Source organism: Paraburkholderia silvatlantica (genome assembly GCF_003096715.1).
GTDB lineage: Bacteria > Pseudomonadota > Gammaproteobacteria > Burkholderiales > Burkholderiaceae > Paraburkholderia > Paraburkholderia silvatlantica.
In genome coordinates this window covers 57,672-173,014 of record NZ_QEOL01000009.1, presented here as the reverse complement: position 1 = coordinate 173,014, position 115,343 = coordinate 57,672, and the positions used below count along the sequence as shown (strand labels likewise).

At 65.0% G+C, this 115,343-nt stretch carries 94 protein-coding genes and 1 pseudogene (1 of these 95 only partly in view); 44 read left to right on the top strand and 51 right to left on the bottom strand.

Annotated elements, in window-relative coordinates:
- Positions 1 to 56: 56 nt before the first annotated feature.
- A complete protein-coding gene (locus C7411_RS14665) occupies positions 57 to 2,747 on the top strand; it encodes an ATP-dependent Clp protease ATP-binding subunit (RefSeq protein WP_110384999.1) in 2,691 nt (896 codons plus the stop codon).
- 42 nt (positions 2,748 to 2,789) lie between these two features.
- Here the strand turns inward: C7411_RS14665 and C7411_RS14660 are convergent, their stop codons facing one another.
- The 9 genes from C7411_RS14660 to C7411_RS14620 all read right to left on the bottom strand — a co-directional run bounded on the left by C7411_RS14660 (position 2,790) and on the right by C7411_RS14620 (position 12,452).
- Positions 2,790 to 4,025, bottom strand: a complete 1,236-nt coding sequence (locus tag C7411_RS14660; protein ID WP_110384998.1) for a type II toxin-antitoxin system HipA family toxin — start codon at positions 4,023 to 4,025, stop codon at positions 2,790 to 2,792.
- On the bottom strand, positions 4,022 to 4,309 hold the full coding sequence (locus C7411_RS14655; RefSeq protein WP_243413162.1) for a helix-turn-helix domain-containing protein: 288 nt from the start codon (positions 4,307 to 4,309) through the stop codon (positions 4,022 to 4,024). The genes C7411_RS14660 and C7411_RS14655 overlap by 4 nt, the downstream gene beginning before the upstream one ends.
- A 206-nt stretch (positions 4,310 to 4,515) precedes the next feature.
- The gene (locus C7411_RS14650; RefSeq protein ID WP_110384997.1) at positions 4,516 to 6,153 is read right to left on the bottom strand and encodes an AMP-binding protein; all 1,638 of its coding nucleotides are present in this window, start codon (positions 6,151 to 6,153) and stop codon (positions 4,516 to 4,518) included.
- A 60-nt stretch (positions 6,154 to 6,213) separates the two neighbouring features.
- Positions 6,214 to 6,630, bottom strand: a complete 417-nt coding sequence (locus C7411_RS14645) for a RidA family protein (RefSeq protein WP_110384996.1) — start codon at positions 6,628 to 6,630, stop codon at positions 6,214 to 6,216.
- A gap of 41 nt (positions 6,631 to 6,671) precedes the next feature.
- Complete coding sequence (locus tag C7411_RS14640; protein WP_243413161.1) at positions 6,672 to 7,859, bottom strand: acyl-CoA dehydrogenase family protein; 1,188 nt, start codon at positions 7,857 to 7,859, stop codon at positions 6,672 to 6,674.
- A 1-nt stretch (position 7,860) separates the two neighbouring features.
- On the bottom strand, positions 7,861 to 8,715 hold the full coding sequence (locus C7411_RS14635; protein ID WP_110384994.1) for an enoyl-CoA hydratase family protein: 855 nt from the start codon (positions 8,713 to 8,715) through the stop codon (positions 7,861 to 7,863).
- A gap of 34 nt (positions 8,716 to 8,749) precedes the next feature.
- Positions 8,750 to 9,313, bottom strand: coding sequence for a MarR family winged helix-turn-helix transcriptional regulator (locus C7411_RS14630; protein WP_110384993.1), 564 nt, complete (start codon positions 9,311 to 9,313; stop codon positions 8,750 to 8,752).
- Complete coding sequence (locus tag C7411_RS14625) at positions 9,310 to 10,095, bottom strand: SDR family NAD(P)-dependent oxidoreductase (protein WP_110384992.1); 786 nt, start codon at positions 10,093 to 10,095, stop codon at positions 9,310 to 9,312. The genes C7411_RS14630 and C7411_RS14625 overlap by 4 nt, the downstream gene beginning before the upstream one ends.
- Positions 10,092 to 12,452, bottom strand: a complete 2,361-nt coding sequence (locus tag C7411_RS14620; RefSeq protein ID WP_110384991.1) for a bifunctional salicylyl-CoA 5-hydroxylase/oxidoreductase — start codon at positions 12,450 to 12,452, stop codon at positions 10,092 to 10,094. The genes C7411_RS14625 and C7411_RS14620 overlap by 4 nt, the downstream gene beginning before the upstream one ends.
- A gap of 572 nt (positions 12,453 to 13,024) precedes the next feature.
- Here C7411_RS14620 and C7411_RS14615 point away from each other — a divergent pair.
- Positions 13,025 to 13,273, top strand: a pseudogene (locus tag C7411_RS14615) (LysR substrate-binding domain-containing protein); the annotation flags it as partial.
- A gap of 94 nt (positions 13,274 to 13,367) precedes the next feature.
- On the opposite strand, the gene C7411_RS14610 reads toward C7411_RS14615, so the two are convergent.
- Positions 13,368 to 14,585 carry an SAM-dependent methyltransferase gene (locus tag C7411_RS14610; RefSeq protein WP_110384989.1) on the bottom strand — a complete coding sequence of 406 codons (1,218 nt, stop codon included), beginning with the start codon at positions 14,583 to 14,585 and terminating at the stop codon, positions 13,368 to 13,370.
- Between the two features lie 600 nt (positions 14,586 to 15,185).
- Here C7411_RS14610 and C7411_RS14605 point away from each other — a divergent pair.
- Both C7411_RS14605 and C7411_RS14600 read left to right on the top strand, forming a co-directional pair.
- Positions 15,186 to 16,289 (top strand): porin, encoded by a 1,104-nt coding sequence (locus tag C7411_RS14605; protein WP_110384988.1) that lies wholly within the window; start codon positions 15,186 to 15,188, stop codon positions 16,287 to 16,289.
- Between the two features lie 163 nt (positions 16,290 to 16,452).
- Positions 16,453 to 18,903, top strand: a complete 2,451-nt coding sequence (locus C7411_RS14600) for a glucose/quinate/shikimate family membrane-bound PQQ-dependent dehydrogenase (protein ID WP_110384987.1) — start codon at positions 16,453 to 16,455, stop codon at positions 18,901 to 18,903.
- 136 nt (positions 18,904 to 19,039) lie between these two features.
- On the opposite strand, the gene C7411_RS14595 is transcribed toward C7411_RS14600, so the two are convergent.
- The 6 genes from C7411_RS14595 to pqqA all read right to left on the bottom strand — a co-directional run bounded on the left by C7411_RS14595 (position 19,040) and on the right by pqqA (position 24,181).
- Positions 19,040 to 20,890 (bottom strand): S9 family peptidase, encoded by a 1,851-nt coding sequence (locus tag C7411_RS14595; protein ID WP_110384986.1) that lies wholly within the window; start codon positions 20,888 to 20,890, stop codon positions 19,040 to 19,042.
- Entirely contained in the window at positions 20,856 to 22,058 is a 1,203-nt protein-coding gene (pqqE, locus tag C7411_RS14590; protein WP_110384985.1) for a pyrroloquinoline quinone biosynthesis protein PqqE, read from the bottom strand. Before pqqE ends, C7411_RS14595 begins: the two co-directional genes overlap by 35 nt.
- A complete protein-coding gene (gene pqqD, locus C7411_RS14585; RefSeq protein WP_110384984.1) occupies positions 22,030 to 22,305 on the bottom strand; it encodes a pyrroloquinoline quinone biosynthesis peptide chaperone PqqD in 276 nt (91 codons plus the stop codon). The genes pqqE and pqqD overlap by 29 nt, the downstream gene beginning before the upstream one ends.
- The gene (pqqC, locus tag C7411_RS14580; protein ID WP_110384983.1) at positions 22,302 to 23,054 is read right to left on the bottom strand and encodes a pyrroloquinoline-quinone synthase PqqC; all 753 of its coding nucleotides are present in this window, start codon (positions 23,052 to 23,054) and stop codon (positions 22,302 to 22,304) included. The genes pqqD and pqqC overlap by 4 nt, the downstream gene beginning before the upstream one ends.
- Before the next feature lie 54 nt (positions 23,055 to 23,108).
- The gene (gene pqqB, locus C7411_RS14575; RefSeq protein ID WP_110384982.1) at positions 23,109 to 24,020 is read right to left on the bottom strand and encodes a pyrroloquinoline quinone biosynthesis protein PqqB; all 912 of its coding nucleotides are present in this window, start codon (positions 24,018 to 24,020) and stop codon (positions 23,109 to 23,111) included.
- 89 nt (positions 24,021 to 24,109) lie between these two features.
- Positions 24,110 to 24,181: a pyrroloquinoline quinone precursor peptide PqqA gene (pqqA, locus tag C7411_RS14570; RefSeq protein ID WP_110385066.1), complete on the bottom strand. Its 72-nt coding sequence runs from the start codon at positions 24,179 to 24,181 to the stop codon at positions 24,110 to 24,112.
- A gap of 459 nt (positions 24,182 to 24,640) precedes the next feature.
- Here pqqA and C7411_RS14565 point away from each other — a divergent pair, with 459 nt between their 5' ends.
- Both C7411_RS14565 and C7411_RS14560 read left to right on the top strand, forming a co-directional pair.
- Positions 24,641 to 25,654 (top strand): LysR family transcriptional regulator, encoded by a 1,014-nt coding sequence (locus C7411_RS14565; protein ID WP_110384981.1) that lies wholly within the window; start codon positions 24,641 to 24,643, stop codon positions 25,652 to 25,654.
- 1,036 nt (positions 25,655 to 26,690) lie between these two features.
- A complete protein-coding gene (locus tag C7411_RS14560) occupies positions 26,691 to 27,779 on the top strand; it encodes an OpgC domain-containing protein (RefSeq protein WP_110384980.1) in 1,089 nt (362 codons plus the stop codon).
- A gap of 114 nt (positions 27,780 to 27,893) precedes the next feature.
- On the opposite strand, the gene C7411_RS14555 is transcribed toward C7411_RS14560, so the two are convergent.
- Positions 27,894 to 28,670, bottom strand: coding sequence for an SDR family oxidoreductase (locus C7411_RS14555; RefSeq protein ID WP_110384979.1), 777 nt, complete (start codon positions 28,668 to 28,670; stop codon positions 27,894 to 27,896).
- A gap of 210 nt (positions 28,671 to 28,880) precedes the next feature.
- Between C7411_RS14555 and C7411_RS14550 the strand changes: the two genes are divergently transcribed.
- Positions 28,881 to 29,828: a ProQ/FINO family protein gene (locus C7411_RS14550; protein WP_110384978.1), complete on the top strand. Its 948-nt coding sequence runs from the start codon at positions 28,881 to 28,883 to the stop codon at positions 29,826 to 29,828.
- Between the two features lie 212 nt (positions 29,829 to 30,040).
- On the opposite strand, the gene C7411_RS14545 is transcribed toward C7411_RS14550, so the two are convergent.
- From C7411_RS14545 to C7411_RS14535, 3 genes are all read right to left on the bottom strand, one after another.
- Positions 30,041 to 30,778: a transglycosylase SLT domain-containing protein gene (locus C7411_RS14545; RefSeq protein ID WP_110384977.1), complete on the bottom strand. Its 738-nt coding sequence runs from the start codon at positions 30,776 to 30,778 to the stop codon at positions 30,041 to 30,043.
- A gap of 138 nt (positions 30,779 to 30,916) precedes the next feature.
- Positions 30,917 to 31,813 (bottom strand): fructose bisphosphate aldolase, encoded by an 897-nt coding sequence (locus C7411_RS14540; RefSeq protein WP_110384976.1) that lies wholly within the window; start codon positions 31,811 to 31,813, stop codon positions 30,917 to 30,919.
- A gap of 195 nt (positions 31,814 to 32,008) precedes the next feature.
- Positions 32,009 to 33,403 (bottom strand): aminotransferase-like domain-containing protein, encoded by a 1,395-nt coding sequence (locus C7411_RS14535; RefSeq protein ID WP_110384975.1) that lies wholly within the window; start codon positions 33,401 to 33,403, stop codon positions 32,009 to 32,011.
- Between the two features lie 173 nt (positions 33,404 to 33,576).
- Between C7411_RS14535 and cyoA the strand changes: the two genes are divergently transcribed.
- From cyoA to C7411_RS14505, 6 genes are all read left to right on the top strand, one after another.
- On the top strand, positions 33,577 to 34,602 hold the full coding sequence (cyoA, locus tag C7411_RS14530; RefSeq protein ID WP_110384974.1) for a ubiquinol oxidase subunit II: 1,026 nt from the start codon (positions 33,577 to 33,579) through the stop codon (positions 34,600 to 34,602).
- A gap of 5 nt (positions 34,603 to 34,607) precedes the next feature.
- The gene (cyoB, locus tag C7411_RS14525) at positions 34,608 to 36,617 is read left to right on the top strand and encodes a cytochrome o ubiquinol oxidase subunit I (RefSeq protein ID WP_110384973.1); all 2,010 of its coding nucleotides are present in this window, start codon (positions 34,608 to 34,610) and stop codon (positions 36,615 to 36,617) included.
- 3 nt (positions 36,618 to 36,620) lie between these two features.
- Positions 36,621 to 37,220 carry a cytochrome o ubiquinol oxidase subunit III gene (cyoC, locus tag C7411_RS14520; protein ID WP_110384972.1) on the top strand — a complete coding sequence of 200 codons (600 nt, stop codon included), beginning with the start codon at positions 36,621 to 36,623 and terminating at the stop codon, positions 37,218 to 37,220.
- Complete coding sequence (cyoD, locus tag C7411_RS14515) at positions 37,217 to 37,591, top strand: cytochrome o ubiquinol oxidase subunit IV (RefSeq protein ID WP_110384971.1); 375 nt, start codon at positions 37,217 to 37,219, stop codon at positions 37,589 to 37,591. Before cyoC ends, cyoD begins: the two co-directional genes overlap by 4 nt.
- 105 nt (positions 37,592 to 37,696) lie before the next feature.
- Complete coding sequence (locus C7411_RS14510) at positions 37,697 to 37,894, top strand: CsbD family protein (protein WP_110384970.1); 198 nt, start codon at positions 37,697 to 37,699, stop codon at positions 37,892 to 37,894.
- A gap of 181 nt (positions 37,895 to 38,075) precedes the next feature.
- Positions 38,076 to 38,693, top strand: a complete 618-nt coding sequence (locus tag C7411_RS14505) for a histidine phosphatase family protein (protein ID WP_243413160.1) — start codon at positions 38,076 to 38,078, stop codon at positions 38,691 to 38,693.
- Between the two features lie 19 nt (positions 38,694 to 38,712).
- Here the strand turns inward: C7411_RS14505 and C7411_RS14500 are convergent, their stop codons facing one another.
- Positions 38,713 to 39,816: a serine hydrolase gene (locus C7411_RS14500; protein WP_243413159.1), complete on the bottom strand. Its 1,104-nt coding sequence runs from the start codon at positions 39,814 to 39,816 to the stop codon at positions 38,713 to 38,715.
- Between the two features lie 184 nt (positions 39,817 to 40,000).
- Between C7411_RS14500 and C7411_RS14495 the strand changes: the two genes are divergently transcribed.
- From C7411_RS14495 to C7411_RS14450, 11 genes are all read left to right on the top strand, one after another.
- The gene (locus C7411_RS14495; RefSeq protein ID WP_110384967.1) at positions 40,001 to 40,681 is read left to right on the top strand and encodes a MarC family protein; all 681 of its coding nucleotides are present in this window, start codon (positions 40,001 to 40,003) and stop codon (positions 40,679 to 40,681) included.
- Positions 40,682 to 40,826: 145 nt separating this feature from the next.
- Entirely contained in the window at positions 40,827 to 41,540 is a 714-nt protein-coding gene (locus C7411_RS14490) for a GntR family transcriptional regulator (protein WP_110385065.1), read from the top strand.
- Positions 41,541 to 41,576: 36 nt separating this feature from the next.
- Complete coding sequence (mtnK, locus tag C7411_RS14485) at positions 41,577 to 42,836, top strand: S-methyl-5-thioribose kinase (protein ID WP_110384966.1); 1,260 nt, start codon at positions 41,577 to 41,579, stop codon at positions 42,834 to 42,836.
- A gap of 19 nt (positions 42,837 to 42,855) precedes the next feature.
- Positions 42,856 to 42,981, top strand: coding sequence for a hypothetical protein (locus C7411_RS38625; protein ID WP_258365424.1), 126 nt, complete (start codon positions 42,856 to 42,858; stop codon positions 42,979 to 42,981).
- A 60-nt stretch (positions 42,982 to 43,041) separates the two neighbouring features.
- Positions 43,042 to 44,118, top strand: a complete 1,077-nt coding sequence (gene mtnA / locus C7411_RS14480) for an S-methyl-5-thioribose-1-phosphate isomerase (protein WP_110384965.1) — start codon at positions 43,042 to 43,044, stop codon at positions 44,116 to 44,118.
- 71 nt (positions 44,119 to 44,189) lie between these two features.
- Complete coding sequence (locus C7411_RS14475) at positions 44,190 to 44,825, top strand: class II aldolase/adducin family protein (protein WP_110385064.1); 636 nt, start codon at positions 44,190 to 44,192, stop codon at positions 44,823 to 44,825.
- A 126-nt stretch (positions 44,826 to 44,951) separates the two neighbouring features.
- A complete protein-coding gene (locus C7411_RS14470) occupies positions 44,952 to 46,067 on the top strand; it encodes a sugar ABC transporter substrate-binding protein (protein WP_110384964.1) in 1,116 nt (371 codons plus the stop codon).
- A gap of 82 nt (positions 46,068 to 46,149) precedes the next feature.
- Entirely contained in the window at positions 46,150 to 47,688 is a 1,539-nt protein-coding gene (locus tag C7411_RS14465; protein WP_110384963.1) for a sugar ABC transporter ATP-binding protein, read from the top strand.
- Entirely contained in the window at positions 47,685 to 48,689 is a 1,005-nt protein-coding gene (locus C7411_RS14460; RefSeq protein ID WP_110384962.1) for an ABC transporter permease, read from the top strand. The genes C7411_RS14465 and C7411_RS14460 overlap by 4 nt, the downstream gene beginning before the upstream one ends.
- A 58-nt stretch (positions 48,690 to 48,747) precedes the next feature.
- On the top strand, positions 48,748 to 49,776 hold the full coding sequence (locus C7411_RS14455; RefSeq protein WP_110384961.1) for a dihydroxyacetone kinase subunit DhaK: 1,029 nt from the start codon (positions 48,748 to 48,750) through the stop codon (positions 49,774 to 49,776).
- Positions 49,773 to 50,390 (top strand): DAK2 domain-containing protein, encoded by a 618-nt coding sequence (locus C7411_RS14450; RefSeq protein ID WP_110384960.1) that lies wholly within the window; start codon positions 49,773 to 49,775, stop codon positions 50,388 to 50,390. The genes C7411_RS14455 and C7411_RS14450 overlap by 4 nt, the downstream gene beginning before the upstream one ends.
- Before the next feature lie 54 nt (positions 50,391 to 50,444).
- On the opposite strand, the gene chrA is transcribed toward C7411_RS14450, so the two are convergent.
- A complete protein-coding gene (chrA, locus tag C7411_RS14445) occupies positions 50,445 to 51,668 on the bottom strand; it encodes a chromate efflux transporter (RefSeq protein WP_181431339.1) in 1,224 nt (407 codons plus the stop codon).
- 114 nt (positions 51,669 to 51,782) lie between these two features.
- Positions 51,783 to 53,495: a site-specific integrase gene (locus C7411_RS14440; RefSeq protein WP_110384958.1), complete on the bottom strand. Its 1,713-nt coding sequence runs from the start codon at positions 53,493 to 53,495 to the stop codon at positions 51,783 to 51,785.
- A 391-nt stretch (positions 53,496 to 53,886) separates the two neighbouring features.
- On the opposite strand from C7411_RS14440, the gene C7411_RS14435 reads away from it, so the two are divergent.
- The 3 genes from C7411_RS14435 (at position 53,887) to C7411_RS14425 (ending at position 57,852) form a co-directional block, all read left to right on the top strand.
- Entirely contained in the window at positions 53,887 to 55,452 is a 1,566-nt protein-coding gene (locus C7411_RS14435) for an alpha/beta hydrolase (protein WP_110384957.1), read from the top strand.
- 307 nt (positions 55,453 to 55,759) lie between these two features.
- Entirely contained in the window at positions 55,760 to 56,947 is a 1,188-nt protein-coding gene (gene bktB, locus C7411_RS14430; protein ID WP_110384956.1) for a beta-ketothiolase BktB, read from the top strand.
- Positions 56,948 to 56,982: 35 nt separating this feature from the next.
- Positions 56,983 to 57,852, top strand: a complete 870-nt coding sequence (locus tag C7411_RS14425) for a 3-hydroxybutyryl-CoA dehydrogenase (protein ID WP_110384955.1) — start codon at positions 56,983 to 56,985, stop codon at positions 57,850 to 57,852.
- Between the two features lie 41 nt (positions 57,853 to 57,893).
- Here the strand turns inward: C7411_RS14425 and C7411_RS14420 are convergent, their stop codons facing one another.
- The 11 genes from C7411_RS14420 to C7411_RS14365 all read right to left on the bottom strand — a co-directional run bounded on the left by C7411_RS14420 (position 57,894) and on the right by C7411_RS14365 (position 69,871).
- Complete coding sequence (locus C7411_RS14420) at positions 57,894 to 58,577, bottom strand: Fe2+-dependent dioxygenase (RefSeq protein ID WP_110384954.1); 684 nt, start codon at positions 58,575 to 58,577, stop codon at positions 57,894 to 57,896.
- On the bottom strand, positions 58,574 to 59,383 hold the full coding sequence (locus C7411_RS14415) for a tetratricopeptide repeat protein (protein ID WP_110384953.1): 810 nt from the start codon (positions 59,381 to 59,383) through the stop codon (positions 58,574 to 58,576). Before C7411_RS14415 ends, C7411_RS14420 begins: the two co-directional genes overlap by 4 nt.
- 10 nt (positions 59,384 to 59,393) lie before the next feature.
- Positions 59,394 to 61,646 carry a TonB-dependent receptor gene (locus C7411_RS14410; RefSeq protein ID WP_110384952.1) on the bottom strand — a complete coding sequence of 751 codons (2,253 nt, stop codon included), beginning with the start codon at positions 61,644 to 61,646 and terminating at the stop codon, positions 59,394 to 59,396.
- 653 nt (positions 61,647 to 62,299) lie between these two features.
- Positions 62,300 to 63,088 (bottom strand): SDR family NAD(P)-dependent oxidoreductase, encoded by a 789-nt coding sequence (locus C7411_RS14400; protein ID WP_110384951.1) that lies wholly within the window; start codon positions 63,086 to 63,088, stop codon positions 62,300 to 62,302.
- 2 nt (positions 63,089 to 63,090) lie between these two features.
- On the bottom strand, positions 63,091 to 64,197 hold the full coding sequence (locus C7411_RS14395; RefSeq protein ID WP_110384950.1) for a glycerol dehydrogenase: 1,107 nt from the start codon (positions 64,195 to 64,197) through the stop codon (positions 63,091 to 63,093).
- Complete coding sequence (locus C7411_RS14390; RefSeq protein WP_110384949.1) at positions 64,191 to 64,901, bottom strand: HAD family hydrolase; 711 nt, start codon at positions 64,899 to 64,901, stop codon at positions 64,191 to 64,193. Before C7411_RS14390 ends, C7411_RS14395 begins: the two co-directional genes overlap by 7 nt.
- The gene (locus C7411_RS14385) at positions 64,898 to 66,415 is read right to left on the bottom strand and encodes a xylulokinase (protein WP_110384948.1); all 1,518 of its coding nucleotides are present in this window, start codon (positions 66,413 to 66,415) and stop codon (positions 64,898 to 64,900) included. Before C7411_RS14385 ends, C7411_RS14390 begins: the two co-directional genes overlap by 4 nt.
- A 49-nt stretch (positions 66,416 to 66,464) precedes the next feature.
- Positions 66,465 to 67,379 (bottom strand): MBL fold metallo-hydrolase, encoded by a 915-nt coding sequence (locus C7411_RS14380; protein WP_133253657.1) that lies wholly within the window; start codon positions 67,377 to 67,379, stop codon positions 66,465 to 66,467.
- 2 nt (positions 67,380 to 67,381) lie between these two features.
- Complete coding sequence (locus tag C7411_RS14375) at positions 67,382 to 68,155, bottom strand: SDR family NAD(P)-dependent oxidoreductase (RefSeq protein WP_110384946.1); 774 nt, start codon at positions 68,153 to 68,155, stop codon at positions 67,382 to 67,384.
- Positions 68,156 to 68,261: 106 nt separating this feature from the next.
- The gene (locus C7411_RS14370) at positions 68,262 to 69,230 is read right to left on the bottom strand and encodes a shikimate dehydrogenase family protein (protein ID WP_110384945.1); all 969 of its coding nucleotides are present in this window, start codon (positions 69,228 to 69,230) and stop codon (positions 68,262 to 68,264) included.
- On the bottom strand, positions 69,227 to 69,871 hold the full coding sequence (locus tag C7411_RS14365; RefSeq protein ID WP_110385063.1) for a glucose-6-phosphate isomerase: 645 nt from the start codon (positions 69,869 to 69,871) through the stop codon (positions 69,227 to 69,229). The genes C7411_RS14370 and C7411_RS14365 overlap by 4 nt, the downstream gene beginning before the upstream one ends.
- Before the next feature lie 209 nt (positions 69,872 to 70,080).
- Between C7411_RS14365 and C7411_RS14360 the strand changes: the two genes are divergently transcribed.
- The 5 genes from C7411_RS14360 to C7411_RS14340 all read left to right on the top strand — a co-directional run bounded on the left by C7411_RS14360 (position 70,081) and on the right by C7411_RS14340 (position 76,187).
- Entirely contained in the window at positions 70,081 to 71,505 is a 1,425-nt protein-coding gene (locus C7411_RS14360) for an FAD-binding oxidoreductase (RefSeq protein ID WP_110384944.1), read from the top strand.
- Between the two features lie 69 nt (positions 71,506 to 71,574).
- A complete protein-coding gene (locus C7411_RS14355) occupies positions 71,575 to 72,552 on the top strand; it encodes a sugar ABC transporter substrate-binding protein (RefSeq protein WP_110384943.1) in 978 nt (325 codons plus the stop codon).
- A 95-nt stretch (positions 72,553 to 72,647) separates the two neighbouring features.
- A complete protein-coding gene (locus C7411_RS14350; protein ID WP_110384942.1) occupies positions 72,648 to 74,192 on the top strand; it encodes a sugar ABC transporter ATP-binding protein in 1,545 nt (514 codons plus the stop codon).
- Positions 74,193 to 74,234: 42 nt separating this feature from the next.
- A complete protein-coding gene (locus tag C7411_RS14345; RefSeq protein ID WP_110384941.1) occupies positions 74,235 to 75,245 on the top strand; it encodes an ABC transporter permease in 1,011 nt (336 codons plus the stop codon).
- Between the two features lie 84 nt (positions 75,246 to 75,329).
- Entirely contained in the window at positions 75,330 to 76,187 is an 858-nt protein-coding gene (locus tag C7411_RS14340; protein WP_110384940.1) for an SIS domain-containing protein, read from the top strand.
- A 513-nt stretch (positions 76,188 to 76,700) separates the two neighbouring features.
- Here C7411_RS14340 and C7411_RS14330 read toward each other — a convergent pair.
- From C7411_RS14330 to C7411_RS14300, 7 genes are all read right to left on the bottom strand, one after another.
- Positions 76,701 to 78,143 carry an MFS transporter gene (locus tag C7411_RS14330; RefSeq protein WP_258365423.1) on the bottom strand — a complete coding sequence of 481 codons (1,443 nt, stop codon included), beginning with the start codon at positions 78,141 to 78,143 and terminating at the stop codon, positions 76,701 to 76,703.
- A gap of 150 nt (positions 78,144 to 78,293) precedes the next feature.
- Entirely contained in the window at positions 78,294 to 79,127 is an 834-nt protein-coding gene (locus C7411_RS14325; RefSeq protein ID WP_110384939.1) for an ABC transporter permease, read from the bottom strand.
- The gene (locus tag C7411_RS14320) at positions 79,124 to 80,014 is read right to left on the bottom strand and encodes an ABC transporter permease (RefSeq protein ID WP_110384938.1); all 891 of its coding nucleotides are present in this window, start codon (positions 80,012 to 80,014) and stop codon (positions 79,124 to 79,126) included. The genes C7411_RS14325 and C7411_RS14320 overlap by 4 nt, the downstream gene beginning before the upstream one ends.
- Complete coding sequence (locus tag C7411_RS14315) at positions 80,011 to 81,192, bottom strand: ABC transporter ATP-binding protein (RefSeq protein ID WP_110384937.1); 1,182 nt, start codon at positions 81,190 to 81,192, stop codon at positions 80,011 to 80,013. The genes C7411_RS14320 and C7411_RS14315 overlap by 4 nt, the downstream gene beginning before the upstream one ends.
- A 74-nt stretch (positions 81,193 to 81,266) precedes the next feature.
- The gene (locus C7411_RS14310) at positions 81,267 to 83,276 is read right to left on the bottom strand and encodes a hydantoinase B/oxoprolinase family protein (RefSeq protein WP_110384936.1); all 2,010 of its coding nucleotides are present in this window, start codon (positions 83,274 to 83,276) and stop codon (positions 81,267 to 81,269) included.
- A 29-nt stretch (positions 83,277 to 83,305) separates the two neighbouring features.
- Complete coding sequence (locus tag C7411_RS14305; RefSeq protein ID WP_110384935.1) at positions 83,306 to 85,345, bottom strand: hydantoinase/oxoprolinase family protein; 2,040 nt, start codon at positions 85,343 to 85,345, stop codon at positions 83,306 to 83,308.
- A 61-nt stretch (positions 85,346 to 85,406) separates the two neighbouring features.
- Positions 85,407 to 86,465 carry an extracellular solute-binding protein gene (locus C7411_RS14300; RefSeq protein ID WP_110384934.1) on the bottom strand — a complete coding sequence of 353 codons (1,059 nt, stop codon included), beginning with the start codon at positions 86,463 to 86,465 and terminating at the stop codon, positions 85,407 to 85,409.
- Between the two features lie 159 nt (positions 86,466 to 86,624).
- Between C7411_RS14300 and C7411_RS14295 the strand changes: the two genes are divergently transcribed.
- Positions 86,625 to 87,368 carry an IclR family transcriptional regulator gene (locus C7411_RS14295; protein WP_110384933.1) on the top strand — a complete coding sequence of 248 codons (744 nt, stop codon included), beginning with the start codon at positions 86,625 to 86,627 and terminating at the stop codon, positions 87,366 to 87,368.
- 9 nt (positions 87,369 to 87,377) lie between these two features.
- Here C7411_RS14295 and C7411_RS14290 read toward each other — a convergent pair whose 3' ends face one another.
- Positions 87,378 to 88,766 carry an MmgE/PrpD family protein gene (locus C7411_RS14290; RefSeq protein ID WP_110384932.1) on the bottom strand — a complete coding sequence of 463 codons (1,389 nt, stop codon included), beginning with the start codon at positions 88,764 to 88,766 and terminating at the stop codon, positions 87,378 to 87,380.
- 176 nt (positions 88,767 to 88,942) lie between these two features.
- On the bottom strand, positions 88,943 to 89,827 hold the full coding sequence (locus C7411_RS14285) for a LysR substrate-binding domain-containing protein (protein WP_110384931.1): 885 nt from the start codon (positions 89,825 to 89,827) through the stop codon (positions 88,943 to 88,945).
- Positions 89,828 to 89,984: 157 nt separating this feature from the next.
- Here C7411_RS14285 and C7411_RS14280 point away from each other — a divergent pair, with 157 nt between their 5' ends.
- From C7411_RS14280 to C7411_RS14255, 6 genes are all read left to right on the top strand, one after another.
- Positions 89,985 to 91,454 (top strand): aldehyde dehydrogenase family protein, encoded by a 1,470-nt coding sequence (locus C7411_RS14280; RefSeq protein ID WP_110384930.1) that lies wholly within the window; start codon positions 89,985 to 89,987, stop codon positions 91,452 to 91,454.
- 36 nt (positions 91,455 to 91,490) lie between these two features.
- Positions 91,491 to 92,159 (top strand): haloacid dehalogenase type II, encoded by a 669-nt coding sequence (locus C7411_RS14275; protein ID WP_110384929.1) that lies wholly within the window; start codon positions 91,491 to 91,493, stop codon positions 92,157 to 92,159.
- On the top strand, positions 92,156 to 93,430 hold the full coding sequence (locus C7411_RS14270; protein WP_110384928.1) for an NAD(P)/FAD-dependent oxidoreductase: 1,275 nt from the start codon (positions 92,156 to 92,158) through the stop codon (positions 93,428 to 93,430). The genes C7411_RS14275 and C7411_RS14270 overlap by 4 nt, the downstream gene beginning before the upstream one ends.
- A gap of 81 nt (positions 93,431 to 93,511) precedes the next feature.
- Positions 93,512 to 94,462, top strand: coding sequence for an ABC transporter permease (locus C7411_RS14265; protein WP_110384927.1), 951 nt, complete (start codon positions 93,512 to 93,514; stop codon positions 94,460 to 94,462).
- 4 nt (positions 94,463 to 94,466) lie between these two features.
- Positions 94,467 to 95,321: an ABC transporter permease gene (locus C7411_RS14260; protein WP_110384926.1), complete on the top strand. Its 855-nt coding sequence runs from the start codon at positions 94,467 to 94,469 to the stop codon at positions 95,319 to 95,321.
- A 2-nt stretch (positions 95,322 to 95,323) separates the two neighbouring features.
- On the top strand, positions 95,324 to 96,973 hold the full coding sequence (locus C7411_RS14255) for an ABC transporter ATP-binding protein (RefSeq protein ID WP_110384925.1): 1,650 nt from the start codon (positions 95,324 to 95,326) through the stop codon (positions 96,971 to 96,973).
- 66 nt (positions 96,974 to 97,039) lie between these two features.
- On the opposite strand, the gene C7411_RS14250 is transcribed toward C7411_RS14255, so the two are convergent.
- Positions 97,040 to 98,566 (bottom strand): ABC transporter substrate-binding protein, encoded by a 1,527-nt coding sequence (locus C7411_RS14250; protein ID WP_243413157.1) that lies wholly within the window; start codon positions 98,564 to 98,566, stop codon positions 97,040 to 97,042.
- 388 nt (positions 98,567 to 98,954) lie between these two features.
- Here C7411_RS14250 and C7411_RS14245 point away from each other — a divergent pair, with 388 nt between their 5' ends.
- From C7411_RS14245 to C7411_RS37495, 5 genes are read left to right on the top strand one after another with little or no spacing between them, the layout of a single operon-like run.
- The gene (locus C7411_RS14245) at positions 98,955 to 100,253 is read left to right on the top strand and encodes an NAD(P)/FAD-dependent oxidoreductase (RefSeq protein ID WP_165822807.1); all 1,299 of its coding nucleotides are present in this window, start codon (positions 98,955 to 98,957) and stop codon (positions 100,251 to 100,253) included.
- A 57-nt stretch (positions 100,254 to 100,310) separates the two neighbouring features.
- Positions 100,311 to 101,708, top strand: a complete 1,398-nt coding sequence (locus C7411_RS14240) for an aspartate aminotransferase family protein (RefSeq protein WP_110384922.1) — start codon at positions 100,311 to 100,313, stop codon at positions 101,706 to 101,708.
- A gap of 31 nt (positions 101,709 to 101,739) precedes the next feature.
- A complete protein-coding gene (locus C7411_RS14235) occupies positions 101,740 to 103,212 on the top strand; it encodes an NAD-dependent succinate-semialdehyde dehydrogenase (RefSeq protein WP_110384921.1) in 1,473 nt (490 codons plus the stop codon).
- Between the two features lie 43 nt (positions 103,213 to 103,255).
- Positions 103,256 to 104,620, top strand: a complete 1,365-nt coding sequence (locus tag C7411_RS37500) for an aminotransferase (RefSeq protein WP_165822806.1) — start codon at positions 103,256 to 103,258, stop codon at positions 104,618 to 104,620.
- 20 nt (positions 104,621 to 104,640) lie between these two features.
- Complete coding sequence (locus C7411_RS37495; RefSeq protein ID WP_165822812.1) at positions 104,641 to 105,501, top strand: aldo/keto reductase; 861 nt, start codon at positions 104,641 to 104,643, stop codon at positions 105,499 to 105,501.
- Between the two features lie 286 nt (positions 105,502 to 105,787).
- Here C7411_RS37495 and C7411_RS14225 read toward each other — a convergent pair whose 3' ends face one another.
- The 7 genes from C7411_RS14225 to C7411_RS14190 all read right to left on the bottom strand — a co-directional run.
- A complete protein-coding gene (locus tag C7411_RS14225) occupies positions 105,788 to 107,281 on the bottom strand; it encodes an efflux transporter outer membrane subunit (protein ID WP_110384920.1) in 1,494 nt (497 codons plus the stop codon).
- Position 107,282: 1 nt separating this feature from the next.
- Complete coding sequence (locus tag C7411_RS14220) at positions 107,283 to 110,498, bottom strand: efflux RND transporter permease subunit (RefSeq protein ID WP_110384919.1); 3,216 nt, start codon at positions 110,496 to 110,498, stop codon at positions 107,283 to 107,285.
- 11 nt (positions 110,499 to 110,509) lie between these two features.
- A complete protein-coding gene (locus C7411_RS14215) occupies positions 110,510 to 111,796 on the bottom strand; it encodes an efflux RND transporter periplasmic adaptor subunit (RefSeq protein ID WP_110384918.1) in 1,287 nt (428 codons plus the stop codon).
- 637 nt (positions 111,797 to 112,433) lie between these two features.
- Positions 112,434 to 112,778: a septal ring lytic transglycosylase RlpA family protein gene (locus tag C7411_RS14210; protein WP_243413156.1), complete on the bottom strand. Its 345-nt coding sequence runs from the start codon at positions 112,776 to 112,778 to the stop codon at positions 112,434 to 112,436.
- 317 nt (positions 112,779 to 113,095) lie between these two features.
- Positions 113,096 to 113,401, bottom strand: a complete 306-nt coding sequence (locus C7411_RS14205) for a DUF4148 domain-containing protein (protein ID WP_110384917.1) — start codon at positions 113,399 to 113,401, stop codon at positions 113,096 to 113,098.
- 408 nt (positions 113,402 to 113,809) lie between these two features.
- The gene (locus C7411_RS14195; protein ID WP_110384915.1) at positions 113,810 to 114,010 is read right to left on the bottom strand and encodes a hypothetical protein; all 201 of its coding nucleotides are present in this window, start codon (positions 114,008 to 114,010) and stop codon (positions 113,810 to 113,812) included.
- Positions 114,011 to 114,229: 219 nt separating this feature from the next.
- Positions 114,230 to 115,343 carry the 3' portion of a tetratricopeptide repeat protein gene (locus tag C7411_RS14190; protein ID WP_110384914.1) on the bottom strand. It continues 77 nt past the right edge of the window, so the window shows 1,114 of its 1,191 coding nt (coding positions 78-1,191); its start codon lies beyond the right edge, outside the window — the gene reads right to left on this strand; the stop codon is at positions 114,230 to 114,232.

Genomic DNA, 115,343 nt, shown 5'->3' with positions numbered 1-115,343 from the left:
TCCCGGGCGCGGGCAGCGCATCCGCGCGCGCCGCGCATCGCTTCCAGGGAGACGAAATGGCTCAGTTCAACTGCGATATCTGCGGCGTGCGCCCCGCGACGGTGCGGGTCGCCGTGTTGCAGGACGGCAGGCGGCGTTTTCTCGATGTCTGCGACTATCACTACGCGCAGCTTACGCGGCATCAGCGCACCTTGAGCCCGCTGGAGGCGCTGTTTCGCGCCTCGCAGCAGGCAGACGGCGCAGGCGACGCCGGCGGCCCGGCGGGCGAACCTGCGCCGCAGGCGATGGAAGCCGGCGACGGCGCCATCGTCGAACGCTATTTCAGCGACGTGGCGCGTGAATTGCTCCAGCGCGCGGCGGAGCGGGCCGTGCAGTTCGGGCGGCGCGAGGTCGACACGGAGCATCTGCTTTACGAACTCGCGGGCAACGACGCCGGCGCGGCGATCCTGAGGCGTCTCGGCATTCAGCCCGACGACGTGCGCGCGTTCATCGACGCCAATGCGCAGAAGCGCGAAGGCGCGCCCGCGCCCGAGGACGGCCGCATCGGCGTCTCGCCGCGCCTGAAGGGCGCGCTCGACCGCGCGTTTCTCGTCTCGCGCGAACTGGGTCACAGCTACGTCGCGCCCGAGCATCTGCTCTTTGGGCTCACGCAGGTGCCGGAGAGTTTTGCGGGCCATCTGCTGGGCCGCTACGGTGTCACGCCCCAGAAGGTGTTGCAGCGGCTCGTGGAGGCCCAGGGCGACAAACGCGAGCGTCCCGCCGCGACGGGGCCGAGCGCGACGCCGCAGCTCGACCAATACAGCCGCGACCTCACCGCGCTCGCGAGCGAAGGCAAGCTCGACCCCGTGATCGGGCGTTCGAGCGAGATCGAGACCGTGGTGGAAGTGCTCGCGCGCCGGCGCAAGAACAATCCGGTGCTGATCGGCGAACCGGGCGTGGGCAAAACCGCGATCGCCGAAGGCCTCGCGCAACGCATGCTCAACGGCGACGTGCCCGAATCGCTGCGCGGGCGGCGGCTCGTCGAGCTGAACGTCAACGGGCTGATTGCGGGCGCGAAGTATCGCGGCGAATTCGAAGAACGCGTGAAGGGCTTGATGGAGGAAATCTCGGCGCATCGCGAAAGCCTCGTGCTCTTCATCGACGAAGTGCACATGATCGTCGGCGCGGGCCAGGGCGGCGGCGAGGGCGGGCTCGACATCGCCAATGTCTTCAAGCCGGCCATGGCGCGCGGCGAACTGAACCTGATCGGCGCCACGACGCTCTCCGAGTACCAGAAGTACATCGAGAAAGACGCGGCGCTCGAGCGGCGCTTTCAGCCCGTGTTCGTCTCCGAGCCGAGCGTCGATCAGACGATCAACATCCTGCGCGGCTTGCGCGACAAGCTCGAGGTGCATCACCACGTCACCATTCGCGACGACGCGCTCGTCTCGGCGGCCGAACTGTCGGACCGCTATGTGATGGGGCGCTTCCTGCCCGACAAGGCCATCGATCTGGTCGACCAGGCGGCGGCGCGCGTGCACCTTTCCGCCACCTCGCGGCCTGCGGCGATCCTCGAACTCGAAGCGGAGCTGGCGCAGTTGCGGCGCGAGCAGGACTATGCGGCGACGCGCAAGAATTTCGAGCGCGCCCATACGCTGGATGAGCCGATTGCCGACAAGGAAAAGGCGCTCACGCAGGCCACCAGCGACTGGAAAGGTCAGCTCGGCACCGTGACCTCCGACGTGACGAGCGAAGATGTCGCGGAGATCGTCTCGAAACTCACGGGCGTGCCGGTCACGCAACTGACCGCCGAGGAGCGCACGCGACTGCTCGAAATGGAAAAGCGGCTGCATGAGCGCGTGATCGGTCAGGAGCAGGCCATCGTCGCGGTCAGCGACGCGGTGCGCCGTTCGCGCGCCGGGCTGCGCCGCGGCCGGCGGCCCACGGCGGTGTTCCTGTTCCTCGGGCCGACGGGCGTCGGCAAGACGGAGCTTGCGAAGGCGCTGGCCGAAGTGGTGTTCGGCGACGAAGACGCCATTGTGCGCATCGACATGAGCGAGTACATGGAGCGCCACGCCGTGTCGCGGCTGATCGGCTCGCCGCCGGGTTACGTCGGCTATGACGAAGGCGGCCAGTTGACCGAGAAGGTGCGCCGCCGCCCCTATTGCGTGATCCTGCTCGACGAAATCGAGAAAGCGCACGCCGACGTCTACAACGTGCTGCTGCAGGTGTTCGACGACGGCCGGCTCACCGACGGCAAGGGGCGCGTGGTCGACTTCAGCAATACGGTCGTGATCGCGACGAGCAATCTCGGCTCCGACGTGGTCTCGGGGCAAAAGCGCTCGGGGCCCGGTTTCCTCTCGAGCGCCGAAGGGTCGATGCAGGGCGCCGTGATGGGAGAGTTGCGCCAGCATTTCCGGCCCGAGTTCCTGAATCGCATCGACGAGATCATCATGTTCCAGCCGCTCACGAGCGACGAGTTGCGCGCGATCGTGCGGCTGCAGCTCGAACAGGTCCGGCGGATGGCGCGCAGCCAGGACATCGACCTGACGTTCGACGACAGCGTGATCGATTACCTCGCGGCGGAGGGGTATCGGCCGGAATTCGGCGCGCGCGAGTTGAAGCGCAAAATGCAGCAGGCGGTGGAGAACGAACTGGCGAAGGAAATGCTCAAGGGCGGTGTGAAAGAGGGCGCCAAAGTCGTATGCCGTTACGACGCAGCGGCCAAACGTATGGCATTCGCGCTGCAGGGGGCGGGCGAAAGCTAATGCAGGTGGCCGGCGCAAGCCCGTTATGAATGTGAGCAGGCCCTAGCGCACCCGCTTCGGGCGCGAGGCGGGTTTGACGCCCGGACGTTCGACGGCATGCCGGATCCTGGCGAGCAGATTGCCCTCGTGGAATCGCCGGTCCTGCGCGAAGCGCTCGGCGACCGTGAGATAGGCGTCGTGCAGGCGGCTCATGATCGCCTCGCTCTCGGCCTGCCGCAGGCCGAGGCGCCGGGCGAAGGCATGGAGTTCCGCCGGCAGCGGGAAAGTCTTGCTCCGGTTGAGGCTGAGCGCCATGCGTCCGTCGAGGTCCGGATAGATGTCCGTACAGACCACGTCGAACACCGGAGCGAGCCGGCGCGGTCCGGTCGGATCGATATAGAGGATTCCCAGGTTCTTCATGTGGGCATCGCCGTCGCGCAGCAGGCATGAGAGGGCGATGCGCTCGAACAGGCGGCGTTTCTGCGCCGGGTCCGAACGCGTATAGATGTCCACGGCCTTGGCGATCATCTCGTAGCTGCCCTCGTATTTCGCCTTGCCGGTGAGCACGCTCATGTCCTCGAATCCGAGGGGCGTGCCGTTCGCCTCGCGGTCGAAGCGTGACATGACGAAGAGCTGACCGTCTTCGGAAAGCCAGAAGTCGGGGACCTCGAGCGCCGCCTCTTTCGCCACCGACATGCAGAAGTATTCGTTGCGCGCGAGGCCGGGGAAGTCGTCGCCTTCAGCCTTCACGATCACCGTGCGCAGGGGCAGTGCCGTGTGCTCGGCGGGGCGCGCGGCGGTATCGGCGGCGAGTGGCACGACAGCCTTCGGCTGCACGCCGGAGATGCCCGAGCCGAGCGCGTAGCGGTCGATCAGGCGCTCGAACAGCCGGCCCGAAGGCGAGGAAAGCAATTCGTCGAGACGCTCGCCATCGCTCTGCGGCACCTGCTCTCCCGGTACGGAATAGGTGAGCCGCCCGATTTGATTGGTGCCGGCGAGAAACAGCAGAAACATGTCGCTCGGCGCGCCGTAACGCGCGAGCCGCTCCTCGATGACGAAGCGCAGGTAGCCCTCTGGCCGGTTCATCGCGAAGATGCCCATCAGGTCGCCGCTCGCATAACTCTGGCGCCGCACCGGCATGGTGAGCGATACGGCTGCCATGTCCGGCACGTCGCCGTAGTTGAAGACGAAGCGGCTTTCGCGTGCGAGCAGGCCGCTCGGTCCCTGCGGCGTATGGACTTCCAGATTACGGATTTCGCGCAAAAGCCGCTCGAGGTCGAATGAGGCGCCGGCAGTCATTCGTCGTCCCTGAATATGTCGTTCAGGTCCTCGAGGACGACGGTGTCCATGGGGCGAAGCACGACCTCATAGCCGAGCGCGTTCACGAGACGGCAGAGTTCGCGTACGCCGACGTTGCCTGCGTGTTCGGCGTTCGTGACGGTGCGGCGGGCGACGCCGGCCTGCTCCGCCAGGGCCTGCTGGGTCAGCTTGCGCTCGCGGCGCGTCGCGCGCAGGCCATCTGCCAGGCGCTCGACGTTGGAAATGGAAAGGTTCGCGGGTTTTTTGCGCATCATGGTGCGCATTATAGGTCGTCATCGGGAAATTTGCGCATAATCTCGCGCATCAGGTCAGCTAAGGCTTACGGTTGGATATGCGTGCAATTTTGCGCAAATGGCGATGGAAACACAGATATGCGCAAAATCGTGCGCATATCTGTGTTTCCATTGGTGCGATGCGCAATTGTCAAAAATTTGCCGGTTTACGTAGTAATTCCTGCATCTCGTGCGTTTCACATCGACCGCAACGCCGAGCGCTTGAGCTTGCCGGTCTCGGTGCGCGGCAGTGCGTCGATAAAAGCGATCTGACGCGGATATTTATACGCCGCCACGGCGTTCTTCACGAAGTTCTGCAATTCAGCGACCAGGGCGTCGCCGGCGCTGAAGCCCGGGCGCAAGACGACGAACGCCTTCACCACCTGGCCACGCACTTCGTCGGGCACGCCCGTTACGCCGCACTCGGCCACGGCGGGGTGCTGCATGAGCACCGTCTCGATTTCGGGCCCCGCGATGTTGTAGCCCGACGAAACGATCATGTCGTCGGAGCGGGCCTGGTAGAACACATAGCCGTCGGCGTCGATGGATACGGCGTCGCCAGGCAGGTTCCAGCCGCCGCGCACGAACACGCTCTGGCGTTCGTCGGCGAGATAGCGGCAGCCAGTCGGGCCGCGCACGGCGAGATTGCCCGTCACGCCGGGCGGCACCGGCTGCAGGTCGTTGTCCAGCGCCTGCACGACGTAGCCGGGCACTGCGCGGCCGATCGAGCCGGGGCGCACGTCGGCGCCCGCTGACGACACGAAGATATGAATCAGCTCAGTGCCGCCAATGCCGTCGATCATCTCGATGCCCGTCGCGTCGCGCCATAGGTCGCGTGTGGCCTGCGGCAGCGCCTCTCCGGCGGATACCGTCTTGCGCAGGCTGGACAGGTCGTACTGCGCGACCAGCGCCGCCATCTGCCGATAGAACGTGGGCGCGGTGAAGACGATGGTCGCGTGGAAACGCTGGATCGTGTCCAGCAGCAGCGCAGGCGTGAGCTTTTCGATCAGCACGGTCGACGCCCCGACGCGCAGCGGAAAACACAGCAGCCCGCCCAGCCCGAACGTGAACGCGAGCGGCGGCGTGCCGCAGAATACGTCGTCGGCCGCGGGCTGCAGGACGTGACGCGGGAACAGGTCGCACATGGCGATCACGTCGCGGTGAAAGTGCATGCAGCCCTTGGGCGTGCCCGTCGTACCGCTGGTGAAGGCGATGAGGCAGACGTCGTCGCTGGCCGTGTCGCAGGCCGGGAAGTCGGCGGGCTTGCCTGCCGCGAGCGCTTCCAGCGTGCCCGGCGCCGTGTCGTGAAAGTAACGGACCTGCTTGATGCCTTCGCAAAAGAACTCGCCGGCAGGGTCCATGCAGCGCGCGAGTTCCTCGGTGAGCCGCACGTCGCACAGCGCCGCGCAAACCTGCGCCTTGTCTGCGATCTGTTTGAGTTCCTTCGCGCGCAGCAGCGGCATGGTGGGAATGACCACGAGGCCTGCCTTGAGCGACGCGAGAAACGCTACTGCCATTTGCAACGTGTTCGGCCCGCGCAACAGGACGCGGTTTCCCGGCTTCAGCCCCATGTCTTCCACCAGCACGCGGGCGCTGCGATTGACGAGCGCGAGCAGTTCAGCGTATGTGGTGGCTTGCGGCTTGCCGTCGACGTCCGACCAGATGGCCGGGCGCTCGCCGTGCCCAGCCTCGATCGCGCGGTCCAGCAACTCGACCGCGCAATTCATGCGCGCGGGGTAGGCGACGTCGGGATTGTCGAGCAGCATGTCGGGCCACTGCGACTCGGGCGGCAGATGATCGCGCGCGAACGTATCGACATGGGCGGTGGGTTGCATGGCGTCTCCGGCTGTCTGTGTGAGCTGATCGTTCCGTTGCGTGGGCGGCGGTCTAACGGTTTATTGGCGCGTGATACGCGCGTCGTCGGGAATCACTGCCGTCGCTTCGATTTCCACTTTTGCGTCGTCTTCCATGAGCGCCACCACCTGCACCGCGCTCATGGCGATGTCGTAGTCGCCGATCAGCTCGCGGAACGCGGCACCAATTTCCTTCAGCGATGCCAGGTATTCCTTCTTGTCGGTGACGTACCAGGTCATGCGCACGAGGTGCTCGGGCCTGCCACCCGCGGTTTCGAGTACGGCGACGATATTGCGCAGCGCCTGCACGGCCTGCGCGCCGAATTCGCGGCTCGTGAAGCGCGCGTTCTCGTCCCAGCCGATCTGGCCGGCGATATAGACCTGCGTGCCGGCTGCGGCGACGCCGTTGGCATAACCGCGCGGCTTGACCCAGCCTGCAGGAAGAAGGGCTCGTTTCATGTTTCGTCCGGTTCCGTAGTGGGGCGTCGCGCGCCACGCGCTTATGCTGCGGTGTATGCCTTGAGCAAGTCACGCCCGACAATGAGCTGCTGCACCTCGGTCGCGCCTTCGTAAATGCGCAGCGAGCGAATCTCGCGGTAGAGCGACTCGACGATGTTGCCGCTTTGCACGCCCATGCCGCCCCAAAGCTGCACGGCCGCATCGATCACCTGCTGCGCGCCCTCGCTTGCATGCCACTTCGCCATGGCGGCTTCGCGCGTCACGCTTTCGCCCTGGTCGCGCAGCCACGCCGCGCGATAGACGAGCAGGGCGCTGCTGTCGATGGTGAGCGCCATTTGCGCGAGCTTTGCCTGGGTGAGCTGAAAATCGCCGAGCGTCTGGCCGAACATCTTGCGCGAAGCGGCGCGCGCGAGCCCTTCGGCCATCGCGCGGCGCGCGAAGCCGAGCGAAGCCGCGGCGACCGAGGTGCGGAAGATATCGAGCGTGCGCATGGCGATCTTGAAGCCTTCGCCCGGTGCGCCGAGCATCTGGCTGCGCTTCACGCGCGAGCCGGTGAAGCGCAGACGCGCGAGCGGATGCGGCGCGATCACGTCGATGCGTTCGGCGATTTCGAGGCCGGGGGTATCGGCATCGACCACGAATGCGCTGATGCCGCGCGAGCCCGGCGCCTCGCCGGTGCGGGCGAACACCACGTAGAAGTCGGCGATGCCGCCGTTCGAGATCCACGTCTTTTCGCCGTCCAGCACATAGTCGTTGCCCTCGGCGCGGGCGGCGAGGGCCATGGCGGCGACGTCGGAGCCCGCTTGCGGTTCGGAGAGCGCAAACGCGGCGATCGCTTCGCCGCGCGCGACGCGCGGCAGATAGCGCGCCTTTTGCGTCTCGTTGCCGGCCAGCGAGATGGCGCCGGAGCCGAGCCCCTGCATGGCGAGCGCGAAGTCGGCGAGGCCCGAGTGCTTCGCGAGCGTTTCGCGCAGCAGGCAGACGGCGCGCGTGTCGATCGTATCGCCATGGCCGCCGTAAGCGGTGCCGCCCACGCCGTAGCGCAGCCAGCCGGCAACGCCTAGCTTGCGCACGAGCGCGCGGCAGGTCGCATCGACATCGTCGTGCGGCACGTGCGCGAGATGCTCGCGCGCCCACGCTTCGATTCCCGCGCCGAGCGCGCGATGGCGATCTTCGAAGAACGGCCACGCGAGTGCGTCGTGGAGGTGGGTTTCAACGGCAGCGTTCAATTCAGTCTCCTTCGAAAACCGGACGCGTTTTGGCCGCGAACGCCTCATAGGCGCGGCCGAAATCGCGCGTAGCCATGCAGATCGCCTGCGCCTGCGCTTCGGACTCGATGGCCTCGTCGATGCTCATGGTCCATTCCTGATGCAGCATCGTCTTGGTGATGCCGTGCGCAAAGGTCGGGCCGCAGGCGAGATCGGCGGCGAGCTTCTGTGCATCGGCGAGCAGCACGTCGGGCTCGCAGATGCGGTTGTAGAAGCCCCAGGCGTGGCCTTCATCGCCGCTCGCGGAGCGGCCCGTGTAGAGCAGCTCGGCCGCGCGCCCCTGACCGATGATGCGTGGCAGGATCGCGCACGCGCCCATGTCGCAGCCCGCGAGCCCCACGCGCGTGAACAGGAACGCAAGTTTGCTGCGCGCCGTGGCGTAGCGCATGTCGGACGCCATGGCGAGAATCGCGCCCGCGCCGGCGCAGACGCCGTCCACGGCGGCAATGATCGGCTGAGGGCAGTGGCGCATGGCTTTCACGAGGTCGCCGGTCATGCGCGTGAACATCAGCAGTTCGGGCATCGGCAGATCGACGAGCGGCGCGATGATGTCGTGCACGTCGCCGCCGGAGCAGAAGTTTTCTCCTGCGCCGTGCAGTACGACGGCCTTCACGTCCGTCGCACAGGCGAGCTGGCGAAACAGATCGCGTAGTTCTGCATACGATTCGAACGTGAGCGGATTCTTGCGTTCGGGGCGGTTGAGCGTGATGGTTGCCACGCGGCCTTGAACCGACCAGCCGAAGTGTTGCGCCTCATAACCGGCAAGCGTTGCGCGGTTGCCCGCGAAGAGCGCCTCGGCGCTGGAACGTGTCGTCAAGATATGTCTCCCGGAACTTTGCAATTCAGTGGTTTCAGCCTTCGAGCCCGCTGCGCAGATGTTGTTTGAGCTTGCCGAGCCGCTCGTGCATCTTCGACTTCTCGTCGAGCGAAAGGCCGCCGAACAGTTCCACGACCCATTGCTCGTGCGCGGCCGCCATGCGGTCGAAGAGGGCGCGGCCCTCGGGCGTGAGGCGCACCACGAAGGCGCGCCGGTCGTCGGGGGCGACGTCGCGCACGACGAGGCCTTCCTTTTCGAGCTGATCGGTAATGCCCGTGACGTTGCCGCCCGTCACCATCAGGCGGCGCGAGAGTTCCGTCATGCGCAGACCTTCAGGATGGCGCTCGAGCTGCGCCATCAGGTCGAAGCGCGGCAGCGTCGTATCGAACTCGACGCGCAGGCGGCGGCGCAGCTCGGCTTGCACGAGGTTCGTCGTGGTGAGCAGGCGCAGCCACAGGCGCAGGCCCATGTGGCTGTCGGCGCCCGTGCTCATTTCCATGTCGACGACATTCTCCGCCGGTTTTTCGACGCCCTTGCGCGGCGCTTTCGTTGCGGCCTTCGCGGTGACGTTCTTGCGCGTGGATGCGGGCGATGTCATGTGACTTCTCCACCGGAAACGGATATGGACTGGCCCGTGATCGCTGACGATCCGGGCGCGCACAGCCACAGCACGGCATTGGCGACTTCTTCCGGCGTGACGAAGCGCTGCTGCGGGTTGTGGCGCACGAGGAGGCTGCGCGCCTCGGCTTCGCTGCGCGAGGTCTTGCGCGTGATCTGTTCGAGCGACGCCTGCAGCAGTTCCGTTTCCGTGTAGCCGGGGCACACGGCGTTCACGGTCACGCCCTGCGCGGCCACTTCGAGCGCGAGCGCGCGCGTCATGCCGATCACGCCATGTTTCGAGGCGCAATAGGCGGCGACATACGGGTAGCCGACCTGGCCCGCCGTGCTCGCGACATTGACGATGCGCCCGGCCTTGCGCGCGAGCATGCTCGGCAGCACCGCGCGCGTGCAGAGAAATGCGCCGGTGAGATTCACGTCGAGCATGCGCTTCCACAACGCGAGGTCGGTTTGCGTGAACGGCGCGGCCTGGGCCTGGCCCGCGTTGTTCACGAGGATATCGACGGCGCCGAGCGTTTGCTCCGCACGCGCGAACGCGGCGTTCACGGCGTCTTCGTCGGTGATATCGACGCAGACGCAAGCCACTTGCTCGCCGCCGCCGAGCGCGGCACGCTGGGCGTCGAGCCGTGCGGCGTCGCGGCCCATCAGCGTAACGCGCGCGCCGGCATGCAGGAGCGCGGCGGCCGTCGCCGCGCCGATGCCGCTGCCGCCACCGGTCACCACCGCATGACGTTCGCTTAGGATTGCATGGTTCATGCTCATAGGGTTCCTTCGGCGCGCTGCGCGCGCTCGATCGGCGAAAGGCCGGCCGCGGCGCCTGCGGCGGCGCGTTCGCGCTCGATGTTGCGTTCGAGTTGCGTTTTGGCCGCGATGTACTGGTTCGGCCACTTGATGTCGAGGTAGCCGATGCGCGCGGCTTCGGTAAGCGTCCACGAAGGGTTGGCCAGGTGCGGCCGCGCGACGGCGCACAGGTCGGCGCGTCCGGCCGCGATGATGCCGTTCACGTGGTCCGCTTCGGAAATCGCCCCGACGGCGATGGTCGCGATGCCCGCTTCGTTGCGGATGCGGTCGGCGAAGGGCGTCTGGAACATGCGGCCGAAGACGGGTTTTTCTTCCTTGCTCACCTGGCCCGACGAAACGTCGATCATGTCCGCGCCTGCTGCCTTGAACGCGCGTGCGATTTCGATGGCGTCGTCGGGCGTGTTGCCGCCTTCCACCCAGTCGTGTGCCGAGACGCGCACCGAAATCGGCTTGCTTTGCGGCCAGACCGCGCGCATCGCCTTGAAAACCTCGAGCGGATAACGCAGACGATTCTCGAGCGATCCGCCGTATTCGTCAGTGCGCTGGTTCGTGAGCGGCGAGAGGAAACTGGAAAGCAGGTACCCGTGCGCGCAATGCAATTCGAGCCAGTCGAAGCCCGCTTCGTTTGCCATTTGCGTGGCTTGCACGAATTGCGCCTCGATATCGCGCAGTTCTTCGGTGCTCGCTTCGTGCGACCACTGGCTCACGCCGCGCAGATATTGCTGCGGCGAAGCGGAGACGAGCGGCCAGTTGCCGTCGTCGAGCGGCTGGTCAATGCCGTCCCATGCCACGCGCGTCGAGCCCTTGGCGCCGGAATGGCCGAGCTGCATGCCGATTTTTGCGTCCGAGTTAGCGTGCACGAAATCGACGATGCGCTTCCACGCCTGCACGTGCATGGGCGCATACATGCCGGGGCAGGCGGGCGTGATGCGCGCCTCGGGCGAGACGCAGGTCATTTCGGTCATCACGAGCGCGGCGCCGCCCATCGCGCGCGCGCCCAGATGCATGAGGTGATAGTCGCCGGCTACGCCGTCATGGGCGGAGTACTGCGCCATCGGCGAGACGACCACGCGATTCTTCAACTTGACGCCACGCACCGTATAAGGCGTGAACATGGGCGGCACGGCACGCGCCGCGCCACCCGCGCGCTGCGCGAGCCACGTTTCGAAGCCGGACAGATAACGCGCGTCGCGCTCGCGCAGATTTTCGTGCGAGATGCGCTGCGAGCGCGTGAGCAGCGAATAGGCGAACTGCTGCGGTTCGAACTTCGCGTAGCGGTCCACGTGCTCGAACCATTCAGTGGAATTGCGCGCGGCGTTCTGAATACGCAGGACATCCACGCTGCGAACGTTCGTGTAGTGCGTGAGTGCCGCGCGCAGATCGGCGGGATGCGCTTCCATGCTGTTGGCGAGTTCAATCGCGTCTTCGAGCGCGAGCTTCGTGCCGGAGCCGATCGAGAAGTGCGCGGTGTGCGCCGCGTCGCCCATCAGCACGACAGGCGTTTGCTTGCCGTCCACCGCCGCTTTCCAGTGCACCCATTCGCGATTGACCACGCGAGGGAAGCGGATCCATTGCGACGAACCGCGCAGATGCGACGCATTCGAGCGCAGCGCGTGGCCGTCGAGATAGCGCGCGAACAGCTTCTCGCAGAAGGCGATGCTGTCTTCCTTGCTCATGGTGTCGAGGCCGGCTGCGCGCCACACGTGATCGGGCGTTTCGACGATGAACGTCGACGTGTTGTCGTCGAAGCGGTAGGCATGCGCCTGGAACCAGCCCCATTCGGTTTCTTCGAACGCGAACGTGAATGCGTCGAAGAGTTTCGACGTGCCGAGCCACACAAAGCGGCAATCGCGCAAATCGATATCGGGCTGATACGTGGCGGCGTACTTCTGGCGCGTGGCGCTGTTCAGGCCGTCGCTCGCGATGATGAGGTCGGCGTGGGTCACGTCGTCGTCGGTGATCTGCGATTCGAACACGAGCTTCACGCCGAGCGCTTCGCAGCGCGCCTGCAGGATGTTGAGCAGACGCTTGCGGCCAATGCCGCAGAAGCCATGGCCCGACGAACGGATTGCGCTGCCGCGAAAGTGAATCTCGATGTCGTCCCAATGATTGAAGGCGTCGAGAATTTCGTCGGCACTCTCGGGGTCGGCCGCGCGCAGGTTGCCAAGCGTCTGGTCCGAGAACACCACGCCCCAGCCGAACGTGTCGTACGGGCGGTTGCGTTCGATCACGGTGATTTCGTAGCCGGGGTGGCGGCGCTTCATCAAGAGGCCGAAATAGAGGCCCGCCGGCCCGCCGCCAATGCAAACAATGCGCATGCTCGCTCCTTCGTTCGGTCTGCAAGGGCAATGTAGGTTGAATTACTTTAGGTGTCAAGTAATGTGCGGTAGAGGAAGGGATGACCCTGGGCGCGGGTGATCCTGGAAATAAGAAGTGTCACCCTTGCACCACCATGTGAAATTCTGAAAGGCGTGTTCGGTCGCCCTGATGCCAGAACGAAAGGGCGCGCAGGATTGAAAGAAGCGGACACATGACCTCATCATGGTCAGTCACTGACGTAGCTCACGCCTGCGTCGAGTGAGCCGAAGAGCGTGACTTTGCTTTGTCCCATTGCGCTGGTGGCGCATATCGAGGAAAGCGTGACGACTGCACAGACCGTACATCTTCCCAAAGTGATCATTCCACGCCGCGCCGAAAGTGGTATGACATGCGAGCAGTTCGATTTGAGCGCGAATGTTCGCCTGTGGCTTTCAATTTAAAGGAACGCGCCGGATCATTGACCGACCCAGCTGCAACGACGCACACTGTAGTTTCAGAAGCCGGGATTTTGAAAGCTGCGCCTGACATTGGCGGCCCACTTTGCAATTCGTGACAGCCGGGCGCAAGGGGTCGGTCTGTTTTTTCCGGGCGGGTTATTCTGAGGCAGGCTGATTTGGCGGGAGCGGGTGTCGTCCAGTTGCCGGTCATGATGGTGACTGACGAGTCGAAACTCGGGAGTCTGGTTCGCGTCGTTCCGTCGTGGCACCCGAGGAGCGGTGTTATTCACGCGGTGTTTCCGTCGAGACGCGGTCTGCTCCCTTCGGTTCGCGCATTGATCGATTTTCTTGCGATACGGTTTCGGAAAATCGAGGAGATTTAGCAGCGAGGTCACGGGTCGACAAACCAGACGGTTCAGATGCTTGTCGCGGACGGGTCTGCGCAAGGTGGCAGCATTCGACTGCCGCCGACACTCGTTAATCCGGGGGGCTGTTGTACATATACCGGCGTGACCACGGCAATGTCTTCGCACTGCGGCCCGCTTTGCGGCAGACGATTTGATAGATCGACACGTCGTCGTGTTCGAACGCATACGCGCAGCCCGCCAGATAGACGCGCCAGATGCGAAACGTCTCGTCGTCGACGAGCTTTTTCGCTTCCTCTGCACACGCCTCGAAATTCTCCGCCCAGATATCGAGGGTGCGCGCGTAGTGGCGGCGCAGGCTTTCCACGTCGACCGCTTCAAGTCCGCCGCGTTGTGCCGCCTCGAGCGCGAGACTGATGTGCGGCAGTTCTCCATCGGGAAACACGTAGCGGTCGATGAACTCGCCACCACCAAGTCCCGTCTCGCCACTTTCGGCATCCGAAGAGGTGATGCCGTGATTCATGGCAATGCCGTCGTCGACGAGCAGGTCGCTTACCTTGCGGAAGTAGTCGGGCAGGTTCTTGCGCCCGACGTGCTCGAACATGCCGACGCTTGTGATGCGGTCGAACTGGCCCTGCACGTCGCGATAGTCCTGTAGACGGATTTCGATGCGGTCTTCGAGGCCGGCGGCCTTCACGCGTGCGGTAGCAAGGTCGAACTGGTTCTGCGAGAGCGTTACGCCTACGCAGCGCGCGCCGAACTTCTGTGCCGCACGCAGCACGAGTGCTCCCCATCCACAGCCGATGTCGAGCAGCGTCTGGTTTTCCTTGAGCTGGATCTTGGTGAGGAGGTGATCGATCTTCCTGATCTGAGCGGCGGCAAGATCTTCATCGCCGTTTTCGAAGTAGGCGCATGAATAGACCATGCTCTCGTCGAGCCACAGTTTGTAGAATTCGTTCGAGACGTCGTAGTGATACTGGATGGCTTTCCTGTCGCTCGACCTCGAGTGCGTAAAGTAGCGACGCACGCGCGCCAGCTTGCTGGCGCGCGTGATCGTGCCGCGCGCGAGAGAATAGCCAATCTCGATGATGTCGGCGAGCTTGCCTTCAATGTCGATCTTGCCCTTCACATAGGCTTCACCCAGATTGTCGAGACTCGGTTCGAGCAGGAGCGGCAATGCCGACGGGCCGTTGACCTTCAGCGTGACTTGCGGCGCGACGAAGCGCCCGAAGTCGTACTGTTCACCGCTCCAAAGGACGAGGCGCGCAGGCAGCTCAGCCTGGTTGCGTACTTCTTCTACCCACTGTTGCAGTTTGTGTTTCCACGGCATCTGGTGTCTACCTTTCATTGGAAGGCATGCAGCCAACCTCGGACTATTTCTCCTGCCTCTGCCGACGCACATGCAAATTTCACGCGTCAGTCGTGCAGGAAAAGTGCCTGCGTCATCGGCCAGAGAAGGCCGGCGAATTCGTTTTCGGTGCGGAGACTTTATTTGAACGTGTGGACGAGCGGAAATATCAGATTTATGTAGCGGTCATAAGCCGAACCTATTGCGGCATGAAAGAACCCGTGCTCAGCCTCGATGAAGTGCGACGCGCTTCCCGAGTGAACCTCCCCAGTGGTCCGCTCTCCCGTGCGGGTTTTGCCCAATTGCGCAACTTTCAATGCGCAGTTTGTCGCAGGCTGCTATAGTCACGCCGCGCTGCAAATCGGCGAGAACACTTTTCCAGATAACGCGCTGTATTTTTTTGATGCGATGTGCCTGGCCGGTTCGCATTGCACTCCTGCGTTGCCGCCGGGCGCCGCGTGAAGCATCTGCGCGGTGCGGGTCGATCGGCCCGTTTGCGCATCCCGCTCAAGCCTGGTCGGGCGGAGCGGGCAGCGCCTGGACGGCACGGACAATGAAATAAGAATCCGCCTGGGAGCAGACGTGAAATATCAACTGGGAGCATTTGTGCTGCTCGCAGCCAGTTCGGCTGTATCGGCACAATCGAGCGTGACGCTGTACGGCCGCGTGGACGGCGGCATCGAATATCTGAATCACATTGCCAATGGCAACGGCGGCACATCGAGCCGCTGGAGCGCCGAAGGCGGCGACTGGGGCACGAGCATGTTCGGCTTCAAGGGCACCGAGGATCTCGGCGGCGGCACCGCCGCCATCTTCACCCTCGAAACCGCGGTGCAGATCATGAACGGCACCACGGGCGGCGGGCGTTTGTTCTCGCGGCGCGCGTATGTGGGCATCAAGGATGAGACCTGGGGGCAGTTGCAGGCCGGCCGTAATCTCTTTATCGACAGCGACGGCGTGTGGGAATTCGATCCGTTCGTGCAGCAGGCGGTGTCGTCGGCTTCGCTCGTGCGCGGGCGCAACTGGCAGCAGACGAGCAACAACATCGAATATCACAGCCCGGTGTGGCGCGGGCTGGACGTGCAGGGGCAGTATTCGTTCGGCAACCAGCCGGGCAACTTCAATGCGGGCGCCGAAGGCGAGTTCGGCCGCTCGGACGGCATCATGCTCACGTATCACTCGCCGCTTTTCGACGTGCGCGGCATCTACGACGAACTGCGCGACTCGAGCGGGCGCTTCTCCAACATCTTCACGGCCTCGCGCGAATACTTCGTGGGCGGCAACCTGCGCGTGCAGAAGTTCAAGATCCAGGCTGCATACACGCATTATTCCGCGCCCGATTCGCCCGCGGGCGTGTCCGATACCGCCGACCACTACTGGCTCGGCGCGACGTACCAGGCCACGCCCAAGTGGGCCGTCACGGCAGCGGGATTTTACATCCACGTGGGCGAGGGCAGCGGCGACGTTTCGCACGATCCCGCGAGCCACGCCATGCTCTACGCGCTCGGCGCCACCTACAACCTGAGCGCGCGCACGTTCCTGTACGGCACGGTTGCCTACGTGGACAACAGCAAGAACGGCAATTTCTCGGTGTTCGCCACGCCACGCGATTCGAGTTCGCCGACGAGCCCGAATGTGGGCGAGTCGCAGACCGGCGCCTACGTCGGGATGATGCACGTCTTCTGACGTAAAGGACATTTTCGCGGTTCGTTTTATTCGCATTGCCGGGCAGTCCGAGCGTAGCGGACTGTCCGGTTGACTCGCCGGCGGTCGCGCCGGCGCGCCTGCGCCGCAGGCATCGCGTGACAGGCGATGCGCCTGGCGTCCTCAAAAGAAAGTTGAGATCAACATGTCCAGACAATCGACATCGCCGGGATTCATCGGCGTCATCACACTACTCTTCACCGCGCTCACTGCGCTCTATCTGCTGATAGGCGGTGCGTACCTGCTCTCGCTAGGCGGATCGGCGTACTACGTCGTCACCGGCGTTGTACTGCTCGGCGTGACGTGGATGCTGTACCGCCGGAGTTCGTCCGCGCTGGTGCTCTACGCGCTCGTGCTGGTCGGCACCGCGATCTGGTCGTTGTGGGAGTCGGGTTCTGACTTCTGGGCGCTCGCGCCGCGCTCCGGCGTGCTCGTCGTGTTCGGCGTGTGGCTGCTGCTGCTCGTGAGCTGGCGACTCGAAGGCGCGAAGAAGCTCGGCGTGAGTTCGCTCGTCGGCGCGCTCGTGATCTGGGCGGGCGTGCTCGTCTATGCCTGCTTCAACGATCCGCAGACGGTCAACGGCACGCTGAGCGCGTCGAATGGCACTCCCGCGGCGCACGTCGACGGCATCGCGCCGTCCGACTGGCCCGCGTATGGCCGCGACCAGGAGGGCACGCGCTACTCGCCGTTGCAGGCCATCACGCCGGATAACGTGAAGAACCTGCAGGTGGCCTGGACGTTCCGCACCGGCGACATGAAAGGCCCGAACGATCCGGTCGAGATCACCGACGAAGTTACGCCGATCAAGATCGGCAATCTGCTCTACCTGTGCTCGCCACATCAGAAGCTCTTCGCGCTGGATGCGCAGACGGGCGAGCTCAAGTGGAAGTTCGATCCGAAGCTTCAGCCCGATCCGTCCTTCCAGCACGTGACCTGCCGAGGCGTGTCGTATGTCGATCTCTCGGCCAACGCGTCGACCGCCGGCGTTGCTGCCGCCGCAAGCGAACCCACTGCTGCGTCGGCTCCGCAAGCCGTTGCGCCCGGTAGCGGTCTCGTAGCGACCGTTGCGAACGGCGCCTGCACGCGCCGCATCTATCTGCCGGTCAACGATGGCCACCTTTACGCGCTCGACGCGCTGACGGGCGAACGCTGCGCGGGCTTCGGCGACGACGGCAGCCTCGACTTGCAGCACGCGCAGCCGGTCACCACGCCCGGCATGTACGAGCCGACGTCGCCGCCGGTGATTACGGGCAAGGTGATCATTGTTGCCGGCGCGGTCGAGGACAACTTCTCGAACCGCGAACCCTCGGGGGTGATCCGCGGCTTCGACGTGCGCACGGGCGAGTTGCTGTGGGCGTTCGATCCGGGCGCGCCGGACCCGAACAAGATTCCGGGCGCGGGCGAACACTACACGTGGAACTCGCCGAATTCGTGGGCGCCCGCCGCCTACGATACGAAGCTCGACATCGTCTATCTGCCGATGGGCGTGAAGACGCCGGACATCTGGGGCGGCGACCGCACGCCAGTGATGGAGCGCTACGCGAGTGGCCTGCTCGCCCTGCACGCGTCGACGGGCAAGCTCGCCTGGTTCTATCAGACCGCGCACCATGACCTGTGGGACATGGACATGCCTTCGCAGCCGACGCTCGCGGACATCACCGACAAGGACGGCAAGACCGTGCCGGTCGTGTACGCGCCCGCGAAGACCGGCAACCTGTTCGTACTGGACCGCCGCACCGGCGAGCCCGTCGTGCCCGCACCCGAATTGCCGGTGCCACAAGGCGCGGCGCCTGGCGATCACGTCTCGCCGACACAGCCGTTCTCTGAACTCACGTTCCGCCCGAAGAAGCTGCTCACGGACGCGGACATGTGGGGCGCGACGATGTACGACCAGCTCGTGTGCCGCGTGATGTTCCACAAGCTGCGCTATGAAGGCACGTTCACGCCGCCGTCGCTGCAAGGCACCCTCGTGTTCCCGGGCAATCTCGGCATGTTCGAGTGGGGCGGCATTGCTGTCGACACCGACCGCCAGATCGCCATCGCAAACCCGATCGCGCTGCCGTTCGTTTCGCGGCTGGTTGCGCGCGGTGCGGGCAATCCGATGGAGCCGCGGGCTGGCGCCAAGGGCAGTGGTACGGAGTCGGGCATCCAGCCGCAGTATGGCGTGCCGTTCGGCGTGACGCTGAATCCGTTCCTCTCGCCGTTCGGCCTGCCGTGCAAGCAGCCGGCATGGGGCTACATCTCGGCGGTCGACCTGAAAACCAACGAAATCGTGTGGAAGAAACGTATCGGCACCGTGCGTGACAGCTCGCCGATTCCGCTGCCGTTCAAGATGGGCATGCCGATGCTGGGCGGCCCGATGGTCACGGCGGGCGGCGTCGCGTTCATCGGAGCGACCGCGGACAACTTTATCCGTGCGTTCGATGTGAACACCGGCAAGCAGCTCTGGGAAGCGCGCCTGCCGGCAGGCGGCCAGGCCACACCGATGAGCTACTCCATCAACGGCCGGCAGTACGTCGTGATCGCCGCAGGCGGGCACGGCTCATTCGGCACGAAGCTTGGCGACTACGTGATCGCGTACGCGCTGCCTCAGTAACACGGCTCTTACTTCGCCAGCGCCCAGCGAGGCGCATTGCCCCGCTGCGCGCCGCCCGTTTTCTTGATTCAATGGTGGGCGGCGCGCGGCAGCCGGGGCATCACGGTTCGTGGCTTGCAGAACAGTTTGCCGATCTTCAAATCCCGCTCGCGGATTGTTCCGGCGGTTCGAGTATCCGGCAGTAGAACGCATATTCGGCCTGCAACGCATGTGCCTGGTTCCCGGCCTTGCGAAAGCCATGGCGCTCGTCGGCGTAGTAATGCGCTTCGACCGCAATGCCATTAGCCTTCAGCGCGTTGACCATGCTGCGTGTCTGCTCGGGCACGACGACAGCGTCCAGCTCCCCCTGGAAGAATGCGACGGGCACGCGAATACGGTCGGCGTGCAGCACCGGCGTGCGGTCGTGAAAGCGCTCATGGTCGGCCGTCGGGTCGCCGATCAGCCAGTCGATATAGTCGGCTTCGAACTTGTGCGTGACGCGGGCCAGCGCGACCGGATCGCTGACGCCGTACAGGCTCGCGCCACCCCGGAACACGTCGCGAAACGCCAGCGCACATAGCGTCGTGTAGCCGCCCGCGCTGCTGCCGCGAATGAACGCGCGGTCGGGATCGGCGAGGCCCCTGGCAGCGAGATGACCGACAGCAGCACACGCATCGTCGACATCCACCACTCCCCAGTTCAGATGCAGCGCCTGCCGGTACCTGCGGCCGTAGCCAGTGCTGCCGCGGTAGTTGAGGTCGGCCACCGCAAATCCGCGCTGGGTCCAGAACTGAATGCGTGGGTCGAATACCGGATAGCAGGCCGAGGTCGGGCCGCCATGCACAAACACGACGAGCGGCGCGCGCGCGGCGCCGCTCGCGGGCGGATAGAAAAAGCCGTTCACTTGAGCGCCGCTGCTCGGGTAGCAGAGCGGCTGCGGCCGCACGCAGCTATCGGCTGACAGCGGGGGCGCGACGCTGGCGAGCACCTCGACGTGGTGATCGTCGCGGCGTATCGCCAGCACGGCGGCAGGGCAGTCCGGCGAGGCCGCCACGCAATAGAAATGCCCGGCGTCCACCGCGAGGTTGCGAAAGCGGCTGTAATGCGCCGCAAGCCGGTGCACGCGGCCATTGCCGTCGCGGTAGCCAAGCACGCCAAAGCCGTCTTCGAGCCAACTTCCGAGCGAGGCGCCGCCGCCGAGCGGCAACCAGCTTTGTTGGGCCAGTTGCCATGGCGCGGACGCATGGTCGGCAGCGGCGGCGGGCAAGGGCTCGAGGCCATCTGCATGCTCCTGCCAGGGCTGCCAGAAATCTGCTCGGTCGGTGAGACAGAAGAGGTGCCCGGATTCATCGAAGCACGGCTGCTGCAACGACTCTTCGTCATCGCTGCCCGCTACGACGCGCGGAGCAGAACCCTGCCCCCCGTCATCGAGTGTCATGCTCTTGAGTACGGTCGAAGTCCACGGCTGATGCGGGCGCTGCCACTCGACCCATGCGATGCGCCGCCCATCTTCGCTCAGCGCAGGCGCTGCGTAGAAGTCCGCGCCTTCGGCAAGTACCGTACGCACGCCGTCAGCCACGCCGATCGACACGAGCCGGTGCGTGTCGTGGTCCTCCTCGACCGCGAGAATCCGTCCGTGCCCGTACCGGAGGCCGCCATAACGGTGGCCGCCGCGCGTGAGCGGCTGCGGCACGCTGCCGTCGAGCGCCAGACGGTAGAGCTGCTGGTCGCTGTCATTGACGAACACCACGGCGTCGTTGGCGACGCAGAACGCGCCGCCGCCATACTCGTACACCCGGCTGCGTACACTGAACCCGTCCGCAGTGACGCGCGTGAGCGCGCCTTCTCGCCAGTGCCAGATGCCGCAGGTACCGGTGGCGGGATCGTATTCGTTCCAGAAAAGACCGCCGTGGCCGGCCGCGAGCTCGACAAAGTCCCGGCCTGCGACAACCGCGTCGCGTGCCGAAAGCCGTTCAGGTGCCGGAAATGCGGCAGGAGTTCTTGTCATTGCGGAACACGAGCTGCTGAATGGGTTGGATGGCGTGCAGCGCCTCGTTGCGTGCGTCGACGATCAGGCCGTGATGCGGCGACTTTCCGCACACCGGATCGGCATTGGCGGCATCGCCCGTCAGCATGAACGCCTGGCAACGGCAGCCGCCGAAATCCTTGTCCTTTTCACTGCACGACCGGCACGGCTCCGGCATCCAGTCGCGACCCCGGAAACGGTTGAAACCGAACGACTCGTACCAGATATGGCGCAGATCGTGATCGCGCACGTTGGGGAACGCGATCGGCAACTGCCTCGCGCCATGACAGGGCAGGGCGGTGCCGTCGGGCGTGACCGTCAGGAACAGGCTGCCCCAGCCGCTCATGCACGGCTTGGGCCGCTCCTCGTAATAGTCGGGCATCACGAAGATGAGCTTGCACGGGTGGCCTTCGGCGGCGAGCCGATCGCGGTATTCGTTTGTGACGCGCTCGGCACGTTCGAGCTGCTCCCGGGTTGGCAACAGGCCCTCGCGGTTCAGGTAGGCCCAGCCGTAGAACTGGCACGTGGCCAGTTCAACGAAATCGGCCTCGAGCGCGATGCACAGCTCGATGATCCTGTCGATGTGATCGATGTTATGCCTGTGGGTGACGAAGTTGAGCACCATCGGATAGTCGTGCGCCTTCACGGCGCGCGCCATCGCGAGCTTTTGCGCAAAGGCCTTGCTCGACCCGGCGAGCATGTTGTTGACCTGCTCGTCGCTGGACTGAAAGCTGATCTGGATGTGATCGAGCCCTGCGCGCTGGAAGTCCGCGATCTTCTGCTCAGTCAGCCCGATGCCGGACGTGATCAGGTTCGTGTAATAGCCAAGCCGGCGCGACTCGCCGATCAGGTCCGCCAGATCCGCGCGTACCAACGGTTCGCCGCCCGAAAAGCCGATTTGCGCAGCGCCTAGCTGGCGTGCTTCCGAAATTACCCTCAGCCACTCGTCGGTGCCTAGCTCGGCGCCTTGACGCGCGAAGTCCAGCGGGTTCGAGCAGTAGGGGCATTGCAGCGGGCAGCGGTAAGTCAGTTCGGCGAGTAGCCACAGGGGCAGCCCGATCTTCTCCTCGCCGGACGGCAGCGCTTGCTGTTGCGCTTGTCGCGGTTGTGCGGCAGCTTCGTCAGGCGAGTTCGATCCAGTGCTTTGCATGCGCGACCTCCATGAACTGTTCGACGTCCTCGCCCAGTTCGGGAACGCCGGGGTATTGCTGGTCGAGCAGCTCGACGATTTCGGCAACGCTGCGCTGGCCGTCGATCAGCGAGCCAATGGCGGCCGCACTCTCGTTCAGTTTGATCATGCCCTCCGGGTAGAGCAGGACGTGGGCGTTCTGCGCCGGCTCGAACTGGAAACGATAACCGCGGCGCCAGGCCGGGACAAGGGTGCGATCGAAGCTCATAGTGCGATCCCCCTGTGCCAGGCGCGCTGGTCGGTGACCGTGTGGTACGGCGGCCGGTGCAGTTCATAAGCCATCGACATCGCATCCAGCATAGTCCACAGGATGTCCAGCTTGAACTGGAGGATCTCCAGCATGCGCTGCTGGCTATCGTACGTCGTGTAGTGCGCGAGCGTGATCTGCAGGCCGTGCTCGACGTCGCGGCGCGCCTGGCCGAGGCGCGAGCGGAAATACTCGTAGCCGCGCGGGTCGATCCACGGGTAATGCTGCGGCCAGCTATCGAGCCGCGACTGGTGAATCTGCGGCGCGAAAAGTTCCGTGAGCGAGCTGCTAGCCGCTTCCTGCCATGAGGCGCGCCGCGCGAAGTTGACGTAGGCGTCCACCGCGAAGCGCACGCCGGGCAGCACCAGCTCCTGCGAGCGCAACTGGTCGGGGTCCAGGCCGACCGCCTCGCCAAGCCGCAGCCACGCCTCGATTCCGCCGTCCTCGCCGGGCGCGCCGTCATGGTCTAGCAGACGCTGGATCCATTGTCGGCGCACCTCGCGGTCGGGGCAGTTGGCGAGAATCGCCGCGTCCTTCATCGGGATATTGACCTGGTAGTAGAAGCGGTTGGCGACCCAGCCCTGGATCTGCTCGCGTGTCGCGCGCCCTTCGTACATCGCGACGTGATACGGATGGTGGATGTGGTAGTACGCGCCCTTGGCGCGCAATGCCTGCTCGAACTGCTCTGGAGAGAGAGCCGGTTGGTTCATTGAGGGGCTCCGGGAAACAGGATCGGTTATGACAGGGCGCGATTGCTGCCTGTCTCAGAGGACAAGACTCATGCCGTCGAACGCGACTTCGATGCCGCGGCGTTTCAGCTCGGCACGCTCGGGCGAATCCTCGTCAAGGATCGGATTGGTGTTGTTGATGTGGATGAGCACCTTGCGCGGCCGTGGCAAGCATTCGAGGAGTTCCAGCATACCGCCTTGCCCGCTCTGCGCGAGATGGCCCATCTCGCGTGCGGTGCGGGTGCCGACGCCGCGACGCAGCATCTCGTCGTCGGTCCAGAGCGTGCCGTCGACCAGCAGGCAGTCGGCATCCTCAATGTGGCGCAGCAGCGCGGCGTCCGCTTCACCCAGACCGGGGGCGTAGAAAAGCTTGCCGCCGGTGCGAACGTCCTCGACGATCAGGCCGATATTGTCGCCCGGATGCGGGTCGTGACGGTGCGGCGAGTAGGGCGGCGCCGCGCTGCGCAGCGTGAGCGGCGTGAAGCGCAGCCCGGCGCAAGCGGAAATCGTGAAACTTTGCCCCGGCTCGATCCGCTGCCGGTTCAGACCGCCGTTCCAGTGCTTGAGCATGTTGAAAAGCGGAAAGCCGGTCGTCAGGTCCTCGTACACCATGTCGGTGCACCAGACATCGAGCGGACAGCCTTCGCGCAGGCTCAGAAGGCCGGTAGTGTGATCGATCTGGCTGTCCATCAGCACGATCGCGCCGATGCCGGTGTCGCGCAGCGCACGGCCGGGCTGCATCGGCGCGAAGCCCTGCAGTTGGGCTCGAATGTCGGGCGACGCGTTGCAGATCACCCAGGTCGTGCCGTTGTCCGACAGCGCGATCGACGACTGGGTTCGGGCAAGCGCGTTGACGCTGCCGTTGCGAAAGCCCGCGCAGTTCGCGCAGTTGCAGTTCCATTGCGGGAAACCGCCGCCTGCGGCCGATCCAAGAATTTGAATGTGCATGCGTGTTCGACGATGGCGGATGAAATTCGTGTGCGGAAGAAAAAAGCCCCGGTAATCCGAGGCTTTGGGGCAACTCGCGGGTGCAAGGATCAGCGGTTCGCGATGTACATCGTGATTTCAAAACCGAGACGCAGATCGGTATAAGCAGGCTTGGTCCACATAAACATTTCTCCTGTCATCTTTCAAACACTGAGCTGAAGAGGGGGCCGATAGTGCGGCTGCCGCACCCCGGGCAACGAACGGCATCAATGCCGTGTAGTGCCTCTCGTCTGCCAGTTCCGGATACAGCGGCCGAAGCCGGCGACGAACGCATCGTATCAAAATTCCGCCAGAAGTGTCGTTTCATGGACAGCGAACAAACGTATGAAACGTCGCGCGGTGTCCGCGCGAGTAGAGAAGTTGGACGAGTTTGTCGGAGTTGCCCCGTAACTCAGGACACGCGGACACCGTTACGAGAACGGCCGTTCACTGGCCAAGGTCATAAGTATCGCCGATCGCGGTCAGATCGAATTCGTATTTTTCGAAATTACGAGAGTGAGCTAGATTGCTGAGGAGAGGGGGAAGCACAAATATTTCCCTTCCTGGAGCACTATTGAATTTGCTATGTAAAGGATGAGTGGATGGACCTGGTTCACGCCATGCGAGTGTTCGTTTGTGTCGCCGAAACTGGAAACTTTACCAGGGCCGCAAACTCGATGGGTGCCACGGTTGGGGGAGTGTCGCGGACTATCACCGAACTCGAAGCGCACCTCGAAGTAAGGTTGTTGGTCCGGAGCACGCGAAAGCAAGCGTTGACCAGTGCCGGTCAACGATATCTGGCAACATGCCTGCTCGTTCTTGGGGAAATTGATTCCGCGGCTCAGGATCTCGCATTTGCGCAGGGGAGTTCGACTGGAACTTTACATATCAAAAGTTCTGCGGGCTTAGCTCAACACTACGTCCTTCCCGCCGTAGCACTCTATCGCCAGCTAAATCCGAAAGTAAGCTTCGATCTAACGCTTGCGCAGACGATGCCGGATATCTACGACGGCAAGACAGACGTTGCCATCGTTGGAGCGAACACGCTGCCGGATTCGGAATGCCATGCCATCTGCTTAGGATCAACCTACAGCGTGCTATGTGCTTCGCCAGAATACATAAGACGCTTCAGATTACCGGTTGAACCTTCCGATCTGGCAAGACATGAATGTCTCCTCCTGAGCATTCCCACGTTCCGGGATCATGAATGGCAGCTGGAACGCGGTGATGAAAAGGTGACGATTCCCGTCGCCGGATCCGTAAAGGTCAATATTCCAGATTCACTTGTCGTCGCGATTCGCGAAAACATGGGGATTGGCGTTGTACCGGCTCACGTCGCCAAGGACGGGCTACTAGATGGCTCGCTAGTCCGCGTTCTTCCCGAATTTGTTTTACAACGAAAGGATATCTACGCGATTTACGCGTCGCGAAAATACCTGAACGTGAAGACACGGGATTGGATCCATTTCCTGCAAGAGCACTTTCACCGTTCCCTTGCACGCGACCACGAACTTCTAGAGAACTTGGGAAGAAGTCTTGAGCCTGTGCAGCTTGCGCACCATGGCAAAGTGTTCGTAACAGGACAGATGGGAACTAGCCGGCACGTGGCAGCATAGACTTGTGTTCTTAGCCGGTCCGTTGTCTGCGACTGTCACGCTATTTCTTATAGTTACCTATCTTTCCGCACGAGCTAGATGCGCAGAGCGGAACAACCGTGCGGCGATGAAGTGTTGTCGTGACAGAGAAAGCTGGAGGAGCGCGCGGAGGGCGTCGCCCGGACGACATCGATAGACAGCATGACGAAGCAGTTGGAACTGGAAAGCTTGCGAGGCTGACAGGGTCGAAGCGGACCGTTTGTCGTTGTGATCGAAACCTCGCTCGCGGGTTTTGCTGCTGCTCCGGTCGATTGACGCGTTGGTACAAGCGCCTGGGTGAAGCCGGCGTTGACGACTTGGCTGCCGAGACAGTTCGCCGGATCCTTGCGGTTTGCGAACAGGTGCATCACATGCAAAAAGGCGGGTTGCTTCGACTCTTGCCCCAATTTCGCTGACACTTTTTCTTTTCTATTCCCGCTGTGAGCCGCTCGATAATACCGTTTTGACACTTACGTGCCGCCTTCAAAACCGTGGTTCCTCCGTGGGCGTTTCTGGCAGTTTTTATTTTTGCCATCACGGGCGCGAAACATCTGAATTTTTCCGGAACCCTTGGCGCGGCCCGGCGTCAACTCGCCATGACGCGAGTAAAGGGAACATGCATGCTTTCGCGCGCCTTTCCGCGCGGCACGACGGCCGAAATGTCGGGATGGCGCAGACGTGAAAGCACGGGATGTGGCACCAGAAAAGGGAAAGCGCTGGCTCGCTGTGCATGGCGCGCACCGTCCGGGCGTGCGTGCGCGATTGCGTGGAAGCGTCAAGCGCGCGAAATGCTTACCATGGGTTACGCAGCCCCATTTCGCGTCGAGCTGGCATTAAAGTCGCATGGCGAGGTGGCGCTGCGGCGCAGCCTTTTACGGAACCCTTTCATGCGTAGCGTGTGCGGCAACGAATCGATCAGGCATCCTTACAAAAAGATCCATCAAGCTGACAGCTTCATCGAATCGGGATCTTGCACCCCTTCAATCGTAATCTTCGACACGAATGGGAGTCGTCACCAATGAGTCAGGCAGCGAAGCGATCGATCGAAATCGACTTTTTCCGGGGTTTCGCGTTGATTTCCATCGCGCTCGATCACATTCCTTCCAGCGTGCTTTCGCATGCGATGCTGCACAACTTCGCGTTCTGCGACTCCGCGGAAGTCTTCGTGTTCGTGAGCGGCTATGTATGTGCGGCGAGTTGGCTCGCCATTGCCGGGCGAAAGGGCGAGGGTGCGGCCAACCGGCGCTTCTGGCGTCGCGGGCGCGAGATCTACGCCGCCTACCTGTGCACCGCTGCGCTCATGCTGCTTTCGGGCGCCGTTGCGGTGATGCTGCGGGTGGACTCGCCGCTCGTCGCAGAGTCGGGTTATCTGCGCTTCGCCGCGCAGCCGTTCACGATGCTCGCCAATATCGCGGTCTTTCGCGACCAGCCCTATCTGGCTGGCGTGCTGCCCATGTACATCGTGCTCGTGATGCTCCTGCCATTCGTGATGCCGCTTGCGCGCCGCTCGCCCGATCTCGCGCTCGTCGGCAGCTTCGTGCTGTGGTTCGGCGGGTGCTGGCTCGCGGGTTATCTGCCTGCCGCGCCCGGCGCCAGTTGGCCGTTCAACCCGTTTGCGTGGCAGGCCATGTTCATGCTGGGCCTGCTGTGCCGCATCTATCCGGTGTCGCGCGCGTTCCAGATCTCGTGGACGGGCTGCGCCTTGACGGCGTTTGCGCTGTTGCTCGTCGCCACGTTCGCGTTCATCCAGTTGTTCGCGAATCTGGACCCTCAGCCCGGCTACATGAAGCAGAATCTCGCGAGTTTGCGCATCGTGAACTTCGCCGCCGTGGCCTGGCTCGCCGCGCAGGCGGTGCGCAAGGGCTGGATAGCGTGGCTTGCGCACCGTCTGCCGGCCGTCGTCACCGTGGGGCAGCAGGGCCTCGTCTGTTTCGTGGGGGGCGCGGTGGCTTCAAACGTCATCGACACGCTGCTGCGTGCGACGCATGTGACGGCTTCCTTGCCCGCACGGCTCGCGGGCGATGTGCTCGCGGTCGGCGCATTGCTCGTGCTCGCGGGTGGCATGCGTCGCCTGAAAGCGGTACGGCCGCGCGTCGCGCTCACGTGAGGCGCGACGGCGACGATTCAAAGGTGGGGGTTTGCGGGAGCCATGTGGGTGCGTTCAAAGTGCCGTCAAGGTGCCTTCAAGGTGGGTCCAAGGTGCGTCCAATGCACCAGGCGCTCACGCGTTGCCGAGTTCGCGCACGTCCGTGACGGGCGCTGATCCGAACGCCTCGCTCAGCGCATAGTCGATCAATTGCCGGGCGGCCGATTCGGGCGTGGACAGCAAACCGTTCTGCTTGAGCTGTTCGAAGCGCTCGCGCATGGGGAACTGGTCGACGCTCGTCGCGCGGATCGTCTCCTGCATGCCGGTGTCGATCACGCCTGGCGCGATGCTGCAAATGCGCACGCCGGTTGGCGCGTCGAGCGCGATGGCGCGCGCGTGGTGGTCGAGCGCGGCCTTGGTCGCGCAATACACGCTCCAGCCCGCATACGCGTTGCGCCCGGCGCCGCTCGAAATATGCACGATGCGGCGAGACGCGCCAGCGCCTAGCGCAGGCGCGGCGGCAAGCGCATTGGCGAGCATCAGCGGCGCTGCCACGTTGAGCGTTACGGCGCGCGCAATGGCGAGCGGGTCCTGCGCACCGAGCGGCGCAATGGGCTCGACAGTGCCCGCATTGTTGAAGAGCAGCACGCACTGTGCGCCGAGCGCGAACGCATCGAGCGTGCCGCCCGCCAGCCAGCGTTCGAGTGCGGTGGGATCGGCGAGGTCCACGACCGCCTGGGAGAACCGCTGTGGATGGCGGGAAGCCAGTTCCGCATGCGCGCCGCGGCCGAGGCCGAGCACCTCGATGTCCCGTTGCAGCAGCAATTGCGCGAGCGCCTCACCCAGCCCGCGCGTATGACCGGTCACGATGGCGCGAATGGCGAAACGGGGGGCGGATGTCGAAATCGTCATGGTGTTTTGATGAAAAAAGGATGCGATCCTTGCGCGCGCAAGGTGTTGACGCAAGGAATTCGAGGGATTTTGCCGCGCGCCGCACGGATGCGTGTCGTGGCGCGGCGCGCGATGGCGGACCCAAAACCGGCTGTGGCAAGCGATTGCCCGGTTGGGTCGGCCGCGTTTTCGGTATCATAGCGTCCGGTTCCATATGGAAGAGATCTGGACGTGAAAGCCGCATCGCAACAACGCCGTACCCTGAGCTTCAAGGAAGGTCTTCTTGAGATCAAGAAGAGCATGGGGGGCAGCGTAAGCCAGCCCGCCGAAGAACAGGCGCAAAAATCGCAAGGCAAGCCCGCTCACAAGGGCGCGAAGGGCCATGGCGGCTCGCACGCCCCGAAGGGCCCGCGTGCGCCGAGAGAGGGTTCGGCGGCTGCTGGCGCGGCGGGCGGCAAGGACGAGCGTGCGCGCTCGCGCCACGGCCGGCCTCAGGGCGCGAGAGCGCAGGAACAGAATCAGGGGGAGCAGGGACAGCGCGCCCAGCAGCCACGCCGGCCGCAGCAGCCGAAGCCGGCACGCGGGCCGGAGGCGGGCGAGCGTTCGGGGCAACAGCGCCGCCGTCCGGCGCGTCCCCAGCAGCCGCCGGCCGCGCCTTTGAGCGAGGCCGAAAAGGCGCGCATCGAGCGCAATCGACAGCTCAACACAGTCTGGAACGTGTTCGCGAAGCACTATCCGGCTTTCCGCGACCGTTTGCCGCTCAAGATCGGCGTGGCCGAGGATCTCGTCGCGCGTCACCCCGAGTACGAGCGCACGATGATCGTCGCCGTGCTCAAGCGCCATGTGAACCATCCGCGCTATCACGAGCGTGTGGCCGCAGGCGGCTCGCGCTACGAGCTCGACGGCACGGCCTCGGAAGGCCCGGGCATCGATCCGTCGCACGTCGGCCGCGCAAATGCGGCGCTTGCGCGTCAGAAGGCCAAGGCCGAGGCGCAAGCCAAGGCGCGCGAAGCGGGCAAGACCCAGCCCGAGGCCAAGGCCGAAGTGAAGGCTGAGGCCAAGGCCGAAGCCGCGCCCCAGCCCGAAGCCCGGAGCGCAGAGCCGCAAGCCCCGTCCAGCGCGCCGGAAGCCGCACTACAGCAACCCGAAAACGGCGCGATGCCCGCAAGCGGCGCCTGAGCCCGCGCGCCGGAAGTTGCACCTTCGAACGCCCCTCTCGCAGCAGCGCCGCGAGAGGGGCGTTCGCACGTCTGGCGAACCGCTGCCGATCGATGCGCACGCAACCTTCGGCGCTCGCGTCGGCCTTCGTATCGTGATCCCGGGTGCTTTCGATGCACGCAGCATGACCGCCGATCCCACGCAAGGCCGTCTGAGCGAAGCAGGAAACGGTGTTAGTGCGCGTTGGCCGAAGCCGCGCCTTGCACGGCCGCCTGCGCGGACGCCGCCGATATCGCGGAGGGTGCAGCGGCAGGCGCGGACGCGCCGATCGCGGCCGTTGCCGCCGCAGCCGCAAAGGCGGAGGCCGCCGAAGCCGCCAGTCCGGCGGCCGCCGGCGCATCGCTTGCGGCAGGCGCGCTAGCGGTATCGAGCACCCGGCTGAATTCCACGGCGCGCGTACGGATCTTTTCCGCATAGGCCTTCGAGCCGCCATAGTTCTTCATCGCGGCGTTGAGGTCGCCGCCGGCGGCCCGCTGGTAGCCATAGAGGATCGACGAGCCCACGTCGATGTTGACCTCGGGATCGGTGAGATCCTTGTTGTGCAGGAGATTGCGATGCGCCGACGGCACAACCTGCATGAGTCCGGTCGCGCCGTTCGCGCCGCGCGCCCTCTCGCGAAAGCGCGACTCGATCGAGATGATGGCGAGCAGCACCGCAGGCGGCAGCGAATATTTCTCGGCGGCGCCCGTGACGGCTTGCGAGATTTGCGCGGCTTTCTCTTTCGCGATACCGAACTTTTGCGTGAGGTATTTCGAAACCGCGCGGGACGTTGCGCCGGAACTCGCAGGCGCAACCGCGCTCGCAACCGATGCGCTGACGATGTCGCTTGCGCTCGCCTGCTGCTGCGCCTGCGCGGCCGCGGTTTGCACGAGGCCCGGCAACAGGACGAGCAGGCAGAGTAACTGCCTCATGGCCGGTGCATAGGAGAACAAGAAGGCGCAAGTATAACCGGCCCCGATTAATGAGGGCGGCTGCGCGTCGTCCCGCTTTCACATCCCTGACCCGTCTCGGGGGCCGGGTGTCGCGCCCGGCGCGCCTTCAGGCCGGGTTCAGTCCTTCTGCACCGAAGCCTTCCAGATTTCGTCGATGCTCGCGGCGAGCGCGGCGTCGAACTCGGCGTCGCTCATCGACTTCGTGAGGTCGTTGATGAGCGCGCGCGAAAAGCTGGCAATCATCCGATGGTTTTTGGCGAGACGCGCACACGCGTCGGTACGCGAATAGCCGCCGGAGAGCGCCACCACGCGCACCACGCGCGGATGTTCGATGAGCGGCAGGTAGAAGTCGGGCGTATCGGGAATCGTGAGCTTGATCATCACGTTTTGCGAGGCCGGCAGCGCGTCGAGCCCCTTGAGCAGTTCGTCGCGCAACAGTTTCTCGGCCTTGGCCTTGTCGGGGGCCTTGATCGAGACTTCGGGCTCGAGAATCGGCACGAGTCCGTGCGCGGAAATCTGCGCACCGAATGCGAACTGCTGCGCAGCGATCGAAGCGATGCCGGAGGGCGAGGCATGCTCGATCACCGAGCGCATCTTGGTGCCGAAGACGCCGGCCTTCACGGCGCGTTCGAGCAGGGCGTCGAGGCCCGGAATCGGCTTCATGAGGCGCACGCCGTCGGACTCGGCTTCCAGCCCCTTGTCGACCTTGAGGAACGGCACGACGCGGCGCTCGTTCCAGAGGAAGTCGGGCACGGGCTTGCCTTGCGCCTGGCCATCCATGGTCGCCTCGAAGAGGATCGCGCCAATCACTTTCTCGCCCGTGAACGCGGGGGCGCTGACGATGCGCACACGCATTTCGTGGATGAGGCGGAACATTTCGGCGTCGCCGCTATACGCGCTTTCGGGGATGCCGTACTGCCGCAGTGCGCCAGGCGTCGAACCGCCGCTCTGGTCCAGCGCGGCGATGAAGCCCGGTTTGTCGCGCATCTGCGCAAGCATTTGCTCGTTTGCCATCGTCGTATCTCCCGTTTGTGGGGCGCCCTTGCGGACGCGGTTACTCGAATCCGGTCGCCGCCTGCTGCGACGAGTGTACTTGCGCCGCTGCGCCGCGTCTTTGCCATTATGTGGGCATGGCCGCGCAGCCGCGCTGAAGAAGGGAAACGATAAACTGTAGCAATTGCGATGCCAGGGGTCGCGCGGCACGCGCCGTCACACGATGACTTGCGCCTGCGCGCTGCGGTCGTTCGCGAGCAGCGCCGAGAGCTTGCGCAGCGCGGCCTGCAATGGTTCGCGCCCGCCCGTTGCGCCCAGCGAAATGCGGATCGCATTCGCGGTTTCCGGGCCTTGCTGGAACGCCGTCGAGGGCGCCACGGCGAGCCCTTCGGTGCTCGCGGCCGCGGCCAGTTCGCGCGCCTGCCAGTAGCGCGGCAGCGCGTACCAGAGATGAATGCCCGCGCCCGCCGACGATCCCAGCGTATGCGCCGCGATGCGCTGGCGCTCGCGCGCTTCGGCCTTCACGTCCGCGCATATCTGCTCGGCGATGCCTTCCTCGATCCAGTGCGTAGCGAGCGCGTTCGTGAGCGGCGCGGCCATGAGCGAGAACGTGCGCAGCGCGGTCACGAGGCGCGTATGAGCCTCGTCATCGGGCAGCGCGAGATAAGCCGTGCGCAGGCCGGGCGAGAGCGTCTTGGAAAGCGTCGCGAGGTAGCAGACCTGAGCGGGCGCGAGCCGGGCGAGCGGCGCTGGCGCATCGGGTGCGAAGCGCCAGTAGGGATCGTCTTCGACGATCCGCGCGCCGCAGCGCTGCGCCACCTTCAGGATTTCCAGGCGGCGCGCCTGTGGCATGGTCGCCGTTGTCGGGTTCTGCAACGTGGGGTTCACGTAGATGAGCCGCGCCGCGTGCTCGCGGCAAGCCGCTTCGAGCGCGTCGGGGCGCATGCCGTGGGCGTCGGCGGCAACGGGGGCGATGCGGCGGCCCAGTTGCGCCGCCGCGTGCGGCAGGCCCGGATAGAGCAGCGGCTCGGCGAGGATGACCTCGCCCGGCTGCGTGAAGGCGAGGATCAGCGCGGCAAGTGCCGCCTGCGCGCCGGAACAGACCACCACGCGCTCGGGCGCGACGGGGCCGAGCATGGGCTGCAGCCACTTCGCGCCCGCCTGCCAGTCGGCGCGGCCGCCGCCGCCCATGTGGTAGGTCATGAGCAGATCGGCATCGCTGCGCACCAGCACACGCGCCATGCCTTCGCGCAGCAGCGCATTCATGTCGAGGCCGGCAGGCGCGGGCGGGATGTTCATGCTCAGATCCACGCGCTGCAGCAACTCGGCGCGCGGCGCGGCGATGAAGGTGCCCAGCGGCCCGCGCGCCTCGATCAGCCCGCGCCGCCGGGCTTCGTTGAAGCCGCGCGTGACGGTGGTCAGATCGACCGAAAGCAGGGTGGCGAGACTGCGCTGCGCGGGCACGCGCTCACCGGGGCGCAGCGTGCCTTGCGCCACCGCGCCCTCAATGAAATCGGCGAGCCGCTGGTAGCGCGGGCCATTGCCGGACCGCAGCGCCGTGGCCCATGCATTGATCTGCCCGCCGCTTTCGGCAGGTTGGTCGTGTGTCATTGTGTCGCGGATGTATGTGTCATGTCTTACTCTAGCATGCGTGCATGAAGCGCGTAAATCCATACATATAGGCTATGTATGGCTTCTGCGGCGGCCCTCCCGGGGCCGCTCGTGCGGCAGCAGAGTGAGCACGTATGGATGGGTTTGCGCGAACGTCAACCTTGGAACTAGACATGCGCAATCCAGACCCTCGCTCGGGGCAGGCTGCTACCGCCGGCCCACCTTCTTCATCACGTCCACCTCTTGTCACCCGCTTTGCGCGACGCGCGGCCCTCGTCGCGGCGGGCGCGCCGCTCCTGCTGGTCAGCGGCTGCAACATGGCGCTGCTCGCCCCGAAGGGCGATATCGGCGTGCAGGAAAAGAACCTGATCCTGATCTCGCTCGGGCTGATGCTGCTCGTGGTGATTCCGGTGATCGCGCTCACGCTGTGGTTCGCGTGGCGCTACCGCGCCTCCAGCACGAACGCGACCTACGCGCCGCGCTGGTCGCATTCCACGGCCATCGAAGTGGTGGTGTGGACGATTCCCTGCGTGATCGTGCTCACGCTCGCCGTGCTGATCTGGCGCACGACGCACTCGCTCGACCCGTATCGCCCGATCGCGTCGCAAACGAAGCCCGTGCGCGTGGACGTGGTTGCGCTCAACTGGAAGTGGCTCTTCATTTACCCGGACTATGGCGTGGCCTCCGTGAACCAGCTCGCGATTCCCGTGGATACGCCCGTTGAGTTCAACCTCACCGCCGAGTCGCTGATGAACTCGTTCTTCATCCCGCAACTGGGCAGCCAGGTGTATGCGATGCCGGCCATGCAGACGAAGCTGCACCTCATCGCGAACGAGCCCGGTATCTATGCCGGCCGCTCGGCGGCATTCAGCGGCCCGGGCTTCTCCGACATGCATTTCGAAACGCTGGCCACGAGCCGCGCCGAGTTCGACGCCTGGATCGCGCAGGCGAAGGCGTCGCCCGCGATGCTGAGCCGTGCGGCTTATGAACGGCTCGCGCTGCCCGGCGAAAAGACGCCGGTGACGCTCTATTCGAACGTCGCGCCGGGCCTGTTCGACGGCGTGGTCGGCAAATATATGCGCGACGTGCACGGCAATCCGATTTGCGGCACGGTCCCGAGCGCAGTCCCAAGCGCAGTCCCTGGCACAGGCGCCCCGGCGCTCACGCTCAACCGTAGTGCCATCCTGGCAGCGGAGTAATCACAATGTTCGGAAAACTCACGCTCGACGCCGTTCCCTGGCACGAGCCGATCATCATGGGCACGGGCGCCGTCGTGGCGCTCGGTGGGCTCGCCTTGCTCGCCGCGATCACGATCGCGGGCAAGTGGGGTTATCTGTGGCGCGAGTGGATCACCTCGGTCGATCACAAGCGCATTGGCGTCATGTACATCATTCTCGCGGTCGTCATGCTGCTGCGCGGTTTCGCCGACGCGATCATGATGCGCGCGCAGCAGGCCATCGCCTATGGCGACGCCGCGGGCTATCTGCCGCCGCACCACTACGACCAGATCTTCACGGCGCATGGCGTCATCATGATCTTCTTCGTGGCCACGCCGCTCATTCTCGGCTTGATGAACGTGGTCGTGCCGTTGCAGATCGGCGCGCGCGACGTCGCCTATCCGTTCGTCAACTCGCTCTCCTTCTGGCTTTCGGTGGTGGGCGCGGTGCTCGTGATGATGTCCATGTTCGTGGGCGATTTCGCGGCCACGGGCTGGGTGGCGTATCCGCCGCTCTCGGAACTCGGCTACAGCCCGACTGTGGGTATGGACTACTACATATGGTCGCTGCAGCTATCGGGCCTCGGCACCACGCTCTCGGGCATCAATTTCATCGTCACGATCCTGCGCATGCGCGCGCCGGGCATGGACATGATGAAGATGCCGGTGTTCGTGTGGACGGCGTTCATCACCAACATCCTGATCGTGGCGGTGTTCCCGGTGCTCACCGCCACGCTCGCGCTGCTCACGATGGACCGCTACTTCGACATGCACTTCTTCACGAACGAGCTGGGCGGCAACGCGATGATGTACATCAACCTGATCTGGGTCTGGGGTCACCCGGAGGTGTACATCCTCATCCTGCCCGCGTTCGGTGCGTACTCGGAAATCATCGCGACGTTCTCGGGCAAGCCGCTGTTCGGCTACAAGTCGATGGTCTATGCAACGTCGTCGATCGGCATTCTCTCGTTCTTCGTGTGGCTGCACCACTTCTTCACGATGGGCTCGGGCGCGAACGTCAACGCGTTCTTCGGCATCATGACCACGGTCATTTCGATCCCGACGGGCGTAAAGCTCTTCAACTGGCTCTTCACGATGTATCGCGGGCGCATCCGCTATCACAGCGCCACGCTCTGGACCATCGGCTTCATGGTGACGTTCGCCGTGGGCGGCATGACCGGCGTGCTGCTGGCCGTGCCGGGCGCGGACTTCGTGCTGCACAACTCGCTCTTTCTCGTTGCGCACTTCCATAACGTGATCATCGGCGGGGTGGTGTTCGGCTGTCTTGCGGGCATCAGCTTCTGGTTCCCCAAGGTGTTTGGTTTCACGCTCAACGAGTTCTGGGGCAAGGTGTCGTTCTGGTGCTGGCTGATCGGCTATTGGCTCGCGTTCACGCCGCTCTACATTCTCGGCTTCGAAGGCATGACGCGCCGCATGAACCACTATGACGTGGCCGGGTGGCATCCGTGGCTCGTGGTGGCGCTCGTGGGCGCGGTGTTCGTGGGCCTCGGCATTCTCTCGTTCATCGTGCAGATCGTGGTGAGCCTGCGCGATCGCGAAGCGAACCGCGACGTGACCGGCGACCCGTGGGATGGCCGCAGCCTCGAGTGGTCGACCGCTTCGCCCGCGCCGTTCTACAACTTCGCCGTGCTGCCGGAGATCACCTCGATGGAGCAGCACTGGGACAACAAGGAAGCGGGCCGCGCCTACGTGCAGCCGGCGAAGTACGAGGACATCCATATGCCGCGCAACACGGGTGCGGGCTTCATCATCGCCGCGTTCAGTCTGCTGTTCGGCTTTGCGATCGTGTGGCACATGTGGCTGTTCGCGGCGGCGGGCCTCATCGGCATGATCGCCACGTTCATCGTGCGCAGCTACAACCAGGACGTGGATTACCGGGTCCCGGCCGCCGAGGTCGAGCGCATCGAGAACGCGCGCTTCAGGCAACTCGGCATCCGGCGTTTCGATCAATCCGAGCACATTGAGGAGATGGCGTAAACCATGGCTCACGCTGCTACTACACTCGCCCCTGGTCACGATCACGACGACAGCACCAAGACCACGCTGGGCTTCTGGATCTACCTGATGAGCGACTGTCTCATCTTCGCGACGCTTTTCGCCACGTTCGGCGTGCTCGCGAATGCGACGGCAGGCGGTCCGGGCGCAAGGGAACTGTTCGAACTGCCGTATGTGCTGGGCGAAACGCTGCTGCTGCTGGCGAGCAGCGTCACCTTCGGCATGGCCATGCTGAATCTCTACGCGCAGCGCCGCGGCCAGGTGACCATGTGGCTCGCCATCACGTTCCTGTTCGGCGCGGGCTTCGTCGCGATGGAGGTGAACGAGTTCGCCAAGCTCATCGCCGATGGAGCGGGGCCGGGCACGAGTGCGTACCTTTCGGCGTACTTCACGCTGGTCGGCACGCACGGCCTGCACGTCACCGCGGGTTTGTTGTGGATCGCGATCCTGATGCACCAGACCTTCAAGTTCGGGCTGACGGGCACGGTCCGCCGCCGCCTCGCCTGCCTGAGCCTCTTTTGGCACTTTCTCGATCTCGTGTGGATCTGTGTGTTTACGTTCGTTTATCTGCGAGGTTTCCTGTGAGCCAGTCCCATGCCACTCATCACGCCGCGCACGACGCGTCGCACGGCAGCTTCAAGGGCTACATGGTCGGCACCGTGCTCTCGCTCGTGCTGACGCTCGCGTCGTTCGGCGTGGTGATGTTTCGCGTCGTTTCGCCGGGCTTCGGGCTTGCGGCCATCGTCGTGCTCTGCATCGCGCAGCTCGTCGTGCAACTCGTGTATTTCCTGCATATCGGCGCGTCGCGCAGCCAGCGCGCCAACACGGGCATCTTCGTCTGCACGGCATTTCTGATTGCGGTGATTGTCGGGCTCTCGCTGTGGGTCATGCACAACGCCAACGTCAACATGATGCCCACGCAGATCCCGATCGACCGCGCCATGGCGCACGATTGACGCGCTACGCTGCGTCCCTTGATACGCGCGCCGGACACCCCGGGCACAGTGCATGCGCCATGCGAAGCGTCGCGACACACCGTCGCTTTTACGTGGAGTGTGACCATGAACAAGGACCAGGTGAAGGGCACGGCCGAAAAGATGAAGGGTAAGGTCAACGAGGCCGTGGGCCGCGCAACCGGCAACCCGGCGCGCGAAATGAAGGGGGAGGTCCAGCAGGAAGCTGGCCAGGCTCGCAAGAACGTTGGCGACATGAAGGAGGCCGCAAAGGACATGGCGAAGGACGTGAAGCGCCATCACTGATAAACGACGGCTAACCCACAGCGCCGCCGTCTCGAAAGGGGCGGCGGCGTCATGCTGCGCGCGTGGCGCGCATGACGCTCAGGCGGCGGCCTCAGCACCGCGAAGGTCGCGTGGACCCGCAAAACAGGTATGCTGCAGGCATCCCGTGTGTCCCGCGCGGGGCACGAACGTGGAGTCCCCGATGTCTGCCAATCTTGCCGGTATGTCCTCCGGGCTGCGCGAAGTCTGGTTGATCCGTCATGGTGAAACGGAATGGAGCCTCTCGGGGCAACACACCGGACGCACCGACATTGCGCTCACCGGGCACGGCCGCGAGCAGGCGCGGTCGCTGGCGCCGTCGCTCGCCACCCAGCACTTCGACGCGGTGCTTTGCAGCCCGATGGCGCGGGCCATCGAGACCTGCCAGCTCGCGGGTCTCGGCGACGAGATGACGATCTCGGCCGACCTGCACGAGTGGGACTACGGCGTCTACGAAGGCCTCAAGACAGCGGATATCCGCAAGACCGAACCCGACTGGAGCGTGTGGCATTCGCCCATCGCGCATGGCGAGGATCTCGCGCGCGTTCAGGCGCGCGCCGCGTCGGTGATCGAGGGCCTGCTGGCCATGCGGGGCCGCGTGGCGCTCTTTTCGCACGCGCATTTCCTGCGCGCGCTGGGCGGTTGCTGGATTTCCGGCTCGGCGGCGCTAGGCGAGCATCTGTACCTCGACACGGCTTCGGTGAGCATTCTCGGTTTCGACCACGAAAGCCGCGCCATCCGCCGCTGGAACGCGCTCGGCGAGCGCAGGGCGTTGATGTGAAGAGGCCCGGCGCGCCGGCTCAGCGCAAGGAGCACGACAGCCAATGCGCGATACGCATGCCGTCCAGGCGCGAACCCTCGGGCGTCGCGCTCCCCAGCAGGGTGACGATCACGGGCCGCCGGCCGTGCACCATCACGCGCATCACCATATTGTGGCCGGACTCGTTGATGAAGCCGGTTTTCTGCACGCTCGCGCGTACTTGTCCGTAGCGCACCAGCCGATTGCTGTTCACATACTGCAACTGTCCCTGGCCCGTGGTCACGCGTTCCTGGTGATCGGTCGAATAGCGGCGAATGAGCGGGTAGCCATTGGCTGCGCGCACGAGGCTCGCCAGTTCGCGCGCGGTTGAAACGTTCTGTGGCGAGAGCCCCGTCGCGTTGACGAAATGCGTGTGCTTCATGCCGAGACGCTGCGCTTTCGCGTTCATTGCCGCGATGAACGCGGCCCGCCCGCCCGGATAGTCGCGGCTGAGCGCAGAAGCCGCACGATTTTCCGACGACATCAGCGCAACGTGCAACATGTTCGCGCGCGTGAGCGACGCCCCCACGCCAAGGCGCGAATGCGTGAATTTGAGCGTGTCGAGGTCGGCGGTCGTGACCGAGAGCCGCTGCTGCAGAGGCGCATGCGCGCTATCGAGCCAGACGATGGCCGTCATGAGCTTCGACACCGAAGCGATGGGTACCGCCGCGTCGGCATTGCGCGCGTAGAGCGGCGTGTGGGTGTTTTCGTCGATGACGTAGACCGCATGCGAAAAGAGCTGCTTGCGCGACGCCGGCGTGAATCCGCAGCGGGCGAGCAGGCGAGGGGCGTGCGCGTTCTTGGTGCTCGCATGCGCGGCGTGATGCGGCGCGGGCGGCGGGCCGTGTCTGGGCTTCGCGCGTTTGGTACGGCGCTTCGTGCCGGAGAGTCGGGTGGAGGGCGCGTCCGCGGGCACCGAACGATGCGCGGGCTTTGTTTTGTGCGCGACTCTCTTTTTCTTCCCGGGTGTGGCGTGGACGGTCTTTTCTGCCGCCGTTTGATGAGGGGCTGCGTGGGCGCAGGCCGGAGCCGGACCAGCCGCGAGACCCGCGACGATCAGGGCGAACAGGCTGGGCAGCAATCGAAGTCGGAAAGCGAAGGGCATCGACAGATGGGCTTGTACGTTGGGTCTGCGCGGCGCGCGTCGGAGTTTGGGCGGCATGGTTCGATGCCGCAACGGCCGAGGAAGTTCCATTCCGACTTCATAATCCCCGTTCAATGGGACCATCGTCGTATTGAACGGGCGGCGAGTGGGCCCGTATACTCCGTGATGCCACGAGGGAACAGAGATGCTCAATCAACTCTCCGACACCTTCCTGCTCGTCTTCGCCGGTCTCTTTCCGGTACTCAATCCGCCCGCGGCCGGGTTCATCGTGCTGAGCATGCTGCCGCATGCGACAACCAGCGAACGCGCATTTCTCGCGCGGATCATCGCCATCAACAGCCTCTTCATTCTGCTCGGGGCGCTGCTCATGGGCGCCTATGTGCTCTCGTTCTTTGGCATATCGATACCCGTATTGCGGGTTGCGGGCGGGCTGGTCATCGCGTTCGCCGGCTGGAACCTGCTTCACAAATCGCCCGATGGCGGGGAGGCGGCACAATCGCAGGCGCCGCCGGATTCGGCGCGCCAGGCGACGCTGCGCTCCATGGCGTTTTATCCGCTCACGCTGCCGGTCACCGTTGGACCGGGGTCGATTGCGGTCGCGATTGCGCTTGGCACGGGCCGGCCGCGCGGTCACGTGCAACTCGTCAATGTCGTCGGCGTATTGCTCGCCTTGATCGTTCTTTGCGGCTGCATCTATCTGTGCGTGCGTTTCGCAGGGCATGTCGGCCGGCTGCTCGGACCGGTCGGTACGGAAGTGCTCATGCGCCTGCTCGCCTTCGTGCTGCTGTGCATCGGCCTGCAGATATTGTGGCTCGGCGTCGAAGATCTGCTGGAGTCGGTGCCGTTTTCGGTGACCGGCAAATAACGCAGGGCGTTGACGCACGCGATGGCGCGCCGACTTCGCCTGCCATGTTGCGCCGCATGAAAGGGAAAACCACGAGCCCATCACATCAGACGTCTGATGTAGATTGGAGCCCAACGCAGCCAACCTACGCGATCTTGCGGAAAACATGCGCCTGAGCGTCGATCAGTCGATGTGCGAGCGAATCCAGGATTCGCTGCTGGAAATGATCCGCGAGCGCTCGCTCAAGCCGGGCGATCAAATCCCTCCCGAACCCGAGCTTTGCGAGCTGCTGGGTGTGGGCCGCTCCAGCCTGCGTGAGGCGGTCGCGCAGATGATTTCCCACGGTCTTCTCACGCGCGTGCACGGCAAGGGGACCTTCGTCAGACAAATCACGCTCAAGCTGCAAGGCGGCCTGGATGATCTGATGTCTGTGACGGACATGATACGAAGTGTCGGTGCGGTGCCTTCCACCAGCCGTCTGCAGGTGAGGACGGTCGCTGCCTCCGGCAGCCTCGCGCAAAAGCTCGGCCTCGCCGAAGGCGATCCCTGCGTGCGGTTCGAACGCGTGCGGCGTGCCGACGATGCGATCGCCGCTTACTGCATCGACATCGTGCCAAAGGCGTTGCTCGAAGGGCACGAGTTGGGCGAGTCGCTGTTCGGCACGCTGGAGCGCGCGGGCGTTCGGCTATCCCACACCCATAGCTCGATTCAGCCGACCGTTCTCACCGCGCGCGATTTGCCGGAGTTGCAGGAGAGCATCGGCATGTTTCTGCTGATCGACGAAGTCGATTTCGACGAGACCGGCCGCGCGGTCTGCTACAGCAACGACTATTACAACGCCAGTATTTTCAGGTTCGATCTCGTGCGCAAGCGACGTTAGGCGGGCCGCCGGCCCATTTCCGGACAGGAAGAACGTATGCACTTCGAAGCTTTCAGCTCTGCCGAACTGACCGACTATCTGCTGGGTATTCCGGCCGTTTGCGCAAGGCTTGGCGGCGACCGCGAATTGCAGGTCGTCGAAGTGGGCGATGGCAACCTGAACTACGTGTACTTCGTGAGCAGCACGCGCGACCCGCGCTTGGGCGTCGTGGTGAAGCAGGCACCGCCGTACCTGCGGCTGGTTGGCGAAGCGTGGCCGCTGCCGCGCGAGCGCATGGAGCGCGAAGTGGCGGCGTTGCGCCGCTTCGGCGCGCTGTGTCCGGAGCACGTGCCGAGCGTTTTCCACGCGGATAGCGAGAAGTTCCTGATGGTGATGCAGCGGCTCGATTCGCATCGCGTGCTGCGCGGCGGGTTGATGGATGGCATTGTGTATCCGCGGCTCGCCGATCACATTTCCACGTTTCTCGCCCGCACGCTCTTTCATGGCTCGGATCTCTGCCTCGCACCGGATGCGAAGAAAGCGGCTGTCGGAGGCGACATCAACACGGAATTGTGCAGGATTACAGAGGAACTGGTCTTCACATTTCCGTTCGAAGATCATCCTTCGAATGTCTACAGCCCCATGCTCCCCGCGGCTGCGATCGAACGGCTGCGCACGCACGAGCCGCTGAGGCTCGCGGCAGGCGAGATGAAGTGGGCCTTCATGAACCATGCGGAAACGCTCGTGCACGGCGACCTGCATACGGGCTCGATCATGGCGAACGAGCATGAGACGTACGTGATCGACCCCGAGTTCGCGTTCTATGGGCCGATGGGCTTCGACACGGGCGCGTTCATTGCGAACCTGCTGCTCGCCTGTTACGCGCGCGACTGGCACGACCGCGAGGCGGGACGCGACCCGGCAGGCTACCAGGGCTGGCTGCTCGAACAGGTGGAGGCCGTGTGGAACGCCTTCGCGCAGAAGTTCGGGCAGATCTGGCGGCAGCACGAGCGCGAGACCGGTCACGCCTATATTGGCGGCCCGGCAGGCACGCGTGCGGCGGAGGCCTTCCGCGACGCTTTCGTCAGACGGCTCTTCGCCGACACGCTCGGCTTTGCGGGCTGCAAGATGATCCGCCGCATCGTCGGCATGGCGAAAGTGGCGGAGATTACGGGCATCAAGGACGGCGCGGTGCGCGCGCGGGTGGAAGTGCGCTGCCTGAAGCTCGCCGAAGCGCTGCTGGTGAGGCGCCGCGAGCTGGCGTCGATCGAGGCGGTCACGGCGCTAGCCGCGCAGGTGCTCACAGAACCCGCGTAAGCGAATCAAGGACGGCGCGGTGCGCGCGCGGGTGGAAGTGCGCTGCCTGAAGCTCGCCGAAGCGCTGCTGGTGAGGCGCCGCGAGCTGGCGTCGATCGAGGCGGTCACGGCGCTAGCCGCGCAGGTGCTCACAGAACCCGCGTAAGCGAATACAGGCTGCCGCATGGGCGGCAGCGACCGGACAACCGGCATCGACGGAGAACGTATGACGTTGCATGCGCAACAATCGAATCTTCCGCCCACCATCGAGTGGCGCGACGGCACCCTTTATCTGCTCGACCAGACGCGTTTGCCGCGCGAATGCGTGGTCGAAGCCGTGGACAGTGTCGAGGCGGTCTGGCGCGCGATACACGAACTGCGCGTGCGCGGCGCCCCCGCCATTGGCGTGGCGGCCGCCTACGGCCTGTGTGTGGCGATGCGGGATGAGCCACGAGATTCGCGCGATGCGTTTCTCGCGCGTCTCGAAGCGCACGCCGCCTACCTGGACGGCGCACGGCCCACGGCAGTCAACTTGCGCTGGGCGCTCGAGCGCATGCTCTCACAGGCACGCGCCGAGTCCGGCGCGACGGGCGCCGCGCTTTACGAAGCGCTGGTTGCCGAGGCGAAGCGCATTCATCAAGAGGATATCGAACTGTGCGCCCGCATCGGCGAAGCCGGGCGCACGCTGATCGCGCCCGGCAGCGGCGTGCTCACGCACTGCAATGCCGGTGCGCTGGCCACAGCGGGCATCGGCACGGCGACCGCGCCGCTCTATTGCGCGCACCGCGACGGCGTGGCCTTTCGCGTCTATGCAGACGAGACGCGGCCGCTCCTGCAAGGCGCGCGGCTCACCGCTTACGAACTGCAGCAGGCGGGGCTCGACGTCACACTCATCACCGACAGCATGGCGCCGACCCTGATGGCCCAGGGGCTCATCGATCTCGTGATCGTCGGCACGGATCGCGTGGCCGCGAACGGCGACGTCGCGAACAAGATCGGCACGCTCGGCGTGGCGATCGCGGCGAAGCATTTCGGCATTCCCTTTTATGTGGCGTGTCCTTCGTCTACGCTGGATCTGCGCACCGCGAGCGGCGCGGACATCGTAATCGAGGAGCGCGGCGCGGCGGAGGTGACGCATCTCGCGGGACAGCGCACCGCGCCCGAGGGCATTCAGGTGCGCAACCCCGCGTTCGATGTCACACCGCATACGCTCGTTACCGGCATCGTGACGGAGCGGGGCATCGTGCGTGCGCCGTTCGAGGCGAGTCTTGCCGCGCTTTTCGCGACCGGAGCGGCAGCGTGAGCGGCGCGAGCGAAGGCCGCCGTGCGGGCGAGGCGGCGCAACGTGCGCGCGATGCACGTTCGGAAACCGAAATGCGCCAGCAGATCGTCGATATCGCGTGCGAAATGGAGCGCCTCGGCATCAATCAGGGCACGTCGGGCAACGTCAGCGCACGCTGGCATGATGGACTCCTGATTACCCCGAGCGGCGTGCCGAGCGCCGCGCTCGCGCGCGAGCGCATCGTCTGGATGCCGCTCGACGTGCGCGACGACGATCCGCTCTTCGAAGCGCAGCGCCCCTCGTCGGAGTGGCGTTTTCATCGGGACATCCTGCGTGCGCGCGCCGATGTGAACGCCGTGGTCCATACGCATTCGCAAGCTGCGACGGCGCTCGCGATTCACGGTCGCGGCATACCCGCGCATCACTACATGGTGGCCGCGGCGGGTGGCAATTCGATTCGCTGCGCGCCGTATGCGACTTTCGGCAGCCAGGCGCTCTCCGATCACGCGCTCGAAGCCCTGCGCGAACGGCTCGCGTGCCTGCTCGCGCACCACGGCGTCATCGCGCTCGGGCGCGATCTCGCGCGGGCGTTGTGGCTGGCGAACGAAGTGGAGGTGCTCGCGAAGCAGTATTTGCTGGCCTGCCAGCTCGGCGAGCCGCCGCTGCTTTCCGACGCGCAAATGGAGGAAGTCATCGAGAAGTTCAAGGGCTACGGCCCTCGCAAGTAATACGCGCCCGCTCGCGCGTCCGGGCAGTCGTTGCAATGCGATACACACGCGGTACAGACAATTACGCAGTCGGTTGGCGGTTCGCAGGTCAGTCTAAAACCAGCAGATCAAAGACAGGAGACGGTGATGGCGTGGAGTTCAGCAGGGTTCGACAGATGGGTGGCGCGCAGTGCGCGCATGGGAGCCACGGCCGGCGTGACGATGTTCGCCGCCGCGGCAATGCTGGCAGGCTGCTCGAAGAGCGAGTCGCCTTCGGCCACGGCGGCTGCGTCCGACGCCGCCGCGGCGAGCGCGCCGGCGCAGGCCGCGGCAGCGGCGCCGGCAGTCACGAAGATCAAGGTTGGCTTCTCGATCGCCACGCTCAATAACGCGTTCTTCGTCGGCCTGAAGAACGGCGTGGAGCGTGGTGCGCAGAAGCAGGGCTTCGATCTCGTGCAAACGAACGCGAACGGCGACGCGCAGCAGCAGGTCAACGACACGCTCAATCTGCTGAGCCAGGGCGTGCAGGCGATCGTGCTCAATCCGATCGACTCGAAGGCGATCATCCCGGCAGTCGAGAAGGCCAATTCGATGAAGGTGCCGGTCTTCATGCTCGACCGGGGCTCGGACGGCGGCAAGGTGACCTCGTTCGTCGCTTCGGATAACGTAGCGCTTGGCGCCACCGGCGCGAAGTGGATCGCCGACCAGCTGAGCAAGCGTTATGGCTCGCCCAAGGGCAACGTGGTCGATCTGATCGGCCTCATCGGCACCACGGCGGCGACCGATCGCGAGAAGGGCTTCTCGGAAGAGATCGCGAAGTATCCCGATATCAAGGTCGTCGCGCGCCAGGAAGGCGGCTTCGATCAGGAGAAGTCGCTTAACGCGATGACGAGCATCCTGCAGAAATATCCGCAGATCGACGCGGTATTCGGCGCGAACGACGACAACACGGTGGGCGCGGAAAAAGCCATCGACAATGCGGGCCGCTACAAGCCGCTCGGGGACCCCGGCCACATCATGGTGATCGGCGCGGACGGCACGGCGCAGGCGCTATCGGCGATCCGCGCGGGCAAGCAGGACGCGACGATCTCGCAGAACCCGATCGGCATGTCCGCCAAGGCGATGACGTTCATCACCGACTACGAGGCGAAGAAGGACGTACCCGCGAACTACGCGTGGCCGACCTATCTGATCGACAAGTCGAACATCGATTCGGATGGCGTGAAGCAATATGGTCTGTGGGCCCTCGAAGTCAAGCAGTAACGGGCGGTGTTGAGCGCCGGCCGCACGCGACGCGTGCGCCGGCGCCCGGGATGAACGGATGAAACGCGAGTCAGGTTCGGCCATGGACGTATCCCAGCAGGAGTACACCAGCACGGGCAACCGCAGCGACGCGCCGCCGCTGTTGCGCATGAACGGCATCGTCAAGCGCTTTCCCGGCGTGAAGGCACTGCGAGGCGTGAGCCTCGAACTGCATGCGGGGCACGTGATGGCGATCGTCGGCGAGAATGGCGCCGGTAAGTCGTCGCTCATCAAGACGCTCTCCGGGGCTTACGAGCCGGATGAGGGCACGATCGAGATCGGCGGCGTACGCCTCGCGCGCGGCACCCAGGCCGCGATCGAGGCAGGCGTGGCCGTGATCTATCAGGAGCTTTCGCTCGTCAACGACATGACGGTGGCCGAAAACCTGTTTCTCGGCCGTATGCCGCGGCGCTATGGCCTCGTCGATCATCGCCGCGCGAACGCCATGGCGCGCGAGGCGCTGGCCCAGGTCGGGCTGGAAGGCGTGACGCCCGCCATGCGCCTGGGCGATCTGCCGCTCAACAAGCGCCAGCTCGTGGAGGTCGCCAAGGCGCTCGCGCGCGACGCCCGCATTCTCGTGATGGACGAGCCCACGGCTGCGCTCCAGCATCACGACATCGAGCATCTCTACGCCGTGGTGCGGCGGCTGCGTGCGGCGGGCATGGGCATCATCTTCATTTCGCACCATCTCGAGGAGGTATTCGAACTGGCCGATTCGGCGGTGGTGATGCGCGACGGCGCAACGGTCGGCGCGCGGCCCATGTCCGAATGGAACGAACCGGCGCTCGTGCAGGCGATGGTCGCGCGCAATCTCGACTCGTTCTATCCGTGGGAGGCTCGGCCCTATGGCGACGTCGTGCTGGAAGCGCACAACGTGGCGAGCGCGCCCGTGCTGCGCGACGGCAGCTTCAGCATTCGCGCCGGCGAAATCGTGGGCATCGGCGGCATTGCAGGCGCGGGACGCACCGAGCTTCTGAAAACATTATGCGGCGCGCTGCCGCTCACCGGCGGCGAACTGCGGCTGCGCGGGCGCAGGCTCGCGCTGCGCTCGCCCGCGCAGGGCATGCGCGCGGGCATTGTTTACACCGCGGAGGACCGCAAGCTCGAGGGGCTCGTGCTCGAAGCGAGCATCGAAGAAAACGTCGCGCTATCGAGCTTGCGGGCGCTCGTGCGCGGGGGCTTCGTGAGCGCGGCGAGAAAGCGCCGGCTCGCGCGCGAGGCGGTCGAGCGCTTCGCGGTGCGCGCGCCCTCGGTCACGTCGCTCACCGGCAATCTCTCGGGCGGCAATCAGCAGAAAGTGATTCTCGGGCGCGCGAGCGCCACGGCGCCGGCAGTCATCCTGCTCGACGAGCCCACGCGCGGCATCGACGTCGGCGCAAAAACCGAGATCTATGCGCATATCGTCGCGATGGCGCGCGCCGGCGCGGCCGTCGTGCTCGTGAGCTCCGAGCTGCCGGAACTGCTCGGCATGTCGGACCGCGTGCTCGTGATGTATCGCGGCAGCATCGTCGGCGAAGTCGCGCGCGAGCACGCCAGCTCGGAGACGATCATTCAATGGGCTACCACCGGAGTTGCAGCATGACGTCCACCACGGTTCGACCGCGTGAAGAAACACCAAGCCTGCAGCAACGCGTGCTGCGCCAGCTGCGCAGCGGCCTCGGGCCGCTCATCGCGGCGCTCGTGCTCATCTGCGTCGCGCTCTCGCTGGCGTCGCCCGAATTCCTCACGACGAGCACGCTCACCAACATCATGGTGCAGGTGTCCGTGGTCGGCATCGCGGCAGTGGGCGGCACGTTCGTGATCATCACGTCGGGCATCGACCTTTCGGTGGGCTCGCTCGTCGCGCTGAGCGGCATGGTGGCCGCGACCGTCATGGCCGGCGCGAGCCCGGACGCGGTCGGGCTCGGGGTGGCAGGGCTCGTCATCGCGCTCGTCACCGGCGCGGCGGTGGGCGCGCTCAACGGCTTTGGAATTGCGTGGCTGCGGCTCGTGCCGTTCATCGTCACGCTCGCGATGATGGCAATGGGGCGCGGCCTCACGCTCGCGATTTCGGACGGGCGCACGAAATTCGACTTTCCCACCGTGTTTACCGCGTTCGGCGCGAAGACGTTCGCGGGCCTGCCCGCGCCGATGCTCGTGATGCTGGCCGTATTCGTCGTTGGCCATGTATTGCTGCGCAAGACCGAGTTCGGCCACCAGGTGTTCGCCGTGGGCGGCAACAAGGAAGCGGCGCGGCTCGCGGGCATTCCGGTGAGCCGCGTGATCTTCCTCACCTACATGTTCGCGGGCGTGACCGCTGCCATTGCAGGCATCGTCCTCGCGGGGCGGCTCAATTCGGCCTTGCCATCCGCGGCCAACGGGCTGGAGCTGCAGGTGATCGCAGGCGTCGTGATCGGCGGCACCTCGCTTGCGGGCGGGCGCGGCTCGATCGTCGGCACATTCATTGGCGTCGTGCTCATCGGCGTGATCAATGTCGGGCTGTCGCTGCTTGGCGTCAATCCGTTCTGGACACAGTTCATCCAGGGCGGCGTGATTCTCGCGGCCGTTTTGCTCGACGCGCTGAGCCAACGGCGCAAGCTTTGAGCTCAGAAGTCAACGTGAGCGGTGGTGCGAAGGCCACCCATTACTGGAGACGCGACACGTGAAAAAAATCATTAATCATCCTGATCATTTTGTCGACGAGATGATCGACGCATTGTTGCTCGCCCATCCGGGCTGGCTCAAGCCGGTCACTGCGGACCGCCGCGCGCTCGTGCGTGCCGACGCGCCGAACAAGGGCAAGGTCGGCATCGTGACGGGCGGCGGCTCGGGGCACCTGCCGGGCTTTCTCGGCTACGTGGGCAAGGGGCTCGCGAGCGGCGTGGCGGTGGGCAACGTGTTTTCGTCGCCGTCGTCGGAGCAGATCTACGAGGCCACCAGGGCGGTGCACGGCGGCGCGGGCGTGCTCTACCTGTACGGGAACTACGGCGGCGACGTCTTCAACTTCGATCTCGCCGCGGACCTGGCCGACGCGGACGGCATCGAGACCCGCACCGTGCTCGTCGCCGACGATGTCGCTTCCGCGCCGCCCGAACGGGCCTCGGATCGCCGCGGCGTAGCGGGCATGGTGTTCGGTTTCAAGTGCGCGGGCGCCGCGGCCGAACGCGGCGACACGCTCGACGAAGTCGCGCGCATCGCCGCGAAAGCAAACGGCGCGACGCGCACGATGGGCGTGGGCCTTTCGCCGACGATCCTGCCGGCCGCAGGCAAGCCCACCTTCACGCTGCCCGATGGCGAGATGGAGATCGGCATCGGCATTCATGGCGAGCCGGGCACGCACCGCGGCAAACTGGAGAGCGCGGATGCCATAGCCGAACGGCTTGCGGGTGCGATCCTGGGCGACTTGCGGGCGAAGGCGGGTTCGGGCGTGGCGCTGCTCGTCAACGGGCTTGGCGCGACGCCGCTCGAAGAGCTGTATCTGCTGTACCGGCGCGCCGCGCAGGCCGTTGCCGCCGCAGGGCTGCGCGTGGCGCGCGCCTATGTGGGCGAGTACGTGACGAGCCTCGAAATGGCGGGCGCCTCGATCTCCGTGGTGCAACTCGACGAGGAACTCGACACACTGCTCGACGCGCCGGTGCGCTCGCCGTTCTGGCGCGAAGGATGGCGCGTGGACGAGGGAGGTGCGCGATGAGTCTTACGGCAAACGAAATAAGGACGCGTCTCATTGGCGCCCTGAATGCCATGCCTGCCAGCGCGGAAGAACTGCGCGAACTCGACGCTGCGCTCGGTGACGGCGACCTGGGTGTGACCGTGAAGGCGGGCTCGCTCGCAGCGGCCGATGCCATCGCGAAGCTGCCTCCCGACGCAGCGCTTGGCGACGTGCTGATCGCTTTGGGCAAGGCGTTTTCGACGGCGAACCCTTCGACGTTCGGTGCGCTCATGGGCGGCGGCCTGCTCGCCGCTGCGAAGACGGTGGCGGGCGCTCACGCTGCGGGCCGGGCCGAGGCGCTCGCCATGGGGCGCGCGGCGGCCGCGCGCATTGCCGAGCGGGGCAAATCGCAGCTCGGCGACAAGACGGTGCTCGATGCCCTTGTGCCGAGTCTCGATACGCTCGAAGAATCGGACAGTGGCGACGCGCGTGCGCTCCTCGACGCGATGATCGGCACTGCAGAGCGACAGGTGCGGGCCACCGCCGCGTTGCAGTCGAGGAAAGGGCGTGCGGCGTGGGTGCAGGAACGCAGCATCGGTCACGCCGATCCTGGCGCGACGGCCTGGCTCCGGTTTCTTCAAGCCTGGCGAGGCTAGGGCCTGTTCACATTCATAACGGGCTTGCGCTGGCCGCCAGAAGGGCCGAGCCGCTCAGCGAAGCAGCATCGCGGCCACGCCAGCCGCCGCCGAAAGCACGACGACAGCGAGCGGCGGCACTTGCCAGCGCGTGAGCAACAAGAAGCCGACGGCCGCGACCGCAAAGTCGATCGGTGACTGGATAGCGCTCGTCCACACCGGCGTATAGAGCGCCATGGCAAGCAGCCCGACCACGGCTGCATTCACGCCCGCGAGCATGGCCGCCATGGAGGGATGGGCGCGAAGCGCTTGCCAGTATGGCAGCGCGGCGAGCACGAGAAGCAGGCCTGGCAAGAAGATGCCTGCCAGCGCCACGAACGCGCCCAACGCATGGCTGGATGGGCCGCTCATGATCCATCCAAGGAAAGCGGCGAACGTGAAGAGCGGGCCGGGCACGGCCTGGGCGGCTCCGTAGCCCGCGAGAAAGTCGTTCGGCGAAACCCAGCCCGTCGCCACGGTCTCGCGCTGCAGCAACGGCAGGACCACGTGACCACCGCCGAACACGAGGGCGCCCGAGCGGTAGAAGGCGTCGAACACGCGCACAGTATGCGTCGTGTCGAATGCGGCAAGCGCCGGAAGCCCGAAAAACAGCGCACAAAAGAGGACAAGTGCGAACAGACCGGCGGCGCGCGACACGCGGAACGCCTGCGTATGCTGACGCGCACCGGCGATGGCTCCCGCAGCCGTGGACCGGCACAGCACGATACCGAGCAGCGCGCCGAGCGCGATGACAATCAACTGCGCATACGCCGTCGTCATGACCGCGAGAAGTACGACGGCAACGAGTGCAATACCGGCGCGGCGGTGGTCGGGGCACAGGCGGCGTGCCATGTCCCAGACGGCTTGCGCCACGACGGCAATGGCGACGAGTTTCAGACCGTGAATCAGCCCGCTTCCCACGGGGCCGCCGAGTTCAGGCGCGATAATGGCAAAGGCGATCAGCAGTGCAACGGATGGCAACGTGAAGCCGCACCAGGCTGCCAGCCCGCCCGGCCAGCCGGCGCGCAGCAGACCGATCGAGAAACCGGTCTGGCTACTGGCGGGACCGGGGAGAAACTGGCAGAGACCGACCAGATCGGTGAAGGTTTCGTCGTCGAGCCAGCGGCGCCGCTCGACGAACTCGCGCCGGAAGTAGCCGATATGCGCAATGGGACCGCCAAACGACGTCAGGCCCAGCTTCAGAAAGACGCGCAGGACCTCATACGCGGAGCCCGCACGATCCGGCTGTGACGTCGACATATCTGTTTCCACGGAAATTCAGTCGTAAGGAATGCGAATGGAGCGCGATGCTGCCGCGATCATACCCGATCCGCTGGCACGATCGCACTCCGGGAAGCTTTCATCCGGCATGAATCATGCTGATCCTGGCTTGGCGAATGCGTCGGCGATTTGCCGGGCGCGTTTGATCTCGTCGCTGTGCAGATAGATCGAGGTGGTCGAAACGGAAGCGTGCCGCAGGTTGTCGCGCACGGTGGTGAGTTCCGCGCCGCGCCCGAGCGCGTGCGTGGCGTGCGTGTGGCGCATCCAGTGCGGGCTCGCGCGTCGCAGCTTCTCTGCAAGCGGCGCATGATCGGCCTCGATGGCCTTGGCGGCCAGCAGGAAGAAGCGCCGCAGCACCCCCCACAAACGCGCGCTGCTGATCGCGGCGTCGCTGTCGGCCTCGAGACTGCCGATGACCGGCGTGGCCGGGTTCCAGCGCAAGGGCACGACCGGCAGATCGCGTTCGGCCAGATAGCGCGCGAGCGCCTCCCACGCGAGCGGCGGCAAGGCGACCCGCGCGAGCTTCTTTCCCTTTCCCGTCACGCGCAGCCAGTGATCGCCGCGTGCATCCGTCTCGACGTGGCCGAGCGTGGCGCCGACCAGTTCGCTCGCGCGCAGGCCGGTCGCGTAGCCGAAATCCAGCAGGAAGCGCAGCCGCTGTGCCGCCGGCGCCGACCAGCCGTACGACCACTCCAGGCCGTCTGCGATCGTGCGCGCGAGCGCCCATTCCCCTTCGCTGAATGCGTGCGAGGTGTCGAGCGCCTGTGCGCCGCTTGCGCCGCGCACTTTCACGCCGGAAAACGGATTGGCGAGCACGTAGCGCTGTTCGATGAGCCAGCGGAACAGCGCGCCGAGGATCGATAGCGCATGCGCGACCGAACGCGCCGAGAGGCTGCCGTTGAACGGCCGCCAGTCCAGCGACGTGCGCGCCCGCACGGGGCCGACCCAGCGGCTGCGCGGTGAGGGATGACGCAGGAACGCGCGGTAGGCGATGGCGTCCTCGGTCGAGAGGGACGAGAGCGCGCGGCCACGCTCGACGATCGCCCAGAGGATCAGGCGTTCGGCTTCCTTCCGGTAGGTACGCTGCGTGGCGGGCGACTCGTGCAGCGCGAGCCAGGTCTGAACGGCTTCATAGTCGTTTGACGCGTCCAGCGTGCAGGTCGCGCGTGGTGCACGGAACGTGCCTTCGGAGCCGTCGACTTCGTGCGGCAGCTTCAAGGACTCCCACGGTGCGATGTCGCCGCGCTGGCTCGCCACGATGAGCGCGCGCGCCTTTTCCGTGAGTGCTGGCCAGGCCGCGAAGAACGCCTCGATCGCGCGGGCGCTCGCCACACCGAGTCCCGGCACCGCTTTCCACCACTGCCGGCGGCGCGGGATACGCACGGTCAGGTCGGCGAGCGTGGTGATGCCGTGCGCGTACAGCACCCGCACGGCGCGCGGCGTGAACCACTGTGCGATGTCGTCGGCGATCTGGGGTTCGGGAGGCCGGGCGTGACGCAGGCTGTCGATTGCCTGCGCGACGGCCTTGGCGTGCCGCTCCCGTTCTTCTACCGGATGTTCGAGCAGCGCCACCAGATCGTCGCGATGCGCTGCGCGCGCGAGGCCAACTAGCCTGCGCCGGATGCGCCCGAGCACGCCACGCGCCGATTTCCCGTCTCCGAGTGCCGAGGGTAGATAGCGCTCGACGGCAGGCCGCACGGCAAGGCCTGCATACCACGCGCGCAGCATGGCGAGTTCGTCGGCATCGGGGAAACCGGCAGGCTCGGCGGAATGGGGTGCGGGAAGAGGTGCGTGGCGCGTTTTCATGTGACGAAGTTTAGCGCAAAGATAGATATCTTGTGATAAGAAAGATTATCTTCATGGCCGCAGGCGGTATGGAATTTCAGCAAAGAACGAGAAATACTCCCGCAAGCGGCGACGAGGTGGCCTGGCGCCCGCCGAGGGCGAATGCCGGAAAGAGGTTCAACCCTACTGACAATGGCACAGCCAGACATCACGATTTCTCGTGCCGCCTATACTCTGACTGACCATCTTCACATTTCCTTCACGCTGATCTGAGGTTGTTAGCGAACGTCGATCAATATCTTTCTCCGAGTCAAGGCGTGAGCATTCGAAGCCAGTTCGCAAGCGTTGCGTGGCTATTGCGAGGTGCGCGTATTTTCTGATTCCCAGATTTCAATAACGAAAGAGAACGACAATGTTACGCACCTCAGTGAAGGCAATAAAAATAGGTGCATGGGTTGCAGTCCTGCTGGTGATACTCGCATTCGGTCTGCGCGCCTGGTATTCGCAGCGCAGCCCGGATCTCGCGGTCTGGCACACCTATGTGCCGCGCGAAATGACTGTCGAGGAAATGGATGCGGGGGACTGGAACGCCTACATGAATGCGGAGGCGCGCATTTTCGAGGCGGTTCGCGTCAACGTTGTCGAGAAATTGAAGCCGTCCGAGCGCATCCCGACGAACCGATACTACGAAGGAGCGCCGATCTATCCGGGGCACTTCGCGCAAGACTGGAACCGTTCATACATTCTCGAGCCGCAGGGTCCGCCGGTTGGCGCCGTGGTGCTGTTGCACGGGATGACGGATTCGCCGTTCAGTTTGCGTCACATCGCGCGCCACTATCGCGATCGCGGCTTCGTCGCCATCGGCATCCGCTTGCCTGGGCACGGTACCGTGCCAGCCGGGCTGGCAAACGTTCACTGGCAGGACTGGGCTGCGGCCACCCGGCTCGCCATACGGGAAGCGCGCCGGCGGGTGGGGCCGGACAAGCCGTTGGAACTGGTGGGCTTCTCCAACGGCGGGGCGCTGGCATTGCAATACGCGCTCGACGCGATCGAGAATCGCGCGCTCACGCGCCCGAGCCGGCTGGTGCTGATTTCCCCGATGATAGGCGTGACGCGCTACGCGCGCTTTGCGGGGCTCGCCGGATTGCCGGCGATATTGCCGGTGTTCGCGCGTGCCGCATGGCTTGGCGTCATTCCGGAATTCAATCCGTTCAAATACAACTCGTTCCCGGTGAATGGCGCGCGTCAATCGTATCTTCTGACCGCCGCGATTCAGGAGCAAATGGCGAGGCTCGAGCGTGAGAACCGGCTCGACACGCTGCCGCCGATCCTGACCTTCCAGTCCGTGACCGATTTCACGGTCAGCACGCCGGCGATCATGTCCTCGCTCTATGACAAGCTTCCGGAGAACGGCAGTGAAGTGGTGTTATTCGATGTGAACCGCAGCGTGCGATTCAGGACTTTTCTGCGCGTCGCTTCCTACACGGCGATTTCGCGGCTGCTGCGTACCGGTCCCCAAAACTATCGCACGACGGTGATCGGCAACGCCTCGCCGGACTCGGCGCATACCGTCGAGCGCAGCACCTACGCGGGTGAGGTGCAGACGAGAATCAAACCTCTGGATATCGATTATCCGCAGGAAATCTTCTCCTTATCGCACGTCGCGATTCCATTCCCGGTCACGGACCCGCTGTACGGCATCGCGCCGGACGATTCGGAAAACTTCAATGAGCACCTCGGCACGCTTGCGCCGCGCGGCGAGCGCGGCACCCTGATTCTGACGCTCGATTCGATGTTCCGCATCGCGTCGAATCCGTTCTTTCCTTATTTGCTGCAACGTATCGATGAAGGCATGGGCGCAATGCCGCCGCCGGTCGTGAAGTCTCTGCCGCGCACCCATGAAACCGCTGCGAGGCTGCCTGACGATTTCTCCGATGATGTGAACGCACTCGACCAGGTCGGGGCCGATGAGCCTTAGACGCCGCATGCAGGTCGACTTGTCATCTCCACATAAGCCGCCTTGCTTACAGAAGTCCGACAATCCGCTGCCTGCTACCGCCACGGTCTAACCATGCTCCGAGGTCGGGCCGTGGCGGCCGCCATGTGCGGCATGACGTGGCCGGTTTTGTCAGTATGTCGGCCTGTTTGATCAGTCTGTGCCACGACGGTTGGCGCTAGGATTGCCACGGCGCGCCCTGGGTATTTCCTGATCAGGTCGGGACCAGGTGTGGAAACAGGCTGCGCCGGCGCTTCACAGGCGGCAAACCGATAACTGAGGAATCCATATGAGCAGGGAAGTTGTGGTGGTGGGCGGTGTGCGGACCGCGATCGGCAAATTCGGCGGCAGCCTGAAAGACGTGCCGCCAAGCGAACTCGGTTCAATCGTCGTGCGCGAACTGCTCGCGCGAAGCCACGTCGAGGCAAAGGACGTGGGGCATGTGGTGTTCGGCAATGTGATCGCCACCGAGCCACGGGATTTTTACCTTTCTCGCGTCGCCGCAATCAACGCCGGCATTCCCGAATCGACGCCTGCGTTCAACGTCAACCGGCTGTGCGGTTCGGGCCTGCAGGCGATCGTCTCCGCCGCGCAGACCATTCTGCTCGGCGATGCTGACGTGGCGATCGGCGCTGGCGCCGAGAACATGAGCCGCGCGCCGTACATCACGAGCGAGGCCCGCTTTGGCGCACGCATGGGCGACGCGTGCCTCATCGACATGATGCTGGGCGCGCTAAACGATCCTTTCCACACGGTGCCGATGGGCGTGACGGCGGAAAATGTCGCCGGTCGCTACGGCATTACGCGCGAGCGTCAGGACAATCTCGCACTCGAATCGCATCGCCGCGCCGCGCGAGCGATCGCCGAGGGCCGCTTCGCCAGCCAGATCGTGCCGGTCAAACGCACGGTGAAAGGGCGCGAGACCGTCTTCGACACCGACGAACATTTGCGCCACGATGCAACGATCGACGACTTTTCGAAGCTCAAGCCCGTATTCGCGAAGGAGAACGGTACGGTCACGGCGGGCAACGCTTCCGGCATCAACGACGCGGGCGCGGCCGTCCTGCTGATGTCGCGCGAGGCGGCCAAGGCGCGTGGCCTCGCGCCGATGGCGAAACTCGTGGCATACGCACACGCGGGCGTCGATCCGCTTTACATGGGCATCGGCCCGGTGCCGGCTACGCGGCTTGCCTTGCAGCGCGCGGGACTGTCCGTCGCGGACCTCGATGTGATCGAGTCGAACGAGGCATTCGCCGCCCAGGCATGCGCGGTCACGCAGGAGCTGGGCCTGGACCCTGAAAAGGTGAACCCCAATGGCTCGGGTATTTCGCTCGGCCATCCGATTGGCGCGACCGGCGCACTGATTACCGTGAAGGCGCTGTACGAACTCAAGCGCATTGGTGGCCGCTATGCGCTCGTCACGATGTGTATTGGGGGCGGGCAGGGGATCGCCGCCATCTTCGAAAACGTCCAGTAAATCGCGTGCGCCTTCGGGCGCGCCATATCCAAGCCATGCAAATCGAAACATTGGGAATCGTGGGCGCCGGGACGATGGGTTCCGGCATCGCGCAGGTCGCCGCGCTCGCTGGCCTGCGCGTGATCGTGGTCGACGTCAGTGAAGCCGCGCTCGATAGAGGCCTCAACGCGCTGAAGGGAAGTCTCGATCGGCTCATCGCGAAAGACAAGCTGGACGCGGCGGCGAGCAATGCCGCGCTCGCACGCATCGAGACCTCCACGGATTATCAGCGCCTCGATGCTGCCGGTCTGATTATCGAAGCCGCCACCGAGAACCTCGATCTGAAGCTGCGCATCTTGACGCAGATTGAAGCGGTTGCGCGTCCTGACGCCATTCTCGCTTCCAATACGTCTTCGATCTCGATTACCACGCTTGGCGCCGCACTATGCGACCCGTCGCGCCTCGTCGGCATGCATTTCTTCAATCCGGTGCCATTGATGCCGCTAGTCGAAATCATCCGGGGCCTCGAAACCGGAAGCGCCGCTGCGGACGCGGTCCACGAACTGACGTTGCGGCTCGGTAAGTCGCCGATCAGCGTGCGCAATTCGCCGGGCTTCGTGGTCAACCGCATTCTCGTGCCGATGATCAACGAGGCTTTCTTCCTGCTCGCCGAAGGCGTCGCGCCAGCCGAGGAAATCGATACCGGCATGCGTCTTGGCGCGAATCAGCCGATTGGACCGCTGGCGCTTGCCGACCTCGTTGGACTCGATGTGGTGCTTTCGGTCATGGATGTCTTTTACAAGGACTTTGGCGATTCGAAATACCGTGCGTGCCCGCTGCTTCGTGAACTGGTGGCCGCCGGACGCCTGGGCCGGAAGACCGGGCGCGGGGTCTACCGTTACGGCCAGGGGGACGGAGGGCTGTAGGAGCGTTGTCGCGAGCCCGGCGCGACGGTCAGACGTGCGGCTCACGCGTCGGCCCAGCGGCGCAGCAGGTTGTGATAGGTGCCGGTGAGGCTCACGACGGTCGGATCGTTCGAGCCGCGTTCGGCGGAAAGACGCTGCACGTCGTTGTCGAGGTGATAGAGCAGCCGCCGTTCGGTTTCGTCGCGGACCATGCTCTGGATCCAGAAGAACGACGCGACGCGCACGCCGCGCGTGACCGGCGTCACATGATGCAGGCTCGACGACGGGTACAGCACCATGTCGCCGGCCGGCAGCTTCACGCGATGCGTGCCGTACGTGTCCTCGACACACAGCTCGCCGCCGTCGTAGGTGTCGGGATCGGCGAAGAACAGCGTCGCGGACAGATCGCTGCGGATGCGGAAGTCGCTGCCGCGCAGCAGCCGGATCGCGTTGTCGACGTGCAGGCCGAAGCCGTCGCCGCCCGCGTAGCGGTTGAAGAGCGGCGGAAAGACCTTGAGCGGCAGCGCGGCCGAGAAGAACGCCGCGTTGCGCGCGAGCGCGTCCTGGATCGCGTCGCCGATCGCGCGCGCAACCGGCGAGCCTTCGGGCAACTGCTGGTTGTGCTTGACCTGCGCGGACTGCACGCCGGCCGTCACGCTGCCGTCGATCCACTGCGCGCCGTCGAGCGCGTCGCGGCACTGCGCGACCTGCTCGCGGGTCAGCACCTGCGGTATATGCAACATCATGTCGTGGTTCTCCCTATATCTGTGTGAACGTCCGCGCGCGACAGCGCGGACGCGAAGCGGCGCAACGCATCGACCGGCGAGTTCGAGAGCCACGCGTGCACCTGAGCGAGGAACGCGGGCGTTGCGGTGCGCGGCACGCGCGCGAGCCACGCGAGCGCGTCGTCGATCTCGCCGCGCGCCGCGAGCATCCGCGCGTAGTTGAATTGCCCGCGGAAGTCGCCGCCTTCGGCGGCCTGCCGGTAGTAGCCGCACGCGGCCGATGCGTCCGCCTCGACCACCCAGCCGTCTTCGTGGAAACTGCCGATGAAGTTCAGCGACTTCGCGTGACCGAGCGCGGCTGCGCGCCGGAACCAGTCGAGCGCCTCGGTCCGGTCCGGCTCGATGCCGCGGCCGAGCGCGAGCGCGGACGCGTAGTTGTACATACCCCAGTCGAGCCCCGCGCGCGCGGCGAGCCGATACCAGTAGACGGCGACTTCCGCGCTCGGCGCGGTGCCCCAGCCGTTCTCGTAGCAGCGGCCGAGCATGTTCATCGCCATCGGATGATCGCGTCGCGCCGCGTGACGGAACCACGTGAACGCGGCCTGCGGGTCGCGTTCGACGCCGTGTCCGTCGAGCAGGTACTGGCCGTACACGGCCTGCGCGTCGACGATGCCGTTGTGCGCGGCCGCCGCGACCCACGCGGCGGCCCGTTCGGACGGGCCGGCGAGGATCGCCGCGAACGCGTCCGCGGACACCGACGCGAGCGCGCGCAACGGCACGCGCTCGTGCAGCGGCACGTCGTCGTCGCGATGCTTGGGGTCGTGCATCGCGGAGTCCTTAATAACGCGCGGTCATCGTGACGAACGCGGAGCGTCCCGGCGCGATCGACACGTAGTGGGTCGGATACGCCTGGTCGAAGTACTTGCGGTTGAACAGGTTCTGCACGTTCAGCTGCACGTCGAGATACTTGTTGACCCGATACCGCGCGGTCGCGTCGAAGCGCCAGTACGACGGCACTGCATGCACGTTCGCGGTATCGCCGAACACCTGGGACATGTAGAACGCGCCGCCGCCGACCGTGAATTGCGGCAGCACATCGTAGGTCGACCACAGGCTCAGGCTGTTGCGCGGCGTGTTCGGGAATTCGTGGCCGTTGTCGGTCGTGGTCTTGCCGTTGTCGCGCAGCTCGCTGTGCAGATACGTGTAGCCGCCGAACACCTGCCACTCGTTTGTCAGCCGGCCGGACACGCCGAGTTCGAGACCCTGCACGCGCTTGCTGCCGACCATCGCGTACTCGTTGTTCGGCAGCGTGACGCGCGCGTTGGTCGTGTCGATCTGGAACAGCGCGCCGGTGAGCGACAGGCGGTTGTCCAGCACGTTCCACTTCGTGCCGATCTCGATGCTGCGGTTCTTCTCCGGCCCGAGCTGGTCCGCGTTCACGCCGACGCCGCCGCGCCCGGGCGTCAGCGACTGCGTTTCGCTGCCTTGGCCGAGCAGCGCGCCGGCCGGCGTCGACGACGTCGCGATCGACGCGTACACGCTGCCGTTGGCCGCCGGCTTGAACACGAGGCCGAACTGGTAGTTGAACAGCGTGTCGTCGCGGGTGATCTGCTTGCCGCCGTTTGCGGCGGTGTCCGTGAAGCGCGTCGAGTAATCGTCGACGCGCAGGCCGGCGTTCACGAACCAGCGCGGCGTGATCTCGACCGTGTCGAACACGTACAGCGCCTTCGTCGTCGTACGCTGGCGGCTCGGGTCGTTGTTGCGGCTGACGCTGCCGGCCCACGGATCGTTCGGATTCGGGCTCCACAGGCTCGTGCAGTTGTAGCCGGACGGCGCGCCGATGCCGGCGGTGCGGCAGATCGCGCCGCTCGCCGCCGCGACCGTGTACGAGTCGTTTGCCGAACGCTCGCGCGACAGTTCGAGACCGGTCGCGAAGCTGTGCTTCAGGAAGCCGGTGCGAAATTCGCCGTACAGATCGGTCTGGTTCGCGATGCTCCACACATCGCTCGCACGGGTATTGGCGCGACGCCACACCATGCCGTTCGCGACGTTGCCCTGGCTGTCGTCGGGCTGGGTCCAGATGTAGTCCTGGCTCGCCTTCGTGTAGCGCGTCGTATTGCGGATCGTCAGCGCCGGCGTGATGTCGTGCTCGATGCGCAGCGTGCCGATATCGGACTGCGTCTTGCGGAAATCGCGGTCGACGAGGCCGTAGAAGTTGTGGCGGTCGACATCTGCCGGATAGAGCGTGCTCACGCCGGCCGGCTTGTTGCCGGTCGTGTAGAAGTACGGGATGCCGCTGTCGGGCAGGTCGTCGGTGTTCAGGTGGTAGTAGCTCGCGGTCACGCGCGTGGGCGTGCCGAGGCCGAATGCGACCGACGGCGCGACGCCCCAGCGCGTGTTGTTCACCGCGTCGCGGCCGGCCACGTCGTTGTTGTGGCTCAGCAGGTTCAGGCGGAACGCGGCGTGGTCCGCGAACTGCCAGTTGCCGTCGGCGGTAAAGCGGCGATAGCTGTCGGTGCCGAGCCCGATGTTACCTTCCGCGCTGTTGCCGAGGTGCGGCGCTTTGCTCGTGATGTCGATGCTGCCGCCGGGGCCGCCGCGTCCGCCGAGCGCGCCGTCGGCGCCCTTGACCACCTCGATGCGTTCGGTGTTGAACACTTCGCGCGTGGTTGCGCCGATGTCGCGCATGCCGTCGACGAACAGGCTGCCTTGCGTGTCGTAGCCGCGCAGGAATGGACGGTCGCCGAGCGGGTTGCCGCCTTCACCCGCGCCAAACGTGACGCCGGGCACCGTGCGCAGCGCCTCGGTCATCGTGGCGGCGCCGATGCTTTCGATCAGTTCCTGCGGGATCACCGAGACCGATTTCGGCGTGTCGATCAGCGGCGCGGTGAACTTGATGTCGGACGAATGGCCAGTCTTGAAGCCGCGTTCGGCCTGGCCGGAAATCTGGATCGGCGCCAGCTGGCCTTCGCCGTCGGAGGGCGGCGGCGCGGTGCCGTTGTTCTGGGCGAAGGCGGGGCTGGCGGCCAGGACGCTCCACAGCGTGGTGCCGAGTTTGCCGAGCTTGAGTTCGTCGATGCGCGACTTCATTCCGTTTCCTCGTGGTGATCCGCGCTGGACGGTGTGGCGCAAGCCTTTCCATATCATTTCGCGGTTATTACAAAAATATTTCAATACATTCTATTCGGTTGTTTTGTAATTGAGAAGCGTTCTTATTTGTGCTGACTGGGGCGAACGGGTGCGGTCGGGACGGCCGATTGGCCGTGGGGCGCCGATTGGCGGGAAATGAGCCGGCAATCCGCGAGGAAGATGGTTTTTGACCTAAGTCAAAATGCGCGGCATGCGGACATGCCATGCGCTGATCGGGATCGAGAATGCGAGCGAGAAGGAGTTGCGGCGGTTCGCGGCCTCGACGTGCCGCCGCAAGCGATACAACGCAACGCGAACGAAACAGAGCCGCGGCCGCCGCGAATGCAGACGATGCGTCTGTCTGGCGGGGGTTGTCGACTTTGCTGGAGGAGCGCCGTATCAAAATGGCGATACAGCTTCAACACCTGGGTCGTAACCGTCGACCGAAGGCAGACAGCCACGGCATGCAGTTTTGACGGCGCGATAAGACTGGCAAAAATCGCTGCTGAGGAAGGCGGCGCCGCCTCGTCTGTGCCTCGCCGCAGGACTGCGAATGAAGGCGAAAGCTGAAGGCAAAAGCAAAGGGCCCGTGAACCGGGCCGGGGTCCCGCGGCCTAGCTGCCGCTCACATACCCCCCATCCACCGGCAAGGTGACACCGGTGACGAACGCCGCCGCGTGCGAGGCGAGAAAGACGGCGGCGCCCACCAGATCCTCGGTTTCCCCCCAGCGCTTGAGTGCCGCACGCGCCGCGATCTTCTCCGCCGACGAAGGGGTCTCCCAGAGCGCGCGCGTCATGTCCGTGCGATGGTAGCCCGGCGCAATCGCGTTCACGCGCACGCCCGCCACGCCGAACGAATGCGCAAGCGCGCGTGTGAGACCCAGGATGCCGGTCTTGCTCGCGCAATAGGCGGGCACTTCCACGTCGGCGAGATAGCTAAGCATCGATGCGATGTTCACGACTACGCCCTTCGATCGTTCGAGCAACGGCCGGGCCGCCATCGAAAAGCGCATGGCCGCGGTGAGGTTCACGTCGAGCACCTCGCGAAACACGTCGTCGCGGTACTCTTCTATCGGGCGTGCCACGCCCGCCGCATTGATGAGGACATCCAACGATTCCAGAGCGCTGCAAAAGCGGTTGATGTCATCGACGTTGCGCACGTCTACACGCTCGAAGCGGATGTGCGAGAGCGCGCCGTCGGCGCGCAGCGCTTCGAGCTTGGCGGACGAGCTGCCCGTAGCGATCACGCGTGCGCCGAGCGAGGCGAAGCCTTCAGCGATCGCGAGGCCGATCCCGCTCGTCGCACCCGAGACGAGCACGGTCTTGCCGCTGAAGAGGCCGGCCCGGAAAGCGTGGATTTCCTGGTTTTCCGCAGAGTCTTTTTGCGGGGCGGTTTGTGTCATGTTCAGGCAGCTCCTTGCTGGATGAGTGTGCCGAGGCGCGCGCCGTAGCGGTCCATTGCCTTGAGGGCGGCGACTACCATGGCGGGCTCGACGGGATAGGGCTCGTTGTGAATGATCTCGCCGGCGCGGCAGGCGCGTGCCGACACGGTTTCGAGCGCGTGGTTGTCGTCCGCGTCGACGTTGATCTGGGCGAGGCGCGTGGGCAGGCCGACCGCGCGGCAAAAGCGGAACACGCGCTGGCGTTCGTCGTCGGGCACGGTCGAAAGAAACAGCGAGGCGAGTACGCCGATCGCGACCTTTTCGCCGTGCAGCAGGCTGTGCGACGAAGGGAGGTCGGCGAGTCCGTGATGGATGGCGTGCGCGGCCGCTACGCCACCCGATTCGAAGCCGATGCCGGAGAGCAGCACCGTGGCTTCGAGCGTCGCGTCGAAGTCGGGCGTGACGAGCTGCGCGCGGCAGTCTTCGACCGCTTGCGGCGCGTGTGCGAACAACAAGTCGCGGCACAGCCGCGCGGCTTCGAAAGCGAGCGCCGTGCCACGCCCGCCGCACAGGTTGCGGGCATGGGCGCGCCGGCATGCTTCGGCTTCGTAGTAAGTCGCCAGCGCGTCGCCGATGCCCGCAATGAAAAAGCGCGCGGGCGCGCGGACGATCACGGCGGTGTCGAGCAGCACGAGGTCCGGGTTGCGGCGCACGAAGCGGTCGCGCACCACGCGGCCTTCTTCGTCGTAGATCACCGCGAGCGCGCTGCACGGCGCATCCGACGCTGCGATGGTCGGCACGCAGGCGAACGGCAGGCGCAGGTCGTCGGCGGCCGCGCGACCGGTGTCGATCACCTTGCCGCCGCCGAACGAGACCACTACGTCCGCGCCGCTTGCGCGAATCCACCCGGCGGTTTCGGCTACCGAGCGCTCGGTGCAGGCGGCATCGACTTCACGCACCTGCAATGTGACTCGTTCGGCGCGCGCGAGTACCGGTTCGAGCAGCGCCGAGACGTTGCGATCGACGAGGCATGCAGCGTGCGAGCCAAGACGTGCGAGTTCGGCGTCGAGCGTGGCGAGCGCACCGGCGCCCTGGACGTAGCGCGAGGGGAATATGCTGGTTCTCAACATGGTCTGGTTTGCGAAGTAAGTTCGGATGCGGGTTCGAAAGAAAGCACGCCCGACAGCCCGAGCGCGGCGGCGATCTCGCGCGCGCTGTGCACGATCTGCGTGCCCTGCGGAAAGCTCACGTTGGCCTCCTGCGCACCGGCATCGGGCCAGCCGAGTACGCGCATGCCGGCGGCGAGTGCGGCGCGCGCGCCCGTTGGGCTGTCTTCGATGGCGATGGCCTCGGCGGGCACGACGTCCAGCAGGTACGCGGCGCGCAGGTAGGCTTCGGGGTCGGGCTTGCCGTGCCGCACGTCGTTGGCACTCACCGAGACACGCTCGGGCGCTTGCAACCCGAGCGCGTTCAGATTGGCTTCGAGCAGCATGCGGCCCGCGTTCGAAACGACGGCCTGGCGCAGCCCGACCGCGTGCGCGGCGCGCCAGATTTCGAGCGCGCCGGGGCGCGCTTCGAGCTGCGGCGCTTCGGCCACGTAGCGCGCGGCGCGCAGCGCCGACCAGGCAGGGAAATCCACTTCGATGCCGAAGCGTTCGCGGCAGATTCGATAAACGTCGAGACCGGTGCGACCGAACATCAGCGGATGCAATTCGTCGCCCGCTTGAACGCCGCAGTGCGCGAGCGCCGCGATCAGGGTATGCATATGCAGCGGTTCGCTAAGCGCGAGCGTGCCGTCCATATCCCAGAGCACGGCGCGTGGCGGTGTGTTCATGCGTTGTCTCCGGCGAAACGGTCGAGGTCGTCGTAGAACTGCTGCGAGTGTGTATAGAGGCGTTCGAAGATCGGCATCATGCGGTCGTAGGTGTCGGCAGCGCGCGGGTCGGGTTGCACTTCGCGCGCGAAGCGCACGAAACGGCGCACGGCGTCGCCAAGTGTCGCAAACCGTCCGGTGGCGGTGGCCGCGAGCAGCGCGCAGCCCATCACGCCGCATTCGACCTCGGCGGGCACGAGCACCGGCGTGCGATACATGCTGGCCTTGATATCGAGCCACAATGCGGCTTTCGCGCCGCCGCTAGCCGCCACCAGCCGCTCGATCGCTACGCCCGCGGGCTGGATCATCGCCAAGTTGCGGCGCACGCCGAAGGCCACGCCTTCGAGCACGGCGCGATGCAGGTGCGCAAGGCCGTGGTGCGCCGCGATGCCGAAAAACTGTGCGCGCGAGTTCGGTTGCGCGCTCAAGCGCTCGCCGGTGAGATACGGCAGGAAGAAGAGGCCCTCGGCGCCCACGGGCGCTTCGGCGGCCTTGCGCGCGACGTCCTCGTACGAGAGCGCGTTTTCGTGGAACGCGCGGCGCGCCCAGCGCATGGCGTCGCCGCCCGAATCAAGCAGCGTGAAGCGGCCCCACAAGCCCTCGCAGGTCGCGACGTTCGAGACCTCCGGGTGCAGCATGGGCGTGTCGGCGATCACGGTGATGATTGACGAGGTTCCCGTGATGTCCGAGGCGAGGCCGCGCTCATACACGCCCGAGCCCAGCACCGAGGCCGGATAGTCGGCCGCGCCCACCAGGACGGGCGTGCCTTCGCGCAGCCCCGTGGCCTGCGCGGCCGCCTTCGTGACCGCGCCGAGCAATTCGTGCGGCGCCCGGATGGGCGGCAGCTTGTGCGCGTCGAGGCCCAGCGCATCGAGCATGACCGGTGACCACGCGCGCGTTTGCGGGTCCATCAGGAAGGTCATCGAGGCGTCGCTCCAGTCGCACGCGCGCTCGCCGGTGAGCCGGAAGTTCACGTAGTCCTTCGGCATGAGCACGGTCGTGGCGCGTTCGTAGGCGTCGCGCTCGTGCTGGCGGATCCACTGGAGCTTGAAGCCGGGCCAGGCGGGCGTAGGCGGATTCGCGGTACGCGCGAGCCAGGCGTGCGCACCGGGGCCGCTGCCGTGGCGAGCGCGAAACGCTTCGACCTGCGCGGCGGAGCGCTTGTCGTTCCAGAGCGGCGCGGCCTCGCGCGTGAGTTCGCCATCGGCGTCGATGAGCACGGTGCCGTGCATTTGTCCGCAGGCGCAGATCGCGGCGATGTGCTGCGCCGCTCCCGGCTCGGCCGCGAGCACTTCGCGGATCGCGTGAGCAGCGCCCGTCCACCAGTCGAGTGGACGCTGCTCGGACCAGCCATAGCGCGGCACGATCTGCTCGTGCTCGCGCGCGGCGAGGCGACGGATTTTGCCGCTCGCATCGACGAGTGCGGCGCGCACGCTGCCGGTGCCCACGTCGATCGCCAGATAGGTTGTCTCCATGCTTGCTTGTCCCATCGTCGTCGGGAATATCCTCGTTCAAGTGCCTCGTTCAGGCGCTGCCCGCATGGGCGCGTACGCGCCACGCGCATTGCGTGCGCGCGCGGTAGAGCGCCAGCGCGCCGCGCTCCCCGACAATGCGCGCGTCGATCTCGCCAGGCGCGATCGTGTTGAAGTCGAAGAGGCCATGGTGGTGCGCGATCATCACGCGCACGCCGGCGTCTTTCGCGAGCGTCACTGCTTCGTCTAGCGTGAAGTTGCCCGGCACGCCGTTGCCGCTGCGCTCGGCGTCGCGCCCGTTCACAGGCAGCAGTGCCACATGCGGCGCGAGCGCGGCCACGTGCCCGGTGAGTCCCGCGTAGGGCACGCAGTCGCCCGAATGATAGATGCGCACACCCGCAATTTCGATCATGTAGCCAAGCCACGGATGCCGGCCCTGCGCATCGACGTCGAGCGTTTCATGTGCCGAGGCGAGCGGCGTGACGCTGAGTCCTGGCGCGCCTGCCAGCGGTTGCACGCGCTCACCCGCGTCGACTGCGATCAGGCGCGAGGCATCCACGCCGCAACGCTTCACCGCTTCGTCGAGCGTGGCGGCGGGTACCACGAAACGCAGCCCGGGAAAGCGCCGCGCGAGCGGTTGCAGTGTGTCCGGGTCCATGTGGTCGGTGTGGCGGTGAGTGCAGAGCACGAGATCGACGCGTTCGAGATCTTCGGGTGCGATTGGCGCGGCCATCATGCGCTCGTGCGGATAGTGCGCGCCGCGGTACTTGCGCGCGAGCGAATCGGAAAGATACGGGTCGATCAAGAGGCGCAAGCCCGCGCCCTCGATCACGAAGCCCGCCTGGCCGAGCCAGTAGAGCGCGACGTCGGCGGAGGCGACCGGCGCATGCGCTTGCGGCGCGGCCAGACGCGCCGCAAGCGGCATCTCGAAGGTCTCGACGTCGATGGAAAGACGCGCGGTGCTCATGCTCACCAGCACACGTAGCCGCCGTCGGCGAGCACGATCGAGCCTGTCATCAGGCTCGCGGCCTCGCTGGCGAGAAAGAGCACGACCGAGGCCACTTCGTCCACGCGGCCAAGCCGATTCATTGGCGTGCCGCCAACCCAGTGGCGATACATCTCCTCGTTCTCGTACACGTACTTGTTCATCTCCGTATCGATATAGGTGGGCGCCACGGCGTTCACGCGCACGCCGCGCGCGCCCCACTCGGCGGCGAGCGAGCGCGTCAGGTGATGCACGCCCGCCTTCGACGCGTTGTAGTTCGCCTGCTCCTGCGGCCGGTTCACGATAAAGCCCGACATCGAGCCCACGTTCACGATGCTGCCTCCGCCGTGCTCCAGCATGCTCTTGCCGAACGCACGACAGCAGCGGAACACGCCGTTGAGATTCACGTCGATCACGCGGTCCCATACTTCGTCGGTCATGGTTTCGGCGGGATGATTCGAGATGGCGATGCCCGCGTTGTTCACGAGCACGTCCACGCGGCCGTGGCGCGCGATCACCGCGTCGTGCACGCGCTGTACGGCGGCCACGTCGGTGACGTCGAGCCGTTCGCCTTCGACCTGCGTGCCCGCTGCCGCGAGCTTGCTCACGGCAGCGTCGAGTGCGCCCTGGTCCATGTCTGTAAGCACGACACGCGCGCCGGCCTGCGTGAGCGCTTCGGCGATCGCGTAGCCGATCCCGCGCGCCGCGCCCGTCACCACGGCGAGCTTGCCGTCCAGGCGGAATTTGTCGAGATACATCGTCGGTCCTTCGAATGGAGTGAATGAGTGCGCCAGCGCGCGCTCGCACGACTGGCTGCTGTGGCTCTACGTCCAATAGTGCGTCTGGCTACGTGGCGTGGGCTGATTACGCCGATTGTGTTGCCTGCGGCTTACCGGCCGCGGCGGCGATCCGGCAGATTTCATCGAAAGCCGGGCCGTGCGTCGGAATGTCAATATGAAACACCTCGGCTATCACCCGCGTCCAGCCGTAAATGAAATAGGTCCAGCCGTCCTCGATTTGCAAATGGCGGGCCTCCTGCTGCACGCGCGCCTGATCGAGGAACACGAGATTGCCGCGATAGTTCAGGTCCCATGCAATGGCGCGCTCGGGAAAGCGTGCCGCGTTTGTGAGCGGTGAGCCCGGCGCGTCCTTGCCCAGGCCGGTCGCATTGATCACGAGCGCACCTGGTTTCAGGCGCGCGACCACGGCGTCGTTGTCCTCGGGGCGTGGCGCGATCACGTACTCGCACGGCACACCCAGATCGAGCTCGCGGTGTATGCGCTCGATTTCCTCGAGACGTTCGCCCGAGCGGTTCGAGACGATCACGCGCGAGGGTCGGTTCGCGCCACGGCTTTGCTGCATCAGATGCCAGGTGAGCGCGATCGTCGAGCCGCCCGCACCCATCGAAAACACCTCTGCGCCCGAGTGCGCGAAATGCTCCGGCGGCAGGAAGCCGTCGAGCGCGAAGCCCGATGTGATGGGATCTTTCGCGTGGCACACAAACTTGCCATCGCGTTTCGAGAGGCAGCTTGTTTCGCCCATGATGCGCGCGTGCGTGTCGATCTCGTCGAAGAGATCCTCGCACGCGGCGTACAGGTCGATCTTGTGCGTGGTGACGAGCGCGCCGAGCGAGAGCGGATCGCGACGGATGAACGCCACCGCTTCGCGATACGCCTCGGCGCTTGCGTGCGGCGCGAAGTCGATGCCTTTCATCTCGACATTGCCGAGCCCGAGATGGCGCGCCCACGCGGGGAACACATGCATGATCGAACTCTGGGCGGTGGTTACGCCGATGAAGTAGAAGGTCGGTTTCGTGGCGGCAGCGTAGCTCATCGTGCCTGCTCCATTTCAGTGTGGGACGCGAGCAGCGCGTCGATCTCCGCATGCGTGCGCGCGCGCCAGGCGGGATTGGGCGCGCTTTGCCAGCCGCCCTTGCCGTCGTCGACGATGCGCGTGCGCATGCCGTTCGAGCGCTCGATGATCGCGTAGTCCTGGCCCGAGTCGGCGGGGTAGCAGAACAGCATCACAAAGTCGCTTGCGCCGAGGTTCACGGAGCGGTGAATCCAGCGCGGCGGCACGTAGCACATCGTGTTTGCGCGGATCTCGACGGTGCGCGTCTCGCCGTCGGGCGCCTCCATCAGCATCAAACCATGGCCCTTGAGGCCGAAGTACAGCTCCGGTCGGTCTACGTTTGCGTGGATGTGGCCGCGCGTCATGAAGAACTCATCGCCCACCTTGCCGGCGCTCATGCGGGTCACGCCCGTGATGAGGTCGCCCGCGTTCGCGTTGGGCCTGTGGTCGGTGACTTCATAAACGACTTCATCGCCGCGCGAGGCCGCGAGCGCCTCGAAGGCGCGCGTGTCGGCGTAGAGCCCGGCGAGATCGCCAAGGCGTTTCTGATAGTGCGAACCGGTGCCGGCCATCAGGCCGGTCGCCAGATCCACGTCGAACGAACGCGGTTCGGGCCATTGCATCGCTTTCATCTCCGTCGAAATTGGGTCCGTGTGGTTTTCTAAACGTTAGTATTTATGATGATATAGTTTGCGAAACAAACGACTATTCGGGTTTATACCGAGTGTTATCGTTATTTTCACTTTATTAATAGTAGTGTTACTATCGTTTTTACTCGAATAACCCACGCTTCGCGACCAGTGAGGCAACACGAAAAAAGCAGGAGGCAAGCATGCAGGAAAGCGCTCATCAGGCGCTCGGCTCGGCCGGCGCACCCGTGGTGGAAGCCTTGCGCGAGGCGCTTGGCGCTAGTGTGGTGAGCCTGCCGGCGGAGTTCGCCGGCCGCAGCCACGCTGATTCGAGCCGCATGCCGTGCGCCGAGCCCATTGCGCTCGTGCGTCCGCGCACGACCAAACAGGCGGCCACAGCACTGCGCATCTGCCATGCGCACTGTCAGCCGGTGGTGACCCAGGGCGGGTTGAGCGGCCTCGCTGGCGGCGCGTGTCTGCTGGGCGGCGAGGTGGCGTTGAGCCTCGAACTGATGAATGAGATCGAGGAAATCGATCCGGTGAGCGCGACCATGACGGTGCAGGCGGGCGTGCCGCTGCAAACCGTGCAGGAAGCCGCCGACGCCGCAGGGTTCATGTTTCCCCTCGATCTGGGCGCGCGCGGCAGCGCCACCATCGGCGGCAATCTCGCGACCAACGCTGGCGGCAACCGCGTGATCCGCTACGGGATGATGCGCGAGCAGGCTCTCGACGTGGAGGCCGTGCTCGCTAATGGCAGCGTGGTGGGCGGCCTGCGCAAAATGATCAAGAACAACACGGGCTACGACCTGCGCAATCTGCTAATCGGCAGCGAAGGCACGCTCGGCGTAATCACGCGCGCGGTGTTGCGGCTGCGCCCGAAGCCACGCGCTGTCTCGACCGCATGGTGCGGCGTGCCCGACTACGCCAGCGTCACGACGCTGCTACGTCTTGCGCAGGAGCGCCTGCCCGCCGGTGTTTCGGCCTTCGAAGTGATGTGGCCGGGATACTACGACTTCGTGCTCACGCGTCTGCCCGAACTGCGTGCGCCGCTCGCCGGACGTCACGCGTTCTATGTGCTGCTCGAAAGCAGCGGCGCCGAGCCCGAAAGCCAGAGCGCCGCCTTCGAAGCCTTCCTTGCCGACATGCTCGAAGCGGGCACGCTCGAAGACGCCGCGCTCGCGGCCAATGAAACGCATGCCGCCGCGTTCTGGGCGATTCGCGACGCACCCGGCGAGTATGGCCGCCTGATTCCGGGGCGCGTCTCGTTCGACGTCAGTTTTTCCATTGCCGACGTGGGCGAGGCAGCGCGCCGCTGCGACGAACGCCTGCGCGCGCACTGGCCCGACGCCACGATCCTGATCTACGGCCATCTCGGCGACGGCAACCTGCACATCGTCGTGCAGCAGCCGGACTGGCCCGCGAGCGCCGCCGCCGAAGTCAAACGAACCGTGTACGGCGTGACGGGGGAGATGGGCGGCTCGGTGTCGGCGGAGCACGGTATCGGCACCAGGAAGCTCGAGGTACTCGCGCTCTCGCGCACCCCGGCCGAACTGGCCGCCATGCGCGCCGTGAAGGCCGCGCTCGATCCGCTCGGCATTCTGAATCCCGGCAAGTTGCTCGCGTCATGAACCTGCACGACGCCGCACCGCGCGCAACGCGCCGTTTTACCGCGTGACACACCTATATAAGGAGGAGACATGTCGCGTCTCATGCAAAAGCTGATGTGCGCCGCCGCGCTTGCCGCGGCCGGCATAGTGGCCACCGCGCCCGCGTTCGCCGCGGACAAGCTGAAGGTTGGCGTTTCGATGAAGGTGCTCAACGCGCCATACTTCGCCGCCGCGATGGAGTCGGCCAAGGCGCGCGCCACCGAGCTTGGCGCCGACGTGATCGTTGCCGACGCACAAGGCAAGATGCAAAAGCAGATCGCCGACGTCGAGGACCTGGTTACGCGCGGCGTAAAGGTGCTCGTGATCGATCCGGCCGATCCCGAAGCGCTGGTGGGCGCGGTGAACGCCGCGAGCGCGGCGGGCGTGAAGGTCGTGGTGATCGACAGCACGCTCAACCCGAAGGCCAACTACCTCACGCTCGTGCAGTCGTCCAATCGTCAGAACGGCGCGCTGGTGGGCCGCTGGGTCGTCGACAACATGGGCGACAAGCCGCTGAAGATCGCGCTCATTTCGGGCGAGAAGGGCAATCCGGTGGGCAAGGAGCGCCGCGACGGCGTGCTCGAAGGGATCATCGAGGCGCAGCTCGAAAAGACCGGCAAGTCCAACGTGCAGATCGTCGGCCAGGGTTGGGGCAACTGGTCCGATGAAGGCGGGCTGAAGGCGATGGAAGACCTGCTCGTGGCCAACAAAGACATCAACATGGTGCTCGGCGAGAACGACAGCATGGTGCTCGGCGCGCGCCGCGCGATCGAGAGCGCGAACCGCCAGGGGATCACGCTCGTGGCGGCCGCCGACGGTCAGAAGGAAGCGCTCGCGCTCATCAAGCAGGGCAAGTACGGCGTGACCGCGCTCAACGACCCGGCGCTCGTGGCGCGCACCGCCGTGGACATCGGCGTGAAGGCTGCGAAGGGCGACGCCGTGAACGTGCCGAAGGTGTCGTACACGCCCTCGGCGGCGATCTCCAAGGGCAATGTCGACAAGTTCTACAACCCGAAGGCGATCTTCTGAAGCGGCCGTTTTTCAGGTCTGCGAATGTTCTGGCTGTTGAAGACGAAAGCGCGCCGCACGTAAGGCGGCGCGCCTGTTCGAGTGGAGAGAGTTACATGATTCCGTTCATCGCGCTCACGGGCATCGACAAACGCTTTGGCGGCATTCACGCGATCGAGAACATCGACTTCGACGTGATGAGCGGTGAGGTGCATGCGCTCGTTGGCGAAAACGGCGCGGGCAAGTCGACGCTCATGCGCGTGATCGGTGGCGGCCATCAGCCCGACGCTGGCGTCATTCGCGTGGAGGGGCGCGAGATTGTGCTGCGCAATCCCCACGCGGCGCTCGCCGAGGGCATCGCCGTGATTCACCAGGAAACGGCGCTCGCACCCGATCTTTCGGTGGCTGAGAACGTGTTTCTCGGTGCGTTGCCGCGCATGATCGACTGGCGCACGCTGCGCGAAAAAGCGCGCGCGCTGATCGACAGCCTTGGGTTCGAGATCGATCCGGCGGCGCTCGTCGGTACGCTGTCCGCCGCGCAGTGCCAGGTGATCGAAATCGCCAAGGCGCTTTCCGGCGAGCTCAAGCTGCTCGTGCTCGACGAGCCGACCGCCGCGCTCGCGCCCTCGGACGCCGAACGCCTGCTCCGGATCGTGCGTGGGCTGCGCGCGCGGGGCGTGGGCATCGTCTATATCTCGCACCGCCTCGAAGAAGTGTTCGCGGTCGCCGACCGTATTACCGTGCTCAAGGACGGCAAGCGCGTGGACACGCTCAAGCCAGCCGATCTCACGCGGGACGAACTGATCCGCAAAATGGTGGGCCGCCCGCTCTCGGTGTTGTTTCCCGAGCGGCACGCCACGCGCGGCGAGCTCGTGCTCAAGGTGAGCGATCTTGCGCGCGGCGACGCGGTGCGCGGTGTCTCGTTCGAGGTGCGCGCGGGTGAGGTGGTGGGGCTCGGCGGACTGATCGGCTCGGGACGTACCGAGGTCGCGCGTCTGATCTTTGGGGCCGACCGGCCCGACGCGGGCGAGATCGAGCTCAATGGCCGGCGCCTGAGCGCACGCTCGCCGGGAGCGGCGGTGCGCGCGGGCATCGGCTTCGTGCCCGAGGACCGCAAGGGCCAGGGCGCCGTGCTCAGGATGCCGATCCGCATCAACGTAACGCTTGCGGCGCTCAAGTCGGTGAGTGCGCCAGGTGGCTTTCTCGCCTTCAGGCGCGAGCGCGACTGCGTCGCGCATCTCATGGACGCGCTGCGCATCAAGGCGCGTTCGATGGACGCCGATGTTTCGACGCTCTCGGGCGGCAACCAGCAGAAGGTCGTGCTCGCGAAGTGGTTCCACGCTGACGGCAATCTCATCATTCTCGACGAGCCCACGCGCGGCGTGGACGTGGGCGCGAAAGTCGAGATCTACACGCTCATCAACCAGCTTGCCGAACGCGGCAAGGCCGTGCTCGTGATCTCGTCGGAGCATCAGGAGCTGATCGGCCTGTGCGACCGCATTCTCGTGATGGGCGACGGCCGCATACGCGGCGAACTGCAACCCGCAGAGTACAGCGAAGAAGCGATTCTCTCGCTCTCGCTGCGCCGAGATCCGGGCGAAACGCAGGGCAGCCCGCACGGCGCACCCCAGCGTGAAAACGCCTCGCTCACACATGTCTGACCCTCAAGCTCATCAAGCTCAATCAGTCTGGAGACACCTATCATGAACCCCAGCGCCGTCACCTCCGACCCGCGCGAGCGCCGCTCCGGCATCGCGTCGCTCAAGCACGGCTGGCAAGCCGCGCGCAAGTTCAACACGGTCGCGATCCTCGTCGTGCTGATCGTGGCCGCCTCGTTCGTCTCCGGCGACTTCCTCTCCGTCGCGAACCTCTCGAACATCTCGCGCCAGGTGGCGGGCGTCGGCATCATGTCGGTCGGCATGCTACTGGTCGTGCTTACGGGCGGCATCGACCTTTCGGTGGGCTCGGTCGCCGCGCTCGGCAGCGTGCTCTCGGCGCTGCTCATTCCCGAGCATGGACTTGCCTTCGCGCTGGCCGCGGCGCTCGTGACCGGCGGCCTGTGCGGGCTCGTCTCCGGCGTGCTCGTGGCGTTCTGCCGCCTCACGCCGTTCGTCGTCACGCTCGCGATGATGACGGTCGCGCGCGGCCTCGCCATGATCGTCTCGAACGGTTCGCCCATCCTGGTCGACGACGCGGGCCAGGCGCTGCTCGACTTCGGCCGCCACAGCTACCTTGGCGTTCCGGGCCCGACACTCGTGATGCTGATCGTGTTCGTGCTGGGCGGCATTGCGCTCGGGCGCATGCGCGCCGGGCGCGTGGTGCGCGCCATCGGCTCGAACGAAGAGGCGGTGCGGCTTTCCGGCGTGCCGGTGGCGCGCCATGTACTCGGCACCTACGTGTTCTCGGGCGTGCTGGCGGCCATGGCGGGCATCATCTCCACCTCGCGCGCGAGTGTGGGGGCACCGACCGTGGGCGTGGGCGACGAGCTCACCGTGATCGCCGCCGTGGTGATCGGCGGCGCGAGCCTCGCGGGCGGTAAGGGCGGCGTGCTCAATACGCTCATGGGCGTGCTGATTCTCGGCGTGATCGGCAACATCATGAATCTCGCGAGCGTGCCGGGCTATCACCAGCAGGTGGTGATGGGCGCGATCATCGTCGCGGCGGTGCTCATGCAGCAGGGCCCGATTTTCTGGCGCCGCTGGCTCTTCCGCTAAACTGCGTCGTAACCGCATGACAGCCGCATGTGACCGCCATGCGGCCTTGGCGTTGCGCCAGCCTGTCGACGAAGGAATTTACGCGTGCCCGATTACAACATTCTTGAAGTGATTGACCGTGCCCGACCGAACCTGCGGCGCGGAAGCCGGCAAGTCGCCGATTACATTCTCGCCAACGTGCACACGATCGCGGACCTGAGCTTGTCCGAACTCGCGCGGCTTGCGCAGGTGAGCGAGCCCACGGTGCTGCGCTTTTGCGCCACCATCGGTTGCAGCGGCTTCAAGGAGTTCAAGATCCGCGCGGTGCAGAGCCTCGCGCTGGGAGCGCCTGCCACGCACTCGGTGCTCTCGGGCGCCGACACGCCCGAAACGGTGGCCACCAAGATCTTCGATTACACCATCACGAGCCTGGACTGGGCTCGAAAGAAGCTGGACTTCGAGGCGATCGGGCGCGCCGTGGATCTGCTCGCGGTGGCGCAACGCATCGAGTTTTTCGGCTTTGGTGCTTCCGGGATCGTGGCGCTCGACGCGCAGCAGAAGTTTCCGCTCTTTGGTGTGCCCTGCATCGCGCACCAGGATTCGCACCAGCAGTTCATCGCAGCCTCGATGCTCAAGCCCGGCGACGCCGTGGTGGCGATCTCGAACACGGGATCGACGCGCTCGCTCATCGAAGTGGCGCGCACGGCGAAGGAGCGCGGTGCGAGCGTGGTAGTGATCACGGGCTCGCGTGGCCCGCTCACGCGCTACTGCGACGTGGCGGTGGTGGCCGAGACGCTGGAGAACACCGACGTGTACACGCCCACGACCTCGCGGCTCGCGGCGCTCGTGATCGTAGACATCCTGTCGACCAGCGTGGCATTGAAGAAGGGCGAAGCCCATGCGCTCGACGTCCAGGACATGAAGCGCCATCTCGCCGATATGCGCTCTTCGGGCGTGATCTGAACGCTCGCGCGCAGCGCCCGCGAATCCGAAGAAGACCGACTCCGGCAGCACTGACGGGGCGCGATACAGGAGACACTCGATGGATCTGAAACTGTGTGGCAAGGTAGCCGTGGTGACGGGCGGGATGCTGAAGACGGTTTGAGGTCCGGGGGCGCGCCATGCAGCGGCTATCGGCATTCCGCCGATGTCTGCAACGCGGCGCTCGAACGCAACAACGTGGGAGTTCTCCGCGAGGGGTCTCAGGTTGACCCGATGCCATGCGGCTCAGAGCGCCGTACACTAACTGAACCACGAGACCTCATACAGCGTCACGTCAGCAGGCGCCTGGCGGCGCAGGCTTTGCTGGATCATGGTGAGCACCGAATGGTGCTAAACGCGAGGGGCTGGCCCGTTCCCCGAGTGAGACCAGTTCTCGCGACTCCCTGTTTAACGCCTTCAAGAATGGAAATATGGAGCAGGAGTCGAGATTTATTTCCTTTAACCTCGGCCTGCAAATTCTCGATCGTGCCAGGCTCAAGATTTCGCCTTTGCGCGGGCCATCTCATCGCCCGCATTCGCCGGCAGCCGGTAAATCAGCGGGATTGAACCGAGCGCAAAGAGTCCGGCGATCAGAAAGGCGGGCCAGAAGTCCGATGCTTCGACTTGCGCGTGGCCGTGGAGCGCACGGGAAATCTGCAGCACGATGCCACTGACCGCGACCGCAAGCCCCAGTGACACCTGCTGTACGACGCTGCCGAGACTCGTCGCGCGGCCCACGCTCGCGCCCGGAATATCCGCATAAAGCATCGAGTTGAGGCTCGAGAACTGCAGGGCGGAAAAGAAGCCGCCGACGAGGACGATCAGCCAGATCGTCAGCGTCGAAGATCCGGGCGTGAAGAATGCGCAGAGCGACGTGGTGATCGCCGAAAACACCGCGTTGTAGAGAAGGACTTGCCGGAATCCGAAGCGGCGCAGCGTCATCGACATCAGCGGTCGCATGAACAGGCTGCCGAAAGCCGTTGCGCAGGTGATGAGCCCCGATTCGAACGCCGATTTCCCCAGACCGACCTGAAGCGATAACGGCAGCAGGAACGGTATCGCGCCGCATCCGATGCGGAACAGCGATCCGCCGAGCACGCTCGCGCGAAAGGTCGGAATGTCGAAGAAACGCAGATCGAGCACAGGATGCGTCGCCCGCCGCGCATGCAGGACGTAGATCGCAAGCAGGATCGCGCCGGCGATGAACATCTCCCAAGCCGTGAAATCCTCGATGATGCCGCTGCCGACCAGCGACAGCCCCAGCAGCACGAGAGTCGCGCCTGATGCAGACAGCACAGAGCCAGCCCAGTCGAAGGCGCCAGGATGCGCTTCTTTCGTATTGGCGATGTAGTTCCCCGACAGGTAAATGCCCAGGATGCCGACAGGCACGTTGATGAGGAACATCATCCGCCAGTGCAGATAGGTAGCGATAAATCCGCCGAGCAGCGGCGCGAGGATAGGGCCGACGACCCATGTGATGCTCAGATAGTTCATTGCGCGAATGAACAGGTGCTTCGGCACGGCCCGTACGACGATAATGCGGCCCACCGGTACCATCAACGCGCCGCCGATGCCTTGTATGAAGCGCGCGAATGTGAACAGATGCAGCGACGGCGAGGCGGCGCACATCAGCGAACCGGCGACAAAAATGCCGATGGCGGTGCGGAACACGGCGCGCGCGCTGAAGCGATCGGCGAGCCAGCCGCAAACCGGAATGAACACGCCGAGGCTGACGACATAGCTGGTTACGGCGATTTTCAGCGCGACGGGATCTTTGCCGAAGCCGCGCGCCATGGCGGGCAGTGCCGTGACGATGATGTTCGCGTCTATCGCTTCCATGAAGAAGGCGCACGCAACGATGAGGGTTGAGACGACAGCGACGGAATCCGGCGAGGAAGGATCGAAGTTCTTCCAGTTGAAACTGAAGCGGCCAGTCACGAGCAGTATCTTCCTTGCTGGTTTGCGCTATGGCGCGCGAAATCTTCGAATCGCGCGGCTGAAAGTGCATTAGGGGACATGCAGTTTACAGCTTTCGTGATCGTTCGAGATTCCGGATCGCTTCGTCGATCTGCCAGGTCCCTTTCGTATCTATCGATTCATCGTTCGCAAGCCATAAATTTTTTCCACCGCCAGCAGGAATCCGATCGCGATCAGCATCTGCACCGTACTGATCGCGGCAATCGACGGATCGAACTGGTTCTGCAGGTACGACAGCATCACGACGGGCAGCGTCGTGGTGTTGGCGCTGCCGAAGAAGTAGGACACGCCGAGGTTGTCGAGCGACACCAGCACCGAGAACAGCGCGCCCGCGAAAATGCCCGGCGAGATCAGCGGCATGGTCACGTGCCAGAAGCGCCGCCACACACTCGCGCCGAGCACCGATGCCGCTTCGCCGTAGCCGGGATTGAGGTTCCTGCATGCCGCGATCGTGGTGCGCAGCACGTACGGCACCGACACGCAGGTATGCGTGATCAGCAACGCGGCGAACGAATCGCTGATGCCGAGCTCCGACAGGTAGTACAGCGACGACAGACCGACGACGAGCGGCGGCACCGCGATCGGCGACAGCAGGAACGACGACGCGAGATTGGCCAGCCGCGAGCGCGAGTGGGCGAGGCCGAGCGCGGCTGGCACGGCCAGCAGGATCGCGAACACGGTTGCGACGCCCGCGACGATCAGACTGGTGATCAGCGAATCGGTGAACGGCTTGTATTCGAGAAAGCGCCGGTACCAGCGCAACGATACGCCGCCGACCGGCACCGCGACCGATTCGCCCGGCGTAAACGACGCCAGCACGACGATCACGATCGGCGCGAGCAGGAACACGACGAACAGCGCGATATACAGCGTCGCGGCGCCGTTACCGAGCCTGTCGGCGACGCGCGAGCCGCCGCTCGACGGTTGTTGAACGGTCAGACTCATGGGCGCGCCTCCTTGCGTCGTCCGATGAAGCGGCCTTGCACATACAGACACACCAGCACGACGATCAACAGAAGATTGCCCATTGCGCTCGCGAGTCCCATGTCCTGCGACTGGCTGAACTGCTGGAAGATCAGCAGCGGCAGCGTGACGACCGTGCCGCCGCCGAGCAGCAGCGAGCCGATGAAGCTGCCGTTGACGATCATGAACACGATGAGGCAGCCGGTGACGATCCCTTCGACCGACAGCGGCAGCGTGACGAGAAAAAACGCGCGCCATGCGCCCGCGCCGAGCACGCGGGCGGATTCCTCGAGACGCCGGTCGACCGAACGCAGCACCGGAATGATCGACAGCACCATGAACGACACCATCACGTGGACGTTGCCGAGATAGACGATCGCAGGGCTTTGGGTCATGCGCAGCGGCGCGTCGATGACGCCGAGCGCGAGCAGCGCGTCGTTGACCAGGCCGTGGCGCGCGAGCAGGACATTCCAGCCGAACGTGCGCATGATGATCGACGTGAGAAGCGGCATGATCAGCACGAACATCAGCGGGCCGGCGAGACGTCCCGCGCGCCGCACCATGAAGTAGGCGACCGGATAGCCGACGATCAGACACCAGAAGGTCGTCAGCACGCTGACCTTCAGCGTCTCGAACATGATGCCGACGTAGTACGGATCGGTGAAAAGCTTGCGGTAATAGGCGAGCGTGAACGCCGGGTGCGCGCCCGGAATCGCCGAAATGCCGACGCTGCGCAGCGCGTTTTCATACAGCGGCATGCCGAAGAAGATCGCCAGCACGACGAGCGCGGGCGCGCACAGCACGAGATATGGCGAGATCCACTGGCGCGGGCGCCGCGTCGCGCGCGGCAGTGTGGTGAGTGAGCTCATCGCGCGTCTGCGCCCTGTGGTTCGGCTTCGAGCACGACCAGATCGTCGGGACAGACGAAGACGCTGGCCGCGTGACCCGGTTCGAGTGCGGCGGCGGTGGCTTGCTGATAGACGCCGAGTGTCTGGCCGAGCGCGGGCACGTCGATGCGATAGGCATGCTGCGATCCGCGGAACACGCGCGCGGCGACCACGCCGTCGAAACGGATGTCGTCCGGACGTGGGTTGGCGAGGCGCAGCTTTTCGGGGCGCACCGCGAGCTCGCCGGCCGCGCCGGGCGCGAGCGGGCGGGGCAGCGCATGCGCGACGCGGCAGCGCGCCGGCGCCGGGCTGCGCGGCTCGCCGATCGACACCTCGAGCCAGTTCGCTTCGCCGCGCAGCACCAAAAACGGCAGGATGTTGGCCGCGCCGAGAAATTCGGCGACGAAACGCGTGCGTGGCCGGTCGTAGACCTCGTTCGGTGTGCCGGACTGCAGGATGCGCCCGTGGTTCATCACGACGACGCGATCGCTCATCGTGAGCGCTTCTTCCTGATCGTGCGTGACCATCACGCTGGTGATGCCGAGCCGGCTTTGCAGCGACTTCAGTTCGAACTGCATGTTCTCGCGCAGGTTCTTGTCGAGCGCGCCGAGCGGCTCGTCGAGCAGCAGCACCGACGGATTCGTGACGATCGCGCGGGCCAGCGCGACGCGCTGCTGCTGACCGCCCGACATCTGGGCGATGCGTCGATCGCCGAAGGCGGGCAGGCGGATCATGTCGAGCATGCGCGCGACGTGCGCGCCGCGATCGCGTTTCGGCACGCCTGCCATGCGCAGCCCGAACGCGATGTTCTCCGCCACGGTCAGATGCGGAAACAGGCTGTAGTTCTGGAACACCATGCCGAGCCCGCGTTTGTTGGGCGGCAGATTCGTCACGTCGCGTCCGGCGATCCGGATCGCGCCGGTATCGGGGAACTCGAATCCGGCGATGAGGCGTAGCGTCGTGGTCTTGCCGCAACCGGACGGACCGAGCAGCGCGACCAGTTCGCCCGCGCGCACTTCCAGCGACAGCTGTTCCAGCGCGGTGATCGCGCCGAAGCGCTTGCTGATGCCGTCGAGCGACAACGGCTGCGAGCGCGACGGCACGGCGGGCGCATCGGCGTTCACCGCAGTTGCGGGGAGCGGGTTGGCGGATTGCAACATCGCTTCACCTCGAGTGACGTGAGTGACGTGAGTGACGTGATTGACATGGAGACTCGACGCGGCGGGGCCGGGCGTCAGGCCGCGCGCTGCGCTTCGAGCAACTGCGGATACTTCGCCGCGACCTCGCGGAAAATCTCGTGGATCACCTGAGCGCCCGGTTGCAGCCGGCCGTCGGCCTCCCATGCATCGAACGCGTCGAAGATCCTGTGCTTGAGGAAGTGACGCCACACGACCGGCGCGGCTGCGAGGATCTCGGTGAGCACCGCGTAACGCTCGCGGGTCCAGCGCGCTTCGTAACTGCTGCGCGCAGCGCCGTAGTCGAAATGCTCGACCGCCGCATTCGGTGCGTCGGCGGCAAGCGCGGTGCGTTTCGCGGCGGTTGCCGCCGCATCGACTTCGCCGGCGTTCAGCACCACCCCGTACTGTGCCAGCGCTTCGGCTTCGCTCAGATAGCCGCGCTTTACGTCGGTGGCAACCCTCTGCGGATCGCGCTCGTACGGATTGCCGTAACCGCCGCCACCGCAGCCTTCGAGGCGGATCACGTCGCCGGGACCGCAGACGACCAGATCGGTGACGCCGAGGTTTTCCTCATGCTCCGTGCCCGGGTTGCGCGTGAAGCGCGAATTCGATCCTGCCTTGCCGCCCAGCACGCCCCACGACGCGAAGCGCGACCGGTCCCGGTTGCGCGCGGTGACCAGCGTGCCCGGCGAAAACACGCGGAACTCCATGACCGTGCCGAGGCCGCCGCGATGGCGGCCCGCGCCCGCGCTGCCCGGCACCATGCCGTACTTGAGGATGCGGATCGGCACTTCGGCTTCGTTGATCTCGACCGGCGTGTTGCGCAGGAACGCGACGTTCGCGCCCGACGCGTCCGAGCCGTCCGCGCTGATCATGCCGCCCGCGCCGCCGCCGACCGGCCCGATCGCCGCAATGACGGTGCGGCCGTCGCTATCGACGGTACGCACGTTGAGAATCGACATGCCGCCGGCCGGGCACGCGGGCAGCCGCTCCGGACAGACCATCGAGAACGCCCCGAAAGTGACGTTCTGCGCGACCTTGCAGGTGAGACTGCGCATGCCGACGGCGGCGGGCGGCACGCAGTTCATGATCGTGCCTTCCGGCAGCACGCAGCGCGCGACCTTCAGCATGCCGGCGTTGAGCAGCAGATCCGGATGCAGCGAATAGAGCACGTAATTCAGCCCGACCAGCGCGAGCACGTGGCGCTCCTTGCCGCCGGTCGGCATGTTCAGCGACGAGTTGAGCTGCGGATCGCTGCCCGTGAAATCGAGCACCAGCGATTCGCCTTCGACCTTCAGATTCAGCGCGACGCGCAGCGGCTTGCCGTTCACCGAGTCCTCGTCGGCGTATTCGGCGAAGAAGTACTCGCCGTCCGGCATCGCGGCGACGATGGCGCGCGCCTGTTCTTCCGAGTAATCGATCATCGCGTACATGCCGGCTTTGAAGTCTTCGACGCCGAAGCGCTCGATGATCTCGAGCACGCGCCGCTCGCCGGTCATCAGCATGGCGATCTGCGCCTTCAGGTCGCCGCGGTTCTGCTCGGGGGCGCGCACGTTGATCGCCATGTGATCGAGCAGCGTTTCGTCGAGCACGCCTTTGCGCATGATTTTGGTCGGCGCCCAGCGGATGCCTTCCTGATAGATCTCGGTGAGCGTGCGCGACAGCGAGGCGGGCACCGCACCGCCCATGTCGGTGTTATGGATGTGGCCGCCGACGTAACAGACGATCTCGCCGTTATGGAACACCGGCTTCCACATCATGACGTCGGGCGTGTGCGTCGCGACGTAGCCGCTGTACGCATCGTTGGTCATGCCGATGTCGCCGGGTTCGTAATGATCGATCGCTTCGATCACCGAGCCGAAATCGAGCCCCGGGTACCACGTCGCGCCGAGCGTCTTCGGCGACGCGAACGTCAGCCCTTCGGGTGTCATGATCGTGCAGGAGAAGTCCTCGGTTTCCTTCACGAAGGCCGAGTGCGCGGTGCGCATCAGCGTGTGCGCCATGCTTTCGGCAGCCGCCACGCAGTAGTTGGCGAAAATCTGCAGGGCGGAGCGGTTGAATGTCATTGTCTGGTCCTTCGTGGATCGCTGCGCGCTCATTGCGCCGACAGCAGCAAGTTGCCGTATTCATCGACGACCGCTTCGCAGCCGGGCAGCACGCAAGTGGTCGTGTCGTCCTGCGCGATGATCGCGGGGCCGTCGAAACGTTGGCCGGCGAGGAACACCGAGCGGTGATAGAGCGGCACGATGCGCCATTCGCCGTCCAGATAGACGTCGATCATGGCCTCGGCTTTCGGCGCGCCTTCTCCTCTCGCGATCTTCGGCATTTCCGGCTTCGGCGTCGGCAGGCTGATCACGAGACGCAGTGCCACGACCTGCACGGGCGACGCGGCGTCGCTGTGGCCGTACAGGCGGTGATGCTCGCGATGGAAGGCGTCGGCGATGGTCGCCATGTCGCCGTTGCGGATCGATTGCGGATCGAGTGGGGTATCGACTTCGAACGACTGGCCGCGATAGCGCATGTCGGCCGACACCGACATTTCCGCGCCCGCGTCCGAGCCGGTTTCCTTGACGATCCACTCGCGCGCCTGCTGCTCGAGTATGGCGAGATCGCCGGTCAGCTTGTCGAGCGAGGCCGCGTCGAGCGGGTAATACGTGGTGCGCACGAAGTCGTTCTTGGTATCGGCGATCAAACCGCCCAGCGCGCTCAGCACGCCCGGCGTGGTCGGCACGATCAGATGCTTCATGTTGAGCGCGCGCGCGAGGAAGCCGCCGAGCATCGGACCCGCGCCGCCGAACGGCATCAGCGAGAAGGTGCGCGGATCGATGCCGAAGCGCGATACGATGCGGCTCACGCCGCCGTACATGCCGGACACGGCGACGTCGATGATCGCCGAAGCGGTCTGGTGAACGTCCATGCCGAGGCGTTGCGCGAGCGGTTCGATCGCGCGGCGGCTGGCGTCGACGTCGACTTTCACCGCGTTGTAGCCGAGCGATGCGCGGCCCAGCACGCCGATCACGGCGAACGCGTCGGTGATGGTCGGGCGCGTGCCGCCGCGGCCGTAACACACCGGACCTGGATTCGAGCCGGCGCTTTCCGGGCCGACCTTCAGTACGCCGAAATCGTCGACCCACGCAATCGAGCCGCCGCCGTCGCCGATCGACGATACGGACACCGACGGAATATGGATCTGGAAATCGCCGATGTACTCGCCGGTCGCGTACTGCGGCTTGCCGTCGACGATCAGCGCGACGTCGGCCGTGGTGCCGCCGATGTCGAGGCTCATGCAGTCCTTGATTTTGCACATGCCCGCCAGATACGACGCGCCGATCACGCCCGCCGCGGTGCCCGACAGGATCATCTGCACGCAGTTGCTTTTGCCGTTCTCGGCGCTCATCACGCCGCCGTTCGACTTGGTCACCTTGAGATCCGCGCCGACGCCGCTTTCGGCGAGCGCGGCCTGCAGACGCGTCAGGTAATCCGACACGCGCGGCTGCACGTAGCCGCCGATCGTCGCGGTCACGGTGCGTTCGTATTCGCGGATGATCGGCCAGACTTCGTGCGAGCACGACACGAAGAAACCGGGCGCGGCTTTCTCGATGATCGCCTTGACCTGCTGTTCGTGCGCCGGATTGCGATACGAATGCAGCAGCGAGATCACGACGCCTTCGCACTTCGCGGCCTGCAGCGCGGCGAGCGCGGCCAGCACGCTGGCTTCGTCGACCGGCGCTTCTTCGGTGCCGTCCGGACGCATGCGGCCATCGACGCCGAACACGCGATCGCGCGTGATGAGCGGTTCGGGCCGGCGCGACATCAGGTGATACATGTCGGGAATCTTCAGGCGCGCAATGTCGAGCACGTCCTCGAAATTGCGCGTAGTGACGAGTGCGAGGCGCAGACCTTTGCGCATCACCACCGCGTTCACGCCGACCGTGGTGCCGTGCGTGAAATACGCGACGTCGTGCGGATCGATGCCGAAACGCTCGCGCAGTCCCTGCATCCCGTCGATCACTTCGCTGCCGGGCGAGTCCGGTCGCGAAAATACTTTGAGCGTGCGCGTGGTGCGCGTTGCCTCGTCCAGCACGGCGAAATCCGTGAACGATCCGCCGATGTCGACTCCAATTCTCAAGCCCATTGCCTTCCTCTGCCTTTCTCCGGATTTGCCATGCGGCGCCTGTGCGTCCGCGTTGCGCCTTTCAGTGACCGATCTGCTTGTTCCAGCTTTCGATCCATTGCGGCACGTACTTGCCGATGTCCTCGAAATTCACCCAGATCGATTTGTCGACCGTGGCGATGCGCGGTTTGACCTTCGCGTCGTAGGTGACCCTGGTGTTCGACGCGGTGTACTGCATCGCGTTGGCGAAGCACGACTGCCCTTGCGCCGACGCGAGTTCATCGAGAAATTGCATGCCGAGCGGCGAGCCGTTCTTTACCTTTACCGCCATGTTCGGAAACGCCACCGATCCGGGCGCCGGGTTGATCCACGCGATGTCGGCATTGGTGGAGTCGTGTTCGCTCCACGCGCGGCCGTCGTAGTACATCGCGATGTCGATGTCGCCGTTGCGGATCGCGTTGAGCGGCGCGTTCGGCTCGCTGAAGAACGTCACGTTCCTGCTGTCGCGCATGCGCTTGACCTGATCGAGCGCCGGCTGGATGTTGGTCGGCGAGCCGCCGTAGATCTGGTTGAAAAGCGTGATGAGGCCCGCCGGCGTCGCGACGTAATTGATGTCCGGGATGCCAGCCTGATATTTGCCCGCGACCACGCCGTCGACGAATTCCTTCCACGACTTCGGCGGATTCTTCACGCGCTTCACGCTGTACATCAGGCCGAAATCGCCGTACGTGATCGGAAAGCCGTAACCGTGGCCGTACTGCACGAGGCGCGGATCGAGTTGCGCGAGATTGGGCACGTCCTTCACGGTGACCGGATCGAGCAGCTTGCGCTCGATCGCGATATACGTCGCTTCGGGCGTGCTCACCATCACGTCGATCGGCGGCCTGGCCGGGTTCGCTGCGACCTGATTGACCCATTGCAGCGGATTGCCGAGCGTCACGTCGACGGTTTTCCCGGTCTTCTTTTCGAACGGCTCGACGAAACATTTGCGATAGGCCTTTTCCCATGTGCCGCCGAACGCGGTGACGGTGAGATCGGCGCTGAACGCGGCCGTCGAAACCGACAGGCAGGCGAGCGCGAAGGCGCCGGTGAGAAGCAGGGTTGTCGACGGACGACGGACTTTCGAGGCGATGAACTCCATGGTTCTCCCAACGCGGTGAAGGATTCCAACGATCGGTGACGAACAATTCACGGCACTCACGCATTTGCACACGCTTTGGTTGTGTGCCACAATACGGCACGCCGTGCTTGAATACGGTACAAATTAGCATGCAAGCCTTTTGATCGCAAGGGATCAAAAATGAACAGCCTTCTCAAGAGCATCGAGATCATCGAAACGATTTCGCAGCATCAGCCGATCGGCGTCAGCGAGCTGTCGAAGCTGCTGAAGATGCCGAAATCGAGCGTGCAGCGCGTGCTGATGACGTTTCAGGAAGCGGGCTGGCTGCGCCAGGCCGGCACCGAAGTGACGCGCTGGGAAGTCGGCGCACGGGTGGTCGGTGTGCGACCCATTGCGCTGAAAGGTGGTGCGTTGCAGAAAGCCGCGCGCCAGCCGATGCAGGACCTGTGCGATCTCGTCAACGAAACCGTTCATCTGTCGATTCCGGACGGCACGACGGCGATGGTTCTGATCGAGGAAACCGAGTGCAGGCAGTTCGTGCGCACCGCGTATTCGATCGGCAACGTGTCGCCGTTCCATGCGACGGCCAACGGCCTTGCGATGCTCGCTCACATGAACGACGGCCAGATCGATGCGATCCTCGGGCGCGAACTGCCGAAGTACGGCGAAAACACCGTCAACGATCCGGCGCTGATCCGCGAAGAGCTCGAGCGCATTCGCGAGCGCGGCTACTCCGTGAATCTCGGCCAGTACCGTCACCAGATCTACGCGATCGGTGCGCCGGTGTTCGACGGCAACGGCGTCGCGGTGGCGAGCGTGTGCTTCTCGATGCCAGGCTCGCGCTTCGATCCGGAGCGGATCGAAGAATGGGGACGCGCGGTGCGCAACGCCGCTAACGACATCAGCGGCGCCAGCGTCGATTGAAAGGTCCGCTCACACCGAGGGAAACAGTGCCTGCATCAGATCGCGCGCCGAGTGCGCCTCCAGTTCGAGGATCGTCGCGAGCGCGCGTTCTGTCGGCACCGCGCCAATCACCGGCCTGAGCGCGGCGGCGAACTTCGCGCGCGTCGCGTCGGGCGACATCGGCTCGCGGCGATGTGAGCCGAGCGGTTCCGCGAGCAGCGTTTCGTGGCGGGAACCGTCGGCGAGGCGCAGCACGACACGCGTCGGGATCGACATGTCCGCGCGGTGCTGCCGGTCGAACGCCGGTTCGTGATGCACGTGAATCTTCGCGAACAGCGCGCGAATCGCCGGTGATGCGAAATCGGGTTCGCGCAGCGCGTCGTTGAGATCGTCGGCGACGAAGGCCGACGCGATCAGAAAGCGGGCGTTGAATTGCGCATCGATCAGATTGGCCGGGAACGGCGAGTCGAGCGTATCGACGAATTCCCTGAACGAATACAGGTCGATCGCGTCGATCTGTTCGAGTGGAAAGCGCAGCTTCATCTGCAGCACGCCTTCGAGCGCGGGATGCGCCCATCGGCAACATGCCCACGGTTTGAATTCGATGCGGCGGATCAGCCAGTCGTCGCCGGGCAGCGTGTCGAGACAGGCGGGACGGATGCGGTCGGAACCATAAGTTTTCCAGAAGCCGAATTCGTCGGAGAAGAAATGCTGATCGCCGGCATAGCCTTCCTTCGCAAGACAGGCCGACAGCACGCCGATCGACGCCGCGTTGCCGTAGCCGTTCTTGAGCCATGTATAGCCGCCTTGCGGATTGGCCCGCACGATCGTCGGCATCGGCGCCTGCTGCGCGGTCAGCCCGAAGCCGTGCCGCCACTGCGTTTCGTCGAGTTCCAGCAGCATGCCGGCGGCGATGAACGCGCCGAAGGTCTGCCAGGTCGCGTAGCCGATGTCCTTCGACGGCGCGGCCTCGCTTGGGCAGAGCATCGTGCCGATCCGCAGCGACGCCTCGTACGCGACGACGATCGCGTGCAGCAGGTCGCGGCCGCTTTTCGATGATCGATGCGCGCAGGCGAGCGCGGGCCCGATGATCGTCGCGCCGGGATGCGAGGGCGCTTCCTCGCGATAGCAGTCGTCGAAGTCGAGCACGTTCGCGGCTTGCGCGTAGGCGTGCGCGGCGTCGAGCAGGCCGCCGTGCAGGCCGCGGCCGAGCGGAATCGCGCCTTCGGCGGCTACCGAATTCAGCGCCAGCGCGCGCAGCATCGCCCGCAGTTGCACGGTGTCGAGTCCGGCCCGCAGACACGCGAGGCCGTCGAGCACGCATTGCTTGCCCGCCGCCAGCGCGTCGGCGGGGATGGTTTCGAAGCGGTGCGCGATCAGCCATCGCGCGAGGCCGGCAAAGCCGTGGTGATCCGACATGGTTCCTCGTTCCGTTTGACCGGCACGACGGCGCGACCAACGCGCGCGCGGTGTCCGAAGCAAAACGTGACGAGGCTACGAAGGACGAAATCGCACGTCAAATACGCATTCGAGATGCGGCGATCATCGTTTGATATGGGGTAAACGCGGGGGTAAGCGCGAGGATGGGCGCGCCGTCATCCGCTGCTTTCGCGGAACGCGTCGGCGAACGATTTCGCCAGCATGTTCATCGGAATGTTGAGCGGATAGACGACGTAGGTGGCGAATTCGATGCGCTTCGAGAACGGCAGGATGGCAAGCTGGTCCGCGTATTCGCGCGCGACCAGCTGATTCATCAGACTCACGCCCATGCCGCGCACGACCATCCGGCAGATCGCTGCGGCAAAGTGCGATTCGTACGCGAGGATGCGCTTGTCCTCGCCGTCGATCAGACACGCATCGTCGATCCGCTTGCGCATCACGTCGCTCGACTTGAGCGACAGAAAGCGCTCGCCGATCAGATCAGCGGGCGTGACCGCGCCTTCGCGCTGCGCGAGCCGGTGGTCGGACGGCACGATGCATACGCCCTGACTCCTGCGTACCACTTCCGACGCGACGCTGGTGCCGTTGAAGATTTCGGACGCGATGCCGACGTCGGCGTAACCGGTCGCGAGCCACTGGCAGACAGTCAGCGAATCGGCCACTTGCAGCGTGACATCGACATCCGGAAAGCGCTGTGCAAAAAGGTGGATCGCATCGGGCACGGCGACGATCGCCATCGACGGCACCGCGGCGACGCGCAGACGGCCGCTGCCGCGCTTGCGGATGGATTCGGCTTTCTCTTCGAGACCGCGCAGGCTCGCGAACGTGTGTTCGACATCGCGGAAGAACACCTGGCCTTCGAGCGTCGGCATCAGCTTGCCGATCTGCCGTTCGAACAGCTTGACGCCGATACGCCGTTCCAGCTGGCTGATGACGCGGCTGATGTTCGATTGCGAGGTGTGCAGATCCTTGGCGGCTTGCGTCATCGAACCCGACAGCATGACCGCGCGGAAGGCCTGAATTTCACGGAAATTCAGCATCGGCTGATGGGTATATCAAAAAGGAATGACCCACGATTATATGCGCATTTGTCAAAAGAAATTGTCGTTCATACACTCGCCGGAACATGATGAAACGTTGCCGCGACAGACTTCGCAGCGTTCATTCCCTGTCCATGAGGGATCCATACCAAACGCCATGAAGGACGACACTTTCCATCTCGATTCCGTTCCGGGCGGACATTTCATCGGCGGCGAACGCGTCGAAGGCCGCGCGGAAATCGAGGTCTTGCGCCCGTCTGACGGCGGTGTGATGGGCACGCTGCCCGACGCATCCGGCGATCTGGTCGATCGGGCCGTGCGCGATGCGCATCGCAGCTGGCTCGCGAGCGGCTGGGGCACGCGTGCGCCGCGCGAGCGTGCGCGTGTGCTGTCGCGCTGGGCCGATCTGATCGATGCCGATGCGGATGCGCTCGGGCGTCTCGAAGCGATCGGTTCGACGCGTCCGATCGCCGAAGCGCGCGCGTTCGACGTGCCGTTCACCGCCGAGTGCATCCGCTTTTTCGCCGAGTGCGCCGACAAGTTCGGCGGCGACGCGGTGCCGACCCAACGCGACAGCCTGGGTCTCGTGCTGCCCGAACCGTACGGGGTGGTCGCCGCGATCGCGCCATGGAATTTCCCGCTGATGATGGCGTCGTGGAAATGCGCGCCCGCGCTCGCGGCCGGCAACGCGATGGTGCTCAAGCCGTCGGAGCTGACGCCGTACTCGGTGATGCGTCTCGCCGAACTCGCGATCGAAGCGGGCGTGCCGCCCGGCGTCTTCAATATCGTGCAGGGCCGCGGCGCGAGCGCGGGCGCGGCGCTCGTCAGGCATCCGCTGATCGGCAAGGTGTCGTTCACCGGCTCGACGCGCACTGGCGCCGCGATCATGAGCGACGCCGCGCGCCATGGCACCAAGCCGGTCACGCTCGAGCTCGGCGGCAAGAGTCCGCAGGTCGTGTTCGACGATGCCGGCGACGTCGATGCGGTCGCCGGCCGTATCGTCCGTGGCTTCACGTCGAACGCGGGTCAGGCCTGCGTGTCCGGCACGCGGCTGATTGTGCAGCGCGGCATCGCCGACCCGCTGATCGACGCGGTCATCGCGAAGGCCGGCGCGCTGCGGCCGGGGCCGACCTGGCGCGAACCGGCGTGTTTCCCGCCGATCATCAGCGAGACGCAGGCGCGCAAGATTCACGCGGCGGTCAGGCAGACCATCGACGACGGCGCGAGCGCGCTGTGCGGCGCCGATTTCTTCGATTGCGACGGCGGCGGCCACTATTACCGCCCGACGCTGCTCGCCGGCGTGACGGGCGAATCGCTCGCGGTGCGCGAGGAGATCTTCGGTCCCGTGCTGACCGTGCAAACCTTCGACGACGAAGACGAAGCGCTCGCGCTCGCCGATCACGCGACCTACGGCCTTGCGGCCGGCGTCCACACGCTCGATATCGGCCGCGCGCTGCGCGCGACGCGCCGCATCCAGGCGGGCACCGTGTGGATCAACCGTTTCGGCCGCACGTGGGACTTCATCATTCCGACCGGCGGCTTCAAAGGCTCGGGCCTCGGCAAGGATCTCGGCCGTCAGGCCTTCGAAGCCAACCTTCGCTACAAGTCCGTGCTGATCGATTTTTAATTCCGGGCTTCGCGCCCAGTTTCCAAGGACACCCCCATGTCGTTGTTCCAGCCCAAGTTCATTACCTTCGATTGCTACGGCACGCTCATCAACTTCGAGATGGCGCCGGCCGCGACCGCGCTCTACCAGGACCGCGTACCCGCCGGGAAAATGCGCGCGTTCACGGACGCGTTTGCCGCTTACCGCCTCGACGAAGTGCTGGGCGCGTGGAAGCCGTACGAACAGGTGGTCGACAACGCGATCCGCCGCGCCTGCAGGCGTATGGGCGTCGAGTATCGCGAAGGCGACGGCAAGGCCATCTACGATCAGGTGCCGACGTGGGGGCCGCATCCGGACACCAGCGCCGGTCTCGCGAAAGTCGCGAAGGAGTTCCCGCTCGTCGGTTTGACGAACGCGGCGAACGTGCAGATTCCACATAACATCGAGCGCATCGGCGTGCCGTTCCACGCGGTCTACACCGCCGAGCAGGCGCAGGCGTACAAGCCGCAGATGAAGGCGTTCGAATATCTGCTCGGCCAGTTGAACTGCAATCCGGAAGACATTCTGCACGTGTCGTCGAGTTTCCGTTATGACCTGATGACCGCGCACGACATGGGTATCAAAAACAAGGTGTGGGTCAACCGCGGTCACGAGCCGGCCAACCCGTACTACGGCTATACGGAAATCAGGGATATCGGTGGCCTCGCCGCCGTCGTCGGTCTATGAAACTCGAATCTTTCTGGCTGGCGACCGCGCCGTGTTTCGACGCCGGCGCGACCGGCGATCTTCCGGCGCGCGCGGACGTGGTGGTGATCGGCGGCGGCTTCACGGGGCTGTCGGCGGCGCTGTCGCTCGCGCGCAAGGGTGTCGACGTGGTGCTGCTCGAGGCGTCGCGCATTCACGGCGAGGCATCGGGCCGCAACGGCGGCCATTGCAGTCCGGGCACCGCGCAGAGCCTGCCCGATCTGATCGACCGTTATGGCGAGCAGACCGCCAAACAGCACTATCAGGTCTACACCGATGCGGTCGATTACGTCGAGCAATTGATCGAGCGCGAGCAGATCGATTGCAGCTTCGTGCGCCACGGCAAGCTCAAGCTCGCCAGCAAAGCGAGCCATATGGCCGGTATCGCTCGCAACTACGAAGCGCTGCGCAAGTATCTGCGCCAGGACGTCGAACTGCTGTCGGCGAGCGACGTGCGCCGCGAGATCGCATCGGATGCATTTCACGGCGGCATGCTCGACCGGCGCGGCGCGCAGATGCACATGGGCCGCTTCGGTACCGGACTCGCGACGGCGGCGGCGCGTCACGGCGCGCGCATCTTCGAAAACGCGGCGGTCACCAAACTGACCAACCTCGGCGGCGACCGGCATCGCGTGGTCACGGCGAAAGGCGAGATCGAAGCGGGACGCGTGCTGCTCGCCACGGGCTGCTCGAATCACGGACCGTTCGGATGGTGGCAGCGCCGCATCGTGCCGGTCGGCAGCTTCGTGATCGTCACCGAACCGATTGGGCCACTGCTCGATCGCGCATTGCCGAATCGCCGCAACTACGTGACGAGCCTGAACTTCGGCAACTACTTCCGGACATCCGACGACGATCGGCTGGTGTGGGGCGGCCGCGCGCAGTTCGCGCGCAGCAATCCGGCATCGGATCGCAAGAGCGGAGGAATCCTGAAAGATTCGCTGGACAGGTTGCTGCCGGATCTTCGCGACGTGCGCATCGACTATTGCTGGGGCGGCCTCGTCGAAGCGACTGCCGATCGTTTGCCGTCGGCGGGCAAGCACGATGGGCTGTACTACTCGGTCGCCTACAGCGGACACGGCACGCAGATGTCGACGTACATGGGCGACGTGATGGCCGATATCGTGACGGGTACCGCGCGCGCGAACCCGTGGGCACGGCAGGAGTGGAAGGCGCTGCCGGGCTACGCGGGACGCGAGTGGTTCCTGCCGTTGGTGGGCGCGTACTTCCGCTTCAAGGACGCGGTCTCCTGATTGCCCGGCCGCGTTGACCGGGAGCGATCCGGCTCGGCATGTCGCGAGCCGGATCGGCGTTTTTGCATACCGAGGTGAGTGATGAATGGTGTCGTGCTGCGTATGGTAAGCCGTCGTATCGCAATAGGTGCGCTCACGCTGTTTCTGGTTTCCGGCCTGGTGTTCTTCATGGCGAGCCTCTTGCCCGGCGACGCGGCCCAGATGGCGTTGGACCAGTACGCCACGCCCGAAACGGTGGCGATGCTGCGCAAGCAGCTGGGTCTCGACGAGCCGCTCGTGCTGCGCTTTTTCATGTGGCTCGGCGCATTGCTGCACGGCAATTTTGGCACGTCATACGCGGCGCAGGTGCCCGTCAGGACGATCGTGCTCGCGCGCATTCCGAACACGCTGATGCTGGCCGGCGCGGCGACTGCCGTCTCGGTGCCGATCGCGCTGGTGGTCGGCATCGTCGCGGCGATGGTGCGCGGTACGCTGCTCGACCGCGTGATCGGCGTACTGACGATGTCGGTGGTCGCGGTGCCCGAATTCCTGCTCGCGACGCTCGCCGTGCTGCTGTTCGCGGTCAGGCTGCACTGGGTGTCGGCGGTATCGGTGAACCCGGACGTATCGAGCGTCGGCGAATTCCTCAGGTCGTACAGCTTGCCGGTACTGGTGCTGTGCTGCGTGGTGGTGGCGCAGATGGCGCGCATGACGCGCGCTGCGCTGATCAACCAGCTCGATGCGCCGTACGCTGAGATGACGGTTCTCAAGGGCCTGCGCCCGTCGCGCACGGTGTTGCGGCATGCGCTGCCCAACGCGATCGGGCCGATCGTCAACGCGATGGCGCTGAGCCTGTCGTATCTGCTCGGCGGCGTGATCATCGTCGAGGCGATCTTCTCGTATCCGGGCCTCGCAAGTACGCTGGTCGATGCGGTCAGCAACCGCGACCTGCCGATCGTGCAGTTCTGCGTGCTGTTTTTCAGTACCTGTTATCTGCTTCTGCTACTGATAGCGGACATCGTGACGATCGTCTGCAATCCGAAACTGCGGTGATGCCATGACTTATCTTCTTTCTTCGCCGCGCCGCTTCGGCCGCTTTTTCCTGTCGCTGAGCGGACTCGGGCGCATCGGCCTGATCATTTCGATCGCGTGGATCTTCATCGCGATCTTCGGATCAGCCATCGCGCCGTACGGCATGATGGACATGAGCGGCGGCAAGGTGTTCGCGTCGAGCAGTCTCGCCTATCCGCTCGGCACCGATTTCCTCGGCCGCGATCTGTTGAGCCGCATTCTGTTCGGCGCGCGTTATTCCATTGGGCTCGCGCTCGCCGCGACGCTGATCGCGAGCACGAGCGGCACGCTGCTCGCGCTGGTGTCGACGGTGATCGGCGGCTGGTTCGACGAGATCGTCTGTCGCATCGTCGATGCGCTGCTGGTGACGCCGAGCAAGATCCTCGCGCTCCTCGTGATCGCGATCTACGGCTCCGATCTGCGCGTACTGGTGCTGACCGCTGGCGTGATCTACATGCCGGGCGCGTTTCGCATCGCGCGTTCGCAGGCGGTCGGCATCAACGCGATGGAATACGTGACGGTCGCGCGGCTCAACGGCGAAAGCACGTTCCATATCGCCTGCCGCGAAATCCTGCCGAACATGATCCATCCGATGTTCGCCGACTTCGGTCTGCGCTTTGTCTACAACGTGCTGATGCTGAGCGGCCTGAGTTTTCTCGGTCTCGGCGTGCAGCCGCCGTATGCCGACTGGGGTTCGCTCGTGCGCGAGAACCTGTCGGGCCTGTCTTCCGGTGCGTCGGCGGTGATCATGCCGGCGCTCGCGATCGCCACCTTGACGATCGGCGTGAACCTTCTGATCGACAGTCTGGCCGTGCGCAGGCACGGCGGTGCAAGGGGGTAACCATGTCGACGGAACGTCTGGTGCAAGTTTCGAATCTGCAGGTAGTCGCATGCGGTGACGACGGCAACGAAGTGCCGATCGTCAAGGACGTGAGCTTCTCGATCCAGCGCGGCGAAGTGCTGGCGCTGATCGGCGAATCCGGCTCGGGCAAGACGACCATCGCGCTGACGCTGCTCGGCTATGCGCGGCGCGGCTGCCGGATCGCGGGCGGCCACGTCGGCGTCGGCGGGACCGACGTGCTGACGGCCTCGCCGGCGGCCCTGCGCGATCTGCGCGGCCGGCGCGTCGCGTATGTCGCGCAGAGCGCGTCGGCGTCGTTCAATCCGGCGCTGCGCATTATCGATCAGGTGATCGAGGGCGTGTGCGTGCGCCGTCTGATGAGTCGAAAGGATGCACGCACGAAGGCGGTCAGACTGTTTCGCGCGCTCGCGCTGCCGTCGCCGGACACCATCGGCGAGCGCTATCCGCATCAGGTCTCGGGCGGCCAGCTGCAGCGCCTGATGGCGGCAATGGCGCTGATGTCGGATCCGGAAGTGGTGGTGTTCGACGAACCGACCACCGCGCTCGACGTGACCACGCAGATCGAAGTGCTGCGCGCGTTCAAGCGCGCGATAGAGGAATTCCATATCAGCGCGGTGTACGTGTCGCACGATCTCGCGGTGGTCGCGCAGATCGCCGATCGCGTGCTGGTGTTGCGCAACGGCGAAATCCAGGAAGAGGGCGCGCTCGAGCAGATCATCGAGGCGCCCGCGCATCCTTACACGCGCAGTCTGATGGCCGCCGCCGAGCCGTCGTGCCGCCTGACCGAAGCCGACGCCGACCAGGCGCTCAAACAGCCGCCGCTGCTCGAAATCAGCGACCTGGTCGCGGGTTACGGCGAGCGCGACCGCGCGGGCATGCCCGCGGTGCGCGTGCTCGACGACATCAATCTGACCTTGCGGCGCGGCACCACGCTCGGCGTGATCGGCGAATCGGGGTCGGGCAAATCGACGCTCGCGTATGTGATTGCCGGGCTGCTCGCGCCGGCGAAGGGCGACATCCGCTTTGTCGGCAAGCCGCTGCCCGGTACGCATGCGAAACGCGATCGCGATCTGTATCGCTGCATCCAGCTGGTGTTCCAGAGCGCGGACAAGGTGCTCAATCCGGCTCAGGACGTCGGCACGATCCTCGCGCGGCCGCTTCGGTTGTTCGAGCGCTGCGCGCCGAGCGAAGTGCCGGCGCGCATTGCCCGTCTGCTCGATCTGGTGAAGCTGCCGGCCTCGATCGCGCGGCGGCGTCCCGCCGAGCTGTCGGGCGGGCAGAAGCAGCGCGTGAATCTGGCGCGCGCGCTCGCCGCCGAGCCTGAACTGATCATTTGCGACGAAGTGACGTCGGCGCTCGATACCGTCGTCGGCGCGGCGATTCTCGATCTGCTGGTCGAGCTGCGTCACGAGCTGAACATGTCGTATCTCTTCATCAGCCACGATCTCTCGACGGTGCGCTCGATCTGCGACGATATCGTCGTGCTGTTCAAAGGCCAGAAAGTCGATGCCTGCAATCGCAGCGCGCTGTTCAGCCAGCCGCGCCATCCGTACACGTCGCTGCTGATCGATTCGGTTCCCGAAATGCGTGCGAACTGGCTGGAGGAAACGGCGCTGCGCGCGAAGGCGTGAAGCGTGTTAAAACGCCGTTCAGCCTCACGACTGAACGGCGATAGCACCTGCAGAAAGGCTCAAAAATCAGGCGCGCCAGACCGCTTCGGCGAACCGGTAGCCCATGTTCATGCCAGACGGGTTCGACTTGTAGCCGCGGACTTTCTTCGATACGCCGTCGAGAATCACGTCGAACACCGGCACGACGGTGCCCGAACTGTCGTGGACCAGCGTCTGCATGTCGCCGTAGATCGCCTTGCGCTTGTTGAAGTCGCCTTCCGCGCGCGCCGAATCGAGCAGCTGATCGAGCTTCGGATCCTTCCAGCGCGCTTCGTTGGTCGGCGATTTTGACGAGTAGAACAGCTCGAAGATCATGCCGACGTTCGGCCGGTTCGAGATCGAGCCGTAGGTGATCGGACGCTTGGTCCAGTACGTCGACCAGTAACCGTCGGTCGGCACCTGGCGCACCACGAAATTGAAGCCCGCCTGAGCGCCGAAGCTCTGCAGGAACTGTGCGCCCTCGACGGACGACGCGATGCCCGGCTGGCAGAAAATCTCCATCGACTGGCCGGCGCAGCCGCTCTTCTTGATGTGGAACTTCGCCTTGTCGAGATCGAACTGCCGCTGCGGCAGGCCTTCGAGGAAGTATGGGTCCCATGGTGCGACCGGATGATCGTTGGCGATCACGCCATACGTCTGCATCACGTCGCTCACCATCCGCTTGCGATCCTGCAGATAACGCACCGCCGAGACGAAATCGGCGTTGCCGGTGATCGGATTGTCCTGACGCAAGATCAGGTCGGTGTAGATGCCGAGCTTGTTGGCCACCAGTTGCACGTTCTGATGGCCCTTCACCTGCGCGGCGTAGCGATGATCGACCAGCGAACAGATGTCGATGTCGCCCGCCAGCACCGCGTTCACGCGCGCCGCGTTGTCCGGCACGCCGATGATTTCGACGGTGTCGAGATACGGCAGGCCTGATTTCCAGTAGTTCGGATTGCGTTTGGCCGCGAACTTGCCGCCCGGCGTGAAGCTGTCGACGATGAACGGACCCGTGCCGGCCGGCTTGGCGAAGTCCTTCGTGTTGTTCTTCACGATCAGGAAATAGCTGCTGCCGAGCACCGACGGCAGATCGAAGTTCGGTCGCTCGAGCACCAGCGCCACTTCGTATTTACCGGCGGCCTTGATCTCCTTGAACTCGCTCGCGATCGCGAAAGCCTTCGATGCGTTGGCCGGATCCTTGTGACGCGCGAGCGAATAAACAACGTCCTCGCTGGTCATCTCGGCACCGTCGTGGAAATGCACGCCCTGCTTGAGCACGATGTGCCAGTTGCTGCCGTCGGTGCTTTCCAGCTTGTCGGCGAGCGCGTTGCTGGCGCTCAGTGTGCCGTTAAACTCGGTGAGCGCGTTGAACACGCAGAACTGCTTGGTCCAGTCGCCCGAATGTGCGCCCTTGGCCGGATCGAGCGTGTCTGACACAGACCCGTTCTGCACCGCCATGCGCACGTTGCCGCCCTTGCGCGGCGCCTCGTCCGCCGCTGCGATACCCGGCAGGGCGCTTGCCACGCCTGCTGCCGCGAACATCGAGAGGAAATCTCTTCTGCTGGTTTTCATGATGTTGTCCTCCTGTCTCTGGTGATCAACGAGCTCGCGGCACGAAATGTCGTGCGTCGCACGATCCGCTGATCCGGTCGCTCTGCGATCCATTTTATTGACGGATCCGTAGCGGACTCAAATGCGCCATTTTTGACCCCCAATCGCTTTTTGATATGGGCTTGCGCGAGCGAACGCGCCACGTCCGTGTCGCGCGAACTCGACGTCGACGTGCCGGGTTTCGCGCGGCGCTCACCATATCAAAAAAGGATGTCCTCCGAATATTTGTGAATTTGTCATCGCGAACATGGGTTCCTACACTACGACCTCACTTCAACGTTCTACTGCACGCATTTTCCAGAGGTCCCGCTCGAAAGTGAAACAACCGTTATTGAAAATCGACACCGACATGACGTTGCCCAGGCACGTCGACGTCGCGGTGATCGGCGGCGGCGCGGCGGGTGTGGCGACCGCCTACGAACTCAACCGGCTCGGCAAGCGCGTCGCGCTGTTCGAAAAAGGCCGCGTTGCCGCCGAGCAGAGCAGCCGCAACTGGGGTTGGTGCCGCACGCTTGGCCGCGATCTGCGCGAACTCGGCATGGCGAAACTGAGCGTCGAGCGCTGGACCGGTCTGGCCGACGAAATCGGCGCGGACGTGGGTTTCCGCAAGACCGGCATCACCTTCGTCACACGCAGCGAAGCGGAACTGGCGGGTTGGCAGGCCTGGTTCGATTTCGCGCGCAGAAGCGGCGTCGCCGCCGAGATGCTGTCGCGCGAGCAGGCCAATCGCGTCTACGCCGATGGCGGCGAGCCGTGGATCGGCGGCGTACGCACCTTCGACGACGGTTACGCCGATCCGTCGTGCGCGATTCCATTACTCGCGCAGCGCGCCGCCGTGCAAGGCGTATCGATCCTGCAGCACTGCGCCGTCAACGATCTGCTGATCGAAGGCGGGCGCGTCGCGGGCATCGAAACCGAGCGTGGCCGCGTGCGCGCCGATGCGGTCGTGATCGCTGCCGGCGCGTGGTCGTCGCTGTTTTGCCTGAAGCACAAGATCGTGCTGCCGACGCTCAATGTGTATTCGTCTGCGTCGAAGTCATGCAGCGACATCCGGCTCGCATTCAACGGGCCGCTGAAAACGCCGGAATTCGCCTTGCGCGAGCGGGCCGACGGCGGCTATACCCTCGCGAAGAGCGGGCGCGGCACTGTCCACGTGGTGCCCAACAGCCTGCGCTACGGCATGCGTTTCAAAGGGCTTTATGCGAGCCGCCGCAACAGCATCAAGGTGCGGTTCGGCGGCGAGTTCTTCCGGCAGCTGTGGAACGAGTTCAGCTACCTGCATCTCGGACGATCGCCTTTCGTGCGCAATCGCGTGCTCGATCCGGCGCCGGATTTGTCGCTGGTGCGATCGGCGTACGACGAGGCGCAGAAGGTGTTTCCGCAGTTCGATCCGTCGAAAGTCGATATCGCGTGGGGCGGGGCGATCGACAACACGCCCGACGGCATTCCGGTGGTCTCCGAGTGCAGCGAGCATCCCGGCGTGTATCTCTGTACGGGTTTCAGCGGACACGGCTTCAGCAGTGCGCTCGGCGCGGGGCGCATGCTGGCCGAGGCGATCGCGACGGGCAGGATGTCCGACGATCTGAAACACCTGGCACATCGGCGTTTCATGACGGGAGAAACGCTCGCGCCGAACATCATCTACTGACGATCAACCCGCGAGGCCCCGGATGCGCGTCTCGCGTCTGCCATTTCAGGAAAACTTATGAACCAGCACGATCTCGTAGAATCCGACCGTCGACATCTGATTCATCCGGTGGTCGACTATCGCGCGCACGAAGCGCGTGGCGTTACGATCCTGGAATCGGGCAAGGGCGTGTGGCTGCGCGACGCCGACGGCAACGAACTGCTCGACGCCTTCGCGGGCTTGTGGTGCGTGAACACCGGTTACGGCCAGCAAAGCATCGTCGAGGCGGCGAGCAGACAGATGGCGAAACTGCCGTACGCCACCGGCTATTTCCACTTCGGCTCCGAACCCGCGATCGAACTGGCGGACAAGCTCGTGTCGCTCGCGCCGAAGTCGCTGACGCGCGTGTACTTTTCGCTCGGCGGATCGGATGCGGTCGATTCGGCGGTGCGTTTCATCACGCATTACTACAATGCACTCGGCAAGCCGCGGAAAAAGCACTTCATCGCGCTCGAGCGCGGCTATCACGGCTCGTCGTCGTTCGGCTCGGGTCTCACTGCGCTGCCCGCGTTTCACCGCAACTTCGATCTGCCGCTTGGCAACCAGCATCACATTCCGTCGCCGTATCCGTACCGCAGCGCGACGCCCGACGATCCACAGGCGATCATCGCCGCGTCGGTGAAAGCGCTCGAAAACAAGGTCGAAGCACTCGGCGGCGCGCACAACGTCGCCGCGTTCTTTTGCGAACCGATCCAGGGTTCGGGCGGCGTGATAGTCCCGCCGCGCGGGTGGCTGAGGGCGATGCGCGACGCGTGCGAGCGGCTCGGCATCCTGTTCGTCGCCGATGAAGTGATCACCGGATTCGGGCGTACGGGTCCGCTGTTCGCGTGTCAGGACGAAAACGTCGAGCCGGATCTGATGACGATCGCGAAGGGGCTGACCGCCGGTTACGCGCCGATGGGGGCGGTGCTGATGAGCGAGGCGATCTATTCGGCGATCGCCGAAGCGGCGCCGCCCGACGCGCCGGTCGGCCACGGTCAGACCTACTCCGCGCATCCGGTCAGCGCGGCGATCGGCCTCGAAGTCATTCGCCTCTATCACGAAGGGGGGCTGCTCGCCAACGCCGCCGCGCGAGCGCCGCAGTTCGCGGCGGGCCTCGACGCGCTGCTCGACCATCCGCTCGCCGGCGATTCGCGCCATCGCGGTCTGCTCGGCGCACTCGAACTGGTCGCCGACAAAACGGCTCGCGCGCCGTTCGACGCCTCGCTGAAGCTGCCGGGCCGCATCGCGCAGGCCGCCTATCGCAACGGCGTGGTGTTCCGTGCGTTCGGCGACAACATCCTCGGCTTCGCGCCCGCGCTGTGTCTGAGCGAGGACGAATGCGCCGAGATGTTCCGCCGCGTGCGCCAAACCCTCGACGACGTGCTCGACGCCGCCGACGTGCGCGCCGCGCTGCGCCAGCGCGCGGCCGTCTGAGCCCGCGTCGCCATCGCAGAGAGACATTCACATGATCGAATTGCTGACCCGTTCCGACCTCGTTCGCGACGCCAACCTGATCGGCGGACGCTGGCTGCCCTCCGCGAGCGGCCGCACCTTCGCCGTCGCCAATCCGGCCAACGGCGACACGCTCGCGCGCATTCCCGACAGCCACGCCGCCGACGCGCGCGCCGCCACGGATGCCGCGCATGCCGCGTTTCCCGCATGGCGCGCAAGGCTGCCGCGCGAGCGCGCCGAAATCCTGCGCTGCTGGCACGCGCTGATCGTCGCGAATACCGAGGACCTCGCGCGGCTGATGTCGTCGGAACAAGGCAAGCCGCTGGCGGAAGCACGCGGTGAAGTGGCGTATGGCGCGGGCTACGTCGCGTGGTTCGCCGACGAAGCCGCGCACGTTCACGGCGACATCCTGCCGCCGCAGCAGCGCGGCAAGAGGATGACGGCGGTGAAGGAGCCGGTCGGGATCGTCGCGGCCATCACGCCGTGGAACTTTCCGCTCGCGATGATCGCTCGCAAGATTGCGCCCGCGCTCGCGGCGGGCTGCGTGGTGGTCGCCAAGCCGGCCGAGGACACGCCGCTGACCGCGCTCGCGCTGGCGCTGCTCGCGCAGGAAGCGGGCGTGCCGGACGGTGTGCTCAACGTGATCGCGGCGTCGCGCGAGAGCGGCATCGAAGCGGTGGCCGACTGGCTCGAAGACTCGCGCGTGCGCAAGATCACGTTCACCGGCTCGACCGCGGTCGGCAAGCTGCTCGCGCGCGATTCGGCGCGCACGCTGAAGAAGCTGTCGCTCGAACTCGGCGGCAACGCGCCGTTCATCGTGTTCGAGGACGCCGATCTCTCTGCCGCAGTCGACGGCGTGATCGCCGCGAAATTCCGCAATGGCGGGCAGACCTGCGTGTGCCCGAATCGCGTGTACGTGCACGCGTCGGTGTATGACCGTTTCGCGTCGATGCTGGCCGAGCGCGTCGGCGCGTTGAAGGTTGCCGCCGCCGCCGATCCGTCCGCGCAGATCGGTCCGATGATCAACGCGCGCGCGGTGGAAAAGATCGCGCGTCACGTCGATCACGCGGTCGAGCGCGGCGCGAAAGTGTTGACGGGCGGCCGGCGGTTGTCTGAACTCGGCGACAACTTCTACGCGCCGACCGTGCTCGTCGATGCGTCGAGCGACATGCTGTTCTGCAACGAGGAAACCTTCGGGCCGGTCGCGCCGCTCTTTTCGTTCGACGACGAAGCCGAGGTGATTCGCACGGCCAACGACACGCCATATGGCCTCGCCGCGTACTTCTATACGCAGGACATGCGGCGCATCGAGCGCGTGTCGGCGGCGCTGGAAGCGGGCGTGATCGGCGTGAACGAGGGCGCGGTGTCGAGCGAGGCGGCGCCGTTCGGGGGCATCAAGGAATCGGGCTATGGCCGCGAAGGTTCGCGCTACGGCCTCGACGACTATCTGGCGATCAAGTACGTGTGCCAGGGGGGACTCGCTTGATCTTTTCATCTTCATCGGTTGCCTCGATGGCGTACAGGAGGACATGTTGAGCACGCTCGAAGAGGCCGATCGCCGCCACTATTTCCATCCGGGCACGCACGCCTTCGATCACGCGAGCGGCGCGCTGCCGCCGTTGATCGTCGATCGCGCGAGCGGCATCCGGCTCACCGACGTCGAAGGCCGCGAGTACATCGACGGCTTCGCGGGTCTGTATTGCGTGAACGTCGGCTATGGCCGCGAGGAAATCGCCGTGCGGATCGCGGAGCAGTGCAAGCGGCTGTCGTACTACCACAGCTACCAGGGCGCGGGCCACGCACCGGCGATCGAACTGTCGCAACGGCTGATCGAGCAGTGGGCGCCGCCGGGCATGATCAAGGTGTACTACGGCATGTCCGGATCGGACGCCAACGAAACGCAGATCAAACTCGTCTGGTACTACAACAACATCCTCGGCCGCCCGAACAAAAAGAAAATCATCGCGCGCGACCGGGCGTATCACGGCTCCGGCATCGTGACCGGCGGCCTGACCGGGCTACCGGTGTATCACGCCAATTTCGATGCGCCGTTCGACCGCGTGATTCGTGCGATGTGTCCGGACTACTATCGCCGCCCCGATCCCGCCATGAGCGAAGCGCGTTTCACCGAACAATGCGTCGCCGAACTCGAAGCGCTGATCGAGCGCGAGGGCGCGGACACGATCGCGGCGTTCATCGCCGAACCGATGAACGGCACCGGTGGTATCGTGCCGCCGCCAGCCGGCTACTGGCCCGCGGTGCAGGCGCTGCTCAGGCGTCACGACATCCTGCTGATCGCCGACGAAGTGGTGTGCGGATTCGGCCGTCTCGGCGCGCGCACCGGTTGCGAGCGCTTCGGCATCGCGCCCGATCTGGTGACCTTCGCGAAGGGCCTGACGAGCGGCTACGCGCCGCTATCGGCGGTGGTGGTCGGCGAGGCGTTCTGGGACGTGCTGATGCGCGGATCGCGCGAGCAGGGGATGATGGGCCACGGCTGGACCTACTCGGGACATCCGCTCGGCGCGGCGGCCGCGCTCGCGAATCTCGACATCATCGAGCGCGAAGGGCTGGTGCAGAACGCGGGCGACGTCGGCGGCTATCTGCTCGAACGGCTGCGCGCGACGCTTGGCACGCACCACGCGGTCGGCGACATTCGCGGCGTCGGCATGATGCTGGCGGTCGAGCTGATGCGCGATCCCGCCGCGCGCGAGCGCTTTCCCGCCGATCAGCGGATCAACGCGCGCGTGGTCGCGGCGGCGCGCGAGCGCGGCTTGCTGATTCGCGCGCTCGGCACGGATATCGTCGGCTTCGCGCCGCCGCTGATTACAACGCACGATGACGCCGACGAGATCGTGAGTCGCATGGCGGCGGCACTCGACGAAGTGCTGTCTTGACGAAACTGGTGAGCACCACGATGAATACCGACACACAACCGCTGGCCGTTCCGGCGATCGGCCTCGGCACCTGGCAATCGGAACACGACGACGGCGTGCGCGCGGTGCGCAGCGCGATCGAAAGCGGCTATCGCCATATCGACACGGCGCCGCGCTATCAGAACGAAGCGGCGGTCGGCGAAGGCATCCGCCAAAGCGGCATCGCGCGCGACTCGCTATTCGTGACCACCAAGGTTTGGTGGACCGACCTGCATGCGCCCGCGCTGCGGCAATCGGTGGAACGCAGCCTCGCCGCGCTGAAACTCGATTACGTCGATCTGCTGTTGATCCATTGGCCAAACCCCGACATTCCGCTCGAGGAGACGCTCGACGCGCTGGCCGAAGCGCACCGGCAGGGCCGGGCGCGCAAGATCGGCGTATCGAATTTCCCGGTGGCGTGGCTGGAGCGCGCGGTTGCCTCGTCGCCGGTACCGCTGTCGGTGAATCAGTGCGAGTACCACCCGTATCTGAACCAGCGCAAGGTCCTCGCGGCATGTGCGAAGCACGGCATCACGTTCGTCGCGCATACGCCGCTCGGCAGCGGCCGACTGCTGCAGGATCCGTCGGTCGCCAGGATCGCTGCGCGCTACGGCAAATCGGTTTCGCAGATCCTGCTGCGCTGGCTGATCCAGCAGCCGGGTGTGGCCGCATTACCGAAATCGGGCAATCCGCGGCGCATCGCCGAAAACATCGACGTATTCGATTTCGCGCTGAGCGGCGACGATATGCGCGCGATCGCCGGGCTCGCACGGCCGGACGGGCGGGTTAGCAAGGCTGCCTGGTCGCCGGAATGGGATGCTGCGTCAAATGGTGCGACGTGTGACCACGGCAGAGCAGCTTAATCGTCAGGGGCTCGCCTTGTCGCTGTACAGCGCGCCTGGCTTGCCGTGGTGCTCGATATCGGCATCGAAGCTCCCCGAAGCTGGATCCTCCAGCGGGCGGCAAGCTTACGACGAACGCGAATCGGACATTTGAACTTGGTCAAAAGCGGACATTTGAACTTAGCCACTACAAGTCAAAAATGCGATAATTTGCATTATGTCAAATAAAAAATAACCCCGTTCCCAGCACCACGCTCCTTGCGATCCGACTCTCCTCAGCGCGGCTCATCCATTTGCTGCCCGACGATCATTGCGGCACCTGCGCAACAGGTTCCGCCGTTGCCGGCTGCACCGGCGCTGAACCGCTCGCCGGCTGCGGCACGGTCATCTGCTCCGCCTGTACGACCCAGCCGCCGCCCATCGCCATATAGAGGTTGACGAGATTCGTCAGCGTCGCGGCCCGGGTCTGAGTCTGCTGCAGTTCCGCGTTGAACAGATTGCGCTCGGCATCGAGCACCTCGAGGTAGCTCGTATAGCCGCCCTCGTAGCGCAGCCGCGCAAGCCGCAGATACTTGCGCAGCGATTCGACCTGCTGGCTCTGAATCTCAAACTGCTCGCGTGACTTTTGCACCGAGATCAGCGCGTCGTCGACCTGCTGGAACGCAACCTTGACCGCATTTTCGTAGGCGAACAGCGCCTCCTGCTGACGCGCGTCGGCCTGCTGGTTCTGGCCGTAAATGTTGCCGCCCGTAAACAGCGGCATCGCTGCCGAGCCGGCAAACGACCATACCCGCGCAGGTCCCGTGAAGAGGCTCGAGAACTGCGTACTCACTGATCCGAACAGCCCCGTGAGTGAAATTTGCGGGAAATACAGTGCGCGCGCCGCGCCAATCAGCGCATTTTGCGCGACGAGGTTCTGCTCGGCCTGCAGCAGGTCCGGCCGGCGTTCGAGCAGATCCGAAGGCATACCCTGAGGCACGGCGGGCGTCGACAGATCCACCAGCGCGCGGCCGCGCAGGATCGGCTCCGGATTGCTGCCGAGCAGCACCGAGAGCGCGTCTTCCTGCTGCGCGATCTGCTGCTCGAATTGCGGGATGGTCGCCTTCGTCGCCGCATAGTCGGACTGGCTCTGTGCAAGCTCCATATCCGAGGTCTGGCCGAACTGCTGGCGCAGCGTGAACACATGCACGGAATCGGCCCGGCTCACGGTTGTGCTCTGCGCGATTTCGAGTTGCGCGTCGAGGCTGCGCAGCGTGATATAGGACGTCGCGACCGATGCGACGAGCGTCAGGATCGTCGCGCGGCGGCTCTGTTCGGCGGCGTTCACGTTGGCACGCGCCGCCTCGGTTTCGCGCCGTACCTGGCCAAACAGGTCGATGGTCCAGAACGCCGACACGCTCGCCTGGAACTCGTTGAAGACCGGCGAGACGCCGGCCGGTATCGGCGTCGGCCCGTTCTGCGATGCGCGCTCGCGCGCCGCGCTGAAACCGGCGCTCGCCTGCGGGAACAGCGCCGAGCGCGTGCTCACGAACTGGCCCATGAACTCGTCGACACGCGCAGCCGCCTGCTTCACGTTGAGGTTGTTCTCGAGCGCGGTCTTCACCAGGCCGTTCAGCACCGGGTCGTCGAACTGCTCCCACCACGCGGTGTTGGCAACGTCTGCCGCTTCCGGGTACGCAAACCGGTACGTTGCCGGCACGTCCACTTTGGGCCGCTCATAGTCAGGGCCGAGCAGACAGCCGTTCAGCATCCCGCTGAGCAGGACTGGCGCCGCGACGCGCGCGAAGGCTGTGGCACGCATCTCAGTCGTCCTCGTGCCGCGCGGACGGCGTGACGGTCGGCGAGCCAGGGCCGCCGGACGCCGGCGGCGTTCCGCTGCCAGGCACGGTTGTGTCCTTGCCGCCGCCCTTGCCCGAGCCAAGCGACTCGATCCCCCAGTAGAACATCGGAATGAAGAACACGGCGATCGCGGTTGCACCCAGCATCCCGCCGATCACGCCTGTGCCGATCGAATGGCGGCTGTTTTGCGAGGCGCCGAGCGCAATGGCGAGCGGCACGCAGCCGAGGATGAACGCAAGCGACGTCATCACGATCGGCCGCAGGCGTTCTTCCGCCGCGATCAGCGCGGCGTCGTATGGTGTCTTGCCCGCCTCCCGGTTCAGCACCGCAAACTCGAAGATCAGGATCGCGTTCTTTGCGGCGAGCGCGATCAACATGGTCAGCCCGATCTGGAAGTAGACGTCGTTGTTCAGGCCGCGCAGCAGAATCGCGAGCAGCGCGCCGAACAGGGCGAATGGCACCGCCATGAGCACGCCGAGCGGCAGCGACCACTTCTCGTATTGCGCGGCGAGGATCAGGAATACCATGACGATCCCGAACACGAACACGAGCCCCCCGGTCGAACCCGACTTGATCTCTTCGAACGCCTCGCCGCTCCACCCTACGCCGTAGCCCGGCGGCATCTGCGCGGCGAGTTCCTTCAAGGTGCCGATCACCTGGCCCGAACTGTAGCCCGGCGCCGCATTTGCCGTAATCTTCACCGCCGGGAAGTTGTTGAAGCGCGTGATCAGATCGGGTCCCGTGACGTACTTGTAAGTCATCACCGCCTTGATCGGCACCATGTTGTTCGAGCGGCTGCGCACGTAGATCTGGTCGAGGTCGGCGGGCGTGAGCCGGTAGCGCGGGTCGGCCTGAACGATCACCTGCCAGAGCCGCGCGTCCTTGTTGAACTGCGACACGTAAAGCGAGCCGAACATCGTCTGCATGGCGCTGTACACCTCTTCGACCGGCACGCCGAGCGTCTCCGCCTGGTCGCGGTCGACGTTCACGAGCAACTGCTGCGAACTCGCGTTGAACGTCGTGGTCACGCCGGTCAGCTCGGGGCGCGCCCTCGCCTTCGCCATGAAGTCCTGTACGACGCCCGCGAGTTGCTGAATCGAACCGTCTCCGTGACTTTCGATCCACATCTCGCTGCCGCCTGTCGTACCGAGACCCGGAATGGACGGCGGATTCACCGGGATGACGAGGCCCTCCTGAATTTTCGAGAGCGTTTCGTAAGCCTTGATCAGCACCGCGCGCGCGTTTTGCTCCCTGATGTTCGAGAATTTGTACCGTTCGTCGAAACCCCTCAGGCCGACGAAGAACGTGCCCGCGTTGTTCTTGTTCTGGCTGTCGAGCAGACTGTAGCCGTTCACGATCGTGATGCTGCTGACCGCCGCCTGCTTCATGAAATAGTCGGTGACCTTGTCGCCCACGTCCGCGGTCCGGTCGAGGCTCGCCGCATCTGGCATGACGATCGCGCCAAGCAGATAGCCCTGGTCCTCGGGCGGCAGGAAAGCGCCCGGGATCGACTTGCCCATCATGACGGCGAGCACGATCACGGCCCCGAAAACGAGGAGGCCCAGCACGTAGCGCCGGATCATGAACTGCACGGCGCGCCCGTAGCCGGCCGTCATGCGCTCGAACTGATGGTCGAACCACCGGAAGAAGCCCTTTTTCTCATGGTGCGCGGGCTTGAGCAGGATGGCGGCAAGCGCCGGCGACAGCGTGAGCGCCACGATGCCCGAGAACACCACCGAGATCGCAATCGTGATCGCGAACTGCTTGTACAACTGTCCGGTGATGCCGCCAAGGAACGCAACCGGCACGAACACGGCGCACATGACGAGCACGATCGCGATGACCGGGCCCGATACCTCGTCCATCGCTCGCTTGGCGGCGTCTTTCGGGCTGAGCTTGAACACGGTCATGTTGCGCTCGACGTTCTCGATCACGACGATCGCGTCGTCCACGACGATGCCGATGGCGAGCACCATCCCGAACAACGTCAGCATGTTGATCGAAAAACCCAGCGCCGCCATCCCCATCGCCGTGCCGACGATCGACACCGGTACGGCCAGCACCGGAATGAGCGTCGCGCGCAGGCTCTGCAGAAACACGTACACGACGATCACCACCAGCACGAGCGCTTCGAAGAACGTATGGACCACGTCGGCGATCGACGCACGCGTGAATTCCGTTGTATCCATCGCGACCTGATAGTCGAGCCCTTCAGGAAATGAAGTCTTGAGCTCCGCAAGCGTCTCGCGCACCTGCTTCGAGACGTCGAGCGCATTCGCGCCCGGCTGCTGGTAGACCGCTATGATCGTCGCCGGCTTGCCCTGGTAGGTGGTGCGGTTCGAATAGCTCTTCTGACCCAGCTCGGCCCGGCCGATGTCTTTCAGGCGGACGATCGCCGCGCCGTTACTTGCTGCGCGGATGATGATGTTGTCGAACTCGGCAGGCGTCGCGAGCCGCCCGGTGGTCGTCACCGCGAACGACTGCTCGACCGGGTTGCCGGTTGGCGCCTGGCCGACGGTGCCGACCGCGAATTGCTGGTTCTGGGCCCGCACGGCATTCTGCACGTCGCCGGCGGTGATGCCGAGCTGCGCCATGCGATCGGGCTTCAGCCAGATCCGCATCGCATAATCTGGCGTGCCAAAGATCGACGACTGGTTCGCGCCCGGAATCCGCTTGAGCGTGTCGAGCACGTAGACGTTCGCGTAGTTCGCGATATAGGTCGGATCGAAGCGCTCGTCTGGCGAGTAGATCGCGATCACCATCATGAAGGCGTTCGACTTCTTCTGGACCTGGACGCCCTGCGACTGCACCTGCTGAGGCAGTTGAGGCAGCGCGAGGTTCACGCGGTTCTGCACGTCGACCTGGGCGAGTTCCGGATTGGTGCCGATACCGAAGAACACGTTGAGCGTGTAGTTGCCAGTCGACGAGCCGGACGAATACATGTAGATCATGTTGTCCGCACCGTTGACCTGTTGCTCGATCGGCGCGGCCACATTGTTCGCCACGACGTCCGCGCTGGCCCCCGGGTAGGTCGCGGAGACCGTGATCTGCGGCGGTGTGACGTCCGGATACTGCGCGATGGGCAGCGCGAGCATCGTCAATGCGCCGCCGAGCGTGATCACGATCGAGATGACGGACGCGAAGATGGGTCGGTCGATGCAGAAGTGCGAGATATTCATCGAGTCGCCTCTTACTGCGACGCACCGCCGGTTTTGGCCGGCACCGTCGCTCGCTCGCCCCCGCTAACCTGTGGCGCCGACGCGCCACCCTTCTCGACGATCGCCTTGCCGCCGGTCTGCGTCGAGGGGAGCGTCCCGGCAATCTTGAGCGGCACGTCGGGCACGACGCGGATCGCGCCGTCCACCACGATGCGCTCGCCGGACTTCAGGCCATCGTTGATGAACCAGTTGTCGCCGCTCCAGTCGCCGACTTCGACCACCCGCTGTCTGGCCTTCGACTCATTGTCCACAACCCATACGAAGTGGCTCCTGGCGCCCTGCAGCACTGCCCGTTGCGGCACGAGGATCGCATTCGGCCGCGTCGCGCCCGACACGCGCGCGCGCACGAACTGCCCCGGCCGCAGCGTACCCTTCGGGTTCGCGAGTGTGGCCCGCACGAGGAACGTACCCGTGTCGGTGCTGAACGCCGGATTCGCAAAGCTGATGGTGCCGTGCTGCGGAAACTCCGTGCCGTCGGCGAGGATCACGGCCACCACGAACTCGCTGTTCGGCGGAAAGATCAGCTTGCCGGCCGCAATTTCGTCCTGAAAGTGGAGCATTTCGTTTTCGGAAATGCTGAAGTTCACCCAGATCGGATCGAGCTGATAGACAAACGTAAGGAGACCAGATGAATTGGCGATCAGATAGCTGCCGTCCTGCTGTCTTGCGTAGCTCGCGAGTCCATCCAGCGGCGACTTGATTGTCGTGTAGCCGAGATTGAGTTCCGCGGTCTCCACCTGCCCTTGCGCCGAAATCACCGCGGCCTGGGCCTGCTTCTCGTTGCCAACCGCGTCGTCGAGATCCTTCTGGCTCAATGCCTGCTGCGCGGCGAGCGGCTTGACCCGGGCGAGATTCTGCTGTGCTACCGTGAGCCGCGCCTGCTGCTGCGCAAGCTCGCCCCGCGCCGTCTGCAGCGCGGCCTGAAACGGCTTCGGATCCATCAGGAACATCGTCTGGCCGGCCTTCACCTTGTCGCCTTCGGAATACGTCCGCCGGTCGAGAAAGCCGTCCACGCGAGCACGAATTTCGACTTCACGCGAACTCTGCGTCTGTGCCGTGAACTCGAGCTGGACCGGGGTGTCCTGAGCCGTGACCGTCATCACCGTGACTTCCGGTGCGCCGAGCGCCGGCGGCCCCGCTGCCTTCTTGCAGCCGGCGAAGAGCGTCAGGGCAACGGCGACGAGGATTAGCGGCAGGCGGTGCCGGCGTGCCGCAACCCGGGGTAACGGTCGATGCCCGGGAAAAAACGGTCCGCTCATGAATGGCCTCCCGCAACGCGCCGGACCTGCGCTTCGCCCCGGTGCGCGCGCCATGGTCGCCTTTTCGTTGCCCGCTTACTGTTCGCGATCCGGACCAGCAAGGATCCGTACCCTGCGCTCGATGCGACGCCGGCCAGGACAGGGCTAGCCGGCTTGCCGCTCCTGGACGAAATGTCCATGCCGGTTATGACTTCCTCGATACATCGCGCCCGTTGATTTACGCAATGACCGGCATGATTTTTCGTCCTCTGGCTGGGGCGTCGGGCATCGGGCGCGCTCGAAAGCGCCACCGGAGCCGCCCGGCGCCCGGCTATCGGGCCGCATTGTCACGGCACTCGTAGTCGTGAAGTTTGGTAGCGGTCCAGGGCAAAAACAATGGGACTTTGGTCCGATATCCTGCTGCGCACGCCTTTTGCTGTTCACGGCGCGCAACGAACACCGGGTCACCGCCACCGTGCTGGCCAATGCGATGGAGTGGTTCGACTTCGCCGTCTTCGCAGCGATAATGCCGGTCATGGGCTCGCCACTGGCGCCGGTGCTCTATGCGATGATCGGCATCGCGCTCGGTCTCGTGGCCGTTGTGGCGTTGAAGCCGAAGATGTGGCGACTGGCGCGTGCCTTGACGCGCTCCCTTACGTCACCTTCCTGTCGCCAGGATTCCGTCGCTGTCCGACGCCGTCTGTGCGTTCGGCGTGCTCCCTGCGCGTTCAATCTGCACCTGCATCGACCGTGCTTCGGTCAATCCCAGCGCTTTTGCCGCGGCATACGAGAGATCGATGATTCGGCCTTTCACGTAGGGTCCGCGATCGTTGATGCGCACCACGACCGACTTTCCGGTTGCCACCGATCTGACACGCACATAGCTGCCGAGCGGCAAGGTTCGATGGGCAGCCGTGAATGCGCCGGTATTGAAGCGTTCTCCGTTTGCGGTCTCATGTCCCTGGAACTTCTCCGCGTACCAGGATGCCTCGCCGGATTGCATCGCCTCGTGCCGCAGATGGCAGGACTCGCCCCTGCACGCTGCTTGCCGGGACGCCATCTGTCCGCACGCTGTGAACAACGCACAGATTGCGAAAACGCTCAAATAGCGTAGTGATGGCATCGTGGACCACATGTCAGTCAATGAGCGATGGCTCAACGCTCTCAAAGGCGCTGAGCATACCGCGTTCCCGGTCGACACGAAATGCTGGCAACTTTTCAGGTTCCATGCAATGGTCTCGTAAATCCGGCCCTCATTTTTTGGCAGGTTCCCGAAAAGCGCCCCTTCGATCGGAGGAAGGGGCTCGTCAACACCATCGCTTATTGACCGAAGTAAATCGGCTTCATGCTGTCACCGGCGGCGGGTGCCCCGGACGCCGACGTACTGCCTGCCATCCCGCCGTAACCGCTCGCGCCGTTCTGCGCGGCAACGCGTGCTTCGGCAGCCTGGATATCGGCTGGGTAGCTGGTGTTGTCGCCGTCACCTGGGCGGTACCCCGCCTGTTCGAGCTGGACAAGCTCGGCGCGGACCTGCTCAGGCGTCACGGCGCTGTTCGATTGTGCGAACGAGACGGCAGGGGCTGCCATAATACTAAGGATAACGAAAATTTTACCAAGGGATTTCATGATGAAGTTCCTCTAACGATTGCCACGTAGGGAGCGAAAAGCGTGAACCGATGCGCAGGTTCAATACGCTATCGCCAATTTTCCCGCGCCCCCGCGGACCTCCATGACTTGACGGAGGCCTGATTCCCCGTTCGTTGTGTCCGCCACGTTCTTGTTTGCACTGCCCGGCGACCTGCGTCGACTCCACCTGAAGCGCAGGCTGCACCGTGGGTCCGTTGCCACCATGCGTGATGATCGAAATTGCGCAGAAAATCGGCGCGGCGGCGCTCACGGAGGTAGTGCGCCGTCACGCCGGCCGCAGCGATCGCAAGCACGATCGTGCCGGCAGCCATACCCAGCCAGGTCGGGTCCACGTCGGTCTCCCCGGTTACGCCGCGGCGCTTGCACGCTCCGTGTGTCGTTGGACGCTCAGCCGTGGTAGTAGCCGTCGCCGACGGAGTTTTCCAGCACGCCGTCGACATATACGCCAACGGGGTCGCCGTCGGCGGACGTGAGCAGTGAGCCGGGGTGCTGGCCGACGATTTTGATCCGGCCGCCCTGGAACCTGGCCATTTCCCGGTGATCGAGTTCTACCGATTTTTGAAGATCGCGGATGGTGAGTGTGGTCATGAGGGGTCTCCTCGAACAGGACGGTAGCAGGAACAGTCAAGCGGCGAGCCGCTTGCAACACGCCATGCACATGTCATGCCATTCCGGAGCGATCCGCGCGGCGCCCTTGCCAACGTGCATCGCGATGACGCGAGTCTGGGCGCGACCATCACCTGGCCGGGCGATGTTGGGCAATCTCCAACAGGCCGGCTGCGGTTCGTGGCAGCCGGCCTGTTGCGATCATTCGTGGGTTGCCTCGCTCGCGGCGATCCGCGCGTCGATCGCCGTGCGCACCGAGATCACCACGTCGGCCCACTCGCCGCGGCGCGTTTGGCGGAACAGACGCGCGTTGGCGTACCACGGGCTGTCGTCGCGATTGAGCTGCCAGCGCCAGTCCGGTGTGAACGGCAGCGCAATCCACACGGGCTTGCCGAGCGCGCCCGCCAGATGGGCAACCGCCGTATCGACGGCGATCACCAGATCGAGTTGCGCGACGAGCGACGCCGTTGCCGAAAACGTCGTGAGGCGCGCGCCGGCGTCGATCAGCCGGCCGCGCTGCACGAGTTCATCCATGCACACGCGGTCGCGCTCGCGCAGTTCTTTTTGCAGCGACACGAAACGCACGTCGGCGTCGAAAAGCGGCAGGAGTGCCGCAAGCGGCATCGAGCGATTGCGATCGTTCACGTGCGTCGTGCTGCCCGACCAGACGAGGCCCACACGCAGCCGCCGATCGCCGACGTCACCGGTGCCGATGACGTCGGACCACGACGCGCGCGCCGCAGCGTCGGCGTCCGCGCCCAGATACGCGCCCGAAGCCGCGAAATCCGCCTCGCGCAGCGCGAGTGCGTGCGGCAGGCTCAACATCGGCACGTGGTAGTCGAACGCGGGCAGCGCAGACGAATCGCCGATTACGCTGGCCGCGCCCGCCACATTCTGGAGCAACGGCAACAGCGCGTCCTGCACGCGCACGATCACGTTCGCGCCCTTCGCGTGCAGGCGCTCGACGAAGCGCACGAACTGCAACGTGTCGCCGAGACCTTGTTCCGCATGCACGAGCACGGTCTTGCCCGCGAGCGGCTGGCCCTTCCACTGCGTCGCGTCGGGGAAATCGTGCGTCATCGTGCCGTCGCGCCAGCGCCATTCGTATTCGCGCCAGCCGTGCTCGAATTCGCCGAGCAGCAGATTGGTCTGCGCGCGATTGGTGCGCGCACCTGCGTCGTTCGTGTCGATCGACAATGCCTTCTTGAACTGGCGCAGCGCGTCGTCGAAGCGATGCAGGTCGCGCAACGCGACGCCCAGGTTGACGTACGCGGCGGCGAAATTCGGCTTGAGTTCGATCGCCCGCCGATACGCG

Excerpts from the sequence above, each read along its gene's own strand:
- C7411_RS14665 (WP_110384999.1), top strand. The coding sequence starts at position 57 with ATGGCTCAGTTCAACTGCGATATCTGCGGCGTGCGCCCCGCGACGGTG.
- C7411_RS14660 (WP_110384998.1), bottom strand. The coding sequence starts at position 4,025 with ATGACTGCCGGCGCCTCATTCGACCTCGAGCGGCTTTTGCGCGAAATC.
- C7411_RS14655 (WP_243413162.1), bottom strand. The coding sequence starts at position 4,309 with ATGCGCACCATGATGCGCAAAAAACCCGCGAACCTTTCCATTTCCAAC.
- C7411_RS14650 (WP_110384997.1), bottom strand. The coding sequence starts at position 6,153 with ATGCAACCCACCGCCCATGTCGATACGTTCGCGCGCGATCATCTGCCG.
- C7411_RS14645 (WP_110384996.1), bottom strand. The coding sequence starts at position 6,630 with ATGAAACGAGCCCTTCTTCCTGCAGGCTGGGTCAAGCCGCGCGGTTAT.
- C7411_RS14630 (WP_110384993.1), bottom strand. The coding sequence starts at position 9,313 with ATGACATCGCCCGCATCCACGCGCAAGAACGTCACCGCGAAGGCCGCA.
- C7411_RS14625 (WP_110384992.1), bottom strand. The coding sequence starts at position 10,095 with ATGAGCATGAACCATGCAATCCTAAGCGAACGTCATGCGGTGGTGACC.
- C7411_RS14620 (WP_110384991.1), bottom strand. The coding sequence starts at position 12,452 with ATGCGCATTGTTTGCATTGGCGGCGGGCCGGCGGGCCTCTATTTCGGC.
- C7411_RS14610 (WP_110384989.1), bottom strand. The coding sequence starts at position 14,585 with ATGCCGTGGAAACACAAACTGCAACAGTGGGTAGAAGAAGTACGCAAC.
- C7411_RS14600 (WP_110384987.1), top strand. The coding sequence starts at position 16,453 with ATGTCCAGACAATCGACATCGCCGGGATTCATCGGCGTCATCACACTA.
- C7411_RS14595 (WP_110384986.1), bottom strand. The coding sequence starts at position 20,890 with ATGACAAGAACTCCTGCCGCATTTCCGGCACCTGAACGGCTTTCGGCA.
- pqqE (WP_110384985.1), bottom strand. The coding sequence starts at position 22,058 with ATGCAAAGCACTGGATCGAACTCGCCTGACGAAGCTGCCGCACAACCG.
- pqqD (WP_110384984.1), bottom strand. The coding sequence starts at position 22,305 with ATGAGCTTCGATCGCACCCTTGTCCCGGCCTGGCGCCGCGGTTATCGT.
- pqqC (WP_110384983.1), bottom strand. The coding sequence starts at position 23,054 with ATGAACCAACCGGCTCTCTCTCCAGAGCAGTTCGAGCAGGCATTGCGC.
- pqqB (WP_110384982.1), bottom strand. The coding sequence starts at position 24,020 with ATGCACATTCAAATTCTTGGATCGGCCGCAGGCGGCGGTTTCCCGCAA.
- C7411_RS14565 (WP_110384981.1), top strand. The coding sequence starts at position 24,641 with ATGGACCTGGTTCACGCCATGCGAGTGTTCGTTTGTGTCGCCGAAACT.
- C7411_RS14560 (WP_110384980.1), top strand. The coding sequence starts at position 26,691 with ATGAGTCAGGCAGCGAAGCGATCGATCGAAATCGACTTTTTCCGGGGT.
- C7411_RS14555 (WP_110384979.1), bottom strand. The coding sequence starts at position 28,670 with ATGACGATTTCGACATCCGCCCCCCGTTTCGCCATTCGCGCCATCGTG.
- C7411_RS14545 (WP_110384977.1), bottom strand. The coding sequence starts at position 30,778 with ATGAGGCAGTTACTCTGCCTGCTCGTCCTGTTGCCGGGCCTCGTGCAA.
- C7411_RS14540 (WP_110384976.1), bottom strand. The coding sequence starts at position 31,813 with ATGGCAAACGAGCAAATGCTTGCGCAGATGCGCGACAAACCGGGCTTC.
- C7411_RS14535 (WP_110384975.1), bottom strand. The coding sequence starts at position 33,403 with ATGACACACGACCAACCTGCCGAAAGCGGCGGGCAGATCAATGCATGG.
- cyoA (WP_110384974.1), top strand. The coding sequence starts at position 33,577 with ATGCGCAATCCAGACCCTCGCTCGGGGCAGGCTGCTACCGCCGGCCCA.
- cyoB (WP_110384973.1), top strand. The coding sequence starts at position 34,608 with ATGTTCGGAAAACTCACGCTCGACGCCGTTCCCTGGCACGAGCCGATC.
- cyoC (WP_110384972.1), top strand. The coding sequence starts at position 36,621 with ATGGCTCACGCTGCTACTACACTCGCCCCTGGTCACGATCACGACGAC.
- C7411_RS14510 (WP_110384970.1), top strand. The coding sequence starts at position 37,697 with ATGAACAAGGACCAGGTGAAGGGCACGGCCGAAAAGATGAAGGGTAAG.
- C7411_RS14505 (WP_243413160.1), top strand. The coding sequence starts at position 38,076 with ATGTCTGCCAATCTTGCCGGTATGTCCTCCGGGCTGCGCGAAGTCTGG.
- C7411_RS14500 (WP_243413159.1), bottom strand. The coding sequence starts at position 39,816 with ATGCCCTTCGCTTTCCGACTTCGATTGCTGCCCAGCCTGTTCGCCCTG.
- C7411_RS14495 (WP_110384967.1), top strand. The coding sequence starts at position 40,001 with ATGCTCAATCAACTCTCCGACACCTTCCTGCTCGTCTTCGCCGGTCTC.
- C7411_RS14490 (WP_110385065.1), top strand. The coding sequence starts at position 40,827 with ATGCGCCTGAGCGTCGATCAGTCGATGTGCGAGCGAATCCAGGATTCG.
- mtnK (WP_110384966.1), top strand. The coding sequence starts at position 41,577 with ATGCACTTCGAAGCTTTCAGCTCTGCCGAACTGACCGACTATCTGCTG.
- mtnA (WP_110384965.1), top strand. The coding sequence starts at position 43,042 with ATGACGTTGCATGCGCAACAATCGAATCTTCCGCCCACCATCGAGTGG.
- C7411_RS14475 (WP_110385064.1), top strand. The coding sequence starts at position 44,190 with ATGCGCCAGCAGATCGTCGATATCGCGTGCGAAATGGAGCGCCTCGGC.
- C7411_RS14470 (WP_110384964.1), top strand. The coding sequence starts at position 44,952 with ATGGCGTGGAGTTCAGCAGGGTTCGACAGATGGGTGGCGCGCAGTGCG.
- C7411_RS14465 (WP_110384963.1), top strand. The coding sequence starts at position 46,150 with ATGGACGTATCCCAGCAGGAGTACACCAGCACGGGCAACCGCAGCGAC.
- C7411_RS14460 (WP_110384962.1), top strand. The coding sequence starts at position 47,685 with ATGACGTCCACCACGGTTCGACCGCGTGAAGAAACACCAAGCCTGCAG.
- C7411_RS14450 (WP_110384960.1), top strand. The coding sequence starts at position 49,773 with ATGAGTCTTACGGCAAACGAAATAAGGACGCGTCTCATTGGCGCCCTG.
- chrA (WP_181431339.1), bottom strand. The coding sequence starts at position 51,668 with ATGTCGACGTCACAGCCGGATCGTGCGGGCTCCGCGTATGAGGTCCTG.
- C7411_RS14440 (WP_110384958.1), bottom strand. The coding sequence starts at position 53,495 with ATGAAAACGCGCCACGCACCTCTTCCCGCACCCCATTCCGCCGAGCCT.
- C7411_RS14435 (WP_110384957.1), top strand. The coding sequence starts at position 53,887 with ATGTTACGCACCTCAGTGAAGGCAATAAAAATAGGTGCATGGGTTGCA.
- bktB (WP_110384956.1), top strand. The coding sequence starts at position 55,760 with ATGAGCAGGGAAGTTGTGGTGGTGGGCGGTGTGCGGACCGCGATCGGC.
- C7411_RS14425 (WP_110384955.1), top strand. The coding sequence starts at position 56,983 with ATGCAAATCGAAACATTGGGAATCGTGGGCGCCGGGACGATGGGTTCC.
- C7411_RS14420 (WP_110384954.1), bottom strand. The coding sequence starts at position 58,577 with ATGATGTTGCATATACCGCAGGTGCTGACCCGCGAGCAGGTCGCGCAG.
- C7411_RS14415 (WP_110384953.1), bottom strand. The coding sequence starts at position 59,383 with ATGCACGACCCCAAGCATCGCGACGACGACGTGCCGCTGCACGAGCGC.
- C7411_RS14410 (WP_110384952.1), bottom strand. The coding sequence starts at position 61,646 with ATGAAGTCGCGCATCGACGAACTCAAGCTCGGCAAACTCGGCACCACG.
- C7411_RS14400 (WP_110384951.1), bottom strand. The coding sequence starts at position 63,088 with ATGACACAAACCGCCCCGCAAAAAGACTCTGCGGAAAACCAGGAAATC.
- C7411_RS14395 (WP_110384950.1), bottom strand. The coding sequence starts at position 64,197 with ATGTTGAGAACCAGCATATTCCCCTCGCGCTACGTCCAGGGCGCCGGT.
- C7411_RS14390 (WP_110384949.1), bottom strand. The coding sequence starts at position 64,901 with ATGAACACACCGCCACGCGCCGTGCTCTGGGATATGGACGGCACGCTC.
- C7411_RS14385 (WP_110384948.1), bottom strand. The coding sequence starts at position 66,415 with ATGGAGACAACCTATCTGGCGATCGACGTGGGCACCGGCAGCGTGCGC.
- C7411_RS14380 (WP_133253657.1), bottom strand. The coding sequence starts at position 67,379 with ATGAGCACCGCGCGTCTTTCCATCGACGTCGAGACCTTCGAGATGCCG.
- C7411_RS14375 (WP_110384946.1), bottom strand. The coding sequence starts at position 68,155 with ATGTATCTCGACAAATTCCGCCTGGACGGCAAGCTCGCCGTGGTGACG.
- C7411_RS14370 (WP_110384945.1), bottom strand. The coding sequence starts at position 69,230 with ATGAGCTACGCTGCCGCCACGAAACCGACCTTCTACTTCATCGGCGTA.
- C7411_RS14365 (WP_110385063.1), bottom strand. The coding sequence starts at position 69,871 with ATGCAATGGCCCGAACCGCGTTCGTTCGACGTGGATCTGGCGACCGGC.
- C7411_RS14360 (WP_110384944.1), top strand. The coding sequence starts at position 70,081 with ATGCAGGAAAGCGCTCATCAGGCGCTCGGCTCGGCCGGCGCACCCGTG.
- C7411_RS14355 (WP_110384943.1), top strand. The coding sequence starts at position 71,575 with ATGTCGCGTCTCATGCAAAAGCTGATGTGCGCCGCCGCGCTTGCCGCG.
- C7411_RS14350 (WP_110384942.1), top strand. The coding sequence starts at position 72,648 with ATGATTCCGTTCATCGCGCTCACGGGCATCGACAAACGCTTTGGCGGC.
- C7411_RS14345 (WP_110384941.1), top strand. The coding sequence starts at position 74,235 with ATGAACCCCAGCGCCGTCACCTCCGACCCGCGCGAGCGCCGCTCCGGC.
- C7411_RS14325 (WP_110384939.1), bottom strand. The coding sequence starts at position 79,127 with ATGAGTCTGACCGTTCAACAACCGTCGAGCGGCGGCTCGCGCGTCGCC.
- C7411_RS14320 (WP_110384938.1), bottom strand. The coding sequence starts at position 80,014 with ATGAGCTCACTCACCACACTGCCGCGCGCGACGCGGCGCCCGCGCCAG.
- C7411_RS14315 (WP_110384937.1), bottom strand. The coding sequence starts at position 81,192 with ATGTTGCAATCCGCCAACCCGCTCCCCGCAACTGCGGTGAACGCCGAT.
- C7411_RS14310 (WP_110384936.1), bottom strand. The coding sequence starts at position 83,276 with ATGACATTCAACCGCTCCGCCCTGCAGATTTTCGCCAACTACTGCGTG.
- C7411_RS14305 (WP_110384935.1), bottom strand. The coding sequence starts at position 85,345 with ATGGGCTTGAGAATTGGAGTCGACATCGGCGGATCGTTCACGGATTTC.
- C7411_RS14300 (WP_110384934.1), bottom strand. The coding sequence starts at position 86,465 with ATGGAGTTCATCGCCTCGAAAGTCCGTCGTCCGTCGACAACCCTGCTT.
- C7411_RS14295 (WP_110384933.1), top strand. The coding sequence starts at position 86,625 with ATGAACAGCCTTCTCAAGAGCATCGAGATCATCGAAACGATTTCGCAG.
- C7411_RS14290 (WP_110384932.1), bottom strand. The coding sequence starts at position 88,766 with ATGTCGGATCACCACGGCTTTGCCGGCCTCGCGCGATGGCTGATCGCG.
- C7411_RS14285 (WP_110384931.1), bottom strand. The coding sequence starts at position 89,827 with ATGCTGAATTTCCGTGAAATTCAGGCCTTCCGCGCGGTCATGCTGTCG.
- C7411_RS14280 (WP_110384930.1), top strand. The coding sequence starts at position 89,985 with ATGAAGGACGACACTTTCCATCTCGATTCCGTTCCGGGCGGACATTTC.
- C7411_RS14275 (WP_110384929.1), top strand. The coding sequence starts at position 91,491 with ATGTCGTTGTTCCAGCCCAAGTTCATTACCTTCGATTGCTACGGCACG.
- C7411_RS14270 (WP_110384928.1), top strand. The coding sequence starts at position 92,156 with ATGAAACTCGAATCTTTCTGGCTGGCGACCGCGCCGTGTTTCGACGCC.
- C7411_RS14265 (WP_110384927.1), top strand. The coding sequence starts at position 93,512 with ATGAATGGTGTCGTGCTGCGTATGGTAAGCCGTCGTATCGCAATAGGT.
- C7411_RS14260 (WP_110384926.1), top strand. The coding sequence starts at position 94,467 with ATGACTTATCTTCTTTCTTCGCCGCGCCGCTTCGGCCGCTTTTTCCTG.
- C7411_RS14255 (WP_110384925.1), top strand. The coding sequence starts at position 95,324 with ATGTCGACGGAACGTCTGGTGCAAGTTTCGAATCTGCAGGTAGTCGCA.
- C7411_RS14250 (WP_243413157.1), bottom strand. The coding sequence starts at position 98,566 with ATGAAAACCAGCAGAAGAGATTTCCTCTCGATGTTCGCGGCAGCAGGC.
- C7411_RS14245 (WP_165822807.1), top strand. The coding sequence starts at position 98,955 with ATGACGTTGCCCAGGCACGTCGACGTCGCGGTGATCGGCGGCGGCGCG.
- C7411_RS14240 (WP_110384922.1), top strand. The coding sequence starts at position 100,311 with ATGAACCAGCACGATCTCGTAGAATCCGACCGTCGACATCTGATTCAT.
- C7411_RS14235 (WP_110384921.1), top strand. The coding sequence starts at position 101,740 with ATGATCGAATTGCTGACCCGTTCCGACCTCGTTCGCGACGCCAACCTG.
- C7411_RS37500 (WP_165822806.1), top strand. The coding sequence starts at position 103,256 with ATGTTGAGCACGCTCGAAGAGGCCGATCGCCGCCACTATTTCCATCCG.
- C7411_RS37495 (WP_165822812.1), top strand. The coding sequence starts at position 104,641 with ATGAATACCGACACACAACCGCTGGCCGTTCCGGCGATCGGCCTCGGC.
- C7411_RS14225 (WP_110384920.1), bottom strand. The coding sequence starts at position 107,281 with ATGCGTGCCACAGCCTTCGCGCGCGTCGCGGCGCCAGTCCTGCTCAGC.
- C7411_RS14220 (WP_110384919.1), bottom strand. The coding sequence starts at position 110,498 with ATGAATATCTCGCACTTCTGCATCGACCGACCCATCTTCGCGTCCGTC.
- C7411_RS14215 (WP_110384918.1), bottom strand. The coding sequence starts at position 111,796 with ATGAGCGGACCGTTTTTTCCCGGGCATCGACCGTTACCCCGGGTTGCG.
- C7411_RS14210 (WP_243413156.1), bottom strand. The coding sequence starts at position 112,778 with ATGCAATCCGGCGAGGCATCCTGGTACGCGGAGAAGTTCCAGGGACAT.
- C7411_RS14205 (WP_110384917.1), bottom strand. The coding sequence starts at position 113,401 with ATGAAATCCCTTGGTAAAATTTTCGTTATCCTTAGTATTATGGCAGCC.
- C7411_RS14195 (WP_110384915.1), bottom strand. The coding sequence starts at position 114,010 with ATGACCACACTCACCATCCGCGATCTTCAAAAATCGGTAGAACTCGAT.